Source organism: Curtobacterium sp. 9128 (assembly GCF_900086645.1).
In the GTDB taxonomy this organism is placed as follows: domain Bacteria; phylum Actinomycetota; class Actinomycetes; order Actinomycetales; family Microbacteriaceae; genus Curtobacterium.
The window spans coordinates 3,362,465-3,476,768 of the sequence record NZ_LT576451.1; the positions used below are offsets into that span (position 1 = coordinate 3,362,465).

The 114,304-nt window shown below is 70.7% G+C and carries 105 protein-coding genes (1 of these 105 only partly in view); 56 read left to right on the forward strand and 49 right to left on the reverse strand.

The window, feature by feature from the left end; genetic code table 11:
• Positions 1-1,182 carry the 5' portion of an NCS1 family nucleobase:cation symporter-1 gene (locus QK288_RS16015; RefSeq protein WP_281265262.1) on the reverse strand. It extends 378 nt beyond the left edge of the window, so 1,182 of the gene's 1,560 nt are visible here — the first part of the coding sequence; it begins with the start codon at positions 1,180-1,182; its stop codon lies off the left edge, out of view.
• 174 nt (positions 1,183-1,356) lie between these two features.
• Between QK288_RS16015 and QK288_RS16020 the strand changes: the two genes are divergently transcribed.
• From QK288_RS16020 to QK288_RS16040, 5 genes are all read left to right on the forward strand, one after another.
• Positions 1,357-2,112, forward strand: a complete 756-nt coding sequence (locus QK288_RS16020) for an SGNH/GDSL hydrolase family protein (protein WP_281265263.1) — start codon at positions 1,357-1,359, stop codon at positions 2,110-2,112.
• A 92-nt stretch (positions 2,113-2,204) separates the two neighbouring features.
• On the forward strand, positions 2,205-3,143 hold the full coding sequence (locus tag QK288_RS16025; protein ID WP_281265264.1) for a type II CAAX endopeptidase family protein: 939 nt from the start codon (positions 2,205-2,207) through the stop codon (positions 3,141-3,143).
• Positions 3,130-4,386, forward strand: a complete 1,257-nt coding sequence (locus tag QK288_RS16030; RefSeq protein WP_281265265.1) for a histidine kinase — start codon at positions 3,130-3,132, stop codon at positions 4,384-4,386. Before QK288_RS16025 ends, QK288_RS16030 begins: the two co-directional genes overlap by 14 nt.
• Before the next feature lie 5 nt (positions 4,387-4,391).
• Positions 4,392-5,075 carry a response regulator transcription factor gene (locus QK288_RS16035; RefSeq protein ID WP_281267614.1) on the forward strand — a complete coding sequence of 228 codons (684 nt, stop codon included), beginning with the start codon at positions 4,392-4,394 and terminating at the stop codon, positions 5,073-5,075.
• A gap of 185 nt (positions 5,076-5,260) precedes the next feature.
• On the forward strand, positions 5,261-5,845 hold the full coding sequence (locus tag QK288_RS16040) for a VOC family protein (RefSeq protein ID WP_281265266.1): 585 nt from the start codon (positions 5,261-5,263) through the stop codon (positions 5,843-5,845).
• Between the two features lie 159 nt (positions 5,846-6,004).
• Here QK288_RS16040 and QK288_RS16045 read toward each other — a convergent pair whose 3' ends face one another.
• From QK288_RS16045 to QK288_RS16065, 5 genes are all read right to left on the reverse strand, one after another.
• The gene (locus QK288_RS16045; protein WP_281265267.1) at positions 6,005-6,529 is read right to left on the reverse strand and encodes a GNAT family N-acetyltransferase; all 525 of its coding nucleotides are present in this window, start codon (positions 6,527-6,529) and stop codon (positions 6,005-6,007) included.
• Positions 6,530-6,533: 4 nt separating this feature from the next.
• A complete protein-coding gene (locus QK288_RS16050) occupies positions 6,534-7,940 on the reverse strand; it encodes an LLM class flavin-dependent oxidoreductase (protein ID WP_281265268.1) in 1,407 nt (468 codons plus the stop codon).
• 81 nt (positions 7,941-8,021) lie between these two features.
• Positions 8,022-8,831, reverse strand: a complete 810-nt coding sequence (locus QK288_RS16055; RefSeq protein ID WP_281265269.1) for an alpha/beta hydrolase — start codon at positions 8,829-8,831, stop codon at positions 8,022-8,024.
• Between the two features lie 42 nt (positions 8,832-8,873).
• Positions 8,874-9,410, reverse strand: a complete 537-nt coding sequence (locus QK288_RS16060) for an ATP-binding protein (protein ID WP_281265270.1) — start codon at positions 9,408-9,410, stop codon at positions 8,874-8,876.
• Positions 9,411-9,438: 28 nt separating this feature from the next.
• Complete coding sequence (locus QK288_RS16065; protein ID WP_281265271.1) at positions 9,439-10,182, reverse strand: alpha/beta fold hydrolase; 744 nt, start codon at positions 10,180-10,182, stop codon at positions 9,439-9,441.
• A gap of 53 nt (positions 10,183-10,235) precedes the next feature.
• Between QK288_RS16065 and QK288_RS16070 the strand changes: the two genes are divergently transcribed.
• The 4 genes from QK288_RS16070 to QK288_RS16085 all read left to right on the forward strand — a co-directional run bounded on the left by QK288_RS16070 (position 10,236) and on the right by QK288_RS16085 (position 13,772).
• Complete coding sequence (locus QK288_RS16070) at positions 10,236-10,649, forward strand: MarR family transcriptional regulator (RefSeq protein WP_281265272.1); 414 nt, start codon at positions 10,236-10,238, stop codon at positions 10,647-10,649.
• Positions 10,650-10,658: 9 nt separating this feature from the next.
• Positions 10,659-10,943, forward strand: a complete 285-nt coding sequence (locus QK288_RS16075; protein WP_281265273.1) for a hypothetical protein — start codon at positions 10,659-10,661, stop codon at positions 10,941-10,943.
• A 246-nt stretch (positions 10,944-11,189) separates the two neighbouring features.
• Positions 11,190-13,208: a glycogen debranching protein GlgX gene (glgX, locus tag QK288_RS16080; RefSeq protein ID WP_281265274.1), complete on the forward strand. Its 2,019-nt coding sequence runs from the start codon at positions 11,190-11,192 to the stop codon at positions 13,206-13,208.
• Between the two features lie 93 nt (positions 13,209-13,301).
• The gene (locus QK288_RS16085) at positions 13,302-13,772 is read left to right on the forward strand and encodes a BLUF domain-containing protein (RefSeq protein ID WP_281265275.1); all 471 of its coding nucleotides are present in this window, start codon (positions 13,302-13,304) and stop codon (positions 13,770-13,772) included.
• 51 nt (positions 13,773-13,823) lie between these two features.
• Here the strand turns inward: QK288_RS16085 and QK288_RS16090 are convergent, their stop codons facing one another.
• The 3 genes from QK288_RS16090 to QK288_RS16100 form a co-directional block, all read right to left on the reverse strand.
• A complete protein-coding gene (locus QK288_RS16090) occupies positions 13,824-14,657 on the reverse strand; it encodes a glycoside hydrolase family 16 protein (RefSeq protein WP_281265276.1) in 834 nt (277 codons plus the stop codon).
• 14 nt (positions 14,658-14,671) lie between these two features.
• On the reverse strand, positions 14,672-16,450 hold the full coding sequence (locus QK288_RS16095; protein WP_281265277.1) for a hypothetical protein: 1,779 nt from the start codon (positions 16,448-16,450) through the stop codon (positions 14,672-14,674).
• A gap of 128 nt (positions 16,451-16,578) precedes the next feature.
• Positions 16,579-17,073 carry a MarR family transcriptional regulator gene (locus QK288_RS16100; protein WP_281265278.1) on the reverse strand — a complete coding sequence of 165 codons (495 nt, stop codon included), beginning with the start codon at positions 17,071-17,073 and terminating at the stop codon, positions 16,579-16,581.
• A gap of 88 nt (positions 17,074-17,161) precedes the next feature.
• Here QK288_RS16100 and QK288_RS16105 point away from each other — a divergent pair, with 88 nt between their 5' ends.
• Positions 17,162-18,091: an NADP-dependent oxidoreductase gene (locus QK288_RS16105; protein WP_281265279.1), complete on the forward strand. Its 930-nt coding sequence runs from the start codon at positions 17,162-17,164 to the stop codon at positions 18,089-18,091.
• Positions 18,092-18,161: 70 nt separating this feature from the next.
• Here QK288_RS16105 and sufU read toward each other — a convergent pair whose 3' ends face one another.
• From sufU to QK288_RS16125, 4 genes are all read right to left on the reverse strand, one after another.
• Positions 18,162-18,611: a Fe-S cluster assembly sulfur transfer protein SufU gene (gene sufU / locus QK288_RS16110; RefSeq protein WP_281265280.1), complete on the reverse strand. Its 450-nt coding sequence runs from the start codon at positions 18,609-18,611 to the stop codon at positions 18,162-18,164.
• On the reverse strand, positions 18,608-19,942 hold the full coding sequence (locus tag QK288_RS16115) for a cysteine desulfurase (RefSeq protein ID WP_281265281.1): 1,335 nt from the start codon (positions 19,940-19,942) through the stop codon (positions 18,608-18,610). The genes sufU and QK288_RS16115 overlap by 4 nt, the downstream gene beginning before the upstream one ends.
• Before the next feature lie 96 nt (positions 19,943-20,038).
• A complete protein-coding gene (locus QK288_RS16120; RefSeq protein ID WP_281265282.1) occupies positions 20,039-20,251 on the reverse strand; it encodes an antitoxin in 213 nt (70 codons plus the stop codon).
• Between the two features lie 227 nt (positions 20,252-20,478).
• On the reverse strand, positions 20,479-21,762 hold the full coding sequence (locus QK288_RS16125) for a chloride channel protein (RefSeq protein WP_281265283.1): 1,284 nt from the start codon (positions 21,760-21,762) through the stop codon (positions 20,479-20,481).
• Between the two features lie 55 nt (positions 21,763-21,817).
• On the opposite strand from QK288_RS16125, the gene QK288_RS16130 reads away from it, so the two are divergent.
• Positions 21,818-22,228, forward strand: a complete 411-nt coding sequence (locus QK288_RS16130) for an ASCH domain-containing protein (RefSeq protein WP_281265284.1) — start codon at positions 21,818-21,820, stop codon at positions 22,226-22,228.
• A complete protein-coding gene (locus QK288_RS16135; protein ID WP_281265285.1) occupies positions 22,225-22,503 on the forward strand; it encodes a hypothetical protein in 279 nt (92 codons plus the stop codon). Before QK288_RS16130 ends, QK288_RS16135 begins: the two co-directional genes overlap by 4 nt.
• A 3-nt stretch (positions 22,504-22,506) precedes the next feature.
• Here the strand turns inward: QK288_RS16135 and QK288_RS16140 are convergent, their stop codons facing one another.
• The gene (locus QK288_RS16140; RefSeq protein ID WP_281265286.1) at positions 22,507-22,896 is read right to left on the reverse strand and encodes a zf-TFIIB domain-containing protein; all 390 of its coding nucleotides are present in this window, start codon (positions 22,894-22,896) and stop codon (positions 22,507-22,509) included.
• A gap of 348 nt (positions 22,897-23,244) precedes the next feature.
• Here QK288_RS16140 and QK288_RS16145 point away from each other — a divergent pair, with 348 nt between their 5' ends.
• Complete coding sequence (locus tag QK288_RS16145) at positions 23,245-24,213, forward strand: ROK family protein (RefSeq protein ID WP_281265287.1); 969 nt, start codon at positions 23,245-23,247, stop codon at positions 24,211-24,213.
• A gap of 89 nt (positions 24,214-24,302) precedes the next feature.
• Here the strand turns inward: QK288_RS16145 and QK288_RS16150 are convergent, their stop codons facing one another.
• The 5 genes from QK288_RS16150 to QK288_RS16170 all read right to left on the reverse strand — a co-directional run bounded on the left by QK288_RS16150 (position 24,303) and on the right by QK288_RS16170 (position 31,052).
• Entirely contained in the window at positions 24,303-25,682 is a 1,380-nt protein-coding gene (locus QK288_RS16150; protein ID WP_281265288.1) for a sugar ABC transporter substrate-binding protein, read from the reverse strand.
• 9 nt (positions 25,683-25,691) lie between these two features.
• Positions 25,692-26,645, reverse strand: coding sequence for a carbohydrate ABC transporter permease (locus tag QK288_RS16155; RefSeq protein WP_281265289.1), 954 nt, complete (start codon positions 26,643-26,645; stop codon positions 25,692-25,694).
• Positions 26,646-26,668: 23 nt separating this feature from the next.
• Positions 26,669-27,640 carry a sugar ABC transporter permease gene (locus QK288_RS16160; protein WP_281265290.1) on the reverse strand — a complete coding sequence of 324 codons (972 nt, stop codon included), beginning with the start codon at positions 27,638-27,640 and terminating at the stop codon, positions 26,669-26,671.
• Between the two features lie 161 nt (positions 27,641-27,801).
• Positions 27,802-30,015, reverse strand: coding sequence for an alpha-galactosidase (locus QK288_RS16165; protein ID WP_281265291.1), 2,214 nt, complete (start codon positions 30,013-30,015; stop codon positions 27,802-27,804).
• A gap of 53 nt (positions 30,016-30,068) precedes the next feature.
• The gene (locus tag QK288_RS16170; RefSeq protein ID WP_281265292.1) at positions 30,069-31,052 is read right to left on the reverse strand and encodes a magnesium and cobalt transport protein CorA; all 984 of its coding nucleotides are present in this window, start codon (positions 31,050-31,052) and stop codon (positions 30,069-30,071) included.
• Positions 31,053-31,158: 106 nt separating this feature from the next.
• Between QK288_RS16170 and QK288_RS16175 the strand changes: the two genes are divergently transcribed.
• Positions 31,159-31,959, forward strand: a complete 801-nt coding sequence (locus QK288_RS16175; RefSeq protein WP_281265293.1) for a TspO/MBR family protein — start codon at positions 31,159-31,161, stop codon at positions 31,957-31,959.
• A gap of 161 nt (positions 31,960-32,120) precedes the next feature.
• On the opposite strand, the gene ald is transcribed toward QK288_RS16175, so the two are convergent.
• From ald to QK288_RS16195, 4 genes are all read right to left on the reverse strand, one after another.
• A complete protein-coding gene (ald, locus tag QK288_RS16180) occupies positions 32,121-33,221 on the reverse strand; it encodes an alanine dehydrogenase (protein ID WP_281265294.1) in 1,101 nt (366 codons plus the stop codon).
• A gap of 122 nt (positions 33,222-33,343) precedes the next feature.
• Positions 33,344-34,732 (reverse strand): FAD-linked oxidase C-terminal domain-containing protein, encoded by a 1,389-nt coding sequence (locus QK288_RS16185; RefSeq protein WP_281265295.1) that lies wholly within the window; start codon positions 34,730-34,732, stop codon positions 33,344-33,346.
• 34 nt (positions 34,733-34,766) lie between these two features.
• On the reverse strand, positions 34,767-35,720 hold the full coding sequence (locus QK288_RS16190; RefSeq protein WP_281265296.1) for an AraC family transcriptional regulator: 954 nt from the start codon (positions 35,718-35,720) through the stop codon (positions 34,767-34,769).
• 40 nt (positions 35,721-35,760) lie between these two features.
• Positions 35,761-36,723 carry a sugar-binding domain-containing protein gene (locus QK288_RS16195; protein WP_281265297.1) on the reverse strand — a complete coding sequence of 321 codons (963 nt, stop codon included), beginning with the start codon at positions 36,721-36,723 and terminating at the stop codon, positions 35,761-35,763.
• Between the two features lie 182 nt (positions 36,724-36,905).
• On the opposite strand from QK288_RS16195, the gene QK288_RS16200 reads away from it, so the two are divergent.
• Positions 36,906-38,648 carry a glycerol-3-phosphate dehydrogenase/oxidase gene (locus QK288_RS16200; RefSeq protein ID WP_281265298.1) on the forward strand — a complete coding sequence of 581 codons (1,743 nt, stop codon included), beginning with the start codon at positions 36,906-36,908 and terminating at the stop codon, positions 38,646-38,648.
• A gap of 141 nt (positions 38,649-38,789) precedes the next feature.
• Here the strand turns inward: QK288_RS16200 and QK288_RS16205 are convergent, their stop codons facing one another.
• Both QK288_RS16205 and ykgO read right to left on the reverse strand, forming a co-directional pair.
• Positions 38,790-39,446, reverse strand: coding sequence for a histidine phosphatase family protein (locus QK288_RS16205; protein ID WP_281265299.1), 657 nt, complete (start codon positions 39,444-39,446; stop codon positions 38,790-38,792).
• A gap of 26 nt (positions 39,447-39,472) precedes the next feature.
• Positions 39,473-39,595 (reverse strand): type B 50S ribosomal protein L36, encoded by a 123-nt coding sequence (gene ykgO, locus QK288_RS16210; protein WP_022905672.1) that lies wholly within the window; start codon positions 39,593-39,595, stop codon positions 39,473-39,475.
• A 44-nt stretch (positions 39,596-39,639) separates the two neighbouring features.
• Here ykgO and QK288_RS16215 point away from each other — a divergent pair, with 44 nt between their 5' ends.
• Positions 39,640-40,689, forward strand: a complete 1,050-nt coding sequence (locus QK288_RS16215) for a GTP-binding protein (protein ID WP_281265300.1) — start codon at positions 39,640-39,642, stop codon at positions 40,687-40,689.
• A gap of 468 nt (positions 40,690-41,157) precedes the next feature.
• Here QK288_RS16215 and QK288_RS16220 read toward each other — a convergent pair whose 3' ends face one another.
• Positions 41,158-42,669, reverse strand: a complete 1,512-nt coding sequence (locus QK288_RS16220) for an MFS transporter (protein WP_281265301.1) — start codon at positions 42,667-42,669, stop codon at positions 41,158-41,160.
• A gap of 211 nt (positions 42,670-42,880) precedes the next feature.
• Here QK288_RS16220 and QK288_RS16225 point away from each other — a divergent pair, with 211 nt between their 5' ends.
• Positions 42,881-43,408, forward strand: a complete 528-nt coding sequence (locus QK288_RS16225) for a DinB family protein (protein WP_281265302.1) — start codon at positions 42,881-42,883, stop codon at positions 43,406-43,408.
• A gap of 150 nt (positions 43,409-43,558) precedes the next feature.
• On the opposite strand, the gene QK288_RS16230 is transcribed toward QK288_RS16225, so the two are convergent.
• Together QK288_RS16230 and QK288_RS16235 are read right to left on the reverse strand one after the other, a co-directional pair.
• Positions 43,559-44,521, reverse strand: coding sequence for a sugar-binding domain-containing protein (locus QK288_RS16230; protein WP_281265303.1), 963 nt, complete (start codon positions 44,519-44,521; stop codon positions 43,559-43,561).
• Between the two features lie 83 nt (positions 44,522-44,604).
• Positions 44,605-45,402, reverse strand: coding sequence for a GolD/DthD family dehydrogenase (locus QK288_RS16235; RefSeq protein ID WP_281265304.1), 798 nt, complete (start codon positions 45,400-45,402; stop codon positions 44,605-44,607).
• Between the two features lie 129 nt (positions 45,403-45,531).
• Between QK288_RS16235 and QK288_RS16240 the strand changes: the two genes are divergently transcribed.
• The 4 genes from QK288_RS16240 (at position 45,532) to QK288_RS16255 (ending at position 50,331) form a co-directional block, all read left to right on the forward strand.
• Positions 45,532-46,662, forward strand: coding sequence for a zinc-binding dehydrogenase (locus QK288_RS16240; RefSeq protein ID WP_281265305.1), 1,131 nt, complete (start codon positions 45,532-45,534; stop codon positions 46,660-46,662).
• Between the two features lie 26 nt (positions 46,663-46,688).
• Positions 46,689-48,038, forward strand: a complete 1,350-nt coding sequence (locus tag QK288_RS16245) for an MFS transporter (RefSeq protein ID WP_281265306.1) — start codon at positions 46,689-46,691, stop codon at positions 48,036-48,038.
• 71 nt (positions 48,039-48,109) lie between these two features.
• A complete protein-coding gene (locus QK288_RS16250) occupies positions 48,110-49,852 on the forward strand; it encodes a dihydroxyacetone kinase family protein (protein ID WP_281265307.1) in 1,743 nt (580 codons plus the stop codon).
• Entirely contained in the window at positions 49,849-50,331 is a 483-nt protein-coding gene (locus QK288_RS16255; protein ID WP_281265308.1) for a ribose-5-phosphate isomerase, read from the forward strand. The genes QK288_RS16250 and QK288_RS16255 overlap by 4 nt, the downstream gene beginning before the upstream one ends.
• 120 nt (positions 50,332-50,451) lie before the next feature.
• Here QK288_RS16255 and QK288_RS16260 read toward each other — a convergent pair whose 3' ends face one another.
• Positions 50,452-51,921 (reverse strand): FGGY family carbohydrate kinase, encoded by a 1,470-nt coding sequence (locus tag QK288_RS16260; RefSeq protein ID WP_281265309.1) that lies wholly within the window; start codon positions 51,919-51,921, stop codon positions 50,452-50,454.
• A gap of 148 nt (positions 51,922-52,069) precedes the next feature.
• On the opposite strand from QK288_RS16260, the gene QK288_RS16265 reads away from it, so the two are divergent.
• From QK288_RS16265 to QK288_RS16275, 3 genes are read left to right on the forward strand one after another with little or no spacing between them, the layout of a single operon-like run.
• Positions 52,070-53,140: an outer membrane lipoprotein carrier protein LolA gene (locus QK288_RS16265; protein WP_281265310.1), complete on the forward strand. Its 1,071-nt coding sequence runs from the start codon at positions 52,070-52,072 to the stop codon at positions 53,138-53,140.
• The gene (locus tag QK288_RS16270; RefSeq protein ID WP_281265311.1) at positions 53,137-54,123 is read left to right on the forward strand and encodes an ATP-binding cassette domain-containing protein; all 987 of its coding nucleotides are present in this window, start codon (positions 53,137-53,139) and stop codon (positions 54,121-54,123) included. The genes QK288_RS16265 and QK288_RS16270 overlap by 4 nt, the downstream gene beginning before the upstream one ends.
• Positions 54,110-54,964, forward strand: a complete 855-nt coding sequence (locus tag QK288_RS16275; RefSeq protein WP_281265312.1) for an ABC transporter permease — start codon at positions 54,110-54,112, stop codon at positions 54,962-54,964. The genes QK288_RS16270 and QK288_RS16275 overlap by 14 nt, the downstream gene beginning before the upstream one ends.
• Here QK288_RS16275 and QK288_RS16280 read toward each other — a convergent pair whose 3' ends face one another.
• The 5 genes from QK288_RS16280 to QK288_RS16300 all read right to left on the reverse strand — a co-directional run bounded on the left by QK288_RS16280 (position 54,965) and on the right by QK288_RS16300 (position 60,992).
• Positions 54,965-55,984, reverse strand: coding sequence for an NADP-dependent oxidoreductase (locus QK288_RS16280; RefSeq protein WP_281265313.1), 1,020 nt, complete (start codon positions 55,982-55,984; stop codon positions 54,965-54,967).
• Positions 55,985-56,083: 99 nt separating this feature from the next.
• On the reverse strand, positions 56,084-57,001 hold the full coding sequence (locus QK288_RS16285; protein WP_281265314.1) for a metallophosphoesterase: 918 nt from the start codon (positions 56,999-57,001) through the stop codon (positions 56,084-56,086).
• A gap of 30 nt (positions 57,002-57,031) precedes the next feature.
• Positions 57,032-57,436 (reverse strand): hypothetical protein, encoded by a 405-nt coding sequence (locus QK288_RS16290; protein WP_281265315.1) that lies wholly within the window; start codon positions 57,434-57,436, stop codon positions 57,032-57,034.
• 123 nt (positions 57,437-57,559) lie between these two features.
• Complete coding sequence (locus tag QK288_RS16295; RefSeq protein WP_281265316.1) at positions 57,560-60,070, reverse strand: family 78 glycoside hydrolase catalytic domain; 2,511 nt, start codon at positions 60,068-60,070, stop codon at positions 57,560-57,562.
• Between the two features lie 76 nt (positions 60,071-60,146).
• A complete protein-coding gene (locus tag QK288_RS16300; RefSeq protein ID WP_281265317.1) occupies positions 60,147-60,992 on the reverse strand; it encodes a helix-turn-helix transcriptional regulator in 846 nt (281 codons plus the stop codon).
• A gap of 135 nt (positions 60,993-61,127) precedes the next feature.
• Here QK288_RS16300 and QK288_RS16305 point away from each other — a divergent pair, with 135 nt between their 5' ends.
• The 7 genes from QK288_RS16305 to QK288_RS16335 are packed head-to-tail and all read left to right on the forward strand — an operon-like array spanning position 61,128 to position 69,840.
• Positions 61,128-61,319 carry a ferredoxin gene (locus QK288_RS16305; RefSeq protein WP_281265318.1) on the forward strand — a complete coding sequence of 64 codons (192 nt, stop codon included), beginning with the start codon at positions 61,128-61,130 and terminating at the stop codon, positions 61,317-61,319.
• Positions 61,316-62,455 carry an FAD/NAD(P)-binding oxidoreductase gene (locus tag QK288_RS16310; RefSeq protein WP_281265319.1) on the forward strand — a complete coding sequence of 380 codons (1,140 nt, stop codon included), beginning with the start codon at positions 61,316-61,318 and terminating at the stop codon, positions 62,453-62,455. The genes QK288_RS16305 and QK288_RS16310 overlap by 4 nt, the downstream gene beginning before the upstream one ends.
• Positions 62,456-62,470: 15 nt before the next feature.
• Positions 62,471-63,736 carry a cytochrome P450 gene (locus QK288_RS16315; RefSeq protein WP_281265320.1) on the forward strand — a complete coding sequence of 422 codons (1,266 nt, stop codon included), beginning with the start codon at positions 62,471-62,473 and terminating at the stop codon, positions 63,734-63,736.
• A gap of 51 nt (positions 63,737-63,787) precedes the next feature.
• A complete protein-coding gene (locus QK288_RS16320) occupies positions 63,788-65,263 on the forward strand; it encodes an ABC transporter substrate-binding protein (RefSeq protein WP_281265321.1) in 1,476 nt (491 codons plus the stop codon).
• Complete coding sequence (locus tag QK288_RS16325; RefSeq protein ID WP_281265322.1) at positions 65,260-66,231, forward strand: sugar ABC transporter permease; 972 nt, start codon at positions 65,260-65,262, stop codon at positions 66,229-66,231. The genes QK288_RS16320 and QK288_RS16325 overlap by 4 nt, the downstream gene beginning before the upstream one ends.
• Positions 66,228-67,157 carry a carbohydrate ABC transporter permease gene (locus QK288_RS16330; protein ID WP_281265323.1) on the forward strand — a complete coding sequence of 310 codons (930 nt, stop codon included), beginning with the start codon at positions 66,228-66,230 and terminating at the stop codon, positions 67,155-67,157. The genes QK288_RS16325 and QK288_RS16330 overlap by 4 nt, the downstream gene beginning before the upstream one ends.
• Before the next feature lie 16 nt (positions 67,158-67,173).
• Positions 67,174-69,840 (forward strand): alpha-L-rhamnosidase, encoded by a 2,667-nt coding sequence (locus QK288_RS16335; protein WP_281265324.1) that lies wholly within the window; start codon positions 67,174-67,176, stop codon positions 69,838-69,840.
• A gap of 142 nt (positions 69,841-69,982) precedes the next feature.
• On the opposite strand, the gene QK288_RS16340 is transcribed toward QK288_RS16335, so the two are convergent.
• Positions 69,983-70,414, reverse strand: a complete 432-nt coding sequence (locus QK288_RS16340) for a hypothetical protein (RefSeq protein WP_281265325.1) — start codon at positions 70,412-70,414, stop codon at positions 69,983-69,985.
• A 117-nt stretch (positions 70,415-70,531) separates the two neighbouring features.
• On the opposite strand from QK288_RS16340, the gene QK288_RS16345 reads away from it, so the two are divergent.
• Positions 70,532-71,020 (forward strand): hypothetical protein, encoded by a 489-nt coding sequence (locus QK288_RS16345; RefSeq protein ID WP_281265326.1) that lies wholly within the window; start codon positions 70,532-70,534, stop codon positions 71,018-71,020.
• Between the two features lie 6 nt (positions 71,021-71,026).
• Here the strand turns inward: QK288_RS16345 and QK288_RS16350 are convergent, their stop codons facing one another.
• Together QK288_RS16350 and QK288_RS16355 are read right to left on the reverse strand one after the other, a co-directional pair.
• Positions 71,027-71,440: an L-rhamnose mutarotase gene (locus QK288_RS16350; protein WP_281265327.1), complete on the reverse strand. Its 414-nt coding sequence runs from the start codon at positions 71,438-71,440 to the stop codon at positions 71,027-71,029.
• A complete protein-coding gene (locus QK288_RS16355) occupies positions 71,437-72,810 on the reverse strand; it encodes an MFS transporter (protein ID WP_281265328.1) in 1,374 nt (457 codons plus the stop codon). Before QK288_RS16355 ends, QK288_RS16350 begins: the two co-directional genes overlap by 4 nt.
• Positions 72,811-73,124: 314 nt before the next feature.
• Between QK288_RS16355 and QK288_RS16360 the strand changes: the two genes are divergently transcribed.
• The 10 genes from QK288_RS16360 to QK288_RS16405 all read left to right on the forward strand — a co-directional run bounded on the left by QK288_RS16360 (position 73,125) and on the right by QK288_RS16405 (position 87,412).
• Positions 73,125-74,135, forward strand: coding sequence for a LacI family DNA-binding transcriptional regulator (locus tag QK288_RS16360; protein ID WP_281265329.1), 1,011 nt, complete (start codon positions 73,125-73,127; stop codon positions 74,133-74,135).
• 25 nt (positions 74,136-74,160) lie between these two features.
• Complete coding sequence (locus QK288_RS16365; protein WP_281265330.1) at positions 74,161-75,252, forward strand: LacI family DNA-binding transcriptional regulator; 1,092 nt, start codon at positions 74,161-74,163, stop codon at positions 75,250-75,252.
• A 344-nt stretch (positions 75,253-75,596) separates the two neighbouring features.
• The gene (locus QK288_RS16370; protein ID WP_281265331.1) at positions 75,597-76,922 is read left to right on the forward strand and encodes an extracellular solute-binding protein; all 1,326 of its coding nucleotides are present in this window, start codon (positions 75,597-75,599) and stop codon (positions 76,920-76,922) included.
• 79 nt (positions 76,923-77,001) lie between these two features.
• Positions 77,002-77,856, forward strand: a complete 855-nt coding sequence (locus QK288_RS16375) for a sugar ABC transporter permease (protein ID WP_281267615.1) — start codon at positions 77,002-77,004, stop codon at positions 77,854-77,856.
• Between the two features lie 5 nt (positions 77,857-77,861).
• On the forward strand, positions 77,862-78,716 hold the full coding sequence (locus QK288_RS16380) for a carbohydrate ABC transporter permease (protein ID WP_281267616.1): 855 nt from the start codon (positions 77,862-77,864) through the stop codon (positions 78,714-78,716).
• A 111-nt stretch (positions 78,717-78,827) separates the two neighbouring features.
• A complete protein-coding gene (locus QK288_RS16385; protein ID WP_281265332.1) occupies positions 78,828-81,137 on the forward strand; it encodes an alpha-L-rhamnosidase in 2,310 nt (769 codons plus the stop codon).
• A gap of 191 nt (positions 81,138-81,328) precedes the next feature.
• Positions 81,329-82,498, forward strand: a complete 1,170-nt coding sequence (gene rhaI, locus QK288_RS16390) for an L-rhamnose isomerase (RefSeq protein WP_281265333.1) — start codon at positions 81,329-81,331, stop codon at positions 82,496-82,498.
• 4 nt (positions 82,499-82,502) lie between these two features.
• The gene (locus QK288_RS16395) at positions 82,503-84,587 is read left to right on the forward strand and encodes a bifunctional aldolase/short-chain dehydrogenase (protein ID WP_281265334.1); all 2,085 of its coding nucleotides are present in this window, start codon (positions 82,503-82,505) and stop codon (positions 84,585-84,587) included.
• 6 nt (positions 84,588-84,593) lie between these two features.
• Positions 84,594-86,090: a rhamnulokinase family protein gene (locus tag QK288_RS16400; protein WP_281265335.1), complete on the forward strand. Its 1,497-nt coding sequence runs from the start codon at positions 84,594-84,596 to the stop codon at positions 86,088-86,090.
• 86 nt (positions 86,091-86,176) lie between these two features.
• The gene (locus tag QK288_RS16405) at positions 86,177-87,412 is read left to right on the forward strand and encodes an alpha-hydroxy acid oxidase (protein WP_281267617.1); all 1,236 of its coding nucleotides are present in this window, start codon (positions 86,177-86,179) and stop codon (positions 87,410-87,412) included.
• On the opposite strand, the gene QK288_RS16410 is transcribed toward QK288_RS16405, so the two are convergent.
• Positions 87,409-87,981 carry a hypothetical protein gene (locus tag QK288_RS16410; protein WP_281265336.1) on the reverse strand — a complete coding sequence of 191 codons (573 nt, stop codon included), beginning with the start codon at positions 87,979-87,981 and terminating at the stop codon, positions 87,409-87,411. The two genes, QK288_RS16405 and QK288_RS16410, sit on opposite strands and share 4 nt — an antisense overlap.
• A 106-nt stretch (positions 87,982-88,087) precedes the next feature.
• On the opposite strand from QK288_RS16410, the gene QK288_RS16415 reads away from it, so the two are divergent.
• From QK288_RS16415 to QK288_RS16425, 3 genes are read left to right on the forward strand one after another with little or no spacing between them, the layout of a single operon-like run.
• Positions 88,088-89,023 carry an ATP-binding cassette domain-containing protein gene (locus tag QK288_RS16415; RefSeq protein WP_281265337.1) on the forward strand — a complete coding sequence of 312 codons (936 nt, stop codon included), beginning with the start codon at positions 88,088-88,090 and terminating at the stop codon, positions 89,021-89,023.
• Positions 89,020-90,234, forward strand: a complete 1,215-nt coding sequence (locus QK288_RS16420; protein ID WP_281265338.1) for an ABC transporter permease — start codon at positions 89,020-89,022, stop codon at positions 90,232-90,234. The genes QK288_RS16415 and QK288_RS16420 overlap by 4 nt, the downstream gene beginning before the upstream one ends.
• Before the next feature lie 52 nt (positions 90,235-90,286).
• A complete protein-coding gene (locus QK288_RS16425; protein ID WP_281265339.1) occupies positions 90,287-90,718 on the forward strand; it encodes a hypothetical protein in 432 nt (143 codons plus the stop codon).
• On the opposite strand, the gene QK288_RS16430 is transcribed toward QK288_RS16425, so the two are convergent.
• Positions 90,705-91,916 (reverse strand): ROK family protein, encoded by a 1,212-nt coding sequence (locus QK288_RS16430; RefSeq protein WP_281267618.1) that lies wholly within the window; start codon positions 91,914-91,916, stop codon positions 90,705-90,707. The two genes, QK288_RS16425 and QK288_RS16430, sit on opposite strands and share 14 nt — an antisense overlap.
• A gap of 137 nt (positions 91,917-92,053) precedes the next feature.
• Between QK288_RS16430 and QK288_RS16435 the strand changes: the two genes are divergently transcribed.
• The 4 genes from QK288_RS16435 to QK288_RS16450 are packed head-to-tail and all read left to right on the forward strand — an operon-like array spanning position 92,054 to position 96,961.
• Entirely contained in the window at positions 92,054-93,349 is a 1,296-nt protein-coding gene (locus QK288_RS16435; protein WP_281265340.1) for a substrate-binding domain-containing protein, read from the forward strand.
• Between the two features lie 29 nt (positions 93,350-93,378).
• The gene (locus QK288_RS16440) at positions 93,379-94,362 is read left to right on the forward strand and encodes a sugar ABC transporter permease (RefSeq protein WP_281265341.1); all 984 of its coding nucleotides are present in this window, start codon (positions 93,379-93,381) and stop codon (positions 94,360-94,362) included.
• Between the two features lie 44 nt (positions 94,363-94,406).
• Positions 94,407-95,267 carry a carbohydrate ABC transporter permease gene (locus QK288_RS16445; RefSeq protein ID WP_281267619.1) on the forward strand — a complete coding sequence of 287 codons (861 nt, stop codon included), beginning with the start codon at positions 94,407-94,409 and terminating at the stop codon, positions 95,265-95,267.
• A gap of 35 nt (positions 95,268-95,302) precedes the next feature.
• Complete coding sequence (locus tag QK288_RS16450; RefSeq protein WP_281265342.1) at positions 95,303-96,961, forward strand: glycoside hydrolase family 13 protein; 1,659 nt, start codon at positions 95,303-95,305, stop codon at positions 96,959-96,961.
• A 78-nt stretch (positions 96,962-97,039) separates the two neighbouring features.
• Here QK288_RS16450 and QK288_RS16455 read toward each other — a convergent pair whose 3' ends face one another.
• From QK288_RS16455 to pnuC, 3 genes are read right to left on the reverse strand one after another with little or no spacing between them, the layout of a single operon-like run.
• Positions 97,040-97,687, reverse strand: a complete 648-nt coding sequence (locus QK288_RS16455; protein ID WP_281265343.1) for a TetR family transcriptional regulator C-terminal domain-containing protein — start codon at positions 97,685-97,687, stop codon at positions 97,040-97,042.
• Positions 97,688-97,745: 58 nt separating this feature from the next.
• Positions 97,746-98,435 (reverse strand): hypothetical protein, encoded by a 690-nt coding sequence (locus QK288_RS16460; RefSeq protein WP_281265344.1) that lies wholly within the window; start codon positions 98,433-98,435, stop codon positions 97,746-97,748.
• Between the two features lie 33 nt (positions 98,436-98,468).
• Positions 98,469-99,134, reverse strand: coding sequence for a nicotinamide riboside transporter PnuC (pnuC, locus tag QK288_RS16465; protein WP_281265345.1), 666 nt, complete (start codon positions 99,132-99,134; stop codon positions 98,469-98,471).
• 373 nt (positions 99,135-99,507) lie between these two features.
• Between pnuC and QK288_RS16470 the strand changes: the two genes are divergently transcribed.
• From QK288_RS16470 to QK288_RS16495, 6 genes are all read left to right on the forward strand, one after another.
• On the forward strand, positions 99,508-100,062 hold the full coding sequence (locus QK288_RS16470; RefSeq protein ID WP_281265346.1) for an alternate-type signal peptide domain-containing protein: 555 nt from the start codon (positions 99,508-99,510) through the stop codon (positions 100,060-100,062).
• 68 nt (positions 100,063-100,130) lie between these two features.
• The gene (locus tag QK288_RS16475; RefSeq protein ID WP_281265347.1) at positions 100,131-100,730 is read left to right on the forward strand and encodes a TasA family protein; all 600 of its coding nucleotides are present in this window, start codon (positions 100,131-100,133) and stop codon (positions 100,728-100,730) included.
• Positions 100,727-101,620 carry a hypothetical protein gene (locus QK288_RS16480; RefSeq protein WP_281265348.1) on the forward strand — a complete coding sequence of 298 codons (894 nt, stop codon included), beginning with the start codon at positions 100,727-100,729 and terminating at the stop codon, positions 101,618-101,620. The genes QK288_RS16475 and QK288_RS16480 overlap by 4 nt, the downstream gene beginning before the upstream one ends.
• On the forward strand, positions 101,608-102,198 hold the full coding sequence (locus tag QK288_RS16485; protein WP_281265349.1) for a signal peptidase I: 591 nt from the start codon (positions 101,608-101,610) through the stop codon (positions 102,196-102,198). Before QK288_RS16480 ends, QK288_RS16485 begins: the two co-directional genes overlap by 13 nt.
• Positions 102,199-102,209: 11 nt before the next feature.
• On the forward strand, positions 102,210-102,737 hold the full coding sequence (locus QK288_RS16490; protein ID WP_281265350.1) for a hypothetical protein: 528 nt from the start codon (positions 102,210-102,212) through the stop codon (positions 102,735-102,737).
• A 36-nt stretch (positions 102,738-102,773) separates the two neighbouring features.
• Positions 102,774-104,090: a GNAT family N-acetyltransferase gene (locus tag QK288_RS16495; protein ID WP_281265351.1), complete on the forward strand. Its 1,317-nt coding sequence runs from the start codon at positions 102,774-102,776 to the stop codon at positions 104,088-104,090.
• 132 nt (positions 104,091-104,222) lie between these two features.
• Here QK288_RS16495 and QK288_RS16500 read toward each other — a convergent pair whose 3' ends face one another.
• The 6 genes from QK288_RS16500 to QK288_RS16525 form a co-directional block, all read right to left on the reverse strand.
• Positions 104,223-105,755: an NlpC/P60 family protein gene (locus QK288_RS16500; RefSeq protein ID WP_281265352.1), complete on the reverse strand. Its 1,533-nt coding sequence runs from the start codon at positions 105,753-105,755 to the stop codon at positions 104,223-104,225.
• Between the two features lie 143 nt (positions 105,756-105,898).
• Positions 105,899-106,897, reverse strand: a complete 999-nt coding sequence (locus QK288_RS16505) for an ABC transporter permease (RefSeq protein WP_281265353.1) — start codon at positions 106,895-106,897, stop codon at positions 105,899-105,901.
• Complete coding sequence (locus QK288_RS16510; protein ID WP_281265354.1) at positions 106,894-107,832, reverse strand: ABC transporter permease; 939 nt, start codon at positions 107,830-107,832, stop codon at positions 106,894-106,896. Before QK288_RS16510 ends, QK288_RS16505 begins: the two co-directional genes overlap by 4 nt.
• Positions 107,829-109,559 carry a dipeptide ABC transporter ATP-binding protein gene (locus QK288_RS16515; protein ID WP_281265355.1) on the reverse strand — a complete coding sequence of 577 codons (1,731 nt, stop codon included), beginning with the start codon at positions 109,557-109,559 and terminating at the stop codon, positions 107,829-107,831. The genes QK288_RS16510 and QK288_RS16515 overlap by 4 nt, the downstream gene beginning before the upstream one ends.
• Positions 109,556-111,223, reverse strand: coding sequence for an ABC transporter substrate-binding protein (locus QK288_RS16520; protein ID WP_281265356.1), 1,668 nt, complete (start codon positions 111,221-111,223; stop codon positions 109,556-109,558). Before QK288_RS16520 ends, QK288_RS16515 begins: the two co-directional genes overlap by 4 nt.
• Positions 111,224-111,486: 263 nt before the next feature.
• Entirely contained in the window at positions 111,487-112,767 is a 1,281-nt protein-coding gene (locus QK288_RS16525; protein WP_281265357.1) for an MFS transporter, read from the reverse strand.
• 55 nt (positions 112,768-112,822) lie between these two features.
• Between QK288_RS16525 and QK288_RS16530 the strand changes: the two genes are divergently transcribed.
• Positions 112,823-113,779, forward strand: a complete 957-nt coding sequence (locus QK288_RS16530) for a helix-turn-helix domain-containing protein (RefSeq protein WP_281265358.1) — start codon at positions 112,823-112,825, stop codon at positions 113,777-113,779.
• Between the two features lie 21 nt (positions 113,780-113,800).
• Here QK288_RS16530 and QK288_RS16535 read toward each other — a convergent pair whose 3' ends face one another.
• Positions 113,801-114,277, reverse strand: a complete 477-nt coding sequence (locus QK288_RS16535; protein WP_281265359.1) for a DUF2510 domain-containing protein — start codon at positions 114,275-114,277, stop codon at positions 113,801-113,803.
• Between the last annotated feature and the right edge of the window lie 27 nt (positions 114,278-114,304).

Genomic DNA, 114,304 nt, shown 5'->3' on the forward strand with positions numbered 1-114,304 from the left:
GAGGATCGCCTGGTCGTTGCCGTACCAGTTCCACGGGGTGAGGAGCACGGAGCCGACGGCGGCGATCATGCCGCCCATCCGCCAGCTGATCTTCCGCGGGGCGACGTTCGAGAAGTCGAACGCGGGGCTGATGAAGTTCGCGACGATGTTGATGCCGACCGTCGCCGTGACGAACGTCAGGCCGCCGAGCAGGATCGCGAACGGGGCGTCGATCGCCTGGACGGTCTCGATCGGGTCGGTGATGAGCTTGCCGAACACGGGGACGGTCGCGCTGGCGCACAGCACGGTGAGGATCGAGAAGAACAGGAAGTTGACGGGCAGCCCCCACATGTTGCCGCGCTTGACCGCCTGGAACGACTTGCCGTACCGGGAGAAGTCGCCGAAGTTCAGCATCGGGCCGGAGAAGTAGCTCACCACGATCGCGATCGCCGACAGCATCACCGGGATGCTCGCACCGAACGACAGCGGCTCCCCTGCTGAGAGGTTCAGCGAGATGTTCCCGATGCCCGCACGGCTCACCAGGTAGATCGCCAGCGCGATCATCACCACGTACACCGCCGGGCCGGCCCAGTCGATGAACTTCTTGATCGCCTCCATGCCCATCGAGAACAGGGCCGCCTGCGCCACCCAGAGGATCGCGTACGAGATCCACCCGAGCGCCGAGAGGCCGAGGAACGAGTGCTCCAGCAGGCCGGCCGACGCGGGGATGAACTTGAGGAAGATGATGTTGAGCGACTGCGCGGCCAGGAACGTCTGCACGCCGTACCAGGCCATCGCGATGAGGCCGCGGATGATGGCGGGGACGTTGGCTCCGAGGACGCCGAACACCGCGCGGTTGATCACCGGGTACGGGACACCGGTGCGCTGGGACGGCTTCGCCACCAGGTTCGCGAAGACCTGCACCACGAGGATGCCGACGACGAGGGCGATGAGCACCTGCCAGCTGGCGATGCCGAGTGCGAAGAGGGAACCGGCGGTGACGTACCCGCCGACCGAGTGCACGTCGGACATCCAGAACGCGAAGATGTTGTAGCTCGTCCACGACTGCTTGCGGAGCGGAGCGAGGTCCTCGTTGGTGAGGGCGGGGTCGTACCCGGGCTTGATGACGCCGGCGCCGGCGAGGGCATCCGACGTGACGGGGGCGTGGGGCGCTGCGACGGGTGCCGCGGTCTCTGTTGCCATGGCGTCCTCCGATGGGAGTGGGAAGCGGGGGCGGTGCTTGCTTGTGCAGAAAGCTACGGACCGCGTTCGTCCCCACCGTTTCCCCCGTGTAACGACCGTGTGACGCGACACCGGTCCTGAAACGCCCGTTCCAGCGCCAGGAACCTGCACAGGAGTGTGCAGGAAGATGGCGGCATGCATGACGCGATCCGGTACGTCGCCATCGGCGACAGCTTCTCCGAGGGGATCGGCGACGACGGTGCTGTCCCGTTCCCGGGCTGGACCGGCCGACTCGCGAGCGGCATGGCCCGGGAGCTCGACGCGGACGTCTCCTACGCCAACCTCGCCGTGCGCGGACGGCTGCTCGCCGGGGTCCTCGACGGGCAGCTCGACGTCGCACTCGCGCTCGACCCGGCGCCGACGCTCATCACGTTCTGCGCGGGCGGCAACGACCTGCTGCGCCCGCGGTTCGACGTCCGGACGCTCATCGACCCCCTCGAGCGCGCCGCGGCGAAGGTCCGCGACCGGGGCATCCGTCTCGCGCTCCTGAGCCCGGCGGACCCGAGCGCCGGGCTCCCCCTCGGGCACCTCATCAACTCTCGCGGCGACGCGTGGGCCGATGCCGTCGCCGACCTCGCCGACCGTCACGGCCTGCCCTTCGTCGACGTCTCCCGTGACCCGCACCTGAAGCGTGCCGAGTTCTGGTCCGCCGACCGGCTGCACATGAACCCGTCCGGACACCAGCGCGTCGCCGAACTCGCCCTGCACGCGATCGAGGACGGCCCGGCACCGACCGAGCCCGCACCGGCGCGGACCGGACCGAAACGCCTCGCCGAGGAACTCCGCTACTACCGCGAGCACGTCCTGCCCTGGGTGCAGCGGCGCGTGACCCGGCGGTCGTCGGGCGACGGGCGATCCGCGACGTTCCCGGACTGGACGCCGGTGCGCTAGGGGCCCACCCGCTTGCACCCTTTGATGCAAGTCCGGCAGGACCCTCCCTCTGCGGGTCGTCCGGCGCTCCCGCGATTCCTAGCGTCGAGGGCATGACGAACACCCAAGTCCAGGGCATCCGCGGCGTCGTCGCCCGGTACCCGATCCGCACGTTCTTCACCCTCGCGCTCGCCCTCAGCTGGCTCGCGTGGATCCCGTACATCCTGTCCCCGCACGGGCTCGGCGTCTGGGACCTCCACTTCCCGGAGTTCCTCGGCACCGCCCAGTTCACCGGGGTGCTCCCGGGGGCACTGCTCGGCCCGCTCGGCAGCGCCTTCCTGGTCACGGCGCTCGCCGACGGCCGCGCCGGACTCCGCCGCTGGGTCGGGCGGCTCTGGCGGTGGCGGGTCGCGTGGCCCTGGTACGCCCTGGCGCTCGTCGGTGTCCCTGCCGTGATCGTCGCGTCCGGCCTGCTGTTCTCCGGCGGCCAGGTCCAGGCGCCCTCGTGGACGGCCGTGGCGATGCTGGTGCCGGGGCTCGTCATCCAGCTGTTCACGACCGGACTCTCCGAGGAACCGGGCTGGCGCGACTTCGCGCTCCCCCGGCTGCAGTCGAAGGTGGGTCCGCTAGGAGCCGCAGCGGTCCTCGGGCCGGTGTGGGCGCTCTGGCACATGCCGCTGTACCTCAGCGACTGGGGCGGCTGGCCGAACGCGCACTGGACGGAGCCGCTCGTCTTCGCGGCCTTCACGATCACCTTCAACGTCGTGATGATCTGGGTGTTCAACCGGACGGGCGAGAGCCTGCCGCTCGCACTGCTCCTGCACGTCGGCGTGAACAACACGATCAGCACGCTGTGGGCCGACATGTACCCGGGCATGACCGCCGGGACGATGATGGCCGGCCTGACGATCCTGTCCACGATCGCCGCCGCCGCGATCCTCGTCACCACCCGCGGCCGGCTCGGGCTCCCGCGACGACGCCCGGACGCCGAGCCGACCGAAGCCCCCGCACGCGACGCCGCCCTCGTAGGATCGAACGATGGCACCCGCTGAGGCCCGCGCACGGCGGACGGACGTCCTGATCGCGGTGGGCACGGCAGCCCTCGCGATCGGACTGCAGTTCGGGCTCCCACCCCTCGACCGTGCCGATCCGGACGGCACCGGGTACCGCTACCCGGACGTCCTCAGCTGGCCGTGGATCGTACTCGCGGTCGGCATGCTCGTGCAGTCCGCCGTCCTGCTCCGCGCCCGTCGCGCACCACGCACCACGCTGATGGTCACCGCGGTCCTGCCCGCCGTCCTCGTCCTGATCGCACCGAGCACCCTGTCCGGTCTCGCGATGCTGCCCGTCGTCGTCGCCGTGGTCCTCGCAGGGCTCCGGGTCCCGGTCGCCCGGCTCTGGCCGACGCTCGTCGCCACCGTCGTACCGATCGTCGTCACGCAGACGGTCTTCGCGTTCTCGGTGCTCGGCGCCGGACGGGCGAGCATGGCGACCGGACTGGCCACCGGGATCGCCATGGGCGTCCTGCAGGCCGTCGGCGCGACCGGGCTGCCGATGCTCGTCGTGCTGGTGGTCCGCTCCCGCCGGGACGTCCGTGCGGCCCGCACCGCGGAGGCCACCGCGGTCGACCGGCAGCAGGACGCGCAGGTCGACGCGGCCATCGCCCGGGAGCGCGCGGCGATGGCACGGGAACTCCACGACATCGCCGCCCACCACCTCTCCGGCATCGCGCTCATGTCCGCTGCGATCGACCGGCAGATCGACAGCGACCCGGAGCGCGCCCACGAGGGCGTCAGGCAGGTGCGGGCGCAGAGTACCGCGGTGCTCGACGACCTGCGGCGGCTCGTGGGGCTCCTCCGCGAGGACGCCCCGGCCGAACGGCTCGTCGAGACGGTCCCCGGGATCGTCGACCTGGTCGAACGGTCCCGCCACCGCGGCACCGTCGAGCTCGACGTCCGCGCCGGCTCCGACCGTCGGCCCCTCGGTGACGGCGTCGGTCCGCTGGCGCAGCTCGCCGCGTACCGCACGGTGCAGGAGGCCCTCGCGAACGCGGCCATGCACGCCCCGGGCGCGCCCTGCACCGTCCGGATCGACGACCGGGCCGCCGACCACCTCGTGATCCGCATCGAGAGCGGCGCGGCGACGGCCCGCGTCCCGGACAGCTCGGCCGCCGGCGGGAACGGCCTGCGCGGAATGCGGGAACGGGCGGAGCTCGTCGGTGCACGCCTGCAGGCCGGACCGTCCGGCGACGGCGGCTGGCTCGTCGTGCTGGGACTCGATCGGGAGACCAGGTGAGCGAGGTGATCCGCGTCCTCGTCGCCGACGACCAGCCCCTCGTGCGCGCCGGTGTCTCTGCGCTCCTCGACGCCGAACCCGACATCGAGGTCGTCGCGGTCGCCTCCGACGGCGCCGAAGCACTCGAACTCGCCAGGACCACCGCACCGGACGTGGCGTGCCTGGACATCCGGATGCCCGTCCACGACGGCATCACGGTGGCGCGGGAACTCTGCGGTCCCGGCGCGGACCCCGTCATCCCGGTGCTCGTGCTCACCACGTTCGACCTGGACGACTACGTGTTCGGCGCGCTCGAGGCCGGCGCGAGCGGCTTCCTGCTCAAGGACGCCGAACCGGACGTCATCGTCGGCGCCGTGCGGCAGGTGGCGGCCGGGAACGGGACGCTCGACCAGGCGCTGACCCGCCGCGTCCTCCGGGAGTTCGTCTCCCGTCGCCGGCTGCAGCCCGTCACGGGCGACCGCGCGGACGAGGTCCTCACCGCTCGGGAGCGGGACGTCCTGCTGCTGCTCGCGCAGGGGATGTCGAACGAGGACATCGCCACGGCACTGGTCGTCGAGGTGTCCACCGTGAAGTCGCACCTGGCGCGGATGCTCCCGAAGCTCGGTGTCCAGTCGCGGCTGCAGGCCGTCGTCTGGGCCTACCAGAACCGGATCGTCGCGGTCCCGGGACCCGATCAGCGCGACGCCTGACGCGTCGCCCCCGGCGCGTGGTGCCGACCGCCGGACGGGAGGCACGGTGCGGGCCCGCACCGTGCCTCCCGTCCGCAGGATCCACGCGGGAACCCGCAACCCTGCTCACCGACGCTTGTCGCGACGGGCCGTGGCGGCTCCGCTGGGTGCTTGCAGGTTCCGCCGACGCCAAGGGAGAGGGTCAGATGACGACCACCGCATCACGCGCACGCACCCGCACGTCCAGCACCCGACGTGCCGACCACGCCACCGTCGTCCCGTCCGTCCGCGGGATCGACCACGTCGGACTGACCGTGCCCGACATCGACAAAGCCACGGACTTCTTCGTGTGCGGACTCGACGCGACCGTCCTCTACGACCGGTTCCTGCGGGCCGAACCCGTCCGAGTCGGCGCCGACGTCCAGCAGCGGCTCGGGATCCCGCACACGATGGCGCAGGGGGCGCTCCGGATGCTCGCGTTGCCGAACGGGCCGGGGCTGGAGCTCTTCGAGTACCACGGGCCCGATCAGCGACCGGCGGCACGCGCCAGCGACCTCGGCTGGCAGCACGTCGCGTTCTACGTCGACGACCTCGACCACGCGCTGGTGCGCCTGGAGACGGCCGGCGGGCACCGCTACTCCGAGCCGCGGGACCTCGGCGGGGTCGAGAGCGGCCACGGGAACCGGTTCGTGTACGTCGGGACGCCGTGGGGGTCGACGCTGGAGCTGATCACCTACCCGACGACGCAGCCGTACGAAGCGCACGCGCCGCGCCCGAAGTGGCGGGCCTGACCCCGGGTGTGTGTGTGGGAGGCGGAATCGCGCGTCGGAGGTCGGATCGCGCGTAGGAGGTCGGATCGCGCGTAGGAGGTCGGATCTTCCCGCCACCAACGCGCGATTCCGCTTCCCATTCGGCGCGCCATGGGAAGGAACGTGCGCGGGATGGCTCCGTCAGTGCCGCTCGGAGACGTAGGTGCGGGTGACGATCCCGGTCACCGCGTGCGGGAACTCGGCCCCGGTCGGGTGGAAACCGCCGGCCTCGTACAGCCGCACAGCACGGTCGTTGTCGGCGAGCACGTGCAGGGCGACCCGGGGGTGCCCTGCCGCGGCAGCCGCTCGCAGGGCGGCGGTGAGGAGCGCTCGTCCGCAGCCACGGGTCTGCACGCCGGGGCGCACCGCGAGCAGCGAGAGGTAGGCGGCGTCGGCGGGGTCCGTGGGGCGGCCGCTGCTAGGTGCGGTGAGCAGGACGAAGCCGTCCGGTCGCCCGTCGTCGCCGGGGACCACCAGGCACGCGACCCGTGGCGCGCGGAACTTCTCCTCGGCGCGGGCACGGACCGCGACCAGGACGGGATCGAGGTCGACCGTGGCGGGCGCGGTTCGTCCGTCACGGTGGGCGACCGCCGCGACCCAGAGCTCGACGCAGTCGTCGATCTCCGCGGACCTCGCTTCTCGGACGAGGGCGGAGGACTCGATCACCCGGTCAGCCTACGACCGCGTCGCTCCCGATCCGGTACCCGGCGCCGCGGTGCTCCTCCGGCAGACGGTCACCGCGCCCGTGCAGCTTGTGCCGGAGCGACCCGGCCTCGTAGCCCTGCGGGTAGGCGCCGCGCGCGCGGAGTTCCGGGACGACGAACTCGATGACGTCCTCCCACGTGCCGGGTGTGACCGCGTAGGCGAGGTTGAAGCCGTCGACGTCCGTCTGCTCCTGGATCTCCTGCAGCTGCGTCGCGATCGTCGCTCCCCCGCCGACCGCGACCGGGCCGAGCCCGCCGATCGCCGTGTGCCGCGCGAGGTCGCGGATCGTCCAGGCGCTGCCGTCCTCGCCGGTCGCCGCGGAGATGTTCGCCGCGGCCGACTGGATGGCGTTCGACTCGACGTCGCCGAGCGGCTCGTCGAGATCCCACTGCGACAGGTCGACGCCCATCCAGCCCGAGTTGAGCACCAGCGCACCGAGCTCCGATGCGTAGGAGAGGTAGTCCTCGTACTTCGCCTGCGCCAGCTCGTCCGTGGCGTCGGTGATGATCGTCAGCAGCGTGTAGATCTTCGCGGCGTACCGGTCGCGTCCGGCTGCTTCGAGTGCGTCGCGGATCTTCGTCACCGTCGCGGCGAGCTGCGGGACGGTCGGGGCACCGACGAAGATCGCCTCGGCGTTCTCGGCGGCGAACGCGATCCCGCGGGGTGATGCCCCGGCCTGGTAGATCACCGGCGTGCGCTGGACCGACGGCTCCGACAGGTGGATGCCCGGGACGTCGAAGTGCTTGCCGTGGTGCTCGATCGGGTGCACCTTCGCCGGGTCGGTGAAGACGCCGGTCTCGCGGTCCTCGACGACCGCGTCCTCTTCCCACGACCCCTCCCACAGCTTGTAGAGGACCTCGAGGTACTCGTCGGCGACGTCGTACCGGTCGTCGTGGCTGAGCTGGTCGGTCTGCCCCATGTTCCGCGCGGCACTCGGCAGGTACCCGGTGACGACGTTCCAGCCGACGCGGCCCTTCGTGAGGTGGTCGAGCGTCGAGACGCGGCGGGCGAAGGGGTACGGGTGCTCGTAGGCGGTCCCCGCGGTGATCCCGAACCCGAGGTGCTCGGTCACCGACGCCATGGCGGACACGAGGAGGATCGGGTCGTTCACCGGGACCTGCGACCCCGTCCGGAGCGCTGCCTCGTTCGAGTCGCCGTACACGTCGTACGTGCCGAGGACGTCGGCGATGAAGATGCCGTCGAACGCGCCACCCTCCAGCGTCTTGGCGAGGTCGGTCCAGTACGACAGGTCGCGGTAGTTCCGGGAGCGGTCGCGCGGGTGGCGCCACAGCCCGGAGGACTGGTGCGCGACGCAGTTCATGTCGAACGCGTTGAAGCGGATCTGCCTGGTCGAGTTCGTCGAGTCCGTCACGGGCGCGACGCTACGTGCGGTTCCTGCGTCGGTCACGCAAGGTGACGAACGATGACGTGGTGGCCCGGTCCACCTGCCTGCTCACCGCCGACACCAGGCGGCGGTCAACGCGATCGTCGTGCCGAAGGCCTCGACCCCCGGGTGGTTCAGGAACGCGTGTCGCGTCCCGGCGAGGACGTGGTGCTCGACGTCGATCCCCGCGGCAGCGAGCTCGGCCGCGAACAGGTCGCTGGACGCCCGCATGTTGTCGTGTTCGGCGTTGACGACGAGCGTCCGTGGGAACGCTCCGAGCCCGTGTCCGCCGGGGAACGCGAGACGATCGGCGAGCGCATCCCTCGACCCCGCGTAGTTGCGGTTCATCACGTCCAGTGCCCACGGCGCGTGGGTGATCCGGCGGTGCCGACGAGACCGCAGGCGGGTGTCTCGGCTCCTGGGGTGTGTGGCGTGGAAGAAGCCGTACGTGAAGACGGCTCCTGCCGGAGGCACCCCCTCGTCCGTCGCGCGGAGGGTCGCGGCCGCCGCGAGGCACGCACCGGCGCTCGCTCCGCCGAGGACCACGCCGCCGGGTGATGCGGCGTGCACCTCGCGGTACGCGGTGAGCACGTCGTCGAGGGGCACGGGGTAGCGGTGCCGTCGCGACGTCGCCCACCCGGTACCCGGCACGGGCGCCAGACGGTAGTCGACGGTGGCGACGGTCACGCCCTGCGCGGACAGGGAATGCGCGACGTCGTGTGCCTCGGGTTGGTCGAGGCTGCCCCGGAAGAACCCGCCCCCGTGCAGCCAGAGCAGCGTCGGCCCGCGTGGCGTCCCGACGCCCGGCACCGCGCGGTACCAGCGGATCGGAACCGCGTGCCGGTCCGTACCCGGGTCCGTGCCGACGGAGTCTGCCATGCGATCACCTTGGCAGAACAGCGGTCGTCGGAGCGAGCGGTGTCAGCGCACGGCGGGTGGCCAGCGGTCGCTGATCCACTCCTGCCACGTGGCGAACCCGACGGGCGGGTCACCGACGGGCTCGCTGCCGTCGAGCTCCCCGGCGGTCGGCACGTCGAACTTCGCCGCGTACCCGGCGAGCTCCTCGTCCGACATCGGCCACGTGTGGTGCGGCACCTCGGCGAGACGGCGATCGATCCGTCGACGCTGTTCCGCCGGCTCGACGTCGCAGTAGACCACGTCGACCGCCGCGCCCAGGTCGGCGGCGGCCCGCCGGAGCGCCCGCCGTTCGTCCCGGGACCAGAGACCGAAGTCGAGGACCACGTCGACGCCGAGCTCGAGGGCTCGGAGACCGATCTCGATGAGCCGACCCTCGATGACGTCGGACGCGGACTCCGGGTTGTCGTCGCCGTGGAGCGCCTTCATCCACTCGTCCTTGGTCAGGCGGAGCGCGTCGTGGTCCTCTTCGATCCGGCGTGCGGCCGTCGTCTTCCCCATCCCCGGGAGTCCGACGGTGAGGAAGAGGGTGGGACGTGGCACGGGGTCGACTGTACGCACGGTCGTCGCGTCAGCGCACCCGTTCCACGAAGGGGTCGATGACCGCCCAGGTCGCATCCGGGGCCTCGAGGTGCGGGAGGTGGCCGGCTGCGTGGACCTCCGCGAACTCGGCACCGGGGATCGCGCGGGCGACGGCGCGACCGTACGACGGCGTGACGATGCGGTCGCTCTCGCCGAAGACGACGAGCGTCGGCACGGTGATCGTCGCAGCGCGGTCCAGGAGCGTCGGGTCGCTCATCCCGCCGCCCGCGAGGACCGCCATCGTGCGTCCGTTCGACTGCTGAACGGCTCGCTGCTCTGCTGTCAGACCGGCGGGGTCGACGTAGCCCCGCTCCGGGTCGTGCCACGCCGCCTCGGCGAGCCCGCGGGCGTCCAGCGCGAAGAAGTCCGCGATCGGCTCGCCGTCGACGACGGCTCCGACGCCGTCGATGTCCACCACGGCGCCGATCACCCCCGCGTACCGTTCGCTGCCCGCCGCCGCGGTCGCCATCTCGAGCGCGAGCCACCCGCCGATCGACGAGCCCACCACCACGACTCCGCGGGCGCCGCTGGTGACCAGTTGCTCCAGGTACACGCCGGCCAGGTCGGCGACGGAGGTCACGTCGTCCGGGAGCACGGTGCCGTTCCAGCCGGGGTGGGTCGGCGCGAGGACCTGCATGGTCGCGGCGAGGTGGTCGACGATCGGGACGACCGTCTGCGGACCACCGCCGCCGTGGAGCACGAGCGCGATGGATTCGGTTTGTCCAGTGGTCATCAGATGCCTATCTCAACATGTTTATCTACGGATGTTGATACGGTAGCACCGTGATGACGGATCTGGAAGCGCTCGGGCAGGCGGTCAAACGGGCGCAGTACCGCAACCACCGCACCATGGACGCCGCACTGCGGGATCTCGGCGTGAGCCTCGTGCAGTGGGACGCCCTGCGCGCGATCGACCGGCTGCCGGGAGCATCGGGACACGACCTCGCCACGGAGACGTTCCAGAGCGACCAGGCGTTCGGTACCCTCGCGGCGCGGATGGTGGAACGCGGGCTGATCGCCCGCACCGCCGGCCGTGGCCGCCGGATCGAGCACTCGCTCACCGAGGCAGGTCGGGCAGCGCTCGAGGGCGGACGGGATCGTGCCGCCGGGGTCCTCGACGAGCTGTTCGCACCGCTCGACACCGACGAGCGAGCGACGCTCCTCCGACTGCTCCGCCGACTCACCGAGCAGGAACGGTAGCGTCTCCCCATGCTCGCGCGCCTCCGACCCCAGGCCCCGGCACTCGTGCTCCTCCTCGCGGCCGGTGTCGCGGTGCTGGTCGCCGTCGTCGCGGATCACGTCGCGTGGCCGATGGCCCCGGCGTTCCCGTGGCTCCATCACGGAGACTTCGCCTACGTCGCCACGAAGACCCAGTGGGACGCGGCGATCGCTGCACGCTCGATCGCGCGGGTCGCCGTGGTCGTCGCCGGCCTCTTCCTCATCGCATCGGTGGTCGCGTTCCTCCGCTCGCTCCTCCTGAGCCGTCGGACCTGACGGTGGCCGAGTACGGGCTCCGCATCCCGCCCCCGCAAGCGCCCACGAAACCCCGCGCGCGCTGCACTCGTCACCCTGGGCGATCTGCCGTCCGCCGGGTGCTGCCGCGACCCGCCACCGGACGGGAGGCTCGTGGCGGCCTCGCCACGAGCCTCCCGTCCGGTGTCTGAAGGATCGATCCGGGTGACCGGCTCGGGGTACGTGGATCCGCGCAGGGCACAGCGGGATACCGGTACAACTTGCACCATGACCAGTTCCTCGCGCTCACCGCTCGGCGTCACGCTCGTCGACGGCGGCGCCAACGTCGCCCTGTTCTCGACCACCGCAGACCGTGTCGAGTTCTGCCACTTCGACGACGACGGGACCGAGCACCGCACCGAGCTCACCCACCGCACCGGGTACACCTTCCACGACATCGTGCCGGACGTGACCGTCGGCACCCGCTACGGCTTCCGCGTGCACGGCCCCTGGGACCCGGCGAACGGTCTGCGGCACAACCCCGCCAAGCTCCTGCTCGACCCGTACGCCACGGCGATCGACGGCACCTACGAGTGGGGTCAGGCGCTGTTCGGGCACGACATGGAGCACCCGGACCAGATCGACGAGACCGACTCGGCCAGCGCGATGCCGAAGTCCGTGGTCGCCGACCGCACGTTCGACTGGGGCGACGACACCCGTCCCGACACGCACCTGTCCGACACCGTGGTGTACGAGGTGCACGTGAAGGGATTCACGCAGCAGCACCCCGACGTCCCCGAGGACATCCGCGGCACCTACGCCGGCATGGCACACCCGGCGGCGATCCAGCACCTGGTCGACCTGGGCGTGACGGCCGTCGAGCTCCTGCCGACGCAGCAGTTCGTGCAGGACTCGACGCTCGCCGACAAGGGGCTGCGCAACTACTGGGGCTACAACTCGATCGGCTTCTTCGCGCCGCACGACGAGTACGCGTCCTCGGGTACGGCCGGACAGCAGGTCGCGGAGTTCAAGCAGATGGTCAAGGCCATGCACGCCGCGGGTCTCGAGGTCATCATGGACGTCGTCTACAACCACACCGCCGAGGGCAACCACATGGGCCCGACGCTGTCGTTCAAGGGCATCGACAACCCGTCGTACTACCGCCTGGTCGAAGACGACGGTTCGAGCTACTTCGACACCACCGGCACCGGCAACTCCCTCAACGTCGCACACCCCGCCGCGCTCGGACTGATCGCGGACTCGCTCCGCTACTGGGTCGAGGAGATGCACGTCGACGGCTTCCGCTTCGACCTCGCGACGACGCTGACCCGCCAGGACAACGAGGCGAGCCGCCGCTCCGCGTTCCTCGACATCATCCACCAGGACCCGGTGCTCCGCGGGGTGAAGATGATCGCCGAGCCGTGGGACACCGCTGGGTACCAGGTCGGCGGGTTCCCGGCCGAGTGGTCCGAGTGGAACGGCAAGTACCGCGATGACATGCGCGCGTTCTGGCGCGGCGACGAGGGCGTCCTCGGTGACGCGGTCCAGCGCTTCCTGGGCAGCCCGGACGTGTACGAGGGCTCGCGGCGGGCGCCGGTGTGCTCGGTCGACTTCGTGACCGCGCACGACGGCTTCACGCTCGCCGACCTGACGATGTACGCCGAGAAGCACAACGAGGCCAACGGCGAGGACAACGAGGACGGCGAGAGCAACAACACCTCGTTCAACGGCGGCATCGAGGGGCCGACCGACGACGGCGCGGTGAACGACTACCGCGACCGGCAGCGTCGGAACTTCCTCGGCACGCTCCTGCTGTCGGCCGGGGTCCCGATGATCCTGGGCGGCGACGAGATCGCCCGGTCGCAGGGCGGCAACAACAACGCGTACTGCCACGACGACGAGATCTCGTGGTTCGACTGGACGGCTGCCGACCGGGACCTGCTGGCCTTCACCCGCTCGGCGATCGCGTTCCGCAAGCAGCACGCCGCGCTGCGCCCGGAGTGGTACCGAACCGCACCCGGCGATTCCGATTCAACCGTCTCGGTCCTGCGCGCGGACAACGCCGGCTTCGAGGACGCCGACTGGGCCGACGCCGGCAACCGGGCCGTGATGCTCGTGCTCGAGCACGGTTCCGACGCGGTGGCGGTGCTGTTGAACACCTCGGAGACGACCGTCGAGTTCACGCTGCCGGAGAAGCCGGGCGGCGGGACGTGGTCCCTCGGCCTCTCGAGTGACCCCGACCAGCAGGTGGACGACGGGGCCGGATCCGTCCTGGTCCGGGACGCGTCCTTCACGGCGCTGACCTGACGGGCGGACCGCGTCGGGACACCGGGTCCGCACTCGGACGCGCGATCCGGCCGGTTGTTGCACCAGCGCGCTCCCGGACACAGACTCGTGGTGATGACTGCACTGACCTCACTCGTGTACATGTCCGTCGCCGCCGACGAGATGACCGATGCCGACCTGGTCGCGATGCTCCGGGAAGCACGCCTGCGGAACGACGCACTCGGCGTGTCCGGTCTGCTGCTCGCGAAGGGTGGTCGGTTCCTGCAGGTCCTGGAGGGCCCGGTGTGGAGTGTCGAGGACCGGTTCCGTGCGATCGAGCGCGACCCCCGGCACCGCGAGGTCAAGACCCTCTCGCGTGAGGCCGTCACCGCGCGCCGCTTCGACGGCTGGGCCATGGCGTTCGCCGCACCGTCCGACTCCGACGTCCGGGACGAACCGGGCTTCAGCAGCTTCCTCGCGGACCGCTCACCGCTGCCGGCCGACCTGGCCGGGTCCCCCGCGGACTGGCTGCTCCGGTGGTTCCGCGGGCGGGACCTGCACGATCTGCCGGAGGAGCGGATCACCCTGGGCCGCCACGCCGCCTGACGCAGCCGGAGCGGGTCCGGCGGCGACCGCTCATCACCGCCGGACCACTGCTCACGAGTTGTCGATCACGCGGACGTAGTCGACCTTCATCTGCTGCGGGAACTGCGTGGACCCGTCGGGGTACCCCGGCCAGTTCCCGCCGACCGCCAGGTTCAGCACGATGAAGAACGGCTTGTCGAACACCCACGGGTTGCTGCCGGTGTCCGCCGTCGTCACCGTCTTGTAGTCGATTCCGTCGACGGACCAGGTGATCGACCCGGGCTTCCAGTCCACCGCGAACGTGTGGAAGGTGTCCGCGAACGACCACCCCTGCGGGTGCTGGTAGCTCGACGTGATCCCCTGCCCACCGGAGTAGCCCGGCCCGTGGACGGTGCCGTGCACGGTCGCCGGTTCGTACCCGACGTTCTCCATCACGTCGATCTCGCCGGAGTTCGGCCACCCGACCTGGGGCAGGTCCGAGCCGAGCATCCAGAACGCCGGCCAGATGCCCTGCCCACGCGGGATCTGGATGCGCGCCTCGATCCGGCCGTACCGGGGTGTGTACTTCCCCTGCGTGGTCAGCCGAGCACTCGTGTAGGACCCGTCGGCCTCGCGCTTCGCCGTGATGACGAGGTTGCCCTGGCCGTCGAGCGCGGAGTTGTCGCGTGAGTCCGTGTAGTTCTCGAGCTCGTCGTTGCCCCAGCCACCGCCACCCGTCTCGTTCGTCCAGACGGAACGGTCCGGCGCGCTCCCCGCAGTGCCGTCGAAGTCCTGCGACCAGATGACGTCACCGTTCGCGGCGTTTGCCGGGCCGCTCGCGGTGACGGCCGGTGTGACGCCGAGCGCGACCGCGGCCGTTCCCGCGAGCACGAGTGCGACCGTCCGTCGCTTCCTGTTGCGTGTCATGTCCTCGGACCTCCTCAGTTGTACGACGCCAGTCGGTTGGGCGCCGTGTTGCCCGCAGGTGTGGGGACCGCTCCCCCGACGCCGTTGATGACGCTCGAGATGGTGCCGGTGTCGCCGAGGGAGACCGTCACCAGTCCGTGCGCACGGACGCCGGCCGTCTGCGGGACCTCGAACGCACGATCGGCGTGCACGGCCGGGTTCGTGTTGAAGAAGCAGTAGACGCCGCCGCCCCAGATCTCGTGCTTCGTGACGGTCGACGCCACCTTGTACGCGGCGTACCCGGCGCCGGTCGGGCTCTGCCACGACGCGTTGTCGGGCACGTCGTACGGCATCTCGTTCTGGAAGAAGATGGTCTTCCCGTTGTTGCCGTTCCACTGGACTTCGTACTTCTGGTAGTGCTCGACGAAGAGGCCGGTGGCGAGGACGTCGTCACCGTTGACCTCGACGCCGGTCGCGCCGGTGTTCACCGTCCAACCGGTCGCCGCGCCGCCGTGGTCGGCCCGCCACGCCCAGATGTGGTCGACGAGGGTGTCGTCCGCGTTCACCTGCAGCGTGGTCGAGGCCTTCCCCTGGATGCTCGACCCGACGCGGAAGAACACGTCCTGGATGCTCTGCGGGTCGCCGACGTGGTCGACGTGCGAGCCGGAGGTGCCCAGCCGGACGAGCTGGGCACTGTTCTGCGTACCGGCGTCGACGACGAGGTTCGAGACGTTCACTCCCGGGACGTCGGTCGAGGTCAGGACGGCGTTGCCCTTCGTCGGCACGAGCGTCGAGAACCCGATGCCCGTCACGACGGTGTCCGCACGGGTCACGCTGATCGGCGCGTCGAGCTGGTAGGTGCCCGGCGTGAAGAACAGGTTGAGCCCCTGGGACAGCGCGCTGTTGATCGTCGCCGCGGAGTCACCGGGGTGCGCGACGTAGAAGTTCCGCATCGGGATGTCGGTGCCCGCGGTGTTCGGCCAGGTCACACCCGAGGAGTTCTGCCGGAGCGACGGCACGAACACGTGGTACTTGTTCGAGGAGTCCACGTACAGGTAGGGCTTCTCGCGCGTGGTCGGCGTCGTCGCGAGGGTCGTGTAGCTCTTCGAGAAGTCGCTCGCCGGGGCGCCGTTCACGCCCGAGAAGGTCATGTTCCAGTTGCCGCCCTGCCACGACCCGATCGTGGAGTTTCGGGTGTACCACTGCTGCTGCGACCCGCTCGTGACGGTGCCGTCGACCTTCGAGTCGGCGATGTACCCGCCGGAGGAGTACCCCTGTCCGCCGTCCTGGTTCGACGGCCCCATCGTCAGGTTGCCCGCGATGTGGACGCGACGCATCGGCGCGGCCTGCGACACCGCCCACCGGTCGGTGCCGCCCTCCGGTGCGATCTTCACGTTCTCGACCGATCGCCAGAAGTTCTGCGTCGCGTTCTTCTCGTCGCCGGCGTTCCATCCGGAGTCGACGTTGACCGCGCCGTTGATGGTGACGTCGTCGGGGTTCTTCCCGAGCCCGGCGACCGAGGTGTAGAACCCGAGGTTCGCCCAGACACGCCCGTAACTGCCGGGCTTGAAGAGGAACGCGTACCGCTGCGATCCGAACTGCGCGCTCGGGTTACGGAGCTGGGCGTTGAAGGCGGCGTCGACGTCGGCCTGGATGGTCGATGCCGGCACCGAGGGGTCGTAGACCTTGACGCTGCTCCCGAAGTCGGGGGTGTCGCTCGTGGTGACCGCCTGAGCCGAGATCGCCGGGGCCAGTGCCCCCACGACACCGGCGCTCAGGGCGATCGCGACGAGCTGCTTCATCCGTCGTTGCATGATGCTCGATTCGTCGATGTGCGGCGACGTTGCCGCACGCAACAGAAGCTAGACCTGTTCGTCCGCTCAGACAGTCGGACGAATCGAGGACCAGTCATGTCCCCCGGACGAGGGGGACGAGCCGAGCGTCAACGTCCTCGGCGTCGAACCGCTGACCGTGGCGGCGCCGCCCGGAGCTCCGCGCTGACCCGTCCGAGGATCCGTGCGAGCTCGGCGGCGTCATCATCCGTGAGGTGTGCGAAGAGCAGCCCGTGCACCGTGGCGATGTGCCCCGGGAAGACCGCGGCGAGGACATCGCGGCCGGCCGCCGTGAGCGTCACGACGGTGCTGCGCTCGTCATCCGGGGACGGTCCGCGGGTGACGAGCCCGCGCTGCTCGAGCAACTGCGCCTGGTACGTCAACCCGCTCCGGCTGTAGACGACGCCGTCCGCCAGGTCCGTCATGCGCAGGTGCCCGTCCGGCGCGTCGCCGAGCCGGGCGAGGAGCTGGAACTGCACGTAGCTGAGCTGCCCGACGTCCTTCAGCTGTCGCTCCACCGCGGGCCGCAGCAGCGCTCCGACCTCGGTGAAGGCGAGGTAGGCGCCGAGTTGCGTCGACGTGAGGGCAGCAGGCGTTTCCGTCATGCTCCGATCCTACCTGTTGATTCGAATTCGAAGCAGTGCTACAGTTCAAACAACTTCGAATTCGAAGCACTTGACGAAAGGCACGATCATGCAGGCAGTCCAGTTCTCCGAGGTCGGCGGACCAGAGGTGCTCCGGTACGGCGAGGTCGAGCAGCCCACCCCCGCCGCCGGGCAGGTGCGCGTGCGGGTCGCGGCCTCCGCGTACAACGCAGCCGACAACGGCATGCGGGCCGGGTTCCTCCCCATCCCGATCCAGCTCCCGCACATCCCCGGGTACGACGTCTCCGGGACCGTCGACGCACTCGGTGACGGCGTGACCGCACTGGCCATCGGCGACGCGGTCATCGGTTTCCTCCCGATGGAGGCCGACGGCGGAGCAGCGGAGTACGTCGTCGCTCCGGCGGAGTCATGGGTGCCAGCACCGACGAGCATCCCCCTGGCCGACGCAGCCGCGCTGCCGTCCGTGGCACTCACCGCGTGGCAGGCACTCTTCGACGACGGCCAGCTCACCGCCGGGCAGCGACTGCTGATCGTCGGCGCCGGCGGCGTGGTCGGCAAGTACGCGATCCAGCTCGCGAAGCGCGCCGGCGTCCACGTCATCGCGACCGCGAGCCCGCGCAGCGCCGACGACGTCCGCGCAGCCGGAGCCGATCAGGTCGTCGACCACACCGAGGCCGACGTACTCGGCGCACTCGACGGGCAGGTGGACGTCCTGCTGAACCTCGCGCCCCTCGATCCGGAGCAGTTCGCGGCTGACGTCGCAGCGGTCCGCGACGGTGGGATCGTGGTCAGCACGACCGCGTTCATCGCCACTCCGGGCGACGAGTCCCGTGGCGTGCGCGCCGCGACCGTCTTCGTCCTGCCCGACCGGGAACGGCTGGCCGAACTGGTGGCCCTCGTCGATCAGGGTGCGCTGACCGTCGAGGTCACACGGCGCATCCCGCTCGCCGAGCTGCCGGCGCTCCACGCCGAGGGCGCGGCCGGCCGGATCGCCGGCAAGGTGATCGTCCTGCCGTGACGCGACCGATGATGCGGACGGGAGGCTCGTGGCGGCCCCGCCACGAGCCTCCAGTCCGATGTCTGGTGGACTACCGGGCCGCGGTCGCCTCGCGCGCAGCGGCTTCTGCCGCGACCCAGGCGAGCATGCCGCACTTCACGCGCATGACGAACTTCGAGACACCGTGGAAGGCGATCAGGTCCTCGAGGACGTCCTCGTCCGGCTCGCCGGCGCCACGGGAACGCATCATCGTGCGGAACTCCTCGGTGAGCGCGAGGAACTCCGGGACGGTCCGGCCGACGGCCATGTCCGTGAGCACCGAAGCCGAGGCCATCGAGATCGAGCAGCCGTCGCCCTGCCAGCCGAGTCCGGCGATCCGGTCGGACCCCGGTTCGAGCCGCACGCTGACGGTGATCTCGTCGCCGCACGTGGGGTTGCGCTCGAAGTGCGACGCGTCGGCGTCCGGCAGCTCGCCGTCGCCGTGCCGGGCCTTCGCGTGGTCGAGGATGACCTGCTGGTACAGGGAATCGAGGGTGTTCACGCGTCCGCCCCCGCTGCCCCGAAGTACCCACGGATCTCGCTGACGGCCTGGACGAAGCGGTCCACGTCCTCGTCGGTCGTGTAGACGTACGTGCTCGCGCGGCTCGTCGCGGTGAGCCCGAGTCGACGGTGCAGGGGCTGCGCGCAGTGGTGCCCCGAACGGACGGCGATGCCCTGCGCGTCGAGGTACTGCGCGACGTCGTGCGCGTGCACCCCGTCGACGTCGAACGACACGAGCCCGGAGCGCGGCACACCCGCAGCGGGGCCGACGACCGAGATGCCGGGGACGGCGGCGAGGCCGTCGAGCATGCGCTGGGCGAGGTGCTCCTCGTGGGCGCGGACCTGCTCCATGCCGATCGTCTGCAGGTAGCGGACGGCCTCGGCGAGTGCGACGGCCTGCGACACGGGCTGGGTCCCGGCCTCGAACCGCTCGGGTGCCGGCATGAAGTCGGTGTGTTCCATCGTCACCGTCGTGATCATCGAGCCACCGGTGCGGAACGGCGGGAGCGCGTCGAGCAGCTCACCGCGTCCCCAGAGCACGCCGATGCCGTTCGGGCCGAGCATCTTGTGGCCGGAGAAGGCCGCGAAGTCGACGTCGAGCGCCTGCACGTCGAGGGGACGGTGCGGCGCGGACTGGCAGGCGTCCAGGACGACGAGCGCGCCGCGGGCGTGTGCCGCCTCGACGACCTCGGCGACGGGGGCAATCATGCCGGTGACGTTCGACACGTGCGCGAACGCGACGACCTTCGTGCGCTCGGTTATCAGCGCGAGCGCGTCGGCAGCGGTCCAGCACCCCTGGTCGTCGACGGGCACCCAGCGGAGGGTCGCTCCGGTCGCGAGGGCGGTCTCCTGCCACGGGACGAGGTTCGCGTGGTGCTCGGCCTCGGTCACGAGGATCTCGTCGCCGGGACCGATCCGGAAGCGCTCGGCGTCCGCTCCCCCGCGTCCGCGGCTGGCGTTCGCGATGCCGTACGCGACGAGGTTGAGCGCGTCGGTGGCGTTCGACGTCCAGACGATCTCACTCGGGCTCGCGGCACCCACGAACCCGGCGACGGTCGCGCGGGCGTCCTCGTACGCGTCGGTGCTCAGCGCGGCCAGGGTGTGCGCCCCGCGGTGCACGGCGGCGTTGTCGTGTTCGAGGAACCGCCGCTCGGCGTCGAGCACCTGTCGTGGCCGTTCCGCGGTGGCCCCGGAGTCGAGGTACGCCAGCGGCCTCCCGTTCACCTGCTGCTGCAGGATCGGGAAGTCGGCCTTGATCCGCTCGACCTGGTCGTCGGTGAGCGGCTGGTTCGGTGCCACGATCGTCACTGCGCTTGATCCTCCTGCTGTCATCGGGGACAACCGCTCCATCGTCCTCGTTGTTCCGCCAGGAGTCCAGCCGGACGGCCCCGGGCCGGTCGCCGCAGGGCCGTCCGACCGTGGTTCGCGCTACTCGTTGCCGACGTGCTTGTCGGCGGTGTCGCGCGCGCCGTCGATCTTGTCGTCGTACTTGCCGCCGGTGGCCTTCTTCACGGCGTCGGCGACACCGTCGAGGACCTTGTCGCTGATCCCTTCGGCCTGCTCGCTCTTCAGGGCGTCCTGGACCTTGTTGTCCTTGAGGAAGTCCTGCGCCTTCTTCGTGATGTCGTCGAACCCGGCCATCGTCTGCTCCTGACGTTCGGCGCGGAGCCGTGCGCCCCGCGTGTTGCCGCCGATGGTATGCCGATGCTGCGGGAGCCGTCCGGCAGAGCGACAGTCTGTAGCGCCGGCATGCGGTCTCTTCCGGCAAAGCGACAGTTTCCCGGCGGGATTCGGCAGCAGCCTGTCGCTTTCGCGGAAACAAGTTCGCGGAGACAAGCGGGCGGAGACAAGCGGGCGGGACGTACCGGTCAGGCCATCTGGGCGCTGCGGCGGCGGGCGAGCACGTAGCCGACGGCGACCGAACCCGACACGGCGAGCAACGAGGGGATGAGGATGTCGGTGCCCTGCTGGGTGAACTCGACGACGAGCACGAGCGCGGTGAAGGGCGCCCGCATGGTCGTCGCGAGGAACGCGGCCGCACCGATGAACGCGAACGACACCAGATTCGGACCGTCCGCCGGCCACATCAGCATCCACGCGCCACCGAGGAAGCCACCGAACGCGGCGCCGATCGCGATGGACGGGGTCAGCGTGCCGCCGACGGCACCGGCACCGATCGTCGCCGAGGTGGTGATCGTGCGGATGACGCCGAGGACGAGGAGGCCGACGATCGGGGCCATCCCGAGCATCGTGGCGCTGTTCATCGAGGTGTTCATCGCGTCGAGCCCGAGCGCGCGGCCGTTGCCGAGGATCTCGGGGAACGGGATGGCGATGAGACCGACCATGGCGAAGACGAGCGGCAGCATCACGAGGAGGTGCCAGCCCTTCGGAGCGAGGCCCTGCAGTCGGTTGGTGAGCTTGACGAACCCGACACCGGCGAAGCCGAGCACCGGTCCGACGATCACGGCCCACACGAGCAGCGACGGCGTGAGGTGCGTCGTGGGCACGTGGTAGAGCACCTCGTCCGGGATGGCGAGCCGGGCGACGAAGGCCGCGATGGCACTCGTCGCGAACGCCGGCAGCGCGGTGGCGAAGGTCAGCTCGCCGAGCAGGACCTCCACCGCGAAGAGCGCACCGCCGAGCGGGACGTCGTAGACGGCGGCGAGACCGGCCGCGGCGCCGCAGGCGACGAGGATCTTGGTCTCCCGCTTCGTCAGGCCGGCCCTGGCGGTGATGAGCTGGGACAGCCACGCGCCGATCTCGCGCGGTGCGACCTCCTTGCCGATGGAGGCACCCAGTCCGACCGCGAGGATCTGGATGCCGGCGTTGCCGACCGTGGCGAGGGACGGCATCCGCTTGCCACCGACGGCGGCGGGGACGGACACGACGGGTCGACCCCAGCGGCGGATCGCCCACCAGGCGACGCCCGTCAGCACACCCGCGGCGACGAGCGCCAGGAAGCGGTTCAGGCCCGAGGGAGCGTCCGCGGCCTCGAGGTGGCCGCCGAACGGGTAGCCGAACGCGACGAACTGGATGAGCTGCAGGGCGAGCCAGACCGCGATGCCGGCGATCCCGCCCGCAACGCCGACGAGCCCGGTGACGACGACGAGTTTCATCACCCACGCGGGTGTCGTGTGGGCGGTGTGCGACATGTCGGAAACCCTATCGGCCACCCGGACCTGCCCTCGGCCACGCTACGGTGACCTGGTGTTCCCCCGCATCGGCGTCCCCGGCCACGGCGAGCTCCGCGGCCTCGAGCTCGGCGACCGTGGGCCGCTCCGCCAGCGGTTGACGTCGCTCGTCGCCGACGGCACCAAGACCGCCACTGCCGGACGGCTCTCCGAGTACGACGACGAGGGCGAGGAGCTCGAACACGTCGGCGAGCGGTTGGTCCTGCTCGACGACGACGACCGTCCGGCGGGGACGGTCGTCGTCACGGCGGTCGAGATCGTGCCCTTCACCGAGGTGCCGTGGGCATTCGCGGACGCCGAGGGCGAGGGCTTCACGGACATCGACGACTGGCGGACGCAGCACCGCAGGTTCTGGCTGCGGACCGAGGGCGTGGTCGTGCCCGACGACGAGCCGATCGTGCTGATCCGGCTCCGCTACGAGCCGTGACCCGTTCGCACGGCACGACCGGCGCAATGTCGAGTACCACGGAGACGAGCAGCGGTGTCGTGACGACGATGCGGGTCGTATCGGTCAGCGGAGTGATCGCCCTGTTCGCAGCTTCGCTGGCCATCGGATGGATGGCCGATGGCCTGCCGACGAGCTCGCTGCGCGCCGAGCGCCTGCACGCGCTCTCCGTCTCCGGAAAGACGCTGACGCTCGTGGTCGGCATCGGCGTGGGCTTCTTCTGGCTGTTCTGGGACCGATCCCGGAAGCGTCACTGACGCTCAGTCGAAGAGCTCGCTGAGCCAGTTCCCGCGGCGCTTCTTGCCGTACTGCTGCTGCCCGTACCCGGGCTGCCCGTACTGGCCGTAGCCACCTCGGCGGCCCTTGTCCCACGACCCGGGCGACCCGGGCGAACCCGGCGACGCGTACCCGTTCCGCGGCACCGCCATCCCGGGCGCGTACCCGGGCACGGAACCGTACGCGGGGGCAGCGGGCACACCGGGGACCGCCTGCGGACCAGGAGCGGCCGACGAACCAGGCGCGGCCCGGTCGATGATCTTGTCGAGCTCGCCGCGGTCGAGCCAGACGCCGCGGCACTCCGGGCAGTAGTCGATCTCGATGCCGGATCGCTCCGACATCACGAGGGTGGCCTGGTCGTTGGGGCACTGCATGAGGAGGTCCTTCCGATCGGCGCACGATGCGCACTGCGTCCGATCCTGTCGGCCCCGTGTGTGCCATCAGTGCCAAGCCCCTGGAGGACCCCTGTGGATCACCGGAGTGTCCGCCGTCCGACACCCGTCGCCCGCACCCTAGGCTGACGACGTGACCGAGACCCGAGGCACAGCGGAGCACGGCTGGGAGCCGCTCGTCGGCAGCGCGCAGTCCGTCGTCCTCGAGGTGCTCCGGGCAGGCCCCGCCCGCGCACCGAGCTCGCCGAACGCCTCGGCCTGTCCGGCCCGAGCCTGTCGCGCATCACGAGGCCGCTGCTCGAGGCCGGGATCCTCGTCGAACGTGACGGGGTGCAGCAGACCACGACCGGTCGCCCGTCGATCCCGCTCGACATCGACGCGGACGCACACCACTTCATCGGCGTGAAGCTCACCGGGGACAGCCTGTTCGCCGTCTCCACCGACCACCGCGGCCGGGTGCTGACCGAGCGCGAGGAGACCCTGACGGACACGGACGTGCCCGCCGTGGTCGCCCGGATCGCGGAGGTCGTCGCCGCGATCACGGCCGAGGACGACCGCGTCCGCGGTGTCTGTGTCGCGCTCGGCGGCGCGACGGTCGACCGGCGCGAAGTCCGTCGCGCGCCGTTCCTCGGTTGGGAGGACGTCCCGCTCGCCTCGCTGCTCGGCGCGGCGACCGGGCTTCCGTGCTCGGTCGAGAACGACGTGCGGGCACTCACACACGCCGAGCACTGGTTCGGCGAGGGCCGCGACCACCGCTCCTTCGCGCTCCTGACGATCGGCGCCGGCATCGGGCTCGGCCTGGTCGTCGCCGGCACGGTGCTCTCCGGCGCGCACTCGACCGCCGGCAGCATCGGCCACCAGCGGCTCGGCGGTGCGGTGAGCACGTCCGACCTCCGGTGCGAGTTCGGCCACCGCGGGTGCGCCCGCGCCGTGCTCAGCGCGCGGGCGATCTCCCTCGCGGGCACCGAGGCGCTCGGCCGTCCGATGTCCGCGGCCGAGCTCCTCGACGCGGCTCGGGGCGGCGACCACGCTGCGCGCGCCGTCGTCGACACGGCTGCCGAGGCCCTCGGGCTGCTCGTCGCGGACGTCGTGAACGTCGTCGATCCCGAAGTCGTCCTGCTCTCCGGCGAACTCGTCGGGGTCGCCGAGGTCGGCCGGGCAGCGCTCGACCGCTCGGTCGAGGCCGCTCGGCACTGGTCCACGCCGACCCCGACGGTGATCGCGCAGCCGTTCCGGTTCAACGAGTGGGCCCGCGGCGCAGCCGCGGTGGCCATCCAGATGCACGCCCTGGGCGCCTGACCCGGAGGGCAGGAGCGGGGCGCGCGGACGGAAGGCCCGGTGCCAGCTGGCACCGAGCCTCCCGTCCGGTACGGAACGCGACCAACGCGTCAGGTGAGCTGCAGGAGCGTGTTCACCTGGTCGTTCACCGCGGTCAGCGTGCTGACCGGCTTGCCGTTCGCGTAGATGTCGTCGAACGCCGGCTGCACGAGCGCCTGCACGTCCGCCGGGTTCTGGGTGACGGGGAACAGGAAGGTGGTCTTGTCCTCCACCTGCCGGGTGAACGCCGACACGTCGAGCCCGCGCTTCTCGAACGCGGCGACGGCGGCGTCGGTGCCCTCCGGGCGTGCCGGGAACACGATGCCGGCACGACCGACGATCTGCTGCGCCGTGGAACCACCGAGGAACGCGACCCACTTCGCCGCCGCCTCCGGGTTCTTCGCCTGCTTCGTGATCGAGTCGCCGAGCCCGTTGAACATCGACGCGCGGTGCCCGACCGGTCCGACCGGCGTCGGCGCGATGCCGATGTCGAGCCCCGGCAGGTTGGCGTAGGTGCCGATCATCCACGAGCCGTTGAACGACAGCGCGACCTTCTTCGCGCCGAGCTGCACGTCCGGACCGGTCGTCGTCGAGAAGACGCCGTACTTCGGCATGTAGCCCTTCTCGGCGAGGCCGTAGTACCAGGACATCGTCTTCTGGAAGCCGGCGTCGTCGTACCGGAACCGGTTCCCCCACGGGTTCTTGTTCGTGTAGAACCAGTCGGTCGACCCGGTGAACGGCGACCACTGCGTCTGCCCGAACCCGTCGCCGCCGCTGCCGTTCGCGCTGATGCCGTAGACCGCGACGTCGTTCTTGTCGAAGCCGGACTCGTCGCCGCGCCTGCCCTTCCCGTCGACGGTCAGGTGGGCGACCATCTTCTCGAAGGAGCCGCCGTCGTCGGGGTTCCACTCGAGCGACGCCAGCTGCTCGGGGGTGACCCCGGCCTTCGCCATCGCCTTCTTGTCGTAGAACATCGCGATGGTGTCCCAGTCCTTCGGGGAGCCGTACCGGTGGCCATCCTGCCCCTTCCAGAGCTGGGCGAGGCCGGACTGGTAGTCGGCGTCCTCGATGGAGGCGGTGGCCTCGAGTTCGTCGAGCTCGTAGAGCACGTCGAGGTCGGAGTACTGCGGGAACTTCGTCAGGTGGTCGGTGAACACGTCCGGCGCGGTGCCTGCGATGAACCCGGCGGTGAGCTTCGTCCAGTAGTCGTTCCAGCCGAGCTGGGTGATCTTGATCGTGATGCCGGGGTTCTGCTGTTCGAAGGCCTTCGCGACGGCCTGGTAAGCGGGCAGCTGGTTCGAGTCCCAGAGCCAGTAGGACACGGTGCCGGTGGCGCCGCCGGTCGCTCCGCCCGACGAGCGGCCGGGCGACGAGCACGCGGCGAGCGCACCGAGGGCGAGGGCTGATGCTCCGCCGGCGAAGAGCGCGCGGCGGGTGATGGGGTTCGTCATGAGCTGGACCTACTTGATGCCGGAGAAGCCGATGGAGTTGACGATGCGCTTGGCGAAGAGGCCGAACAGCACGATCATCGGGAGCGCTGCGACGAGGGTCGCGGCCATGAGTCCTGCCCAGTCGGTGCCGGACTGCGGCGACTGGGACTTGAAGACGCCGAGCGCCACCGTGAGCACCCGCGAGCTGTCGGTGTACGACACCATGAGCGGCCAGAAGTAGTCGTTCCACGCGGTGATGTACGTCAGGACGGCGAGCGTCGCGATCGGTGCGGCGGCCATCGGCAGGATGAGCCGGAAGAACACCCGGACCTTGCCGGCGCCGTCGATGAGGGCTGCCTCTTCGACCTCGCGGGAGATGCCGAGGAAGAACTGGCGCAGGAAGAACACCGCGAACGGGGTCATCAGCATCGACGGCAGCGAGATCCCGAGCAGGGTGTCGACGAGGCCGAGCGACTTGATCAGGGCGAAGTTCGGCAGCAGCGTGAAGATCGTCGGGACCATGAGCCCGGCGAGGAACACCGCGAACACCTTGTCGCGCCCGGGCCACCGCAGCCGGGCGAAGGCGTAGGCGGCGCCGGCGGAGAAGAACACCTGGCCGACGGTGATCATCGTCGCGGTGATCACCGAGTTGAGCAGGTACTGCCAGAAGTTGATCGCCGCGCCGGAGCCGCCCTGTGCGAGCGCCTCCTTCGTGGACTGCAGGCCGAACACCCGCTCGAACCCGCCGAGGCTGAACCCGGTCGGCAGCAGCGAGGTGGGGTCGGCGGAGATCGCGCCGTTCGACGACAGCGCCGTCCGGAGGATCCAGTAGAAGGGGAACAGGGTCACGACGATCACGGCGATCATCGCGATCCAGGCGAACACGCGGCCGACGGACGGCTTCGGTCGCTGGGGCTTCGCGCCACGCGTGGTGACGGCGCGGGTGGTCGTGGGCTCGACCACCGGGGGCAGGGTGCTGGTCATCGTCGACGCTCTCCTGATCCGGGTCAGTCCAGGTCGCTCTCGCCGGAGCGCGAGAGTCGGTACTGGATGAAGGTGATGATGCTGAGGACGACGAGGAGGGCCACCGAGACGGCGGACGCGTACCCGAACTGGAACCGGCCGAACGCCAGGTTGTAGATGTAGTTCTGCACGACGTTCGTGGCGTTCGCCGGGCCGCCCTGGGTCGTCACCGCGACGGTGTCGAACACCTGGAACGACCCGATGATGGTGATGATGAGCACGAGCGACAGGATCGGCCGGAGGAGCGGCACGGTGATGCGCCAGAACATCTTCCACTCGCTCGCCCCGTCGATGCGGCCGGCCTCGTAGACCTGCTCCGGCAGCGCTTGGAGGCCCGCGAAGATCAGGAGCGCCGTGTAGCCGACGTTCCGCCAGACGTTGATGAACGCGATCGTCGGGATGCCCCAGAAGTCGCTCTGCAGGAACGGGATGCGGCCGACGCCGAGTGCGGACAGGACCTCGTTGCCGATGCCGAGCTGCGTGTCGAGGATCCAGAGCCAGATGAGCGCCGCGACGACGTTCGACACCAGGTAGGGCGCGAGCACGATCCCGCGGACGAACGTGGACTTGGTCAGGCGGTGCATCATCACGGCGATGAAGAGCGCCAGGACCGTCTGGAACCCGATGTTCAGCAGCACGTACTCGACCGTGACGGCCATCGAGTGCCAGAAGATCGAGTCCTGCACGAGCCGCTCGTAGTTCTGCAGGCCGGTGAACACCGGCGGGGTGAGCAGGTTGTACGAGGTGAAGCTCAGGTAGATCCCGCGGATGGTCGGCCAGAGCAAGAACACGGCGAACCCGATCGCCGCGGGGGCGATGAAGACGAGGGCGAGCCAGAGGTCGTTCCTGGGGCGACGTCGGCGCGGTGCTGCGGTCCTGGATCCGGCCGCCTCCGCGGCTCGGGCGGGCCGGCCCCGCCGGACGGCTGGCGCCGTCAGGGGTGTTTCGGTGGCCATCGTGACTCCTTCGTCAACGCGGTTCCGTCCGGGTGGCAGTCCCGGATCGGATTTAGTGTCGCTGCAAAAGAAAGCGGTTGTCAAGGGCCTTGTGCACACATGACGGACGGGAGGCTCGTGGTGACGTCACCACGAGCCTCCCGTCCGTCAGGAACGCGCGATCAGAGCGCGGTGAGCCGGAACGGGACGACCCGCTCCGCGGAGGTGGACGGGGCTTCCAGCCCCACCGTCTCGAGGACCCGTCCGGTGAAGACGCGCTCCCCCTCCCACCAGACGGGTGCGCGGACGCCGTCGGCGCCGCTGCCGATGAGCACCGGGTCGACGCGGTAGCGGGTGTCCGGGTCGAGGTCGCGGAAGGTGATGCGGCCGCGGAGGCTGACCTCGGGTGTCGTGAGCGACGCCAGGAAGAACATCGCCTGCTTCCGGTCGGGTGCGACCGTGCCGTAGACGTTCAGGGAGTCGTCGACCTGGTCGACGCGCACCAGGTCGCCGCCGTGCAGGAGCGCGCGGGTGTCCTTGTAGAGGGCGATCCACTCGGCGAGGTCGCGCTCCTCGGCCTTGGTCGCCTTCGACAGGTCCCACTCGATGCCGAGGTGCCCGAAGAGCGCCGTCCCCGCACGGAACGACAGGTCGTGCCAGCGCCCCGTCGTGTGGTTCACGCCACTCGCGATGTGCGAGCCGAGCAGCTCTGGCGGGAGGAGCTGCATCGTCCAGCGGTTCATCTGCTGGCGCTCCAGCGGGTCGATGCAGTCCGAGACCCAGACGCGGTCGGTGTGCTCGATGACCCCCAGGTCCACGCGGGCCCCGCCGGACGAGCACGACTCGATCTCGAACCCGGGGAACCGGTCCTTGAGCGCGGCCATCAGCCGGTACGCGGCGAGGGTCTGCTCGTGCACGGCCGCGCCGCCGTCACGGTGCCCGGCCTCCACCAGGTCGCGGTTGTGGTCCCACTTGACGTAGTCGACCCGGTACTCGTCGATGATCGCCGTCATCCGGTCGAGCACGTACTCGTACGCCTCGGGGATCGCGAGGTTGAGGACCTGCTGGTGCCGGGACCGGATCGGCAGGCGACCGTCGGCCTGCATGATCCACTCCGGGTGCGCACGGGCGAGGTCGCTGTCCTCGTTGATCATCTCGGGCTCGAACCACAGGCCGAACTGCATGCCGGCGGCCCGCACGTGATCGACGAGCGGGGTCAGACCGTCGGGCCACACGTCGTCGTCGACGAACCAGTCCCCGAGGCCCGCGAAGTCGTTGCGGCGGTGCCGGAACCAGCCGTCGTCGAGGACGAATCGCTCGACGCCGAGCCGGGCGGAGCGGTCCGCGAGGTCCTCGAGTCGCGCGAGGTCGTGGTCGAAGTAGACCGCCTCCCAGACGTTGATCGTCATCGGGCGGGGGCTCGTCGGGTGCTGCGGGCGGCTCCGAAGGTGGTCGTGGAACCGGCGGGCCTGGGCGTCGAGGCCGTCCGCGTAGGCGCCGTAGACCCACGGGCCCTGGTACGTCTCGCCTGTGCCGAGGCGGACCTCGCCCGGCAGCAGCAGCTCGCCGCCGCCGATGACCTGCTTGCCGTTGAACAGGCGTTCGGCGTGGTGACGGTGGTTGCCGCTCCACGCGGTGTGGACGCCCCAGACCTCGCCGCGGGCGAAGCCGAACCCGGGGACGCCGACGCTCAGGACCGTCGCGGCGTCGGCGCCGGTACGGCCCTTGCGTCCCTCGCGCTCGTGGATGCCGACGACGAGTTCGCTGCGCTGCGGGGTGCGCTCCTTGCCCCAGCGGCCGGCGAAGTCCAGGATCTCGCGGGCCCTGGTCGGGATCGGCAGGGCGACCGTGACGTCGTCCACGGTGTACGGGCGATCGTCGTCGTTCGTGTCGCCGGTGTTCGTGACTGCTGCACGGGTGCGGATCAGTCCGGTTGCGAGGAGCTCGATCTCGAGGCGGACGTCGAGGCCGGCGTGCTCGTCAGCGGCCTCGACGACGACCAGGGCCGGGCCGGCGTCGAGGCGCGCGGGCTCGTCGTCCGTGCTGGGTGTGCTCTCGTGCGCCGCGCTCGGCGCGGTCTCGTGGGCTTCGCCGATCACGTCGATGCTCGTCGTCGTGAACTTCGGCGACCAGTCATGGCCGTCCCGGTGACCACTGATGCCGGGCTTGCCCGACCACCCGGCGTGCGGTTCCGGCAGGATCGCCAGTCGGATCGGCTCGTCGACGGCGTTCGACACGACCGGCTCCCGCCCGGCCAGCACGAGAGCCTGGAGGTCCGCGGTGGACTGCTCCCCGAGGGCAGCACCCCAGTGCACCACCGACGGCAGGCGCCCCTCGGTGCAGTCGAGCACGAGGGAGACCCCGGCGGTGGACAGGTGGACGAGGGAGTGCGTCATCGAAGCTCCAGGTCGGCGTTACTTTTGTCCTGCAAGTATGTCAGAGGGACTCGTCAGAACCAGCGCTTCACCTTGAAGACGACGAAGAGGATCGCGGCGAAGGCCACCATCGCGATGATCGACAGCGGGTACCCCCACGTCCACGAGAGCTCGGGCATGTGCGTGAAGTTCATGCCGTAGATGGCCGCGATGAGGGTCGGCGCGAAGAGGATGGCCGCCCAGCCGGAGATCTTCTTCGTGTCGTCGTTCTGCTTCTGCGCCGCCAGGGTGGCATCGACCGTCAGCGCGTTCTGCAGGAGCTGTCGGAAGGTGTCGATGCGCTCGATGGTCCGGATGGCGTGGTCGAGGACGTCGCGGAATCGTCGCTGCATCTCGACCGGCAGGTGGTACTTCTCGGCGCCGCGGTGGATGTTCTCGATCATGTGGACCAGCGGACGCGCTGCCCGCTGGAAGTCGACCACCTCGCCGAAGAGCTCGTAGATGCGTCGGGAGACCCCGGGGACACCGGCGAAGAGCTGGTCCTCGATCTGGTTGATGTCCTCCTCGAGCCCTTCGATCACCGGGATGTAGTCGTCCACGATCGAGTCCATCAGTGCCCAGAGCTGCGCCTGCGGTCCCGCCGTGACGAGTCCGGGCTTGCCGCTCATCCGCTGCAGCGCCCGCGGCACGACGTTCCGGCCACGTGGATCGGCCTTCACGACGGCCAGGAAGAACTGCTCGCCGACGAACGCGTGCACCTCGCCGAACTCGACCTCCTCCAGCTGGTCGTTGTAGAGCGCGGGCTTCAGCACCGCGAAGAGCGTCGAGCCGTACCGCTCGAGCTTCGGCCGCTGGTGCCCCTCGGCGGAGTCCTCCACCGCGAGCTCGTGCAGACCGAGCGCCACCGCGACGTCCCCGAGCTCCTCGGCGTCGGGTTGGTACAGGACGATGCAGGCGCTGGCGTCCTGGTCCTCCATCATGCGGAAGGAGTCGTCGAGCGTCGGACTCGCGATCGGTGCGATGCGGTCGATGTAGGCGGTGTTGAGCTCGACGGTCACGTGCCCAACCTACGCACGTCCCCCATCCGCTGAACGGCGCCTGCGCACCGCGGCGTGGCGACCGCCTACCGTGCAGGTCATCAGCATGCTGACGAAAGGATGAGTCATGCGGTGGTTCCGGAAGATCGTGATCGCGGCGAGCGCCGTCGTCGCCGTGGTCGGCTCGTTCATCGGGTCGGGCGCGGCAGGTGGCACGCCGATCCAGGACGCCGCGGGCGGGGCGTTGTCGGCCTCGTCGACGGCCATCGCGCCGGCCGGGCCCGCGTTCGGTATCTGGAGCGTCATCTACGTGGGGCTCATCGCCTTCGCCGTCTGGCAGTTCCTGCCCCGCCGTGGCGACGAGGCACGGCACGACCGTCTCGCGGTGCCCGCGACGCTGTCCCTGCTGCTCAACGCCGCCTGGATCCTGTCCGTGCAGTTCGGGCTGCTCTGGCTGAGCGAGCCGATCATCGTCGCCCTGCTCGCGGTGCTCGCGTGGACGTTCGTGATCCTGCGGCGCACGCGGCCGTCCGGCACGGTCGAGGCGATCGTCACCGACGGCACGTTCGGGCTCTACCTCGGCTGGGTGTGCGTCGCGACCGCGGCGAACACGGCAGCGGTGCTGACGGCCGCCGGCTTCCGGGGCTTCGGGCTGTCGCAGGACGTCTGGGGTGTCGTTGTGGCACTCGTCGCCGGGGCGGTCGGGGTCCTGCTGGCCGTGAGCGGCCGCGGGCGCCTTGCTCCGACGGTCTCGCTGGGGTGGGGCCTGGCGTGGGTCGCGGTCGCACGACTCGACGGCCCGCTGGTGTCGGTGCCCACGGCGGTCGCTGCGCTCGTCGCCGTCGTCGTCGTCGTCGCCGTGGTGGTCACCCTCGCGGTGCGGACCCGCGCGGGCTGGTCCGCCGCCCGGGCCGCGCGCGCCGCGTAGCCCGCGGCCGCCGCCGTGCCGCTGGCGACATCGTGCCGCCAGGCAGCCCGCTCCCTACCGCGAAAGCGACAGTTTCCCGCCGGAGTTCGGCGGGGAACTGTCGCTTTCGCGGAAGGGGGAGAGGGCACCCGACGCCCGACACCGGGCGCGCCGCAGCCGCGTCAGGCGGCGGACGCGACCAGGCCGTGGGCAGCGGCCACGGCCTCGTTCGTGACGCGGCCGGCGTGCACGTTCAGGCCCTTCGCCAGGGCAGCGTCGGACTCGAGCGCCGCCTCCCACCCCTGGTTCGCGATCGCCAGGGCGTAGGGCAGCGTCGCGTTCGTCAGGGCGATCGTCGACGTGCGCGGGACGGCACCCGGCATGTTCGCCACGCAGTAGTAGACCGCGTCGTGCACGCGGAACGTCGGGTCGTCGTGCGTCGTCGGGTGCGAGCCCTCGAAGCAGCCGCCCTGGTCGATCGCGATGTCGACGAGCACCGATCCCGGGCGCATGTCCGCGACCATGGCGTCGGTCACGAGCTTCGGCGCCGAGGCCCCGGGGATGAGCACCGACCCGATGACGAGGTCCGCGTCCTGCAGCGCCGTCGCGATCGCGTGGGTCGACGAGCGGAGCGTCGTGATGCGTCCGTCGAACCGGGCGTCGAGCGCACGGAGTCGCGGCAGGCTGATGTCGAACACGGTGACGTCCGCACCCATCCCGAGGGCGATCGTCGCCGCGTGCTCGCCGGCGACGCCGCCGCCGATCACCACGACGCGGCCCTTCGGTGTGCCGGGGACGCCACCGAGGAGCAGCCCACGGCCGCCGTTCGCCGCCATCAGGTGGTTCGCGCCGACCTGGGCGGACAGCCGTCCGGCGATCTCCGACATCGGGGACAGCAGCGGCAGCGACCGGTCGGGTAGCTGCACGGTCTCGTACGCGATGGCCGTCGCACCGGAAGCCACGAGGGCATCGGTGAGCGGCCGGTCAGCGGCGAGGTGCAGGTAGGTGAAGAGCACCTGGCCGGGTCGGATCGACGGGTACTCGGACGCGACGGGCTCCTTGACCTTCAGCACCAGCTCGGCCCGCGCCCACACGTCGTCGGCGGTGGGGACAATCGTCGCACCGGCGGCGGCGTACTCGTCGTCCGGGAACGACGACCCGGTTCCGGCTCCGGCCTGCACGAGGACCTCGTGCCCGTGCATCGTGAGTTCGGCGACGCCGGCCGGGGTTGCGGCGACACGGAACTCGTTGTTCTTGATCTCGGTGGGGACGCCGATCAGCATGGCGGACTCCTTCGTGGGCGACGTGGCTCGGTCGCCCACCATCCAGCCACTCGCGCGTGTCCGTCGTGTTACAGCCGAACATCCGAAAGGTCAGGACCGAATCCGTGTCACGGAATTCGGCGTCAGAACACCTTGCCCGGGTTGAGGATCCCGTTCGGATCGAACACGCGTCGGATCCCCCGCTGCAGCGTCACCATGTCGTCGCCGAGCTCGTCCCCGATCCACCGTCGCTTCAGGACGCCGACCCCGTGTTCGCCGGTCAACGTGCCGCCGAGCTCGATCGCCGCTCGGAACAGCGCATCGGCGGCGTCCCAGACGTGCTGCGGGACCTCGTCGCCGTCGAACACGAAGTTCGGGTGCAGGTTGCCGTCCCCGGCGTGGGCGACGGTCGGGATCGCGACGCCGTGCTCGTGGCCGATCGCCGCCACCCGGTCGAACATGTCCGCGAGTCGGCTGCGCGGGACCGCGACGTCCTCGATGAGCACCTGGCCGCGCGCTTCCATGGCCGGGTGGAACGACCGGCGGATGGTCAGCAGGCGCTCGCGTTCGTCGCCGTCGGCCGCCCGACGGACGGTTCCGCCGGCGGCCTGGAGGACCGGCTCGGCTCCGCGCGCCGCTTCCGCTCCGCCCACGCCGTCGAACTCGACGAGCAGGAACGCCCCGCCTGCGGGAACCGCTCCCACGGACTCGGCGATCACATCCGGTCCCAGGTAGGCCGCGATCCCGGCGAGCGCTGCGGCATCGAGCAGTTCGACGGTCGACGGCCGTTCCGGCCCGTGCACGACGTCGGCTGCTGCGGCGGCCGCTGCTCGGACGTCCGGGAAGACCGCACCGAGCGTCGCGGGCTCCCCCGACGGCACCGGGACGAGCCGGACGGTCGCCCCGACGATCACCCCGAGGGTGCCCTCGGAGCCGACCATGAGCGCGGTGAGGTCGAGGCCGGTGACGCCCTTCACGGTGCGGTGTCCGGTGGAGACCAGGCGCCCGTCCGCGAGCACGACATCGAGGCCGAGGACGGCCTCGCGCGTCACCCCGTACTTCACGCACCGGAGGCCCCCGGCGTTCGTGGCGATGTTCCCGCCGATGCTCGAGATCGCCGCGCTTGCGGGGTCGGGCGCGAACCGGAGTCCGAGTGGCAGCACCGCGGCGTTCAGGGCACCGTTCAGCACGCCCGGCTCCACGACCGCGAGCTCGTCCTCTGCCGAGACCTCGACGATGCGGTCCATCAGCGCGACGCTCAGCACCACCGACCCGTCCGTGCCGTTCGCCCCACCGGCGAGCCCGGTTCCTGCGCCTCGAGGGACGACGCCCACCCCGAGCTCGTTGCACGTGCGGAGCGTCGCCTGCACGTGGGCGACGGTGCGCGCCTCGACGAGTGCTGCCGGGCGTCCGGTCGCGACCCAGCCGGACTTGTCGGTCCGCGTGGCGTCGAGTGCGTCGGCGTCGTCCCGCACGATCAGCCCGTCCGGGTCGTCGAGGGCGGAACGGAGTCGGGCGACGACGGTGTCCATGCGGGCAACGGTACCGAGTCGAGCCGCGGCGCCGTCAGCCGCGACTGCGGAGCGACTCGCTCGGGAGTTCCCCGAAGCGAGCCCGGTACGCGGCGGAGAACCGGCCGAGGTGGCCGAAGCCCCACGACCTGGCGATCTCGGCGACCGAGAGCTCGTCGCGGTCGGCGCGACGCAGGTCGTTGTGCGCGCCTTCGAGTCGGACTTCCCGGAGGAGCTCCCCCGGGGTCTGGTCGAGGTGACGACGCAGGGACTGCTGCAGCCCACGCGGGCTGAGCCCGGCTGCGTCGGCGATCTCCGAGGTGCCGATGGGTTCGTTGGCGTGCGCGTGGACGTACTCGAGCGCACGGCGGAGTCGCTCGTGCTCCGGACCGTTGCCGGCGACCGTCGCCCGCCAGCTCGCGCGCTGGGGGAACGCCCGCAGCGCCGCGACCGAGAACGCCTCGGCGATGTCCCGCCGGGCGACGTCGTCGAGGTCCTGCTCCATGTCGAGCCAGGTCGACGAGTGCTGCTGCACGGTCGACCGCCACAGCCGCATGCCCTCTGCCGTCGGCGCACGGAGCGGCTCGAACGTGAACGCCGGGTCGCCGGTCAGAGCGGTGACGAATGCCCGGTCGAGGTGCACCATGCTCAGTGCGATGTCCCGCTGGTGGAGTTCGTACGCGGTCTCCACGGGCAGGACCACCGGGACCCCTGGTTCCAGGTCGAGGCTCTCGCCGCCGGTCGTCATCGTGCTCGTGCCACCGCGGACCCACGCGACGATGAACTCGTCCGCGACGAAGCTCTCGCACCGCAGGTCGACGCCGAACCGTGTCGTCCGCAGGGACATCCGCTCGTCCCCCACGCCGGCGAAGTCCCACTTGGTCTTCGGCGACGTGCGACGGACCGTCGGTGTGCGGAGGTCGTAGTCGACCGAGAAGAACGCGATCGCGTCGTCGACGTCGGTGCCGGCGAGCCGCCGGAACCACCGAGAACTCTGGCGATCATCCATGGTGTGGACGCTACGCCGGACCACCGACATCGGCGGATCGTCAGGGTTGCAGGATGGCCTGCCCGATGCTCTCGTCGAGGATCAGGTCGGTGATCAGCCCGGCCGCGAGGGCGCCCTTGAGCGATGCCGCCTTGCCGCGCCCCGCCACCACGCAGATGCGCCGGGGAGCCCGTTTGATGGTGTCGAGGTCGGGGCCGCCGGCGCGGGCGTTCACCCCGATGTCCCGCCACGACCCGTCCGCGCGGTAGAACACGGTCGAGACGTCCCCGACGACCTTCGCCTTCGCCAGTTCCTCGCGGTCGGCCGGGTCGAGGTACCCGCCGGAGTACACGTGCGACGGGACTGGCGCCTGCGGAGCGCCGACGCCGAACACGACGACGTCCATCCGCTCGTGCAGGTCGAGCACGCGCCGGATCGAGCGCTCGCGGAACAGGGCCTCCTTCGTCGCCGGGTCGTCGAAGAACGCCGGGACGGGGAACTGCTGCACGAGCGCGCCGTAGGCCTCACCGAAGCGCCGGAGGATCTCGGACGCGTAGACGATGCCGGTGGTGCGGGTGTTCGCCGCGCCGTTCACCTGCACGACAGTGGAGCCGTGCGTGGTCTTCGGCACGAGGTACCGGCTGACGGCGCTCACCGTCGAGCCCCACGACAGCCCGATCACCATGTTCGACTCGATGTACTGCGTCAGGATCCGCGCGGCGGACAGCGCCACCCGCTCGAGCCGGTCCACGTCGCTCGTGTGGTCGGGCACCGGGACCACGTGCGCGTGCACCCCGAACCGTGCACGGATGTTCCGGCTCAGCGCGGCGGCCTGGTCGAGTGGCGACCGGATCTGGATGTCGACGAGCCCGGTGTCCCTGGCGTGCTTCAGCAACCGGGACACCGACGAGCGGGACGTGCCGAGTTCGTCGGCGATGGCGTCCATCGTCAGGTCCTGCAGGTAGTACAGGTGTGCGGCGCGCAGCGCCTGCTGGGTGCGCATCGGTTGGGCGGCATCGCTCATGGAGCCAACCATGCACGGACGTGCACGGCGTCTGCAAGCCCGGTCGAGCCTCCCGTCCCCCGTTCCGGGCCGGACCACAGGTGTTCTGCACGTTCGTGCACGTAAGTTGCCCGACCGTTCACGAAGGCGCACGATCGATCTCGAACCCAGCGAACCGACCCCAGAAAGCGACGCGTACGCACATGTCGAAGACGACGCAGCCCCGACGCACGGTGACATCGCTCACCGAGCGCCCGAACGCACAGGTCCTCATCGTCGGTGGCGGCATCAACGGCATCGCCACCTTCCGCGACCTCGCCCTGCAGGGCGTCGACGTCGCGCTCGTCGAGCGCGGCGACTACGCCTCCGGCGCCTCAGCGGCGTCGAGCCACATGATCCACGGTGGCATCCGCTACCTCGAGAACGGCGAGTTCCGCCTGGTGCGCGAGAGCGTGCAGGAGCGCAACGGCCTGATCCGCATCGCCCCGCACTACGTCAAGCCGCTGCAGACGACGATGCCGATCTTCTCGACGTTCTCCGGCATCATGAACGCCCCGCTGCGCATGCTGACGCACAAGCAGCGTTCCACCAAGGAGCGCGGCGCGATGCTCATCAAGATCGGCATGACGATCTACGACTCCTTCTCGCGTGACGGCGGCTCGGTCCCGAAGCACGTCTTCCGCACCAAGAAGGCGGCGCTCGAGGACATGCCGGCCCTCAATAAGGACCTGAAGTACACCGGGACGTACTACGACGCCTCCGTGCACGAGCCGGAGCGTCTGGCGCTCGACGTGCTCAAGGACGGCCTGGCCGCAGGCACCGGGACCGGCTCCGCCGCGACCGCCCGTGCGACCAACTACGTCGAGGCAGCCGGCACCCGCGACGGTGGCGTCCTGCTCCGCGACCGCGAGACCGGCGAGGAGTTCGTGTTCACGGCCGACGTCGTGATCAACGCGTCCGGCCCCTGGACCGACCTGACGAACGGCGCGTTCGGCGGCGAGACGAAGTTCATGGGCGGCACGAAGGGCTCCCACATCGTCGTGCACAACGACGAGCTGCTCGAGGCCACGAAGGGCCGTGAGCTGTTCTTCGAGAACGACGACGGCCGCATCGTGCTGATCTACCCGCTCAAGGGCCGGGTGCTCATCGGCACGACGGACATCGACGCCGACCCCTCGAAGCCCGTCACGACGACGGACGAGGAGATCGACTACTTCTTCGGGCTCGTCAAGCACGTGTTCCCGCAGATCGAGGTCACGCGCGACCACATCGTCTACAGCTACTCCGGTATCCGCCCGCTCCCCCGCCACGAGGACACCGCCCCCGGCTTCGTCTCCCGTGACTACCGGATCGTGGACACCCCGATCGCCGGACTCCCGAAGAGCACCGTGCTGTCGCTCGTCGGCGGCAAGTGGACGACCTTCCGCGCCCTCGCAGCGCACCTGTCGACCGAGGCCACCACGAAGCTCGGTGTCGCCCGCAAGGTCGACACGACCGGCATGGCGATCGGCGGCGGCAAGGAGTTCCCGACCACCGACGCCCAGCGTGCACTGTGGATCAAGTCGCACCGCGACGGACTCGACGCCGGACTGGTCGAGGGGCTGCTCGAGCGCTACGGCACCCGCGCGGCCGAGGTCGTCGACGTCCTCACCGACGGGCCGGTCGAGCCGCTCGAGTCCGACCCGGCCCTCACCCGGGCAGAGGTCGCGTACTTCGCCGAGTACGAGCACGCCGTGCACCTGGTCGACGTGGTGCTCCGCCGCACGAACCTCGCGTTCGTCGGTGGCGTCACGATCGACCTGCTCGACGAGCTCGCCGACGTGCTCGCCGGGGTGCTCGGATGGACGACGGAGGAGCGTGCGGACGAGGTCCAGCGCACCCTCGACGTGCTGCGCGAGTCGCACGGTGTGATCGTGCCGCTGACGGCGGCGCCGGCGCGCGCGTAGACGCGCCGACAGACGGACGGGAGGCTCGGTGCCAGCTGGCACCGAGCCTCCTGTCTGCGCGCGCTCCGCGTGTTGCGACGCGCCAGCGGCGCGCGGCGCCAGCGCCGACCGAGCCTGCGAGGTCGGTTCTGTGGGCGCGACCTAGAACCGCTCGCCGGTCGGGTCCTGCGCGGTCCGGTCGATGAGGTCGTCGCCGCCCATCGGCTCGCCCGCCCAGTCGACCAGGCGCCAGCCGTCGGCGGTGGATCCCTCGAGCTCGACGACCCCGGTGTTCTCCAGGTGTCGGCTCGCACCGAGGTCGTTCGGCGTGTTCTGTGCCGTCACGGCCGACCAGATCCGGATCGCCGCACCGTGGCTGAACGCCGCGGCGACGGCGACGCCGGTGTCCTCGATCTGCCGGATCGCGTCGTCGTAGCGGTCGAAGAAGTCCTCGCCGGTCTCGGCTCCCGGCATCCGGGCCTCGCGCTCCCCCGACGCCCACGCGTAGCAGGCGGCGAGGTAACGCTGCACGGAGGTCTCGTCGCGGGCACCCTGCAGGTCGCCGGCTTCGATCTCGCGGAGACCGGGGAGCACCACGGGGTCGATCCCGAGCGACGCGGCCAGGGGTGCCGCGGTGACGTGGGTCCGGATCATGCTCGACACGAAGAGCTTCTCGATGCCGCGGTCCGCCAGGGCCCCCGGCAGCGCGGCAGCCTGCTGCTGCCCGAGCTCCGTCAGTCCGGGCCCTGGGACCTCGGCGTCGAGGACGCCGTTCACGTTCGCGGGAGTCTGGCCGTGTCGGATGAGCAGCAATCGCATGCTGCCACCCTACGGAACCCGGACGATCAGCCCTGTCGCGTGTTCCACCGCGGGTTCTGCTTGTTGATGACGTAGACCCGGCCGCGCCGCCGGACGACCTGCGAGCCGGGGATCTTCTTGAGCGCCTTGAGCGAGTTGCGGACCTTCACGGTTGCCTCCTTGTTGATAACGGTTTTCATGTACATTAGCCGACATGCGTCCAGCCGTCATCACGCTCGTGTCCGCCCTCCACGAGGTCGACGCCGACCGCGTCGCCGCCCGACTGACGACTCGGTCCGGTGCACCGGGCAGGCAGCGGGGGCACCGGATGCACGTCACCGGAAGTGCCTTCGCGGCGGCACGGGCGATCGCCGCGAGGACCGACCAGCTCGACCGGATGTGCGGCCCCGATGCCGATCACGACCTCGTCGTGACCCTCGCTCCGGGAGCAGACACCCGCGCGGTGGGGATGCTCCTCGCGAACGCGGCCAGGAGCGAGCACGGCGACGACCGGGTCCTCCGGCACGCCGTGACCGTGTTCCGCGCCGACGACGTCGCACACCTGCTCTGGTCCGACGTGGACGACGCGTTCGTGGCGGCCGACCGCGTCGCCGCACTCGTGGAGTACTCGACCGTGATCGCCCTGGACCGGTTCGCGGGACTGACCGGGCGTCGACGTCGTGCGCTGGTGGCACTGCTGCACCGGATGGCACCGCACGCCGTGATCGTGGCACTCGACCGGGTGCACTCCGCCGCTGACCTGCCGGCGTCGAACGGGGGTGCTGCGCGGCTCCTCGCGACGGGAGCCGGGTGGATGCGGGCGCTGTCGAGCGGGGCGGACCTCGGTCCGGGCACGCGGGACGACCTCGTCACGCTGCGCTACCGGGAGCCCCTGCCGTTCCACCCCGGGCGGCTCGCGTCCGTGATCAAGGACGACCTCGCCGCCGGGGTGAACGGCCGGGTGCTGCGTTCCCGGGGGTTCTTCCGCCTGGCGTCTCGTCCCGATCACGTCGGCTCGTGGGCGAGCTTCGGCGCGATGCTCGCGCTCGACCCCACCGCGAACCCGTCGTGGGACGAGGACGCCCCGATCGGGCAGGCGATCTGGTTCGTCGGGGAGCGGCTCGACGTCCCGGGCATCGAGCGCGCACTCGACGGGGCGCTGCTCACGCCGGACGAGCTGCTCGCGGGGCCGGACCTCTGGCGCACCTGGGCGGATCCGTTCCCCGCGTGGCCGGCGCTCGACCACGAGCACGGGCGCGACTGACGGGGCGCCGCGCGTGCGCGTGCGCCCGCGCCGTGCTGCCCCGTCGCCCCGCCCGTCCCCAGCCGCCCCTCGCCCCCGGCCGGCACCGACTCGGAACGACAAGAGCGCTGTCGTACGACGACGACCCTGTCGCTCCCCCGCGCCCGCAACAGTCCGCGCCCGCAAGCGACGACAACGTCGCCGTCGTACGACAGCGGTTCTGTCGCTCCCCCGCGCCCGCAACAGTCCGCGCACGCAAGCGACGACAAGACCGCTGTCGTACGACAGCGGTGCTGTCGTTCCGAGTCGGGGCGCACGGCCCGGCCACGAACGACGCGCGCACTGACGGGAGGCACGGTGCGAGTCGGACTCGCACCGCGCCTCCCGTCGGTGGTCGCGCTCGGATCGCGCCCCGCTTCGTACATTGCGCCCCGTCACCACGGGGCGCGATGTTCACCACGGGGCGCGATCGGCCAAGCCGGCGCGCCCTCAGCGCGCGGCGGACAGCTCGCGCGCCTCGCGGGCGGCGTCCTCGGCCGCGAACGGCAGGTCGCCGAGGTCGAGGTTCGGGTTCGTGTCCTGGGTGAGCACGAGCTCGCGGGCCTCGTCGTCGGACTCCACCGCCGGCATCGACCCGGGCAGCGGGCGCCGCGAGGACTCCTTCATGCAGAACACCCCGACCGCGCCGATGACACTCATCGCCATGAGGAAGTACGCCGGTGCCAGCTCGTCGCCGGTCCACGTCAGGAGCGCCTGCACGATGAGCGGCGTCGTCCCACCGAACACGGCGATCGCGATGTTGTACGCGAAGCCCATGCCGCCGTACCGCGTGTTCGTCGGGAAGAGCGCCGGCAGCGACGCGGCCTGGTTCGACACCCACAGCGCGGTCATCAGCGCGAGCAGCCCGAGACCGAGCAGCGTCGACCACTGCGCACCGTGGCCGATGAGCATGAACGCCGGGATGACGAGCACGACGGTCGTCGCCGCACCGATCCACATCACGACGCGACGGCCGAGCTTGTCGGACAGCTTGCCGGTCAGCGGCAGCATCACGGCGAGGAGCACGAGCACGGGGATCGTGAGCAGCGTGCCGTCGAGTGCGGAGTACCCGAGCGAGTCGGTGAGGTAGGTCGGCATGTACGAGGTCAGCGCGTAGCCGACGGTGTTCGACGCCGCGACGAGCATCACGGCGATGACGATCGGACGCCAGTGCTCCTTGACCATCACGAAGACGTTGCGCGGGCGGCCCTGGGCCTCCGCGATCGCGTCGGTCGCAGCGGCCTGTGCGGCCTGGGTCGCCTGGAACACCGGCGACTCCTCGATGCGCAGGCGGAAGTAGATCGCGACGGTGCCGATCACGCCGGCGAGGAGGAACGGCAGACGCCACCCCCACGCGGTCATGGTCTCCTCACCCAGCGAGACCTGGAGCACGGAGACGACCGCCGCACCGAGGGCGAAGCCCATGTAGCTCCCGAAGTCGAGGAAGCTCGCGAAGAACCCGCGACGACGATCGGGCGCGTACTCGGTGATGAAGGTCGTGGCACCGGCGTACTCACCACCGGTCGAGAAGCCCTGCAGCAGCTTGAGCACGACGAGCAGCACGGGCGCGGCGGCACCGATCAGCGCGTAGTCCGGCAGCGCTCCGATGAGGAACGTCGACGCCGCCATCATGATCAGCGTGGTCGCGAGGACCTTCTGGCGCCCGACCTTGTCGCCGAGGCGCCCGAAGACGATCCCCCCGAGCGGCCGGGCGATGTACGTCGCGGCGAAGACACCGAGACTGAACAGGATCTGGACCGCTGGTTCGGCGGTCGGCAGGAAGACCCGCCCCATCGTGACGGCGAGGTAGCCGTAGACGCCGACGTCGTACCACTCCATCGTGTTGCCGACGACCATGCCGCCGACGGCCTTGCGCATCATGCTCTTGTCGACCACCGTGACGTCGCTCTGGCGGAGCCGTCGACGCGGTCGGGTGGGGGTACTACCGGGGTCGGAACCCATGCACTTCTCCTCGGGTCATCGCCCGGCCGGTTCGCCGGGCTCGATCGGTTCGGGCAACCGGTCGTGAACGGCGTCGAACGTTACCGAGCAACCGAAATGTCATTGGCCGGTGATTCACAGGCAACGGCGTGTCACCCGGACGGGGGTCACCGCGCTCCCGCGTGTCCATGGGGAACCACAGACCTGAGTAACGAGGTCATAACATCGCGTCATGGCGATCGAACCGGACACGAAGAACTGGACCTGGGTCATCGAGGCCGCGTGCCCCGAGTGCGGCTACGACGGCAGCACGGTGACGATCCGCGACGTGCCGGGGATCATCGAGGCGAACGCCACCGGCTGGCCAGCGGAACTCGCGCGGAACGGCGTCCGCGACCGCCCGGACGACCACACATGGTCGCCACTCGAGTACGGCGCCCACGTCCGCGACGTGCACCGGAAGATGACCGAACGGCTGGAGCTCATGCTCGCCGAGGACGCCCCGACCTTCCCGAACTGGGACCAGGACGCCACCGCCGAGGCCGACCACTACGGCGAGCAGGACCCGTCGGTCGTGGCGCGGGAGCTCGGCGAGGCCGCACACCGTGCGGCGCGGGCGTTCGACGAGGTCCGGGACGACCAGCTCTCCCGCACGGGGCTGCGGTCCGACGGCAGTGCGTTCACGGTCGCGAGCCTCGCGACGTACTACGCACACGACCCGGTGCACCACCTCTGGGACGTGCGGCGCAATCGCGCGTAGCAGGTCGAATCGCGCGTCGGAGGTCAGTTTTTCCGACCGCCCACGCGCGTTTCCGCCTACCAGGGCGGGTGCGATGGGTGCGAACGTGCGTCCAGGGCGGACGGGAGGCTCGTGGCGGGGCCGCCACGAGCCTCCCGTCCGGTGGGTGGCTCAGGCCAGCGCGTCGAGCAGCGCGCGCGCCGTCGCGGCGTCCGTCACCAGCTCGTTGACCAGGCCGCCGCGGACGGCGCCGATGATGCTGGGCACCTTCGACTCGCCGACCGCCATGCCCACGGCGTGCGGGACCGCGGCGAGCACCTCGCGCGACGTCCTGACCATGCGGTCGCTGCCGGGGAACTCGATCGCCGACCCGTCCGGCGCGTAGAAGTTCAGGCAGACGTCACCGGCCGCCCGGTCGAAGGCCTGGTCCTCGACCGGGACGCCCCGCGCGAGAGCGTCGCGGGTCGGGGTGGGTGCGCCGATGCCGAGGATCGCGCCCTTCGCCCGGCTCCACAGCCCGATGACGTGCTGGAACGCCGGGTCCTCGTCGAGGGAGGCGCGCATCGCCTCGGACGGCAACGCCTGCGCGAACAGGAACGCCGGGATCGCACCGGAGCGCTCGGCCGCGGTCCGGGTGATCTCGTTCGTCTGGAACCACGGCATCGGGTCCGCCTGACCACCCACCGTCGGGACGAGCTGCACACCGGCGAGCGGGGGCATGCCGGCGTGGGCGACGTCGTAGACCGTGCGGCCGGACGACATCAGGACCGCGTCACCGGGGACGAGCGCCATGCCGTCGACGGCTGCCGCGAGCGGAGCGGCGAGGTCGGCACCGAGCGTCGCCCTGTGCGTCACCGCGGCGAGGTGGACGGCGCGGAGCCCGAGGACCACCTGGAGCCGTTCGGCGAGCGCGACGGTCTCGTCCTGGAACGGGTCGACGACCTCGATGCGGACGAGTCCCGCGCGCCTGGCCTCGGCGACCAGTCGGGAGACCGTCGGCCGGGAGACGCCGAGGCGCGAGGCGATCTCGACCTGCGTGGCGTCCTCGAGGTAGTACATCCGCGCGGCCTGGTACACCGTGTCGAGCGGGAAGCGGCTGCGCCCGGCGTCCGTGGGAGATGACTCGGCGGACATGGAGCGGGACCTTCCCTCGGGGTGGACGCCGACCACGTGTCCGGCGTCGCGGATGGACACCGTGATCGTAGTCCCGGCGCGGGTCACCGGATCGTGAACCCGCCGTCCACGCGGAGGTCGGCCCCGTTCACCATCGCGCTCGACTCCCCGGCGAGGAACACCACGGCCGCGGCGATCTCCTCCGGGGTCGCGAAGCGTCCGGTCGGGATCTCGTCCTGGTGCCTGATGCCGTTCTCGTTCGCCCAGGCGGCCTTGCCGAGGTCGGTCAGCACGACGGTCGGCGACACGGTGTTCACGGTGACACCGCGTCCGCCCCACTCGAGGGCGAGGACTCGGGTCATGCCGATGACGCCGGCCTTCGACGCGCAGTACGCGGCGTGCCCGTCGATGCCGACGTGTGCCGCCTGCGATGCGATGTTCACGATGCGGCCGTACCCGGCGGCGAGCATGTGACGCCCAGCGGCCTGGGCGACGCGGTAGGTGCCGGTGAGGTTGACGTCGATGGTCTTCGCCCATGCACCCGGCTCGAGGTCCTCGGCGGGGGCGAGCGCGACGATGCCGGCGCAGTTCACGAGCACGTCGATGCGCCCGAAGCCGTCGACGACGTCGGCGATCGTGCGTGCGACGGAGGTCTCGTCGGTGACGTCGCACCCGAATCCGGCGTGGTGGTCTCCGGTCAGTGCAGCGGCGGCATCCGATGCACCGTCGGACCGGACGTCGACGATCGCGACGCGGGCACCTCGTTCGGCGAGCGCCCTGGCGATGGCGTTGCCGATCCCCGATGCGCCCCCGGTGACGATCGCGGTGCGACCGGTGAAGTCGTTCGTCAGGTCGACGGTGTCCGGACCGGGGCGGAGTGCGGCGGCGAAGTCGGTGGTCATGGTGCGCTCCCTTGCGATCACGATGCGGCTGCGGTGCCGCCATGCCGAACCTACCAGAAATTGTGTTCTGGACAAACGTTCCGAGAGGTGTACAGTCGACGCCGAAGCGACCCAACGAAGGAGCAGCTGATGTCGACGACGACGCAGACCACGGCCAGCACCACGGCCGACACGACCATCCCGACGACGATGCGTGCCGTCGTCGTCCACGGCCCTGGCGACTACCGCCTCGAGACCCGCCCCGTGCCGACACCCGGTCCCGGAGAGCTCCTGCTCCGCACGGACGCGGTCGGCATCTGCGCGAGCGACCTGAAGTGCTACCACGGCGCCGCGAAGTTCTGGGGCGACGAGAACCGCCCGGCGTGGGCCGAGAAGGACCGCATCCCCGGGCACGAGTTCGTCGGCACGATCGTCTCCGGCGACGACGACACGCTCACCAAGCGCAAGGTCTCGATCGGTGACCGCATCGCCTGCGAGCAGATCGTGCCGTGCTGGGAGTGCAAGTACTGCCTCGAGGGCGCGTACTGGATGTGCAACGTGCACGACATGTTCGGTTTCAAGGGCTACGACGGCGCGATGGCCGAGTACGTCCTCGTCCCGGCCAAGGCGCTGACGCACCCGGTGTCGCACGCCCTGCCCGGCCAGATCGCCGCCTTCGCCGAGCCCCTCTCGTGCGCCTTCCACGCCGTCGAGCGCGGCGACATCAAGTTCGGCGACACCGTCGTGATCGCCGGCGCCGGCCCGATCGGCCTGTCCGCCATCGCCGGTGCCCGTCAGAAGAACCCGCTGCGCATCATCGCGCTCGACGTCGTCGACGCCAAGCTGGAGCTCGCCCGCAAGGTCGGCGCCGACCTGACGATCAACATCGCGAACGAGGACGCCGTCGCCCGCGTCAAGGAACTCACCGACGGCTACGGCGCCGACGTCTACATCGAGGCGACCGGCCACCCGTCCGCGGTGCCGCAGGGACTCAACCTGCTCCGCAAGCTCGGCACGTTCGTCGAGTACTCGGTCTTCAAGGACAACGTCTCCGTCGACTGGTCGATCATCTCCGACGACAAGGAGCTCGACATCCGCGGTGCCCACCTCGGCCCGCACACCTGGCCGGCGGCGATCAAGCTGATCGAGACCGAGACGCTGCCGATGTCGGAGATCTGCACGCACCAGTTCCCGCTCGAGCGGTTCCAGGAGGCCCTCGACCTGGTCGGCGACTCCGCCGGCGCCAGCGTCAAGGTCTCGATCATCCCGTCGATGTCCTGAACGAACGAACCCAGCAGGAGAAGCACTTGTCAACGACGACACAGCGTGCCACCGGCGCGCCCACTGCACCCCGGGTCGAGGGCCGCCTCGACAAGATGGGCATCCCGCGCCCGCTCGCCCTCGGCTTCCTCGCCGTCCTGGTCTTCATGACCGGGAACGGCGTCGAGTCGAACTTCATCACGCCGCACATGGTCGCGGTCCTCGGTTCGCCCGAGGCCACCGTCGCGACCATCGTGACGTTCTACAGCCTCGCGGCGCTGGTCGGCAGCTACATCTCCGGCGCCCTCGCCGACCTGATCGGGCCGCGCAAGGTGATGATCATCGGGTTCGCGGTCTGGGTGGTGTTCGAGGTCCTGTTCCTCATCGCGCTCGGCCTGGGCAGCGTGCCCTTCGCCGCCGTGACCTACGCGATCCGTGGCTTCGGGTACCCGCTCTTCGCCTTCGCCTTCCTGGTGTGGGTGAACATCACCACGCCGGTGGAGCGCAACGGCTCGGCCGTCGGCTGGTTCTACGTCGCCTTCACCGGCGGCCTGCCCACGCTCGGGTCGCTCTTCGCGATCGGCGCGATCCCGGTCTTCGGCGGCGGTACGGTCGGCGAGACCGGCGCGATGGTCGCCTCGATCGGCCTGGTCGTGATCGGCTTCCTGATCCTGCTGTTCGGCGTCCGGCTGCCGAACGGGTTCTCGCGGATCGCACCGGAGGGCGAGAGCGCCTGGCGCGTGCTGACGAGCGGCATCCGGCTGACCGCCACCCGCCCGAAGATCCTGATGGGCTTCCTCGTCCGCCTGATCAACACGGCGCCCGAGTTCGGCATGTTCGTCGTCCTGCCCGCCGTCATCGCGAACGAGCGCGGCTGGGGACAGAGCCGGTGGCTGCTCATGACGGTGTGCGTCTACGCGACGAACATCCTCGTGAACGCCCTGTTCGGCTGGGTCGGCGACAAGATCGGCTGGCAGCGCACCGTCAAATGGTTCGGCATCATGGGCTCCGCGATCGGCCTCGTCGCCTGGTGGTACGTCCCGCAGCTCGTCCCCGCCGGGTCGACCTGGGGCTACGTGCTCTCCGTGATCGCCGGGTGCGTGTTCGGCTGCCTGCTCGCCGGCTTCGTCCCGATGGGCGCGATCATGCCGGCGCTCGCCCCGGAGCACAAGGGCGCAGCGATGGCGATGTACACGACGGCTGCCGGCGGCGCGGCGTTCCTCGGCACCGGTGTCGTGGCAGCGGTCCTCGCCCTCGGTGGTGGCGGCCAGGCCGTGACGTGGACGTTCGTCGGCCTCTACGCCTGCGCGTTCGTGATGATCCACTTCCTCAAGGTCCCGCAGGGCGAGACGGGCGCGCACGGTCGAACGTCGTCCCAGGCCACGAGCGCACACTGAGTTCCGGGCGACGGCGGCCGTCCCGTCGTCGCCCGGTGCACCATCCACCTCCACACGAAGGACAGCACCACATGACCACGATCCACGACGACCCGGACGAGTTCGCGGAGGACCAGCTCGCCGGCTGGCTCGTGCTGTACGCCGACCGGGTGCGCGGTGTCCACGGCGGCGTCGTCGCCCTGCCGACCGAGGGGGCGGATCCGCAGGTCGCGGTCGTCGTCGGCGGCGGATCCGGTCACTACCCCGCGTTCTGCGGCGTGGTCGGCCCCGGCTTCGCCACCGGCGCCGTCGTCGGCAACATCTTCACCTCGCCGTCGACCGCCCAGGTCTACGCGGTCGCCAAGGCCGCCGACCAGGGCAAGGGCGTCGTGCTGTCGTTCGGCAACTACGCCGGCGACACGATGAACTTCGGGCTCGCCGCCGAGCGGTTGAACGCCGAGGGCATCGACACGCGGATCGTGATCGTCACCGACGACATCGCGAGCGCGGACGAGGAGTCGAAGCGCCGCGGGATCGCCGGGGACTTCTCGGTGTTCAAGGCGATGGGCGCGGCCGCCGCCTCCGGCGCCACCCTCGACGAGGTCGAGCGCATCGGGAACGCGTCCAACGCGGCGACCCGCACGATCGGCGTCGCGTTCGCCGGCTGCACCATGCCCGGCGCGACCGAGCCGCTGTTCACCGTGCCGGACGGTCACCTCGGCCTCGGACTCGGCATCCACGGCGAACCCGGCATCGAGGACGTCCCACTCCTCCGCGCGACCGAGCTCGCGTCCCTGCTGGTGTCGCGGCTGCTCGACGACCGCCCCGCCGGAGCCGGCACGCGCGTCGCGCCGATCCTGAACGGCCTCGGCGACACGAAGTACGAAGAACTGTTCCTGCTCTGGGGCCGGGTGCTCCCGCTGCTCCGGGACGCCGGCATCGAGGTCGTCGAACCCGAGGTCGGCGAACTCGTGACGAGCCTCGACATGGGCGGCTGCTCCCTCACGCTGCAGTGGCTCGACGACGAGCTCGAAGCGCTGTGGCGCGCCGACGCGTACACGCCCGCGTACCGCAAGGTGGCGGCGCCGGTCAGCGCGCTCGTGCCGGCCGAGGCGGTGGCCGACGCCGAGGAGGCGGCGACCGTCGTGCCGGAGGCGACCGATGCCTCCAGGCAGGCGGCGCAGACGGTCCGCAGCGCGGTCGAGGCGATCGACGCACTCCTCCGTGAGCACGAGGAGGAACTCGGCCGGATCGACGCGGTCGCCGGTGACGGCGACCACGGTCGCGGCATGGTCAAGGGGATCGGTGCCGCCCGCAAGGCGGTCGACCGGGTCGGACAGGAGGCAGGGGTCGCCTTCGTCCTCGGACGCGCCGGTGACGCGTGGGCCGAGTTCGCGGGCGGCACCTCCGGGGTCCTGTGGGGTGCGGCGCTCGAGGCCTTCGGCCGCTCGCTCGGCGACGACCGGGACGCGTACGAGGCGTCGGACGTCGTGGCCGCCGCGCAGGCCTTCGCGGACTCGATCGTGCACCTCGGCGGGGCGTCGCGAGGGGACAAGACGCTCCTCGACGCACTGTTGCCGTTCGTCGCTGCGCTGGATTCCTCGGTCACGGCCGGCCAGTCGCTCGCTTCCGCATGGCAAGGCGCCGCGGAAGTGGCTCGTGACGAGGCCGTGAAGACCGCCGACCTCACGCCGAAGGTCGGGCGTGCCCGACCGCTGGCGGAGAAGAGCCTGGGGACACCCGACGCGGGTGCCACCTCGATGGGGATGATCCTGACGCGTGTCGGCGAGGTCCTCGCCACCCGTGCAGCAGACAAGGAAGGGACACACGCATGACGTACCGTCTCGTGATCGGCTCGGACGATGCCGGATTCGACTACAAGGAGGTCATCAAGCAGGACCTGCTGGCCGACGACCGGGTCTCGGACGTCACCGACGTCGGAGTGGACGCGGACGGGCACACCGCCTACCCGCACGTCGCCGTGGACGCTGCCCGGATGGTGGCGAACGGTGAGGCCGACCGTGCCATCCTGATCTGCGGCACCGGGCTCGGCGTCGCGATCAGCGCGAACAAGGTCCCCGGGATCCGGGCCGTCACCGCGCACGACTCGTTCAGCGTCGAGCGCTCGGTCCTGTCGAACGACGCCCAGGTCCTCTGCATGGGGCAGCGGGTCATCGGCGTGGAGCTCGCACGGCGCCTCGCTCGTGAGTGGCTGGGCTACGAGTTCGACCCCGCTTCCGCCAGCGCGTCGAAGGTCGCCGCGATCTGCGAATACGACGGCAGCGCCCCCGCCGGCGTCGACGCGTCCGCGTAGGGCTCCCCGGGGTCGCGCCGAGGTCGCGCCCCGCTGCGGACATCGCGCCCCGTCCCGACGGGGCGCGATGTTCGTCCGGGGGTGCGATCGCGCCACCACACAGGGGCGGTGCCGCGCGCGTCAACCGCGCGCGGCCAGGCGGTGCACGACCGACTTCGTCGCCTCGTAGAGCTCGCGGTAGTCCTCGTACCCGGGCCCGTACGCCGCGTGCGCGTCGGGGTCAGGCTCGATGACCGTCACCGGCGGGTTCCACCGCCGGATGTCGACGTCCGCCACGAGCGCCGCCGCCAGGAACGCCGACCCGTAGGACGCCCCCACGGTCACCGACGGGATCGTCTGCGGCAGACCCGTCACGTCGCTGACGATCGTCGGCCAGAGCCGCCCGAGCAGTCCCCCGCCCGCCCCGACCAGCTCGCGCACCGGAACTCCCGCCTCCCGCAGCACCTCGACGTTGTGCCGCACCGCGTACGCCGTCGCCTCGAGCGTCGCCCGGTACAGGTCGCCGCGGGTGTGCCGCACGGTCAACCCCGCGATCACACCCCGCGCGTCCGGGTCCGCGATCGGCGTCCGCTCCCCCGCGAAGTACGGCAGCATGAGCAACCCGTTCGCCCCGATCCCGGCAGCGTCGGCCTCGCCCAGCATGGACGGCCAGTCGCCGTCCACGAGCTTGCGGAGCCACTCCGTGATCGCGCCGGAGGTCGCCATCCCCCCGGACACCGACGGCTGGCCGGGGTGCGTCCCGACCGTCGTCCACATCCCCGGCACCGACGTGGGCGCGTCGGTCGGGACGATCATGAACATCGTGGTGCCGTACTGCAGGAACATCCGTCCCGGCCCGGACTCACCGACGCTCACGCCCTCGGCCCACGCGTCGATGGTCCCCGCGGTCACGGGGATCCCCGCCGGGAGGCCCGTGGCCGCGGCCGCCTCGTCGGTCACCGTCCCGGCGGCGTCACCGGACCAGAGCAGTCGGGGCATGGGCAGGTCGGGTGCGATCCGCGCGCACCACTCGGGGATCCACTCGTTCGTGTGGACGTCGTAGAGCGGGGTCGTCTGGCTCGCCGAGTGGTGGTCGAGGACGTACTCCCCCGTGAGCAGTTCGACGATCCGGGACGAGGGCATCGTGAAGCGCGCGGACCTCGCCCACACCTCGGGTTCGTTCCGCGCGACCCAGGCGAGCTTCGCGCCGGCCGCCTGGGTGCTGAGCGCCGATCCGCAGCGTGCACGGACGACGTCCTCGCCGCCGAGCTCCGCCGTCAGGTCGTCGAGCATGCCGGACGTCCGGGTGTCGACGCCGTAGAGGATCGCCGGGCGGAGCGGGTCGCCGGCGTCGTCGGTGAGGAGCACGCACGGGCCGATGCCGCTGACCCCGACGGACTCGACGACTGCGTCGGGTGCCAGCGCGAGGAGCTCCCGCGTCAGCTCGCGGAACTCGTCCCACCAGACGGCGGCGTCCATCTCGACGAGTCCCTGCTCGGGTCGGTCGACGTCGTGGTGGCGGCCGACCTCGGCGATCACGGTGCCGTCGACCCGCACGAGCAGTGCCTTCGTGCTCGACGTCCCGATGTCCAGACCGAGCACCGCCCGCATGCCGCCTCCTTCGCCGCCATCGACCGTCGCCCGGTCAGCTCCGAGTCTACGAACGATCCGCGGAGCGTCAGGTGCACAGCGGACTGTCGGTTGCCGGACCTAGTGTGCTGACGTCTCGAACGCGCCATCCGAGGAGAGGGAACCACCGATGAAGAAGTCCGCCTGGCTGCCAGCCGTCATCGCTCCGGTGGTCGTCGCCGGCGCCATCGCCGCTCCCGCCCTCGCCAACGCCGCGAGCACCCCGCTCGCCGGATCGAACCCGACCGCCGCCGAGGTGATCGCCAGCGTCGCGAAGTCCTCGGACGCGCAGTACTCCGGCAAGCTCTCGCAGACGAGCGATCTCGGACTCCCCGAGCTCCCCACCGGCTCCGGCGGATCGTCCCTCGAAGGCAACGCCTCCGACGCGATCAGCATGCTGACGTCATCGCACACCGCCCGCGTGTACGCCGACGGTGCGACGAAGCAGCGCGTGCAGGTCACGGAGCAGCTCGCCGAGCAGGACCTGATCCGCAACGGCAGCGACGTGTGGACCTGGGACTCGAAGGAGCGCGAAGCCACCCACGTGACCCTGCCGTCCGACGCGCAGAAGTCGTTCGAGGACGGCACGGCGACCCCGTCGGACATCGCGACGAAGGCCATCGACGCGATCACCCCGAGCACGAAGGTCGCGAAGCCGACCTCGACGACGGTCGCCGGGCACGACGCCTGGCAGCTCGTGCTCACCCCGAAGTCGTCCGACAACCTCGTCGGGAGCGTGCAGCTCGCCGTGGACAAGCAGACCGGCCTGCCGCTCCGCGCGACGGTGCAGGCGAAGGGGCAGTCCGACCCGGCGTTCCAGGTGCGCTTCACGAGCCTGCAGTACGGCGCCCCGGCGGCCCGGCTCTTCGACTTCACCCCGCCGTCGAACGCGAAGGTCACCACGAAGGACCTCTCCGACGTGCCGACGGACCACGCGGGCACGGGCGAGCACGCGTTCGACCGCGCGGACGCACCGACCTTCGCTGGTTCGGACTGGGACACCATCGCCGAACTCCCGGCGGGCACTGCGGACACCTCGTCCGCGGGCGCTGACGCGACCGCACTCCTCGACCAGCTGACCAAGGCGGTCGACGGTGGCCGGGCGATCCAGACCTCGCTCGTGTCGGTCTACCTCACGGATGACGGCCGCGTCCTCGCGGGCGCCGTGCCGGTGTCCTCCCTGGTCGCCGCCGCGAAGTGAGCACGACCGAGCCCACGGCGGTGGACCCGGTCGACCAGGCGACCGCAGCGGACCTCGCGATCCGCACCACGGGTCTCCAGAAGGTCTTCCGCAAGCAGCGTGCGGTCGACGGCATCGACCTCGCCGTCCCGCGGGGATCCGTGTTCGGGTTCCTCGGGCCGAACGGATCCGGCAAGACGACCACCATCCGGATGCTCCTCGGGCTGTCGTCCGCGACCGCGGGGAGCATCGAGGTCCTCGGCGAACCGATGCCCCGTGCGTTGCACAGCGTGCTGCCGCGCGTCGGCGCGCTCGTCGAGGGACCGGCGTTCTACCCGTACCTGTCGGGCCGGGCCAATCTCAGCCGCTTCGACGCCGCCGACCCGACGTCCGACCCGCGCACCCGCAAGGCCCGCGTCGCCGGCGCACTCGACCGCGTCGGGTTGTCGCACGCCGCGGACAAGAAGGCGCACGCCTACTCACTCGGCATGAAGCAGCGGCTGGGGCTGGCGAACGCGCTGCTCTCGCCCCGTGAACTCCTGGTGCTCGACGAACCGACGAACGGCCTCGACCCGCAGGGCACGCGAGAGGTCCGGAACCTCATCCGTTCCCTGGCGGACGACGGCACGACGGTGTTCGTGTCGAGTCACCTGCTGGCCGAGATCGAGCAGGTCTGCACGCACGCCGGGGTGATGCGCACCGGCAAGCTCGTGGCGCAGGGCACCCTCGACGACCTCCGCTCCGCCGGCGCCCGCACGGTGACCGTCCGCACGCCGGACCTGGGTCAGGCGGGGGCGGTGCTCACCCGGCTCGGGCTCACCCCGCGGCACGAGGGCGGAGCAGACGTCCTCGTCGCCGACCTGCCACACGAGGTCCTGCCGGAGACGATCGCGACCGAACTCGTCCGTGCCGATGTCCGGATCCGCGGCCTCGCGGTCGGTGGCGGCACGCTCGAGGACCTCTTCGTCGCGCTCACCGGGGAGGGCTTCGATGTCGCAGCCTGAGACCGTCACGACCGCACCTGCCCGGACGTCTCGTCCGTTCGCGTTGCTCGGCTCCGAACTGGCACTCGTGTTCCGGCGCCGCCGCACCTGGGCGATGCTCGGCGCACTGGCGCTGGTCCCGATCCTCATCGCCGTCGCCGTGCGGCTGACGACCGGCGACGACTCCGGCGGTCCGGCGTTCCTCGGCGACATCACGAACAACGGCCTGTTCGTGTCGTTCACGGCGCTCACGGTGTCGATCCCGCTGTTCCTGCCGCTGACCGTGGGTGTCGTCGCCGGCGACACCGTCGCGGGTGAAGCGAGCCACGGCACGATCCGGTACCTGCTCGTCGCCCCGACCGGACGCCTGCGGTTCATCCTCGTGAAGTACGCCGGAGCGGTCGCGTTCTGCCTCGCGGCGACGCTGCTGATCGTCATCGTCGGCGCGGCGATCGGTGCCGTGCTGTTCCCGATCGGACCGGTGACGCTGCTGTCCGGCACGCAGGTCGACGGATGGTCGTACGCGGGTCGGGCGCTGCTGCTCGCGCTCTACGTGACGTTGTCGATGCTCGGGCTGTCGGCGATCGGGCTCTTCGCGTCCACGCTGACGAACGTCCCGGTCGGCGCGATGGCCTCGACCGTCGTCCTCGCCGGCGTCTCCCAGGTCCTCGACCAGCTCCCGCAGCTCGACTGGCTGCACCCCTACCTGTTCTCACACCAGTGGCTCGGGTTCGGCGATCTGCTCCGCGACCCGATCGCGTTCGACTCGTTCGGCAGCAACGCCCTGCTGCAGCTCGGTTACATCGCGGTGTTCGGCACGCTGGCGTACGGCCGCTTCGCCACGAAGGACGTCCTCAGCTGATCAGCTGGCCTCCGACCGCGGGACGGGGTCCCGCAGGTCGCGGGACTTCTCGGACTTGTACCAGTGCAGCCGCGACCCGGTCTCCACGGGCTGCATGCCGACGACGACCTTGCCGCGGGAGTGCATCTCGGCGAGGTCCTCGTACGCGTCGACGATGTACTCGAACGGGTAGTACCCGGAGATGATGAACTGCACCTTGTGTCGTTCGACCAGGTCGCCGAGCGTCGTGAGCATCTCGGCCGCCTCGGAGTCGTCGCCCGGTGCACGGAGGAACCGGATCTCGAGGTCTCGCCGGTCCTCGCTGGACACGAACCGGTTCTCCGCGACACCGAGTCGCTCCGAGAGCCCCGCGTTGTCCCCTCCGTCGAGGTTGTCGATGAAGGCGGTGATCGGCCGCCCCTCGGCGATCTCGGTGATGCGGCCTTCCTCACCGTCGCCGTAGGCCACCGGCAGCACGCCGATCTGCCGCAGGGCGTCGTGGTTGCGCGGGCTGCCGAGCCCGATGACGGTCGCACCGGCGTCGCGCGCGAGCTGGCACTCGATGTGACCGACGCCACCGGCAGCCGCGCTGATCACGACGGTGTCGTCGGGCCCGAGCCGCAGGCCCCGCACGACGGACAGCGCCGTACAGCCGGCGAGGTACAGGCTCCCGGCCACCTCGAACGTCATCGTCGCGGGCTTCTTGACCACCGCGCCGCGGGGCACGGTGACCCACGTGGCGTGCGCTCCGCCGTGCGGCGCGTGGCCCATCACCTCGTCGCCGACGTGCAGGTCGCGGACCTCGGTACCGCGGGCTCGGACCACGCCGGCGAAGTCGACGCCCTGGTGTGCCGGGAATTCGAGGTCGATGAACTCCTGCAGGCGGCCCTCACGTAGGAACCGCTCGATGTGGTTCAGGCCCGCGACCGAGACCTCGACGACCACGTCGCCGGGGCCCGGCTCCGGACGTTCCTGGTCGACGAGCTCGACGACGTCGAAGCCGCCGTAGCGGTCGTACTGCACTGCACTGCCGGTTCGCATGACGCGCTCCTTCGGACGTTGTCGCACCGGCATACTCCAGCTGACGCGGAGGTTCCCGAACGTCCGGGGTACTGCCGCAGTGCTGCGCCCGGTAGCGCGTCAGCGCTTGCCGGCGGCGGCCACGATGCGCGCGACCGCGTCGGCGTCGTGGTGCACCGCGACCTGGTCGGCCCCGGCGACGGGCACGCGCACGGGCGTCGACCACAGCGACCCGTCCTCGGCGATGTCCACGACGAGCGCACCGGTGCCGACGTACGCCGACTCCTCGCCGTACGCTCCGATGACGTCGGTGTCGTTCGCGACGCCCGGCGCGACGAGCACCGGCACGCCGCCCACGCTCCCCGCGAAGTGGTGGTGGTAGTGCCCGGCGAGCACGACGCGCACGTCGGTGCCGCGGATGACGTCCGCGAGCGCCTCGGGGTTCTGCAGCCGGAGTGCCTCGTGCAGCGCGGTCGGGGCCGGGAGCGGCGGGTGGTGCAGCACGACGACCGCTCCGTGGGGCGCACCGGACTCCTCGGCGAGCGCCGACCGGAGTCGGGTGAGTGACTCCTCGCTGAGCTCGCCGTACCCGGCACCGGGGACGCTCGTGTCCACCGTGACGATGCGACGGCCGGCCACGAGCGACTGCCCGAACACCGGGACCGTCGGCGGGTGGTACTCCATCGTGTGCATGAGCGGGCGGCCGCCCTCGCCGAGGACGTGCCCGTTGGCGAGGACCTGCCGGAACCCCTCGCGCTGGTCGTGGTTGCCGGGCACCGTGACGAGCGCGGCACCGTGACGCTCCGCCCAGCCTCCCGCGCGTTCGAGCAAGGCCGCGTAGGACTCGGGGGTCCCGTCCTCGGAGACGTCTCCGGAGACGACCACGACGCCGACGCCCTCGACGACGTCGAGCCGTTCGAGCAGGGCGTCGAGCGCGGCCGACGTGTCGACGGTGCCCTGGTGCAGCGATCCGTCCCCGGTGAGGTGGGTGTCGGACAGGTGCAGGACGCGGAGCGTGCCGGGAACGGGTGTCTGCATGCAACCGACCCTATTCGCGCCGCCGGCGCATCACCCGTCGATTGTGGCGAGGATCGCCGGGCGCTCCTGGGTGTCACCCTGGTCGACCCACGAGAGCACCTGTGCGCTGATCAAGTCGGTCGACGGCGTGGTGTCGGTCGCGAACGAGAGCGCCGAGCTCCATCGCTCCCCTGCTCCCACGCGCTTCGACACCGTCTGTAGGTCGACGCGCTCGTGGTCGTCCGCGGACCCGTGCCATGCCGTCGCATCGACGACGACGTCGCGCGGCTCGGAACACGTCAGGTCGAACACGACGAGGCCGTGCACGTGGTCGGCTGTGGCGTCGAGCACCGTGCAGCCCGGTGCGCCCGGGTCCGCGTGCGCCGGGGCCGCGGTGAGCAGCGCACCCGCGAGCACGGTCAGTACGGCACCGGCGGTCAGGGTCTTCGTGAACATCGTCGTCCTCCTCGGATCAGTGATGTTCCACATGTTGCACGTCGGACCAGGAGACTGTCAACGCCTGCACGGGCCGCGTGACCGGAGGCCTCCGTTCAGAGCGCGCTCGTCAGTGCTTGCTCGTCAGTGCTTGCTCGTCAATGCGTGCGTCCCCACCCCGAGCACCTCGGTCCGACCATCAGGCAGCCGGACCTCGGCCTCCGTCCCCGGGGGCACCGTGACCGACAACGACACGGATCCACCGGTCACCGTCCACCGGACAGCAGCCCCGCCGTACGGCGTCCGCACCGAGCACGACGCCGACCCCACCGGCCCGCACACCGCCGGCGCGACGAGGAACCGCCGCCACCCCGGCTCGAGCGGCCGGATGCCGGCGACGTACCCGGTCAGCCAGTCGTCGACCGTCCCGAGGAAGTAGTGCCCGTGCGACCGCGCCGCCAGGTCCCAGTGCTCGAACGTCGACGTCGCGCCTGCCTCCCGCCACGCACCCCACGACGGCACGGTCGTCTGTCGCGCCACGGCGAGCGCCAGGGACGCGTACCCGGCGTCGGTGAGCACGGGCAGCAGCCACTTCGTGCCGATCGCCCCGGTGTCGAGGTGGTCGCCACGCGCGCGGACATCAGCGGCCAGTGCCGCCGCGACCGCCGGACGAGCGGACGAGGGCACCAGGTCGAACGCCAGCGCCAGCACCTGGTGCGACTGCCGGAAGCCCTCGTCGCCCGACCCCCGGACGGCACCGTCGACCAAGAACCGGGCAACGAACGCGTCCCGCACACGCGCGGCAGCAGCACGCGCCCACGACGCGTCCCGCCCGAGCACCTCGTCCACCCGTGCGACGGTGTCGAGGATCCGGACGAGGAACGCCGTCGCCGGCACCCGGGAGTCCTCCGGTGGATTGCCGCCACCGGGATCCGTGCCCGGGGCGACCCAGTCACCGAGGATCGTGTCCGCGATGCCGTCCGGCGACCGGTCGACCTCGAAACGCGCGTAGGACTCCATCGCCTCGACGTGGCGCTCGAGCACCGAGACGTCGCCGGTGTGCCGGTACACGTCCCACGGCACGGTCACCAGCGCCGAGTGCCACACCGGAGCCCGCTCGTCCACGCCGAACACCCCGGCGTTCGGGGCGATGAGCGCCGGCGGATGTCCGGGCGAGGTCGTCTCCGCGAGGTCGCCGACCCACTTCGTGAGCACGTCGGCGGCGTCGAGGTTCGTCAGGAACATGTCCGCGCCGACCGCGGCGTCGCCGGTCCAGCCGTTCTTCTCGTACTTGGGGGTGTCGGTCGGGTACCCGTGCAGGTTGTTCTCCATGGTCCGCAGGGTCGCGTCGTGGATCCACTGCAGCAGGCCGTCGTCGACGGAGAAGGTGCTCGTGACCTCGGCGTCGGTGCGGACCACCCGCGCGGTGACGTCCGCCACGGTCGGCCCGAGCGGCTCCGGCCATCCGGACAGCTGAACGTACCGGAACCCCTTGTAGGAGAACCGCGGCTCCCACGAGGCCGCGTCCTCGTCGAGCGTCACCTCGTCGGTCTGGAAGCCGTCGGCGAAGTAGTGCTTCTCGTCGTCGGCGTTCGGCAGGCCGTCCGGACGCAGCCGTTCGCCGTACCGGATCCGCACCGATGCGCCAGCGGCTCCGGCGGGCAGCCGCAGCTGCACCCAGCCGGCGACGACCCGGGGGAACGTGACGACCCACTCCCCCGGAGCCACCTGGGTGACGTCGGTCGGCTGGAGCTCCTCGACGACCCGGATCGGTTGCTCGGCTCGTGCCTCGAGCGCGCCAGCCGGACCCGTCACGACGACGGCGGGCAACGCCGGTGCGGCGAGCGGTCGGCCGGGGCGTCGGCGCAGGTCGTGCACCTCACCTCCGTACAGGTCGTCCAGGAGGATCGTCCCGCGCCGGGCGGTCCAGTCCGGACCGGTGCGGATCACGTCCACCGCCCCGTCCTCGCGTTCCAGCCGCAGGACCGCGCGGACGCGCGGCTCCGCGTGCCACGGCGCGCGCTCCCACGCCCAGACGTTCGCGTTGGTCATCCCGTAGAACCCGCGGCCGAGTTCGAGGCCGAGCAGGTGTTCCGCCCCGTCGGCGAGCTCGGCGGTGACGTCGTGCACGACGACCTGCACGCGGCGGTCCCAGTGCGTCGTGGTGGGCGACAGGACCTCGTCCGAGGCCAGGCGTCCGTCGATCCGGACGTCGACGTGCCCGCCGGCAGCCACCGCCAGGAGCGCACGGCGGACCGGGGCAGCCGCGTGCACCTGGGCCTCGAGCACCGGGGCGGCGAGTGCCCCGTCGTGGCATCGCTCGCGGGGCGCCGGGCCGGCGTCCTCGACGCCGGGCGCCGTGACCCACTCGGCACCACGCCACGCGTCGTCGTCGACGGGTGTGGGGGTGAACCGGCCGTGCTCGGTGGTGACCGTCGCGCCCGACTCGATCCGGGCCTCCCAATCGTGTTCCCGCCACGGTGCGAACCGGAGACCGGTCGGCGACGTGACCCACGGTTCGACGCTCCGGATGCGGCCGGAGTCCCACACGACCGCGTCGCCGTCCCGGACCACGAGACGGAACGCCGTCTGCGGGCTCGTGACGGGCCAGGTGAACCGGACACGTCCGTCGGCCTCGGTCGCCAGGGGCTCCATCGCTCCTCCATCCGCCGGCGCCGCAGTGCGCTCAGCGCCTGAAACGATTCACGGAAGGCGACCGCGTTGTCAAGCGTCACGGACGGATCTGTTCGAGCCCGTACCGGCTGGGCGGTGTTCCGAAGGTGGCACGGAACACCCGCGAGAAGTAGAGCTGGTCCTCGAACCCGACGGCACGGGCGACCTCGCCGACCCGGAGTCCGCTCGACCGCAGCATCTCGGCCGCCTCCCGCATCCGTACCGAGCGGACCCAGGCGCTCGCGGATGTCCCGAGGTGCGCGGCGAACAGCCGACCCGCGGTGGACACGCTGCACCCGCCGGCCGCCGCGATCTCGGCGACGGGGAGCGGCCGGTCGAGGTTCCGACGGACGTGGGCGGTCATCAGCTCGAGCGCTGCCGGCACCGCCGCGTCCCCGGCTGCGTCGAGCCCGTCCTCGGCGACGAAGAGCGCGCCGAGTGCACGTGACACCCCCTCGTCGAAGGGACCGTCACCGAACCGCTCGACCGTGTACCCGCCGAGCGAGGCGATCCGTCGTGCCGTGGACGTGGTCGCCGCGGACTGCCGCGGTCGACCGGGGTCGCCGCGGCGATCGCCGGCGTCGTAGAGCGGGTCACCCGGTTGGTGCGCGACCGCCGGCAGCACCGGGGTCGACCGGTCGTGCCGTGGGACGACGTGCACGGTCCCCAGGCGGAACGGCGCTCGGTCGTCGGCGAGGTACTCGACGTCGTGGCCCCACGGCAGCCGCAGGACGGATCCCGACGTCAGCGTGAACCGGTCGCCGCACGAGCGCACCGTGCCCGTCCCGGCGAGCACCCAGAGGAAGCAGACGCTCAGGACGCGCTCGTGCCGGATCCGCTCACCGGCGCGGAAGCGGTACCAGTTGGCGGCGACCACCGCGGGGCCCTCGGTCGTTGTGTCCATACGCCGAGCGTATAGCGAGCCATGCCTGACCGAGATGTCCATGTTCTGGGGATCGCGCCCATGCCGCGCACCACCCGGCGAGCCCTAGCGTCGGGTGCACCGGTCGACGCGGACCGGAGGACGACAGGAGACACGATGCGCATCATCGCCGACACCAGTGCATGCGTCGGAGCGGGGCAGTGCGCCCTCGTCGCCGGCGAGCTCTTCGACCAGGACGACGACGGCATCGTCGAGCTCCTCGTCGACGTGCCGGACGCCGCGGACGAGCCGGCAGCACGTCGGGCAGCTGCGCTCTGTCCGGCGCGTGCCATCACGATCGAGGAGTGAGCGTGCACGTCGTCGTGGTCGGTGCCGGTGTCGCCGGGGTGACCTGCGCCGAGGCACTCCGTGCGGCGGGACACGACGGCCCGATCACCCTCGTCGGCGCCGAACCGCACGCCCCGTACGCCCGGCCGCCGCTCTCGAAGCAGGTCCTCGACGGCTCGTGGCACCCCTCGCGCTCCGTGCTCCGGACGGTCGCGGAACTCGACGGTCTCGACGTCACGCTCCTCGCCGGCGCCACCGCGACCGCACTCGACCCGGAGGCGCACGTCGTGACCGTCGACGGAGCCCGACTGCACTACGACGCCCTCGTCATCGCGACCGGTGTCGAGCCGGTCCGGCCCGAGCTGCCGGGGATCGAGCACGCGTTCGTCCTGCGGACCCTCGACGACGCCGTCGCGCTGCGGTCCGCATGGGCGCGCGCCGAGCGTGTCGTCGTCATGGGGACGGGCGTGCTCGGGTCCGAGATCACGTCAGCGGCCCGACACCACGGCCACGAGGTCGCCCTCATCGGTCGGAGCGGCCGGCTGTCCTTCGGCACCGTCGGCACGCTGCTGTCCGAACGGCTCACCGAGCTGCACCGCGACAACGGGGTCGACCTGCGCCCCGATGCCGGCGCGCTGGGGGTCACGATCGACGGCCTGGTCCTCGGCGACGGTTCCGTCCTCCGAGCGGATCTCGTCGTGGCGGCCACCGGCGGACACCCCAGGACATCATGGCTCGCCGCATCGGGGCTCACCGTGCGGGACGGGGTGTGCTGCGACGACCACGGCAGGGCCGCACCCGACGTGTACGCGATCGGCGACGTCGCACGCTGGACGGACCCCGTGACCGGCCGATCGACGCGCATCGAGCACCAGACGAACGCCATCGAGCAGGCACTGTCGGTCGCCGCGACGATCACCGGGGCCGAACCGCTCGCCGCGCCGATCCCGTTCTTCTGGTCGGAGGTGCACGGCATCCGCATCCAGGCCGTCGGCACGTTCGACCCCGCACGCCCGCTGGACCCGTGGCAGGAGGACAGCGACGTGCTCGTCCAACGCGACGGGGCGGCCACGACCGGCGTCGTCGGCTGGGCCGCACCCCGTGCCTTCCGCCGAGCCCGGGCCGAACTCGCCCGAACCGTCCCCGCCCACGCCTGACTCCTGGAGACCTCCATGTCCGGATGCCCCTTCCACGCCGTCACCCTCCCCGGCGACAGCACACCGCTCACCCCGTCGCCCGACTTCGCCGAGTGGCGCGACCAGGCACCAGCCGTGCCGCTCGCGTACGACGACGGGCACGTCGGGCTCATCGTCACCCGCTACGACGCCGCCCGGGCGATCCTGGCCGACCCGCGGTTCAGTCAGGTGCCGCACCGGATGCCGCGCGGACCGGCACGCCCGCACGACACAGTCGACGGGGCCGCCGCCGACGCCGCCGGGGCCGCCGTCCCGGCGCCACGGCCCCAGGATCCGCTCGACGACGCCGCTCGCCGGTCGATCGACGCCGCGAACCTGCTCGCACTCGACGGCGCCGTGCACCAGCGCATGCGCCGCGGCGTCACCGCGCGCTTCTCGGTCAAGCAGGTGCGCCAGCGCGGCCCCGAGGTGCGCGATCGCGTGGCGAGGCACCTGCACCGGCTGCTCGCCCACGACGGGCCCGTCGACCTCTTCTCGGAGTACGCGCAGCCGATCGCCGCCGAGACCCACTGCAGCGTGATCGGCGTGCACGAGGACCGCGTGCCCGAGTTCGTCGAGCACTTCGTCCGGGGTTCGAGCACGCAGGCCAGGTTCGACTTCATCCGCTCCGTGGTCGACGCCCGCGCGGCGGACCCGGGCGAGGACGTCATCACCGACCTGCTCGCCTCGGACTTCTCGCGCGTCGAGGTCGAGGGGCTCGTCTTCCAGCTGATGAGCGCCGGGCACGACTCCGTGGCGTACCTCATCGCCACCGCGACGGTGGCACTGCTGACGAACCCGGAACTGCTCGCGCGGCTCCGAGCCGACCCGGAGCGGGTGGGTCCGGCGATCGAGGAGTTCATGCGGACCGGTGCGATGTTCCTCACGCTGTTCCCGCGCACCGCGACCGAGGACGTCGAGATCGAGGGGGTGACCGTCGCCGCCGGGCAGACCGTCTCCGTGTCACCGGTCGGGGCGAACCGGGATCCACGGCACTTCGAGGACCCCGAGCGCTTCGACGTCGACCGGGACGCTTTCGGGCACCTGGGGTTCGGGTACGGGCCACACGGCTGCATCGGCCAGCAACTCGCGCGCGCCGAGATCCGGGAGGCGATCACGCAGCTGATCACCGGCGCCCCCGACTTGCGACTCGTCGACGCCGAACAACTCCGACCGATGCCGTTCGCCAACCCGGTCGCGACGTACGAGGCCGGCGCAGTGCTCGTGAAAACCGACCGCGCTTCGATTTCTCCATCATTGTGAGATAACCCTGGCGCTCGCGGCGTCGGGTGCGTATATTCATCGCAACCACCGATGAAACGATTCAGTTCCCGGCGGTTCCCGATCCTCAACGACGACGACCGGAGGTACTCGATGACGAGCCGACCACCACACCCGCCCACCAGGCCCGCGGCACGCGACGTGTCGAGACGGGCGTTCCTCGCAGCCATCGCGGCCGGCACCGCGACGATCGGCCTCGCCGGCTGCACCGTGATCTCCGGCGGCGCCGTCGCGGACGACCAGCAGGGCCTCAGGCTCAGCAAGGACCCGGCACCGGGCCGCGCGCACGTCGTCGAGATGTACAACATCTGGGGCGGCACGCTCGGCAACGCCTGGGTCGAGCTCGCCGACCTCTACGAGCAGTCGCAGTCGCACACCGGCGTCCGGGTCACCTACGCGCCGCTGTCCGGCAACACGCAGATCCGTCTGCAGACCGCCATCGCCGCGGGCACCCCGCCGGACCTGGCGTTCTGCACCCCAGAGGAGTACCCGCAATTCGCGGGCTACGGCGTCGTCGAGCCACTCGGTGCCCGGATCGCGGCCGCCGGCCTCGGTGCGGCCAACTTCGCACCGGCGGTGTGGAAGCAGATGACGGCCACGGACGACATCTACGCGATGCCGGTGCTCGTCGACGTGAACTTCCCGATGTTCTGGAACAAGAAGGTCTTCGCGTCAGCCGGCCTCGACCCCGAGACCCCGCCGAAGACCATCGACGAGCTCGAGGCGTTCTCGGACAAGATCCTGCAGAAGCGCGGCAACCAGGTCACCCGGATCGGGACCGTGCCGTGGGACTACTACGGCTTCAGCAACTCGATGTTCACGTTCGGCTTCGCCTTCGGCGGGAAGTTCATGAGCGACGACAACATGGAGGCCACCCCCGACGACCCGAACATCGTCCAGGCGCTCCAGTGGATGGTCGACTACGCGAAGAAGGTCGGCGGCGCGAGCCACCTGTCCGTCACCAGCCCGTCGCAGACCCTGCCGACGATCGCGAGCGGCAACGTCGGCATGGCGCCGATGACGACGACGGACGCGCAGAACGTCTACCGGAGCGGGGACAAGGCGAAGGTCGAACTCGGCGCGACGCTCTTCCCCTACGCGGAGGGGCTCGGCTCTCCTGGGAGCGCGACCTGGCTCGGCGGCTACGACCTCTTCATCCCGAAGGACTCCAAGGAGCACGACTCCGCGTGGGACTTCCTGCAGTTCGCGACCGTCTCGGACGCCGGCACGCAGTCGAACTTCAAGTACGGCACCCTGCTCCCCGGCTGGTCCGACTCCCCCGTCCTGGCGGAGTTCCAGAAGGACCCGAACATCGCCGTCTACCGCGAGGGCCTCCTCACCGCGAAGAACATCCGCCCGACGATCCCCGTCGCGAGCACCTACGCGACCGCGCTCGACATCCAGGTGAGCTCGGCCATCTACGGCCAGATCACCCCGGAGCGCGCCCTGGCCAAGGTCAAGGCCTCGGTCAACGCCGCGTTCGACGAATTCCGGAAGGAGAACTCGTGAGCGTCACACGGAGCATCACGACACGGGGTCCGAAGCCCCGTGGAACATCATGGCTCACTCACTGGATCCCCCGGACGAAGCGGCAGCGCGCCACCTTCGGGTGGGGCCTGTTCTTCACCGCACCGGCGATCATCGGCCTCGTCGTCTTCACCGGCGGTCCGATCATCACGAGCGCCGTCAACAGCTTCACGAACGCGAACCTGCTCGGCGGCACGAAGCAGTGGATCGGGTGGCAGAACTACACGCAGCTCTTCGCCGACGACCAGTGGTGGCTGTCCCTCGGGAACACCCTGTTCCTCACGGTCATCTCGGTGCCCCTCGGCATCGCGGTCGCCCTCGGCCTCGCGCTGCTGCTCAACCTCCGGGTGAAGGGCCTCGGCATCTACCGGGTGATCTTCTTCATCCCGTCCATCGTCCCGATCGTCGCCAGCGCGGTCATCTGGGCGTACGTCCTCAACCCGCAGTACGGCGTGATCAACAACGTCCTGAGCATCTTCGGCATCCAGGGGCCCGGCTGGCTCTCCGACCCCGCGTGGTCGAAGCCGGCGCTCATCCTGTTCGGCCTGTGGGGCGTCGGGAACCTCATGGTGATCCTGCTCGCCGGGCTGCAGGGCGTCCCGCAGGACCTCCTCGAACAGGCGTCCCTCGACGGTGCCGGCGCCTGGCAGAAGTTCCGGAACGTGACCGTGCCGTTCATCAGCCCGCAGCTGCTCTTCGCGACGATCACCGGCCTGATCGCCGGGTTCCAGTACTTCACCCAGGCGTTCGTCATGACCGGCGGCTACGGCGACCCGGCGGGCTCCACGCTCGTGTCCGGCGTGTACCTGTACCAGTCGGCGTTCTACCACTACCAACTCGGCTACTCGAGCGCGGTCGGATGGGTGCTCTTCGTGATCATCGCCATCGTCTCGATCCTGGCGTACCGCATCATGGGCCGCCGCGTGTACTACGGAGGCGAAGCACGATGACCGCGATCGAGAACCCCACGGCGGCCGCTGCCGTCGCCGGCGAACCGCGCGGGTCGGTCAACCCGACCCGCCCCGTCCCGAAGCACCGCAAGCTCACGTGGCCCCGCATCGCCGAGGCCATCGCGAAGCACGCCGTCCTCATCGTCCTCAGCGTCGTGTTCCTGATGCCGCTGATCTGGATGGTCACCGGGTCGTTCAAGACCCAGGCGGACATCGGCGCGTTCCCGGTGAAGTGGTTCCCGGACACCATCACGACGGGCAACTACACGTACGGCCTGCAGGCGTTCCCGCTGCTGCAGTACTTCTGGAACACCCTCGTGATCTGCGTGCCGTCGATGATCGGCGCCGCGCTGTCGAGCGCGATGGTCGGCTACGGCGTCTCCCGCATCCGGTGGCCGTGGCGGAACGGGATCTTCACGATCCTCATCGCGACGATGATGGTGCCGTTCTACGTGACGATGGTCCCGCTGTTCGTGGCCTACCGCGACGTCGGCTGGACGGGCACGTACCTGCCGCTCATCGTCCCGACGTTCTTCGGCATCCCGTTCTTCATCTTCCTGATGCGGCAGTTCTTCCTCGGCATCCCGGACGCCCTCACCGATGCCGCAAGGATCGACGGCGCCGGGGAGCTCCGCATCTTCGTCCAGGTCATCCTGCCGCTCTGCAAGCCGGCACTCGCCGCGGTGATGCTCTTCCAGTTCCTCGCCTCGTGGAGCGACCTGCTCGGGCCGCTGCTGTACCTCACGAAGTCGAGCCAGTACACGCTGTCGCTCGGCCTGACGTTCTTCCAGGGAGCGCAGGGCGACACCGCCACCGGCCCGCTGATGGCCGTCTCGACCATCATCCTCATCCCCGTCGTGGTCCTGTTCTTCTTCGCTCAGAAGACGTTCATCCAGGGCATCACGATGTCCGGGATCAAGGACTGACCGAAAGGACCCCCGCATGACCGACACGACGACAGCACCAGCCCGCCGCGTGGCTGGTTCCGAGACTGACGGGAGGCTCGGCTCGGCTCCCACGGGACCGCTCGCCCCGACCGGGCTCCGCGTCGAACACCTCCGCGAACCCCTCGGGATCGGCACGGCCGAGCCGCGGCTCTCGTGGTACCTCCCCGAGGCCGGACCCGGTTGGGAACCGGGGCTCGCCGAGGTCGAACTCGTCGAACGCACGGCCGGCACCGACGCCGGCGCCGTCGCGGAGGTGGACGCCTCCGGGGTCCTCGTCCCGTGGCCGTTCGCCCCGCTCGCGTCCCGCGAACGCGCCGTGTGGCGGGTCCGCACCACGGCGGTGGACGGCTCCGTGACGGACTGGAGCGAGCCCCTGGAGGTCGAGGCGGGCCTCCTGTCCGACACCGACTGGACCGCCTCGTTCGTCGCCGCGCCGTGGCGGGAGAACACCCGCGTCGACCAGGCGCCGCCGATCCTGCGGCGCGAGGTGACGCTGCGCGGCGACGTCGTCCGCGCCCGGCTCGCGGTGGCGAGCCTCGGCCTCCACGAGGTCACCGTCGACGGCGTCCGCGTCGGCGACGCGGAGCTCGCACCTGGATGGACCTCCTTCGGACACCGGGTCCGCTACCTGGTGCACGACGCGACCGAGCACCTGGCCGGCGGTCCGCGGACGGTCGCACTCGGCGCTCGTCTCGCCGACGGCTGGTACCGCGGCCGGATCACCTGGGACGACCGTGTCCGCAACGTGTACGGCGACCGGTTGGCGCTCATCGCCCAGCTCGAGGTCGAGTACGCCGACGGCTCCACGGAGACCTTCGGCACCGATGACTCCTGGCGCGCCGCGCGCGGCGGGATCCTGCTCTCCGGACTCTACGACGGAGAGAAGTGGGACGGCAGGGTCGAACCCGACGGTTGGCAGACCGTCGGGTTCGACGACGCCGCATGGGACGCGGTCGAGGTGCTCGACGCTCCCGCCGCGGCACTCGTCCCCTTCGACGGCCCCGTGGTGCGCGTGGTCGAGGAGATCGAACCGGTGTGGTCGCGCCGCTGGGACGCCGGGGCGATCCAGCTCGACTTCGGGCAGAACCTCCCCGGTCGGTTGAAGATCCGCAACCACCCCGTCGGGCCGTTCGGCGTCACGCTGCGGCACGCCGAGGTGATGCAGGACGACGAACTCGCGACCCGCCCACTGCGCACCGCGAAGGCCACCGACGTGTTCTACTCGGGGCCGGGAGACGACGGCGAGGGGTCGTGGGAGCCGCGCTTCACGGTGCACGGGTTCCGCTACGCCGAGGTCGAGGGCTGGCCCGTGTCCTCCTTCGAGCCCGGGGACGTCGTCGCGCAGGTGGTGCACACCGACATGCGGCGCACCGGGTGGTTCCGCTGCTCGGACCCGCGGCTCGAGCAGCTGCACGAGAACGTCGTCTGGTCGATGCGCGGGAACTTCGTCGACGTCCCGACCGACTGCCCGCAGCGTGACGAGCGGCTCGGGTGGACCGGGGACCTGCAGGTGTTCACGCCGACGGCCGCGTTCCTCTACGACTGCGCCGGGGTGCTCCGGTCGTGGCTCAGGGACCTGGCGCTCGAGCAGCGCGAGGACGGCGGCGTGCCGTTCTTCGTGCCGACACTCCCCGACTCCGACCCGGCCGGGCACCACGCGGCGGTCTGGGGCGACGCGGCGACGCTCACCCCGTGGGGACTGTTCCAGGCGTTCGGCGACCGCGGGCTCCTCGAGGACCAGTGGGCATCGGCGAAGGCCTGGGTCGACGGCGTGCTCGCTTCCGGGGACGAGGACCTCGTCCGGGTCGAAGGCTTCGAGTTCGGCGACTGGCTCGACCCGCTCGCGCCGCCGGAGGACGCGGCAGCAGCCAAGGCCGACAAGTACTGCCTGGCGACGGCGTACTCGTACCGGTCGACGTCGGTGCTGGCGGCGTGGGCGGCCGAGCTCGGGAACACCTCCGATGCCGCGTCGTACGCGGAGACCGCGGCGCGGATCAAGGCGTCGTGGCAGGCGCGGTTCCTGACGCCCTCCGGCACCGTCATCGACGACTCGCAGGCGTCGTCGGCGATCGCGATCGTGTTCGGGCTCGTCGACGCGGACGGCCCGGTCGGGGCCCGGCTGTCGGAGCTCGTGCGGTCGAACGGGCACCGCATCGGCACCGGGTTCGCCGGGACGCCGGTGGTCTGCGACGCGCTGCTCCTCGCCGGGCACCTCGACGACGCGTACGCGATGCTCCTGAAGGACGAGTGCCCGTCGTGGCTCTACCCGCTCACGCAGGGTGCGACGACGATCTGGGAGCGCTGGGACTCGCTGCTGCCGGACGGACGCGTGAACTCGGGCGGGATGACGTCGTTCAACCACTATGCACTCGGGTCCGTCGCGGACTTCATGCACCGGGTCGTCGCCGGCATCGCCCCCGCTGCCCCCGGGTACGCGGCGATCCGCTTCGCGCCGAGGCCCGGCGGCGGTCTGACGAGCGCCGGGGCGACGCTCGACACCCCACGGGGCCAGGCCGCGATCGACTGGTCGGTGTCCGACGGCACGCTGTCGGTCACCGTCACGGTGCCGGTCGGTGCGACGGCCGTGCTCGACCTCCCCGGGGCGGAGCCCGTCGAGCTCTCGCACGGCACGTGGGAGTCGGCGGTGCCGTTCGACGCGTGACCCGGCGCGGCGGGCTGGTCCATCGGGCACGTCCCACGAGAGCGCCCGCGAGAGCGCCCGCGAAAGCGACAGTTCACCGCGAGATCCGCGCGGGAAACTGTCGCTTTCGCAGTGCGGTCCGCGTGATGAGCCGCGGACCGCCTCAGTCGGGCAGGACCGCGTCGGGGACGTCCCGCAGGAAGATCTCGATCGTCTTCGGGCCGACCCCGTGCAGTGCTCCGAGCCGGTCACGGAGTTCCGCGCGTGACCCTGCGGTCTTCACGAGGTGGGACACCGACCCCTCGTCGGCGTCGAGCGTGTGCATCGTCTCGTGCAGCGCGTCGGTCATCTGGTAGTCGAACCGTCCGTAGCCGCCCTCGTCGAGGACCTTGCGGAGCTGCTCCCGTCCGGCCCCGGCGAACCTCCCGGGGCTCGTGAACCCGTGGTCGATCAGCACGCGGTACGTCTCGGCCGCCTGCTCCTGCCGGATCGGCCTGCCGAACAGCATGCTCGCGAGGAACCACCGGTACAGCTGCTGGGGTTTGCCGTCCGACAGGTCGATGCCGAGGTCGGAGGCGTGCGTCACGTCGGCCATGCCGGGCACCGTACCCGCCCCGGCACCACACCCGGTCCAGGTGCGGGGGTTACCCCCACCCCGGATCCGGAGGACCGCCGGATCGTCCCGCCGACCGCGCGGAACGACGATGGATCCATGAACACGTCACGCTCCGAACGATCCGCCGTCACCTCCGCCTTCGCCGTCGTCGGCATGGGTCTCGTCGTCGCCACCCTGACCGGCTGCAGCATGATCGAGCAGTCGCTCCCGCAGCAGCACCGCCACTACGACACCTACCGTGATGCCCCGTCGTCGGCGAACTCGGAGGACATGGCCTGGTTCATGCCGAAGTGGGTGCCGGAGGACGCGAAGGACATCGACGTGCGCCTGGACACGAGCAACCCCGGGTACGTCATCGCCTTCGACTCCGCGACCGGAGTCGACACGGCGGCGTGTGAGCCCGTCGACGGCACCCACGGCGGCCCGGCGATGACGGCCGACTTCCTGCCGAAGTCGCTGCCCACGAGCGACCTGATCACGTGCGGCGACGGACGGATCACGGCCGAGATCGACGGCCGTTGGTACGGCTGGACGTCGAAGGAGCCGGTGTCGTCCGACGCGAACGACACCCTGCGCAGTTCCTGACCGGACCTACTCCCCCGCCGCGGCGAGCTGGTCCTCGAGGTTGAACACCTCCGGCAGGATCCGCGCCGTCTGGTCTGCCCGACCGGTGGTCCCGTCGAAGAGGTCCTGCATGTGGGCCTCCCACGCGGACGCGACCTCGCTGGCCGCGAGGGCCGCGTCCGCATCGGCGACCGAGTCGGTCTCGTAGTAGCCGATCAGCAGGCCGTCGTCGTCGAGGAACAGGGAGTAGTTCCGTCGACCGGCCCCCGCGATGGCCCGGAGCATCGCCGGCCAGACCGCGGCGTGCCGCTCGCGGTACGCGTCCATGTGCTCCGCAGCCACCTGCAGTCGGAAGCAGACGCGCGTGACGCGATCCGAGCCTCCAGTCCGGTGCGGCGGGACGGACGGGAGGTCCGGTGCCGGTCCGGTGGGCCCGCTCACCTGGGTGTCCGCTCGCCTCGCGAGCGGCGCGCCGGTTCGCGCGCCGCTCGCGCTCGTTCCTCGTGCTCGTCGACCGTTCGGACGGTGCCGGTGACGCTCGTCACCGTGCCGTACCGCTCGGCCTCGATCTCCTCGAGGGACTTCCCACGGGTCTCCGGCGCCCAGATCGTGCCGACCAGGAACGAGACGGCGAGGAGCCCGATGATGAGCCCGCCGAGGGGGCGGAGGCCGATGTCGGTGAGGAGCACGGGGAACCACATGCTGAGGAGTCCGACCGTGACGCGGGCGGCGAGGAACAGCACGCCCTGCGCGCTGGCACGGTACCTGGTCGCGAAGAGCTCGCTCGTCCAGAGGCCGTAGAACGCCTGCGCGCCGATGCCGGACGAGATGCCCCAGCCGATCGCGAAGAACAGCAGTGTGCCGGTGTTCGCCGGGCCGTAGATGAGCACGGCCCAGACGACGATCGCCAGCGCGGCACCGATCGCGAAGAGCAGACGCCTGCTGATCCGGTCCCCGTACCGCATGAACACGAAGTACGTCGTGAGCACGGTGCAGAACCAGACGAGGACCTGCAGGGCGTCCTGCTCGATGACGCTCGTCACCCCGGTCGCGGCGTAGATGCGCGGTTGGAAGATGCCGGCCTGTCCGGCGACGGTGTTCCACATCGCGTAGACGCCGAACAGGAACAGCATCGCGACGAGGTTGATCTTCTTCGAGAACAGCTGGCCGACGCCGTGGAAGAAGCTGACCGTGCCGGTTGCCGCGCGCTCGTCCTTCCAGATGTTCGACTCCGGCAGCCCACGGCGGAGCCACCACACCACCGCGGCGACGACGAACAGGTGCGCGAAGATGAGCCGGCTGCCGAGGAGTCCGAGCGGGGCAGCGGCGATCGCCAGCGCGAAGCCGACCATCGGGCCGATCGACCACGCGAGCTGCGCGGTGCCGACGTGTGCGGCACGCTTGCCAGCCGGTGCCTGTTCGGCGATGTAGGTCCAGCTGGCGGGGACACCGGCACCGACCGCGATGCCGCACAGGATGAAGCCCGTGAGGAGCATGCCGTAGTTGCCGGCGAACACCGCGAGGACGACCCCGAGCATGTACAGCAGCAGGTCGTACGTGTAGATGAACTTCCGGCCGTAGCGGTCGCACAAGGGGCCACCGATCGCGGCGCCGACGGCAGCGCCGAACGCGTTCGAGGAGAGGCTCGCGAGCAGGCCGACGCCGAGGTCGCCGATGTGGAACTGGGCCTGCCAGAACGCCAGGCTCGTCGCGATCGCGATGATCGAGCCCGACTCGATGTAGTTCGACATGGCCACCGAGATGGTGGCCTTCCAGCCGGTCGTGTTGCTGGCTCCGATACGGACCGCCATTGGTCCTCCGTTCGTGCGTGTTCGTCGATGAATCGTTTCAACGGTGCAGCGAAGAAGATACGCCCGGTGGTCGGGGTCCTGCAAGTGGGGCGATTCGCGCGTCGGGGGCCGCTTCGCGTTGGGTGTCGTAGCGCGCGTTGGGTGTCGTTTCGCGCGTAGGAGGTCGAATCGCGCGTAGGAGGCCGTTCGTTCCGGCCTCCTACGCGCGAACCCGCTTCCCATCGCGGGCGTTTTGGGTACTTTCACGCGGCGCGCGACCGCGACACCACGCCCCACACGACCGCGAACGACGATCGGGATGCCAGGATGACCGCATGACGGTGAGCGTTCGGGAGGTCGCGGCTCTCGCGGGCGTGTCCCTCGGCACGGTCTCGAACGTGTTGAACCGACCCGAGAAGGTGGCCCCCTCGACGGTCGAGCGCGTGCAGAGCGCCATCGCCGAGCTCGGGTTCGTGCGGAACGACTCGGCACGCCAGCTCCGTGCCGGTCGCAGCTCCACCGTCGGGCTCGTCGTGCTGGACGGCGGCAACCCGTTCTTCACCGACGTCGCCCGAGGTGCGGAGGACGCCGCGATGTCGAAGGGTCTCGCGGTCCTCATCGGCAACTCGGACGAGTCGACCGAGCGCGAGCGCACCTACATCGACCTGTTCGAGGAGCGCCGCGTCGCCGGCCTGCTCATCTCCCCCGCCGGCGACGACCTCGAGCGGCTGGTCAGACTGCGCGACCAGGGCACCGCCGTCGTGCTCGTGGACCGTCGCGCGGACGACGAGCACTTCGCATCCGTGTCCGTCGACGACGTGGCAGGCGGCCGGATCGCCGTCGAACACCTCGTGGACATCGGCCGACGGCGCATCGCCTTCGTCGGCGGCCCGTTCGGCATCCGGCAGGTCGCCGATCGACACGCGGGAGCACTCGGTGCCGCCACGGCCGCCGGCGCCTCGCTCGAGGTCCTGCAGACGTCGTCACTGTCCGTGCTCGAGGGCCGGCGCATCGGCGAGGAGATCCAGCGTCGCCCGGCGTCCGAGCGGCCGGACGCGGTGTTCGCGGCGAACGACCTCATCGCTGTCGGGCTCGAGCAGGCGTTCATCATGCGCGGCTCGGTGTCCGTCCCCGACGAGATCGCGATCGTGGGCTACGACGACATCGCGTTCGCCGAGGCCGCCGTCGTGCCGCTCACGAGTGTCCGGCAGCCGGCGCAGGACCTCGGGCGGCAGGCGATCGAGCTCCTGGTGCACCAGGTCGAGCACGGCCAGGACGTCGAGCTCGAACGGGTCGAGTTCACCCCGGAGCTGGTCGTCCGCCAGTCCACCGTCCGCGATCGGTGACGCATCGCCGGTCTACGATCGAGGGATGGTGCAGCCCCCTCGACGCGACGGGCCGCCGAGCGTGCACCACGTCGCCGCGCGGGCGGGTGTGTCACTCGCGACCGTGTCGAACGTCCTGAACCACCCGGAGCGCGTCCGAGCGGCAACAGCGGCCCGAGTCCACGCCGCCATCGCGGACCTCGGGTACACGCCGAACCGGAACGCCCGTGCACTCGCGTCCGGCAGGAGCCGGTCGATCGGGCTCGTCGTGTCGTCGCTGCAGAACTCCCTGTTCAGCGACATGCTCAACGGCGCCCAGCTCGCCGCCCGGGAACGGGAATTCGCCCTGCTCATCGCCAGCAGCGAGAACGACCCGCGCGCGCAGGCCGACCACTTGGCCTTCCTCGAGAGCACCCGGGTGTCCGGCATCCTCCTCGCGACGATGGAGGAGTCCCGTGACCAGGTCGAGCTCACCCGCCGGCACGGTCACCCGGTCGTCTACGTGAACTACGAGCCGACCGAGGTCGACGCCTGCTCGGTCGTGGTGGACAACGAGCGGGCCGGCTACATCGCGACGACGCACCTCATCGAACGGGGGTGCCGACGCATCGGTTTCGTGAGTGCACGACAGGAACTCCAGCCCGTGCACCGCCGTCGTGCCGGCGTGCTCCGCGCGATCGCCGAACACCCAGGGGTGCACCTCGTCGACGTGGACGCCGGCGACATCGACCCGCCAGGGGGCACCGACGCCGGGGTCCGCATCGCCGGCATGCCCGTGTCCGAGCGACCAGACGGGGTCCTCGGCGTGACGGACCTGCTCGCGATGGCCGTCGTCACCGAGCTGCGCGCCGCCGGGATCCGCGTGCCGGAGGACATCCCCGTCTCGGGCTGCGACCACAACTCGGTCGCGTGGGGCGGTGCCGTCCCCCTGACTTCGGTGACCATGCACGGCGCGGAGATGGGTGCGCGGGCGGTCGACCTGCTGCTCGCGGAGCTGCTGGACCCGCCGGACGAGCACGTGCACCGGACGGTCGTGCTCGACACCGAGCTCGTGCCGCGTGAGAGCACGCTCGGCCGCGAGGGTGCGGCCGCCGCGCGACGTGGCACCCCCGAGGACCCCCGCCGCACCGAGGCCTGACCCGGCGGTCGCAACCCGCCGAAGCACCCCCAGAAGCCCGAGACACCGCCGGAATCCGGGGCGCTTCGACGACATCGTGGTGCCTCGACGAGTCGCCGGCGCGTCGCACGCGCGACGCAGGCGCGGCACGGGCGCGGCACGGGCGCACCGCCGAACCGCACCCGACGGAACTTGGAGCGCGCCAGCACGTAACGAATCAGAATCGGTGATTGACACGCTTCAATCCGCATGGTTCCATTCCGATTGAAACGTTCTAAACAGCACGACCGGCCACCACGACGACGCGGTGTCCGGGTCCGTTTCACCCGGGTCTCCCCCAACCCGGGCCTTACGAGGAGGTAAGGATGTCAGCACGTTCCCTGACCACCCGGCTGCTCGCCATCGGCGGTGCCACGGTCCTCATCGGCGGCCTCGCCGCCTGTTCGTCCGGCGGCTCCGCCGACACGGGCAGCAGCGGCAGCAAGGTCCAGATCAGCTACCTGGTCGACAACTCCACGGCGACCGCCGTCACGACGAAGGCACTCGTCGCGGCGTTCGAGAAGGCCAACCCCGACATCACGGTGAAGGTCGACACGAAGCCGCAGGGCACCGACGGCGACAACCTGGTCAAGACGCGGTTGTCCACCGGTGAGATGGACGACGTCTTCAACTACAACTCCGGGTCGCTCATGCAGGCGCTCAACCCGGACAACACGCTCGTCGACCTGTCCGACCAGAGCTGGGCGAAGGACGTCGACAAGCAGTTCACGAAGGTCGTCAGCACCGACAAGGGCATGTACGGCGCACCCTTCGGCACGAGCTTCGGCGGCGGCGTCATGTACAACAAGAAGGTCTACGCCGACCTCGGCCTGAAGGTCCCCACCACCTGGGACGAGTTCATCAGCAACAGCGAGAAGATCAAGGACGCCGGCAAGGTCGCGCCGATCATCCAGACCTACGGCGACACCTGGACCAGCCAGCTCTTCGTGCTCGGCGACTTCGCCAACATCACGGCGCAGCAGGCCGACTGGGCGACGAAGTACACCGCGCACAAGGAGTCCTACGCGAAGGACCCGGCGTTCGCCGGCTTCGAGCACCTCGCCGAGGTGAAGGACAAGGGCCTCCTGAACGAGGACTTCGCATCGGCGACGCAGGCGAACGGCCTGAAGATGCTCGCCGACGGCACCGGAGCCCAGTACCCGATGCTCACGAACGCGATCTCGACCCTGCAGCAGGACAGCCCGGACGCGGTGAACGACATCGGTGCATTCGCCCTGCCGGCACAGAACGCGGACGACACGAACCTGACGATCTGGGAGCCGAACGGCCTCTACATCCCGAAGACGACCACGGGCGACAAGCTCGCGGCGGCGAAGAAGTTCATCGCGTTCGCCAACTCGTCCGACGGCTGCAAGGTGCAGAACGACACCGGGACACCCGGCGGCCCGTACGTCATCTCGACGTGCAAGCTCCCGGACTCCGTGCCGACGATGCTCGGCGACCTGCAGAAGTACATCGACGACGGCAAGGCGACGCCGGCGCTCGAGTTCCTCTCCCCCATCAAGGGCCCGAACCTCGAGAAGATCTGCGTGCAGGTCGGCTCCGGGATCTCCACCGCAGCGGTCGGCGCCAAGCAGTACGACCAGGACGTCGTGCAGCAGGCCCAGCAGCTCGGCCTGAAGGGCTGGTGAGTCGGTGACCGCGACGCTCACGACGGCGGTCGCCCCGCCGCAGACCACGAAGGCCGGACCGGGTCCTGCCCGCAAGCGGATGCGTTCGTTCTACCCCGCGTGGTTCTTCATCCCCGCGATCGCGCTCTACGTCGTGTTCTTCGCGGTCCCGACCTTCGCCGGGTTCTACTTCTCGCTCACCCGCTGGACGCTGTTCGACCAGACCTTCATCGGCTTCGACAACTTCGTCCGGTTCTTCCAGGACCCGCAGCTCGTCTCGGGCTTCATCCACACGTTCGAGTACGGGTTCGTGACGAGCGCGGCGAAGGTGGTCCTCGGACTCGCCCTCGCCCTGCTCCTCACGTCCCCCGTGCTCGGGCGCGGGTACCTCCGGGCGGTCGTGTTCTTCCCGGTGCTCGTGTCGACGATCGGCATCGGCATCACGTTCAAGGCGCTGATGGACCCCTTCCACGGGATCATCAACTCCGTGTTGGGAGGACTCGGCCTCCCGACACCGGGGTGGCTGACCGACCCGGCCCTCGCGCTCTGGAGCGTGGCGGCTGTGGACATCTGGAAGGGCGTCGGCATCGCGACGCTCATCTTCATCGCCGGCATCGTGGCGATCCCGCCGGAGTACTTCGAGGCCGCCCGCGTCGACGGCGCGAGCGCCTGGACGATCTTCCGGAACATCACGCTGCCGCTGTCCCGCCCCGCGATGGGCACGGTCATCATCCTGTCGCTCATCGGCGGTCTGCGGTCGTTCGACCTGATCTGGGCGATGACCGGCGGTGGGCCGGGGTTCACCAGCGACGTCATCGCGAGCGTGATCTACAAGCAGTACCAGGCGGGCTTCTACGGCCTGTCGACGGCCGGCAACGTCGTGCTGTTCGTCGTCGTCACGGCGATCATGGTCCCGGTCTCCTGGCTCATCAACCGGAAGGAGCCGGAACTGTGACCGCCATCAGCACGACCCCGCGCCGCCGCCGCCCGGGCACCACCCGCAAATGGATCATCGGCGTCGTCGCCATCGTGGTGTCGTTCGTGGTCTTCCTCGTGCCGTTCGTCTTCGTCCTGCTCCAGGCAGCGAAGTCGCCGGCCGAGGCGAACCAGCTCGGCTTCACCCTGCCGACCCAGTGGCAGCTGTGGCAGAACCTGCAGGCGGTGTTCCAGACCGGCGAGTCCGGCATCGTCCGGGCATTCGTCAACAGCGCCGTGCTGACGGTGGGCAGCGTGGTCATCATGGTCGTGTTCTCCGCCATGGTCGGCTACGTCCTGCAGCGTCGACCCGGCCGGTGGAACGGGGTCATCAACTTCTTCGTCCTCGCCGGCCTGATCGTCCCGCCGGCGATCGTCCCGACGATCTGGGTGCTGCAGGGCCTCAACCTGTTCAAGACCATGGGCGGGATGATCCTCATCGAGGCCACCTTCGGCCTGTCGTTCTGCATCCTGCTGTTCCGGGCGTTCGTCGCGACGATCCCCAAGGAGCTGGACGAAGCCGCCGTGCTCGACGGTGCCGGGCCGATCCGCCTGTTCTTCGGGGTCGTCCTGCCGCTGCTGAAGCCGGTCATCATCACCGTCGTGCTCGTCCAGTCGGTCGCCGTGTTCAACGACTTCGCGAACCCGCTGTACTTCCTCCCCGGGTCCGAGAACGCCACCGTGCAACAGACGCTGTACGCGTTCCAGAGCCAGTCGGTCAGCCAGCTGAACCTGCTGTTCACGGACGTCCTGCTCATCACGATCCCCCCGCTCATCCTCTACATCTTCTTCAACCGTCAGATCGTCGCCGGCATGACCAGCGGCGCCGTCAAGGGCTGACGCCCGACCCGGACTGGAGGCCCGACCCGCCACCGGCAGGTCGGCCTCCGCCCGGCAGTCCCACCGACCAACGACGCGGCCGTCGACGACGACGGCCGCCGGAAGGACACCATGACCACCTGGACCGCATCGTTCATCGCGAGCGACACCGACCTGGGCAGCGCGCCGATCCTGCGCCGGGAGTTCACCATCGACGGCGGCCACGGTGCCGTCCGCCGGGCCACCCTCGACGTCAGCGCCCTCGGGGTGGTCGAGGCGTGGCTCGGAGGCTCTCGTGTCTCGGACCACCTGCTCGAACCGGGGTGGACGAGCTACGAGTGGCGCATCCGCGTCGCGTCGCACGACGTCCTGTCGCACCTGAGCTCGACCGTTCCCGGGGATGCCGCCGTGCTCGCCCTGGTCATCGGCAACGGCTGGGCGGCCGGACGCCTGGCGTGGGGCGGAGGCGGCGGCTGGTACACGGACGAACGTGCCGGGTTCGCCGAGCTCCGCATCGAGTTCGAGGACGGCCACGTCCAGACCGTCGCCACCGACTCCGACTGGCAGGCGTTGTCCAGTGCGATCACCGCCGACCAGCTCTACGACGGTGAGGACATCGACGCCCGGCTCCGCGACGGGTCGTTCCTGCAGCCGGGCACGCCGACGATCCCGAGTACCGACGGACACCCCGGTCGGTCGGTCGGCGTCCACACCGTCGACCTCGGCGACCGCGAGCTCGTCGCCGACACCGTCCCGCCGGTCCGGCCCCTCGCCGAGATCGCCGCGGTCGACGTCTGGACGAGCCCGTCCGGCGCGACACTGGTCGACTTCGGCGTGAACCTGGTCGGCTGGCTCCGCGTCGTCGCCTCCGGCCCGGCCGGTACGGTCCTGACGATCCGGCACGCCGAGGTCCTCGAGCACGACGAGCTCGGCACCCGTCCACTCCGGACCGCGAAGGCGACGGACCACTTCACCTTGAGCGGCGACGGCGCGGACGCGTTCGAGCCGCGCTTCACCTTCCACGGCTTCCGGTACGCGGCCGTCGAGGGGTGGCCCGGCACGCTCGACGAACTCCGGGCGGCGCTCACCGCGGTGCAGGTCGGCAGCGACCTGACCCGTACGGGCACGTTCGAGTCGAGCCACGAGCTGCTCAACACCTTCCACGACAACGTGATCCGGGGCATGCAGGGCAACTTCCTCAGCGTCCCGACGGACTGCCCGCAGCGCGACGAGCGGCTCGGGTGGACGGGCGACATCGCGGCGTTCGCCCCGACGGCCTCGTACCTGTTCGACACCAGGGCGTTCCTCGGCGACTGGCTCCGCGACGTGTGGCTCGAGCAGCAGCACGCCGACGGGGTGATCCCGTTCGTGGTGCCCGACGTGCTGAAGTACTCCCCCGCCGAGGACTTCGGGAAGCCCGACGCCACCGCGATCTGGTCGGACGCCGGGGTCTGGGTGCCGTGGACGCTGTACCAGGCCTACGGCGACAGCGCGGTGCTCGAGGAACAACTGCCGTCGATGGTCGCGCACCTCCGTCGGATCCGCGACCACCTGTCGCCCCAGGGCCTCTGGGACACGGTGTTCCAGTTCGGCGACTGGCTCGACCCCGATGCCCCGCCGGAGGACGCCGCGAAGGCGAAGGCCGACCCGGGCGTCGTCGCCACGGCGTGCGCGTACCGGTCGGCGACGCTCGTCGCCGAGGCGGCGCACTTGACCGGCCATGCGGCGGAGGCGAGCGAGGCCGAGGAACTGGCCACGAGCCTCCAGGCCGCGTTCCGGGAGCACTACGTGACGGACGGACGGATCCTCAGCGACTGCACCACCGTCTACGCGCTCGCCATCGTGTTCGGGATCCTGTCCGACGAGGACAGCGCGAAGGCCGGCGACCGGCTCGCCGAGCTGGCCGCGGAGTCCGGGTACCGGATCTCGACGGGCTTCGCCGGCACGCCCTTCATCACGGACGCGCTGACGCAGACGGGCCACCTCGACGACGCGTACCGGCTGCTGCTGCAGACGGAGTGCCCGTCGTGGCTGTACCCGGTGACGATGGGGGCGACGACGGTCTGGGAGCGCTGGGACTCGATGCTGCCGGACGGCACCATCAACCCGGGCGAGATGACCTCGTTCAACCACTACGCGCTCGGTGCCGTGGCGGACTGGATGCACCGGGTCGTGGGTGGCCTCGCGCCGCTGACGCCCGGGTACGAGTCCGTGCTCATCGCGCCGCAGCCCGGCGGGGGCCTGACGTGGGCGTCCACCTCGCTCGACACCGTGCACGGGCACGTCGCCGTGCGGTGGGAGCTCGTCGACGGGGAGCTGCTCGTGCGGGCGACCGTGCCGGACGGGGTCACTGCGGTGGTGCGCCTCCCCGGGCTCGAGGAGCAGCGCGTCGGCGCCGGAACGCACGAGCTGCGCGCGCCGGCCGCGGTCCCGACGGCCTAGCCGGGCCGCGGGCTGTCGCGGCCGGGAACGGCGTCGGGTTCGCGCCCCCGCACGGACATCGCGCCCCGACGCACCGGGGCGCGATGTCCGCAACGGGGCGCGAACCAACCGGCGGCGCGCCGCCGCTTGCGCGGTCCGGCGCCGCGGGCTAGCCTATGAAACGATTCAATCGACCACGAGGAAGTGACACGATGACATCAGCAAGCTTCAGTTCGATCGGCGACCAGCTGGCACGGCAGGCGATCGAGCTCCCGTCCTGGGCGTTCGGCAACTCCGGCACGCGTTTCAAGGTGTTCAGCACGCCAGGAACGCCCCGAGACCCGTACGAGAAGATCGCCGACGCGGCCCAGGTCAACAAGTACACGGGGCTGGCCCCCACGGTGGCGCTCCACATCCCGTGGGACCTCGTCGACGACTTCGCCGACCTCCGCCGCCACGCCGAGGAGCACGGCGTCCGCCTGGGCACCGTGAACTCGAACACGTTCCAGGACGACGACTACAAGTTCGGCGCCCTGACCCACGTCGACGAGACGATCCGGCAGAAGGCGATCGACCACCACCTGCGCTGCATCGACGTCATGGACGCCACGGGCAGCCGCGACCTGAAGATCTGGCTCGCCGAGGGTTCGAACTACCCGGGGCAGGAGGACATGCGCTCCCGCCAGGACCGCCTCCACGACAGCCTGTCGACGATCTACGACCGGCTCGGGGACGACCAGCGCCTGGTCCTGGAGTACAAGTTCTTCGAGCCGTCGTTCTACCACACGGACGTCCCCGACTGGGGCACCAGCTACGTGCAGACGAGCGCCCTCGGCGACAAGGCGATGGTCTGCCTCGACACCGGCCACCACGCACCTGGTACGAACATCGAGTTCATCGTCATGCAGCTGCTGCGCCTCGGCAAACTGGGGAGCTTCGACTTCAACTCGCGCTTCTACGCCGACGACGACCTCATCGTGGGCGCAGCCGACCCGTTCCAGCTGTTCCGCATCCTGGTCGAGGTCATCCGCGGCGGCGGCTACGACAACCCCGACGTCGCGTTCATGCTCGACCAGTGCCACAACATCGAGGACAAGATCCCCGGGCAGATCCGCTCGGTGCTGAACGTCCAGGAGATGACGGCCCGCGCGCTGCTCCTGGACCGCGTGGCGCTGACGGCGGCGCAGGAAGCGCACGACGTCCTGGGCGCGAACGAGATCTTCATGGACGCGTACCAGACCGACGTCCGGAAGGACCTCGCGGCCTGGCGCGAATCGCGCGGCCTCCCGGCCGACCCGATGCGCGCGTACCTGGACTCCGGGTACCAGCGCTCGATCGCCGAGGACCGCGTGGGCGGCGTCCAAGCCGGCTGGGGCGCGTAGACAGATGACGATCAACGACCTGGAGGACCGGGTGGACCCCGCAACGCAGACGACCGCTGGACAGGTGGTCGCCGACCTCATCGCACGTTCCAACGCGCTCGGCTCGGACCCGCGGATCACGAACTACGCCGGGGGGAACACCTCGGCGAAGGGCGCCGCGACCGATCCGGTGACCGGCGAACCCGTGGAACTGCTCTGGGTGAAGGGATCCGGGGGCGACCTCGGCACCCTGACACCGGCCGGGCTCGCCGTGCTGCGGGTCGACCGGGTCCGGGCGTTGGCGCAGGTCTACCCGGGCGTCGATCGCGAGGACGAGGTGGTCGCCGCGTTCGACTACTGCCTGCACGGCAAGGGCGGAGCAGCTCCGAGCATCGACACGGCCATGCACGCCCTCGTCGACGCCCCGCACGTGGACCACCTGCACCCGGACGCCGGCATCGCCATCGCGACGGCGGCGGACGGCCCGGCCCTGACGGAGCGGGTCTTCGGCGGGAAGGTCGTGTGGGTGCCGTGGCGCCGACCCGGGTTCCAGCTCGGCCTCGACATCGCCGCGATCAAGCGGGACCACCCCGAGGCGATCGGCACGATCCTCGGCGGGCACGGCATCACCGCCTGGGGGACCACCAGCGACGAGGCCGAGGCGAACTCCCGCTGGATCATCGACACCGCCGAGCAGTACATCGCTGCGAACGGCAAGCCCGACCCGTTCGGCCCCGTCCGCGCGGGCTTCGAGGCGCTCCCCTCCGACGAACGACGAGCCCGCGCCGCCGCCCTCGCCCCGACGATCCGTGGGATCGCGGGGCACGACAAGCCGGTCGTGGGGCACGTCACCGACAGCGACGTGGTGCTCGACTTCCTCGCGAGCGAGAAGGCGCCGGGACTCGCGGCGCTCGGCACCAGCTGCCCGGACCACTTCCTCCGCACCAAGGTGCAGCCGCTCGTCCTCGACCTGCCGGCGACGGCCACCGTCGAGGAGCAGATCGCACGCCTGCACGAGCTGCACACGTCCTACCGCGAGGACTACCAGGCGTACTACGACCGGCACGCGACGCCCGAGTCCCCCGCGATCCGCGGCGCCGACCCGCTCATCGTGCTCGTCCCCGGTGTCGGCATGTTCTCGTACGGCAAGGACGCCCAGACCGCCCGCGTCGCCGGGGAGTTCTACGTCAACGCGATCAACGTCATGCGCGGGGCCGAAGCACTCTCCACCTACGCCCCGATCGACGAGGCCGAGAAGTTCCGCATCGAGTACTGGGCCCTCGAAGAAGCCAAGCTCCAGCGGATGCCGGCGCCGAAGAAGCTCGCGACCCGCATCGCCCTCGTCACCGGGGCCGCGTCCGGCATCGGCAAGGCGATCGCGAAGCGCTTGGCATCGGAGGGCGCCGCGGTCGTCATCGCCGACCTCGACGAGACGAAGGCGCAGGAGGCCGCCGCCGAGATCGGGGACACCGACCGGGCGATCGGCGTCGCGGCGAACGTGACCTCCGCCGAGGACATCGCGCGCGCCGTCCAGGAGACCCTCCTGCACTTCGGCGGCCTCGACCTCGTCGTCAACAACGCGGGGCTGAGCCTGAGCAAGTCGCTGCTCGAGACCACCGAGCAGGACTGGGACCTGCAGCACGACGTCATGGCGAAGGGCTCGTTCCTGGTGTCGAAGGCCGCGGCGAAGGTCCTCATCGAGCAGGGCCTCGGCGGCGACATCGTGTACATCTCGAGCAAGAACTCGGTGTTCGCCGGCCCGAACAACATCGCCTACTCCGCCACGAAGGCCGACCAGGCCCACCAGGTGCGACTGCTGGCGGCCGAGCTCGGCGAACACGGTGTCCGGGTGAACGGCATCAACCCGGACGGCGTCGTCCGCGGCTCGGGCATCTTCGCGTCCGGCTGGGGTGCGAACCGCGCGAAGACGTACGGCATCGAGGAGCAGGACCTCGGGAAGTTCTACGCCCAGCGCACGATCTTGAAGCGCGAGGTCGTGCCGGAGAACGTGGCGAACGCCGTCTACGCCATCTGCACCGACGACTTCTCGCACACCACGGGCCTGCACGTGCCGGTGGACGCGGGCGTCGCCGCGGCCTTCCTGAGGTAGCGGGACATGCGCAGCAGCGGCGGCCCGAGCATTGCCGGCGGCAGCGTGGCCGCGGTCGACCTCGGCGCCACGAGCGGCCGGGTGATCGTCGGGCACGTCGACACGGACGGCGTGCGGACGGAGCACGTCGCCCGGTTCCCGAACGGCCCCGTCACGCTCCACGAGCACGACCGCGAGGCCCTGCACTGGGACGTGGTCGAGCTGTACCAGCAGGTCACCGCCGGCCTCCGCGACGCGTTCGGCAGGAATCCGGACATCGCGAGCATCGGGATCGACTCGTGGGCGGTCGACTACGGACTCCTCCGCGACGGACGCCTGCTCGGCCTGCCGTCCCACTACCGGGACGACCGGCACGAGCACGGCGTCGCCCCGGTGCACGCAGCGGTCGACTCCGCCGAGCTGTACAGCCGCAACGGGCTGCAGCACCTCCCCTTCAACACGCTGTTCCAGTGGGCGGCGGACCCGACGCTGCACCTCGCCGACCGTGCCCTGCTCGTCCCCGACCTGCTCGGGTACTGGCTCACCGGTGTCGAGGCGGCCGAGCGGACCAACGCATCGACTACCGGGGCGCTCAACGCGACCACCCGTGGGTGGGACCCGGCGTTGCGGGCTGCTGCGGGCCTCCCGTCCGGACTCCTGCCCACGCTCCGCGACCCGGGAGACCGGCTCGGTCCCCTGCTGCCGGCCGTCGCCGACCTGGTCGGCGGCAGCGCACCGGTCACGCTGGTCGGGTCGCACGACACGGCCTCGGCCGTCGTCGCGGTCCCCGCGACGACCGGCGACTTCGCCTACATCTCGAGCGGCACGTGGTCGCTCGTCGGGGTCGAGCTCGAGGCCCCCGTCCTGTCGGACGCGGCCCGCGACGCGAACTGCACCAACGAGGGCGGTGTGGACGGCCGGGTCCGGTTCCTCAAGAACGTGTCAGGACTGTGGTTGCTCTCGGAGAGCGTCCGGACCTGGGAACGTGGCGGCGAGCGCATCGATCTGGAGGCTCTGCTCGCCTCCGCCGCGGCCGTCACCGCCCCGGTCCCCGTCTTCGACGTCGCGGACGAGTCGTTCACGCCCCCCGGCGACATGCCTGCCCGGATCGCCTCCTGGTGCTCCGAGCACGGCCTCTCGGCACCCGCGACGCGGGCGGAGTTCGTCCGGTCGATCCTGGAGTCGTTGGCCGTCGCCTACGCCGCGACGCTGGCGACGATCGCCACGATCACCGGCAAGGACATCCGACAGGTCCACATCGTCGGCGGCGGTTCCCAGAACCGGCTGCTGTGCCAGCTGACGGCCGATCGCACCGGACTGCCGGTTCTGGCGGGTCCGGTCGAGGCGACCGCACTCGGCAACATCCTGGTGCAGGCGCGGGCTGCTGGGCTTGCCGGCCTCGGCGGCGCGTCCCTCGAGGCGCTGCGCACCGTGGTCGCGCGCACGGTCGAGCCCGTTCGATACACCCCGACGACGGAACGAACCACCACCCGATCCACCCCGAGACGTAGGATGTCTGTATGACCTCGACCGATGACCAGCGACGTGTCGACCCAGCGACGGGCGCACCGGCACCGACCGCGGGAGCCGCGTCGACGGCGCGGACCAAGATGCGGCGGCAGCTGCCGACCGTGCACGACCTGGCGCCCCTGATGCAGTTCAAGAAGCCCGACCTCAACGCGCGGCGGCGTCGGCTGGAGCAGGCGCTGACGATCTGGGACCTCCGGGACATCGCCGCGCGCCGGACCCCTCGTGCCGCGTTCGACTACACCGAGGGTGCCGCCGAGGCCGAGATCTCGCTGGCGCGGGCACGGCAGGCCTTCGAGGACATCGAGTTCACACCGTCGATCCTCCGGGACGTCTCCACCGTGTCGACTTCGCGCGAGGTACTGGGCGCCCCGGTGTCGTACCCGTTCGGCATCGCACCGACGGGGTTCACCCGGATGATGCAGACCGAGGGCGAGCGCGCGGGGGCCAGGGCCGCCGGACGCGCCGGGATCCCGTTCTCGCTGTCCACGATGGGCACCACCGCGATCGAGGACGTCCGCGACGCCAACCCCCACGGGCGCAACTGGTTCCAGCTGTACATGTGGAAGGACCGCGAGAAGTCGATGGCGCTGGTGTCCCGCGCCGAGAAGGCCGGGTTCGACACGCTGCTCGTCACCGTGGACGTCCCCGTCGCGGGTGCGCGGCTCCGGGACAAGCGCAACGGGTTCTCGATCCCGCCGCAGCTGAGCGCTCGCACGGTGGTCAACGCGATCCCGCGCCCGTGGTGGTGGTTCGACTTCCTCACCACCGAGCCCCTGGCGTTCGCGTCCCTCGATCGCTGGTCCGGCACCGTCGGGGAGCTCCTCGACCACATGTTCGACCCGACCGTCACCTACGAGGACCTGGCGTGGATCCGCGACCAGTGGAAGGGCAAGGTCGTCGTCAAGGGCGTGCAGTCCCTGGCGGACGCGAAGCGCCTGGCGTCCATGGGCGTCGACGGGATCACGCTGTCGAACCACGGCGGACGCCAGCTCGACCGTGCCCCGATCCCGTTCCACCTGCTGCCCTCGGTGGTCAAGGAGGTCGGGAACGACACCGAGGTGCACCTCGACACGGGCATCATGTCCGGCGCGGACATCGTCGCGGCCGTCGCGCTCGGGGCGAAGTTCACGATGGTCGGTCGGGCGTACCTCTACGGGCTGATGGCCGGGGGCGAGGCCGGGGTCGATCGGATGATCCAGATCCTGTCGGAGCAGATCGAGCGCACCATGCGGCTGCTCGGGGTCACGTCGCTCGACGAGCTCGAGCCAGGTCACGTCACGCAGCTCGCCCGCCTGGTGCCGGTCGCTCGTCCCTAGCCGGGGGCGTCCGGCAGCGTCCACGTCGCGCCGGGCGCCGGGCCGCCCGCCGTCCGCTGTGGCCGCTGCCGGAGGTCCTCGAGCATCGGCGTGAGCCTGCGCAGGCTCCGTTGGGTGTCGACGAGGCTCACGGCCAGGAACCCCACGAACAGGGCGACGAACACCCACCAGACCGGCCCGTCCGTCACTGCGAGCCAGACTCCGAGCGCGGTGGCGAGCACGACGACCACCGGCCCGAACCACCGGTTGCGGCGGTACTGACGTCGGGCCCGCTCGAGCTCGGCTGTCCAGATCGCCGGGTCGACGTCGGGGGGCACCACGCCGGTCTTGACCGCGCGACGGATCCGGTTCACCTCGTCCGCTCCGCCGGCACGACGTCGCGTCCGCGCGATGCCGATCCCGAAGAAGGCGGTCATGAGGCCCGCGTACACGACGGACCCGATCACGAGCGCACCGACGTCTTGGCGCGCGGGCCGCGTGACGAACTGGATGCCGAACCACAGCACCGCGAGCAGGACGAACAGGACGGGCAGCAGCACCGGTAGCGACAACCTCCGGAAGCGTTCCATGGGTCTCCCTCGATCCAGTCCAAGATGCCCGCACCGGGCAGCGTGCTGCTGTGAGGTCGGGGCACATCGCCTCCCGGTAGGGTCGGCGGCACGAGAAGGGGGCTGCATGGCCGGGGCGAGCATCAGCGTGCAGGACTTCGTCATGCGCTTCGGGGACCGTACCGTCGTGGACGGGTTGTCGTTCGACGTCGCGCCCGGGGAGACGTTCGGGCTCCTCGGCAGCAACGGGTCCGGCAAGACGACGACGATCCGGGCGCTCCTTGGCATCACGTCGCCGTCGGCCGGCACGCTGACGATCGACGGACGGCAGTACCGGCCGGCGACCGGCGGCATCGGGTACCTGCCCGAGGAGCGTGGGCTGTACCGGAAGGAGTCCGTCATCGACGTGATGACGTACTTCGCGGCACTCCGTGGCATGGCGCGCTCGGCGTCCACCGCGTGGTCGATGGAGTACCTGGCGCGGGTCGGGCTCGCGGACAAGGCGAAGCTCCGGATCGACAAGCTCTCGGGCGGCCAGCAGCAGAAGGTCCAGCTCGGGATCACGATCATGGACCGGCCGCGGCTGCTCATCCTCGACGAGCCGACCAAGGGCCTCGACCCGGTGAACCGCAGGCTCCTGCTCGACCTGGTCGACGAGCGGAAGGCCGACGGCGCCACCGTGATCCTGGTCACGCACCACATGGACGAGGTCGAACGGCTCTGCGACCGGATCCTGCTCCTGAAGGACGGCACCGCGGCCGCGTACGGCACGATCCCCGAGGTGCAGGACGCCTTCGGGGGTGCCGTCGCGAAGGTGTCGCTCGACGGAGCGGTGCCGACGTCGCCGCTCTACAAGCTCGCACGGCACGAGGGCCACGTCGCGTACCTGGTGCCGTCGTCCTCGGCAGCCACGGACGGGTCGGACATCCTGTCGTCGCTCGTCGGAGCCGGGGTGCACGTCACGGGCTTCGAGATGCGGAGGATCCCGCTCGACGAGATCTTCGTGCAGGTGTACGGCCACGACGCCGGCGCGGACGAGCGCGCCGCAGGGGGAATGCGATGAGCCGTCTGGGAACCGTCATCCGGTTCGAGTTCGTCCGCGCGGTGAAGAAGCCCGCGTTCTGGATCGGCACCCTCGCGCTGCCCTTCGTCATCGTGGTGGTGTCCCTGCTCGTCGGGGTCGGGCAGGCGGCGGGGACGAACTCGGTCGTGTCGAGCTCGTCCGCCGAGAAGACGCCGTTCCACTACGTCGACCGCTCCGGGCTCGTCTCCGAGTCCGTGGCGGCGCGCTGGGGCGGGACGCCATCCACGGACGAGGCCGCCGACCGTGCCGACGTCGTCGCCGGACGGCTCGACGCGCTCGTCGTGTTCCCGGAGTCCCCGTCCGAGGACCCGATCGAGGTCACCGCGAAGGACAAGGGGCTCTTCGAGAACGGCGGGTACTCGTCGCTCGCCGAGCGGGTGCTCGAGCAGAGCGTCGCCGCGAACGTGGACGACGCGGAGGCGGTGCACATCCTGCGGTCGCCGCCTGCCGCCGACGTCACGGCCTACGCCGACGGGAAGGTCGCGCCGGGGTGGCTGTCGATCCTGCCGCCGATGGTCTACCTGGCGGCGTTCTTCGGGCTCGTGCTGCTGCTCGCCGCGCGCATGGTCACCGTGGTCGTCGAGGAGAAGGAGAACCGGATCTCCGAGATGATCCTGACGACGGTGACGGCCGGGGACCTGATCCGCGGCAAGGTCATCGCGATGCTGCTCGTCGGCCTCGTGCAGATCGGGGTGTTCCTGGTGCCGGGGCTGCTGTCGCTCGTCGTCGTCATCCCGCTGGTCGCCAGCCGGGTCGGGCACGTGGTCGTCGATCCGTGGCGGATGGTGGTCGGCGCCCTGCTGCTCGTCGGCGGGGTCCTGCTCGCGTCAGCGCTGTTCGTCGCCGTCGGTGCCGCCGTCCCGACGATCAAGGACGCCTCGGCGCTGCAGTCCGCGGCGATCTTCTCGCTGATCATCCCCATCTACGCGGCGTTCTTCGTGATGACGAGCCCCTCGTCGCCCGTCGTCGCGGTCTTCACGTACTTCCCGACGTTCACCCCGATCACCGCGATGGTCCGGAACGCCGTCGGGTCGCTGTCGCCGCTCGAGTCGGTCGTCTGCATCGTCGAGGTGTTCGTCGTCGCAGGGCTGCTGCTGTGGTTCGCGCAGTACCTCTTCCGGCACTCGGTCGCGCAGTACGGGTCGAAGGTGACGGTCCGGCAGATCCTCTCCTGGCGCCGGTCCCGGTGATCTCACGGCACTCGCGATTCCCACATCGTCCGTCGAGCGCTAACGTGCGGTCATGATCGACACGGGCATCCGAGAACGGCAGGACGTCGGCGCGGGCACCCTGGTCGCACTCGCCGTCGCCCGGACGGTCACGGTGTTGTTCGCGGTGCTCGTGATCGGGTTCGGCATCCTGCGGTCAACGGTCGACGACATCGCGTTCTCCGAGTCCCCCGGACCGATCAACTCGCTGATGATCGTGGCGATCGCCCTGAGCTCGCGGGACACGCGTTGGGCGATCGGACACCCTGCTCGCGGCTGGGCCGCGCTCACGTGGATCGCCGTCATGGCCGTGACCCCACTCGTGTTCCACGGTGCGTTCGTCTTGTGGGCGAGCTCGCTGGCGGCGCTGAGCCTGCCGTTGCTCGTGGTCACCCTGCTCGCCCGTCGGGCTGGGGAACGGATCTTCCCGGGGTGGCCGACGGCCGCCGAGGTCAGGACGCGCTGACCGACCGCCCCGTCAGGGACAACGCCAGCGGGTTCGCCCGGACGAGGTCGAGCCCACGCTGCGCAGCGCCGATCAGTACGACGTCGGGCCCGAGCTCGGACGCGACGACCTCCGGCACCGGACGGAACGCACCGCTGCCGAGGACGGCGTTCGCGCGCGCGATGACCGCGGCCGCCGGCTGCGCGATCGCCCCGGCGACGTAGACGCGCTCGATGTCGAGCAGGCTCGCGAGCACGATGGTCGCCTTCGCCAGCCGTTCACCGAGCTGGTCGACGATCTGCAGGGCGACCCGGTCCCCGTCGCGAGCAGCCGCGAACACCGCCTGGGCGTCGAGCGCACTCCGTGCCGCGATCTCGGCGAGGACCGAACCCGGCGCGATCCGCCCGGCGGCGAGCGCCTCGGCCGCGAGCGTCCGGCACGCAGCGCCGATGCCCTCCGGTGTCCCGACGCCCTCGACGAGGGCGAGGACGCGCATCTCGCCGGCACCGCCGTGTGCGCCGCGGAGCAGGACCCCGTCGACGATGAGGCCGGTGCCGAAGCGCTCCCCGGACAGCAGAGCGGCGAACGAGTCACCAGCGCCCCTGGCACGCTCCGCGATCGCGGCGAGGTTCGCGTCGTTCTCGACGACGATCGCCCCGTGACCGGCGAGGACGTCCTCGAAGCCGGGGTTCATGCGGTGCCAGAACCCGTCGTCCTCATTCGGGGACCGCCCGTGCGCGTCGACCGGCGCCGCGACGCCGATCGTCGTGACGAGCACGTCCGAGGCGGCGTGCCCGGCGTCCGCGAGTGCGCGCGTGACGCACCGGAGGACCGCGGCGCGACGATCACGGGCGTCCCGGTCGGCATCGTCGAAGTCGGGTCGGACGGGCTCCTCCGCGTGGGCGAGGACGGTTCCCCGCAGGTCAGCGACGACCGCCTCGACGCGTGACTGCCCGACGTCGGCCCCGACGACCACGCCAGCGGTCCTCCGCAGTTCGTAGCGCTTCGCCGGGCGACCCATCCGGTACTCCCCCGCGGCCCTGGCGTCGTCGAGCTCCGCGATCCACCCGAGCCGGACGAGCTCGTCGCACGCCGTCAGCACGGTCGACCGTGTGTGCCCGGTCCGTGCCATCACCGTGCTCGCGGTGAACGCCTGCTCGGCGAAGGCCACGTCGAGCACCGTCTCGAGGCTCGAGCGCCGCAGCAGGTCGGGGAGCATGGTCACTGGCCGAAGATACCGCGTCACGAGTTCCTTGCTTTCCTAAATATTCTCGCTAGATTATGTGCACCGACCGCATCGGAGCAGTCGGGGGGACGGGACGGCAAGGGCGCCGAGACCCGTCGGACGGAGTTCACGTGCACGCACGAACCGCTTCACCGCTGAGCCGATCGGCGCTCAGTCGTCGGTCCTTCCTCCTCGGCACCGGCGCAGTCGGCGCGAGCCTGGCCCTCGCCGGGTGCGCGCCCGCGTCGTCGGGCTCCGGTCGGGAGACGATCACGTTCTACGTCTCGAAGCCCGAGGTCATCGGGTACTTCGACGACGTCATCGCGAAGTTCCACGACAGCCAGTCGAAGATCCGGGTCATCCGTGACTCGACGTCGTCGCTGCCGGCGGACTTCGTGCGGAGCTCGCCGCCGGACCTCGGCTGCCTGAACTACAACTACGCGATGGTGTCCTTCGTCGAGCACGGCGCATTGACCGACCTGTCCGACATGGACGAGGCCAAGGCCATCAACCCGGACCTCTGGACGCTCATGGAGCAGACGGCGTCCTACCCGGGTGAGCGGAACGCGCTGCCGTACTCGGTCACCGCCGCGTCGGTGATCTACAACAAGGAGATCTTCGCCCAGCAGGGCATCGAGATCCCGACCACCTGGTCCGAGCTGGAGGCGGTCTGCGAGAAGCTCCTCGCCGCCGACGTCACGCCGTTCTACAACACCTACAAGGACACGTGGACGCTCGCCCAGGGGATGTTCGACTACTCGATCGGCGGCATGCTCGACGTCGGGAAGACCTTCTCGGCGCTCGAGAAGGAGGGCACGTCGCTCACGCCGTCCTCCCCCGTGTCGTTCTCGAAGGACTTCGCACCGCCGATGGACCGGATGGCGCAGCTCGCGAAGTGGTCGAACAAGAACGCCGCGAGCCGTGCGTACGGCGACGGCAACCTCGCGTTCGCGAAGGGCGAGTCGGCGATGTACCTGCAGGGTCCGTGGGCGCTCATCGAGATCGCGAAGACGAACCCGGACATGGACCTCGGCACGTTCCCGATGCCCGCGACCGACGACCCCGCCGACCTGAAGGTCCGGGTCAACGTCGACCTGGCGCTCTGGATCCCGAAGGCGTCGAAGAAGCAGGAGGCAGCGCGCGAGTTCCTCCGCTTCCTGATGTCCCCCGACGTCGCGGACAAGTACAACGCGGACAACAACGGGTTCGGCACCCGCAAGGACTCGCCCCCGGTCGCCAACCCGACGCTGCAGGGCATGCAGCAGTACTACGACGACGCGGCCTTCTACCTCGGCCCGTCGCAGCTCGTGCCGGCCGAGATCCCCGTGGCCAACTACGCGCAGTCCATCGCCCTCGGCGGCGACCCGGCTCCGCAGCTCCGCACACTCGATGCCGACTGGGCGCGCGTGGCGCGCCGGAAGGCCTGACCCGGTCTCGGACCGAGGAGACGATCACCATGGCAATCGCCACGACGTCCTCCGGCGGCAGCCGCCGGAACAGCCCCACCGACAGCCCCGATCCCGACCGGGGCGGCTCCCCCACCGCGAGCGGCCGAGCGCCACGAACCGCACGGTCCCGGGTGCACCGCATCCAGCCGGTGTTCCTCGCCTTCCTCCTGCCCACGCTCGTCGTCTTCACACTGGCGATCACGGTGCCTGCCGTGATGGGCATCGTCCTCAGCTTCACCGACTCGGTCGGGTTCGGGGAGTTCGGGTTCACCGGCCTGACGAACTACCTCGCGATCTTCTCTGACCCGGCGATCCTGCACGCCTACCTGTTCACGATGGGCTTCTCGCTGGTCACCGTGCTCGTCGTGAACGCGCTGGCGCTCCTGCTGGCGATCGCCCTGACGAGCCGCATCCGTGCCAAGGTCGCCCTCCGCGCGGTGTTCGTGCTGCCGATGGTCATCTCGGGCATCGTCATCGCGTACGTGTTCTCGTTCCTCTTCTCGAACAGCCTGCCCGAGCTCGCGACGACGCTCGGGATCGCGCCGCTCGAGACGAGCATCCTCGCCAACCCCGACCTCGCCTGGATCGCGATCGTCGTGGTCACGACGTGGCAGGCGATCCCCGGCACGCTGCTCATCTACATCGCGGGGGTCCTCGCGATCCCCGGCGAGGTGTACGAGGCCGCGGCCATCGACGGCGCGTCGTCGTGGCGGCAGCTCGTCTCGATCACGATGCCGCTCACCGCCGGCTACATCGTCATCAACCTGATCCTCGGCTTCAAGAACTTCCTCAACGCCTACGACGTGATCGTCGGTCTCACCGCCGGAGGCCCGGGGACCGCGACCACGAGTGTCGCGATGTCGATCTTCAACGGGTTCAACAGCGGCGACTACTCCTACCAGATGGCGAACGCGACGATCTTCTTCGTCATCACCGTCATCCTCGCGCTCGTCCAGCTGCGGCTCAGCCGCGGGAAGGCCCTCTTCTCATGACGCTCCCTGCACCGCTCCAGCCGTCCACCACCCGCACCGGCAGCATGCGGTCGATCGACGCGGACTCCGCCCGCGGCCGTCGATCGAAGAGCGGCTGGAACTGGCCGCTGACGATCATCCTGGCGATCTGCTCGCTGACGGTCTTCGTCCCGCTGTACGTCACGGTCGTGATGGCGTTCAAGACCACGAGCCAGGCGCTCGACGGCAACGCGTTCTCGCTGCCGGCACCGTTCAGCATGGACGGGTTCGTCCGGGCCTGGGAGCTGACCGACTTCCCGCGGGCGTTCGGCGTCTCCGTGCTCGTCGCCGCGATCTCCGTCACCGGGACGATCCTCCTTGCGTCGTTCGCCGCCTACGCGATCTCGCACAACTGGCAGCACCGGCTGTTCCGCTGGTCGTTCTTCTACCTGCTCGCCGCGATGTTCCTGCCGTTCCCGGTCCTGGCGCTGTCGCAGGTCAAGCTCACCGGCATGGTCGGTCTCGACAACCCGATCGGCGTCGCGATCCTGCACATCATGTTCCAGCTGTCCTTCAGCGTGCTGCTCTTCACCGCGTTCCTCCGCTCGATCCCCGGCGAGCTCGAGGAGAGCGCCCGCATCGACGGCGCGAGCGTCGGCCAGGTGTTCTGGCGGCTGCTGTTCCCGCTCCTGGCACCGATGAGCGCGACCGTCGGGATCTTCGCGTTCCTGGCGTCGTGGAACGACTACATGATGCCGGCGCTCATCACGGCCGATCCGGCGCTGCAGACGCTCCCCGTGCTGCAGCAGATCTTCCAGAGCCAGTTCAGCAACAACTACAACGTCTCGTTCGCCTCGTACCTCATGGCGATGGCGCCGTCCATCATCGTGTACGTCCTCACCCAGCGATGGGTGATGTCCGGTGTGACGCAGGGCGCCATCAAGTGACCGACACGAGCACCACCGAAAGGACACCACCCCTCATGACCGATGTGCTGACCGCACAGGACCCGACGGCCACCGACGAGACCTGGTGGCGCCAGGCGAGCGTCTACCAGATCTACCCGCGGTCCTTCGCGGACGCGAACGGCGACGGGATCGGCGACCTCGCCGGCATCACCGAGCGCGTGCCCTACCTGGCGTCACTCGGCGTCGAGGCCGTCTGGCTCAGCCCCTTCTACCCGTCGGCACTCGCCGACGGCGGCTACGACGTCGACGACTACCGCGACGTCGACCCGAAGCTCGGCACGCTCGAGGACTTCGACGCGATGGTCGCCGCCCTGCACGGCGCCGGGATCCGGGTGATCGTCGACATCGTCCCGAACCACACGAGCGACCGGCACGAGTGGTTCCGCGAGGCCCTCGCCGCGCCCGCCGGCAGCCCGGCCCGCGACCGCTACGTGTTCCGCGACGGCACCGGCCCCGCCGCCGAGAACCCACCGGCCGACTGGGTCTCGATCTTCGGCGGCCCGGCCTGGACCGCAGCGGGCGACGGCCAGTGGTACCTGCACAGCTTCGCGAAGGAGCAGCCCGACCTGAACTGGGCGAACCGGGAGGTCCGGGACGACTTCCTGCACACCCTGCGCTTCTGGTCCGACCGCGGGGTCGACGGCTTCCGCATCGACGTGGCACACGGGCTCTCGAAGGACCTCGGCGAGGTCCTGCCGACCTGGGCCGAACTCTCCGCCATGCCGAAGGACGGCACGCACCCACTCTGGGACCGTGACGACGTCCACGAGATCTATGCGGAGTGGCGGAAGGTCTTCGACGAGTACACCCCGGCCCGCACCGCGGTCGCCGAGGCGTGGGTCGCCGCCGACCGCCGTGCCCGCTACGCGAGCGCCGACGGGCTGGGGCAGGCGTTCAACTTCGACCTGCTCGAAGCCGACTTCGACGCGCCGTCGTTCCGGTCGATCATCGAGTTCAACCTCGGTCTCGCCGAGCAGTCCGGCTCCTCGACAACGTGGGTCTTCTCGAACCACGACGTCGTCCGGCACGCCACCCGCTACGCACTGCCGCCGCAGAACGGTGCGGCCGAGAAGCAGGGCGGCGCATGGCTGCTCGCCGGCGGCTCGCCGGATGCACTCGACCAGGAGCTCGGGCTCCGGCGCGCGCAGGCGGCGACGCTGCTGGAGCTCGCGCTGCCGGGCTCGGCGTACATGTACCAGGGTGAGGAGCTCGGCCTGCAGGAGGTCGGCGACATCCCCGCCGCCGACCGTCAGGACCCGGCGTTCTTCCGGAACCCGGGCGTCGACGTCGGCCGTGACGGCTGCCGTGTCCCGATCCCGTGGACCAGGGACGGGTCGTCGTTCGGCTTCGGCTCAGGTGGCTCGCACCTGCCGCAGCCGGCGTGGTTCGGCGGGTTCTCGGTCGAGGCGGAGGACGACGACCCCGACTCCACGCTGAACCTCTACCGGAAGGCGCTCGGCCTCCGTGGACAGCTGCAGTCCGAGGAGCGCCTCGAGTGGCTCGACACCGGTCGCGACGACGTGCTCGCGTTCCGCCGGCCGAACGGCTGGACCAACGTCACGGTGTTCGGAGACGAGCCGTACGAACTCCCCGCGGGTGCGCTGCTGCTCGCCTCGGCGCCGGTGGCAGACGGCGCCCTGACGGGCGTGGGGACCGCCTGGTTGCGCGCCTAGCGCGAGCAGGCGACAGACGGGAGGCACGGTGCGGGCAGGCACCGTGCCTCCCGTCCGTCACGGGGTGCGTGCAGGACGTCAGCCGGCAGGCAGGACGGGTGACGTCGGGACACCGTCGAGGTCCCACGCCGGGACGTGACGGTGCCGCCAGCCCGCGCGGAGCGCGCGGACCGCGTGGTCGTACTCGGCGAGCGCGTCGAGGCCCGGTCGCACGAGGAGCTGGATCTGGAGTCCCTGGTACAGGGCGAGCAGCTGCGTGGCCGCGTGCTCGGCGGAGACCACCGCGTCCTCCGTGCCCGCGTCGAAGTCGCGCTGGAACCCCGCCGTCAGCGCACCGACGTACTCGGCGTACCGCTTCCGGAACAGCTCCGCGAAGGTGGTGTCGGCGCCCGCGATGTTGATCACGCCGGCGAGGACCCGGACGAGACCCGGGTCGGCGACGTCCTCGGCGAGGGTCATCCGGACGTAGTCGATCGTCGTCGCCGGCTTCTGGCGTCTGGTCGATCCGCGGAGGTCGGTCCACGCGTCGTAGGTGACCAGCAGCAGGGCGTCCCACGTCGGGAACGCCCGGGCGACGGCGTCGAGCGGCACACCGGCGATGTCCGCGACGACCGCCGCGTCGACCTCGGTGAACGGGTGCAGGCGGTAGGCGCGGATGGCCGCCCGGATGAGGCGCTCCGCGATCGTCTGTTCGTCGACGATCGTGTCGTCAGTCAGTGTCTCCACCCGGACATCCCATCGCATCGACGAGGACCTGTCGCGTCCCAGACCGGGGGCCGTGCGCTCAGTCGCCTGGCAACCCGAGCTTCGACCCGCGAGGGTCGGCGCCTCGCGCCGCTGATCCCGCTGGTGGCGTCCAGGGCGGGGTCGCCTCGACCCGCCGCCGGGTCAGCTCCGCCCGCCCGAGCCACACGACCGTCGCGACGACGCTCCCACCCTGCAGGAGCAGGAACACCGGTGGCATGAGCAGGACGACGAGGCTCTGCGTGGACGCCAGCCCGCTGGCGAGCGCGCCGATCCATGTCGCGAGCCACCCGAACGGGATCCAGCGCAACCGATCCGTGCTCGCGACCGCGGGCTCGACCATCCTCGACGCCTGGGCGAGGACCTCGTCGCGGTCCTCGGGGAGGAGCTCCGGCGGTCGGGCCGCGAACTGCTGCCCGATGCGCTCGTGCCGTCGCCACCCGCCGGGGAACGGCTGCCACCGCTGGGGCTGGAGCTTCCGTGCGGTCCGGAAGAACACCGCGGCGAAGCACCCGATCGCCGCCGCGAAGGCGACCGCCGAGACGATCGTCTGCGGAAGGGGCGTCCCCAGCCATCCGGTCATCCCGTCCGACACGATCGTCGCCGCACCGACGATGACGGCGACGGAACCGCAGACGATCGTCCGACGTCGGGTGCGCCTCGGCTCGAGGAACTCGTGCCGCCTGGCACGGAACACCCGCAGGCCGGTCAGGAACGCGCCATCGCTCATGCTCCCACCATGCCGTCCGGTTCCCGGTGGCGCTCAGCCGACGGTGACGGGAGCCGCAGGTGGCTTCGTGCGCTGCCGCATCCAGACGAAGAAGCCGGTCAGGGTGAAGACGCCGTAGAAGACGTACATCAGCCCGGACGCGTAGTACCCGGCGGAGAACAGCAGCGGGACGCCCACCAGGTCCACGGCGACCCAGATGAGCCAGAACTCGACCCAGCCCTTCGCCATGCCGTAGGTCGCGAGCAGGGACCCGACGAAGATCCAGGCATCGCTCCACACCGGCTCGTACGACCCCAGGGCGCGGAAGACCGGCGTCAGCACGAGCGTCCCGCCGACCATGCCGACGACGAGCAGTCCACGGGTCCGCCACGACGCCCACTTCGGGTCGATGACGGTCGTCGACTCGGCGGGGCGATGGGTCCAGCGGTACCAGCCGTAGACGCTGACGATGATGAACATCACCTGGCGTCCGGCCTGGCCGAGCAGGTTGACCGGGTTCGGGGTGTCGAAGAGCGCACCCATGAAGACCGTGAAGAGCAGGACGTTGCCGACGATGCCGACGGGCCACGCCCACACCTTGCGGCGCATGCCGCCGAGGGCGCTGAGCAGCCCGAAGACGTTGCCGATCACCTCGCGCCAGAGCACGGTCTGGTCTCCGACGACGATCTGCGCGTCGAACAGCCAGCGCACGATGCCCATGGGCCCTCCTCGTTTCCGGTCCGTGCAACCGTATTGGGGCCGGGCGCATTCCTGTGCTTGTCGTCCGTGATCGGGGTACAAACAGTGTCCGCTGTCTCGGGGACAAAAATGGCCCCCGGATTGGGTGCATTCAGACGCATGATTCCTCTTGTCCGCACTTTGGGGGACGGGTAGTTTCGATACCGGAACGAATCCTGCCCGCCCAGGTCGTCAGCAGTCGCTCACGACCCCGGAGCCCGGCGATCCGCTCTCGGCACAGGTCAGCCGCGGCCCCCGACCCCCGGGGCCGATGACACCGTCCTGCCGGCGCGCCAACCCGAACCCGCGTGCCGGTGGCCTTCCGCGCCCCTGTGTGCGCAGAAACGGACTCCTCATGCACAAGATCGTCACCGGTGCCATCGCCGGCGCCGCCGGCGTCGCGCTCCTCCTCGGCGGAGCGGGCACCTTCGCCCTCTGGAACGCCAGCGCCTCCACCGCCGCCAGCGCTGTCAGCTCGGGCACGCTCACGCTCAGCGCGGCGAACGACGGCGTCTGGACCGACATCACCAACGGACGCTCGACGACCATCAACCCCGCGAACGTCCTCATGGTGCCCGGCAACAAGTACCAGTTCACGCAGACGCTGAACATCGGCGCGACCGGCCAGGACCTCAAGGCCAACCTGACCTACGCGAGCCAGAGCATCACGGGCGACTCGGCCCTGGTCGCCGCGACCACGAAGACGCTCGCCGTGACCTCGACGAGCGCGTCGGTCGTGCAGTCGACCTCGAATGCGAACACCTTCGTGGTGTCGCCGTCGAGCACCACCTCCCCCGTCAAGGTCGTCTTCACGATCGAGCTGCCGTCCTCGGCGACGACGGGCCAGAACGGCACCGTGAACGTCGGTGCGCTCGCCTTCACGCTGACGCAGACCGCGATCGGCTCCTGATCCGCGGCGTGGTCGGCCCCTGATCCGCCGACCACGCCGCTCCCTCCACGACCAGCGGGGAGACGCGCATGACGAACGCACCGACGGGACGCCACCGTGCCCCGCGCGCTCGCCTGCGCTTCCACGCCTGGGCATGGCTCGCCTCCCTCGTCGTGGCGGTCGCCGTGGCGACGACGCTGCTCGGCACCGGCGGCACCTACGCCCTCTGGAACGCCTCGGCGAGCACGAACGCATCGAGCGTCAAGTCCGGCACCGCCACCGTCACGGTCGGTGCGCTCAGCCCGATGAACACCTCGGTGCTCGCGCCCGGTCGCAGCACGACCGGCACGTTCACCGTGAAGAACACCGGATCGGTGCCGCTCTCGATCCGCGTCGCGACGACCGCCACCAAGGTCTCGTACGCGAGCGCGTCCGACGCCACGGTCCTCGGCGCGCAGACGCTCCGGCTGGCCTCGGTGAACACCACAGCCGACTGCCGCGGCGGTCTGTCCGGCGCGAGCGGCCCGATCGCCACCTTCGACACCGGGAGCGGCTACTACACCCTGCCCGTCGGAGCGACCGGCATCGCCTGCATCCAGCTCGGCCTCGGCTCCGACGCACCGCAGTCTGTCGCCGGAGCGGTGACGGACTTCACGCTCACCGTCACGGGAACGCAGGTGGCACCGTGAGCCGCCGGCTCCGCGTGGTGCTCGCTGCGCTGCTCGCCGTCGTGTTCGTCGTCGGTGGCTCGACCGCCGCCTGGGCACTCTGGACCACCAGCGGGACCACGTCGTCGAGCACGACGATCGGCAAGATGTCCGCGTCGATCAGCGGCACGAGCGACATGACCACGACGTTCTCGTCGACGGTCACCTCGGTGACCAAGCCGGTCACGCTCACGAACTCGGGATCGATCGCCGGGACGACCTCCACGACGGTGTCCGTCGTCGCCGGGAGCTCGACCGCGCTGGCGCAGGCGATCTCCGTCGTCGCGTGGCCGGTCGCGTCGACGACGGCGTGCACCGCGTCCACCGCGGTGGGCACGGGATCGGTGAGCGGCACGTGGGCGTCCCTGCCGAGCATGACCTCGGACCTCGCCGCCGGCGCCGCAGCCGTGTGGTGCGTCCGGAGCACACCGACGTCGTCCGCTCCCGCATCGACCACGACGAACGTGAACATCGCGCTGACGGTCGTCGCGGGGACGTGGACGTCCGCCCCGGTCCAGGGCGGCTTCTACATGAACACCTCGGCCGCTTCGACGGCCTCCCCCGCCCTCACCTGCACGGACCACAGCGGGAACTACGTCGACGTCCGGTGGCCGGCGTCGTCGCGTCCGACGGACACCTCCTACGCAGCCTTCGTGAAGGACACCCAGGTCGGACAGAAGGCACAGGACTACTCGGGGTTCATCACGATCGCGCCGTCGGACGTCCCGTCGAGTGTCGCCACGAGCGGCACGCAGACCGTCGTCGTCAAGGTGCTCGACAGCGCGGGGAAGCCGACGAGCACCGTCGCCGGGAGCGGCTCCGTGACGCTCTTCACCCAGAACGACGGGCCGGCGATCCGATGCGGCGCCTGAACACGGCGCGGGAGCGCACCGGATGGCGAGCGGTCCTGCACGCCGTCGCGCTCGGCCTCAGCACCGGGATGCTCGTCATCGTGGCGGGACTCGCCGTCGTCCTCATCGTCATCCCGAAGGCGACGGGCTCGACCCCGCTCACGGTCCTGACCCAGTCGATGGAACCGACGCTGCCGCCCGGGACGCTCCTCGTCGTCGAGCCCACCCCGCTCGAGGACATCCGGATCGGCGACGTCGTCACGTACCAGATCGTCTCCGGGCAGCCGGCCGTGATCAGCCACCGCGTGGTCGCCGTCGAGTCGTCCTCCGACGGTGCCCGCACGTTCGTGCTCAAGGGCGACAACAACGCGGAGCCGGACCCCTCGCCGGTGACCGCCGCCCAGGTCCGCGGTGTCGTCTGGTACAGCATCCCCGAGGTCGGGTACGTCAACCAGTTGGTCAACGGGTCCCGTGGCTGGCTGATCCCCGTCGTCGCTGGCATCCTGCTGGCCTACAGCGCGGCCATGATCACCATCGGGGTGACGTCATCGGTCCGCCGCCGACGTCGATCGCGCGGAGGTCGTGGGCGCCACGTCTAGGCTCGGGTGACGTGACGGACGGAGTGATGCGCGCACGCGAACTGCTCGACGAGGCCGCACGACGCCTCCGCGACGCGGACGTGCCGGACGAGGCGCTCGGCGAGTACGTCGAGCCGAAGGCGGTGCTCGGGATCCGCCGTGAACCGACGATGCGTCCGCTCGGACGGGTGTGGCGAGTGGGGGCGCTGCTCATCGGGTCGTCGCTCGAGACCGGTGGCCGGGTGTGGGCGACGGGGACGATCACCCGGGTCACCGAGCCCGGCCGGTCCCAGTTCCAGTCGGTGTCGGCCGAGGTCCGCCGGGCGTACCGGGCTGCGGCCGCGCGCGGGCACTTCCACGCGGGCGACACCGTCAACCACGGCGCGGAGCCGATCCCGCTCGACGAGCACCTGATCGGTGCCGACGGCGCGTTGTTCGTGCAGGACGACGAGCCCCTCGTCCGCTGGTCGCCGGCAGCCGACACGGCCGTGCCACTCGCCGAGTACCTCGCCGACCGGGTCGGGCTGCTCGTCGATCCGCCAGCAGGCGCGACGGACTGACCCCGGGCGGTCACCGGGCACCGATAGGGTCGGCTCGTGCCGATCAACGACGAATTCGACGCCCGCTTCGACCTGCGGGAGTTCACCCCTGCCACCGACGACTCCGGCGCGCCCGACGAGCGCACCGCGGACTGGATGCGCTCCGTGGGCATGGGCTTCCACGAGGCGGACCCGTCGCCGGAGACCGCCGCGCGCATGGCGTCCCACTTCATCGCCGACGAGGAGACGTTCCTCGGCGTGTACGTCCGGGAGCCCTTCCCCGGGTCCGTGGACGAGACCTGGCCGGCCGGCACCTTCACGTGGTTCCGGAAGGCGCTCTCGTGGGGCGACGGCAGCACCGTCGACACGCAGGCGATCTCCGCGGTGACCGTGCGGCCCACCGAACGCCGACGCGGGATCCTCCGCGCGATGATGACCCACGCCCTCCGCCGCGGAGTCGAGGAGGGCTACGCGATGGCGTCGCTCACCGCCTCTGAGGGGACGATCTACCGGCGCTTCGGCTTCGGCTGCGCCATCCGTGAGCGCGCCGTCAGCGTCCGACGCAACCGGGCGCTCCCGTTCCTCGTGCCGACCACGGGGACCGTGTCCGTCGTGCCGCTCTCGTGGCTCGCGGACGGTGTCGGTCAGGACGTCTTCGCGCGCTTCGACGCCCGGACGCCCGGCTCGATGGTGCGCAACACGGGGACCTGGCCGGTCGTCTTCGGCGAGCTGACCGGGGACGGCGAGAAGGCGAAGGACGTCAGGGCTGCCGTGCACCGGGCGGACGGGTCCGACGACGTCGACGGGTACGTCACCTGGCGCGTGAAGGAATCCGGTAAGGACACCGCGGTCGAGATCGTCGACCTGGTGTACGCGACCGACGAGGCCTACCTGTCGCTCTGGGAGTTCCTGCTCTCGATCGACCTCAACGACGTCGTGAAGTACAACCGGTCGCGGCTCGACGACCCGATCGTCGCAGCACTCGGGGACAACCGGGCGTACGACGTCGACCACGAGGAAGACCACGTCTGGCTCCGTGTCCTCGACGTCGCCGCGTCCCTGACGACCCGGCCGTACGCTGCCGACGGCTCGGTCACGCTCGCGGTCACCGACTCGCTCGGGTTCGCGGCGGGGACGTACCGGCTCGACGTGTCCGGTGGGGTCGGGACCGTGACGCGGCTTTCCGCCACCGCTGAGCCCGACGTCGACGTCGCGCTCGACGTGGCCGACCTCGGGGCGCTGCTCATCGGGTCGGTGGACCCGGTGACGCTCGCAGCCGCCGGGCTCCTGCGCGCGTCGGACCCGGCGGTGCCGGTGCGGCTCCGTGCGATGCTCCTGCCGCCGCGCACCCCCCACGGCATCACGTACTTCTGACGCGGGGCGCCGCGGCGCGTTCCGCTCCTGCACAACCGAAAGCAGTCCGCACCACGCGAACACGTGGTGCGGACTGCTTTCGGTTGTGCGAGGACCTGTCGTGCGACAGGCCCCCGCGTCAGCCGAGCAACCTCACTGGGCGAGGATGGCCGGGCTCGTCCCCGCCTTCATGCCCACGGGGAACGCCGTCGCGGCGTTGTCGTTGGTGACCGTCCACAGGGCATCCGTGTTCGTCTCGACGGCCACGACGTACCCACTGCCGACCGCGGCGATCGACGGGCTGGTGCCCGCCTCCATGCCGATGTCGAACGCGGTCGCCGCCTTCCCGTTCGTGATCGTCCAGAGCTTCCCGGTGTTCGTCTGCACCGCGATGACGTAGCCGCCACTGGAGATCGGCAGGATCGCCGGGCTCGTGCCCGTCTTCATGCCGACGCCGAACGACGTCGCCGCCTTGGTGTTCGTCACGCTCCACAGATCACCGGTGTTGGTCTGTGCTGCGATGACGTAGCCGCCGTTGCTGGTCGCCGTGATCGCCGGGCTGGTGCCCGCCATCATGCCGATGCCGAACGACGTCGCCGCGTTCGTGTTCGTCACGCTCCACAGGTCACCCGTGGTGGTCTGCACCGCCACCACGTAGCCGCTCCCGACCGCGGCGATGGACGGGCTCGTCCCGGCCTTCATGCCGATGTCGAACGCGGTCGCTGCCTTGGTGTTCGTGATCGTCCAGAGCTTGCCCGTGTTCGTCTGGACCGCGACGACGTACCCGCCACCAGCGGTCGAGATGATCGACGGGCTCGTCCCGGCCTTCATCCCGACGGGGAACGAGGTCGCTGCGCCGTCCGAGGTGATCGTCCACAGACTGCCGCCCTGGGCCTGGAACGCACTGACGTACTTGCCACCGGGTAGCGCCGCGATCGCCGGGCTCGTGCCGGCTGCGACGCCGACGTCGTAGGCGGTCGCGGCCTTCTTCGCCGTGATGCTCCACAGCTTGCCCGTGTTGACCTGGGCCGCGGTCACGTAGGACGAGTTCGTCACCGTCCCGCCGCCTGACCCCACGCCGGTCAGCGAACCGGTCGGGCGCCCGACGACGTCGAGGAGCTCCTCACCGGGCTCCGACCAGAGCGTCTGTTCCTTCACGCCTTCACCGGGGGCGGCCGCCGCCACCATGTACCCGCCACCGAGGTAGATCCCGTCGTGGAGGAAGTTCCCGCTCGTCGAGCCGTTGCTCGTCCAGAACAGGATGTCTCCGGGCTGCGCGTTCGACCGCGACACCATGTGACTCTTCAGCGCGTTGTACTCGTCACCGACGACGGGCCGCGACGCGCCGCCCGACAGGTCGATGCCGGCCTGCAGGTACGCCTTCCAGACGAGTCCTGAGCAGTCCCACGCGTCCGGCCCGTTGCCGCCGAGCGCGTAGTACGTGTTCGGGTTCTTTCCGCCGTTGCTCGTGCTCCACATGCTCTCGGCGTAGGCGATGGCGCTGTTCGCCTGTGCGGACGGGCCTCCGCCGGTGTTGAGCCCTGGCTGCCCGGCGAGCGCGGGAGCTGCGGTCCCGATCGTGGCGACCACGGCGATCGCGGCGACCGCGACCGTGATGAACGTGTTCCTGGTCCGGGTACGGACCGGCCGCGACGTGGCGTCGCGGCCCCCCTGTGTGATGTTCACGATCGAACTGTTCACCCGCCTCGAAACGGGCGACAAGTCCTCCGTTCGGCGGACTCCGACGACGATCGTGATGCTGGTGCGGCGCGGCCGTGCGAACGTGTACGGAGTCTCAGCGAGGACGCCACGAACGGCGCCGCCCGTGACTACGCCCGGCGCCGCACCCGCGGGTCCACGAACGCGTAGACCACGTCGACGATGACGTTCGCCGTCACCACGAGGAACGCCGAGAACAGCGTGAACCCGACGACCACCTGCAGGTCGAGCGTGTGCACCGCGTCGATGAGCAGCGCACCGAGCCCCTGCATCGAGAAGACCTTCTCGGTGATGACCGCACCGCCGAGCAGCGAGCCGAGGTCGAGACCGAACAGTGTCACCACGGGCAGGATCGCGGTGCGCAGCCCGTGCCGCACGACGACCTGACGTTCCCGGATGCCCTTCGCGCGGGCCGTCCGGACGAAGTCCTGCGACATCGACTCGAGCATCTCGCCCCGCGTGAGCCTGGCGTAGATCGCCGCGCTGATGAACGCGAGCACGCACCACGGCAGTACCAGGTGCGTGAACCACCCCACCGGATCGTCGGTGAACGCCACGTAGCCGCTCGTCGGCAGGACCCCGAGGACGAACCCGAACAGCAGGATCGCCAGCAGGCCGACCAGGTACGACGGTGCGGACACCCCCGCGACGGCGATCCCCATGACCGTGCGGTCCAGGGCGGATCCGCGGCGGAGCGCCGAGACCGCTCCCCCGGCGACCCCCGCGACGAGCCACAGCACCGCGGCACCGACGGCGATCGACGCGGTGACGGGCAGGCGCGTCACGATGAGCGACGTCACGCTGTCGTGGAGCTGGAACGAGTACCCGAAGCAGGGTGCCGCACAGTGGATCACCGAGGCACCGGTGCCGAACGTGCGCCCGGTGAAGATGCCGCCGAGGTACGCCAGGAACTGTGCGATCCACGGCTTGTCGGTCCCGAGGAACGCCTGCACCTCGCGCAGACGGTCGGGCGTGCAGGGCTTGTCGCAGATCGCGCGTGCCGGGTTCGTCGGCAGCAGCATGAACAGCGCGTAGGTCACCGCGGCGACGACGAGCAGCACCACGACGGCGCCGAGCACCCGGAAGAGGACGAAGCGGAAGGTGGTCATCGCGTGCCTCCCCGCGGGTCGAGGGCGTCACGGAGCGCGTCGCCGAGGACGTTGAACGCCAGGGTGATGAGGAACAGTGCGGCACCGGGGAACACGAGGTACATCGGGTCGGTCTGCACCCATCCGATCGCGTCGCCGATGCTGCGCCCCCACGACGGCGTCGGCGGGGTGACCCCGACGGCGAGGAAGGACAGCGCTGCCTCCGCACCGATCATCGAGGGGATCGAGATCGTCGCGTAGACCGTGATCGTCGCGGCGAGGTTCGGCAGGAGCTGCGTCCGGATCACGTGCCAGCGGCCGGCCCCGAGCGCGGTGGACGCGACGACGTAGTTGCGGGTGCGGAGCGACATCGTCTGACCGCGGATCACACGCGCGACGGACGGCCAGCCGAAGAACCCGATGACGAGCACGACGAGCACTGGTTTCGGGAACGAGGTCGGCACGATCGCGGTGAGGGCGATCATGAAGACCAGGGACGGGAACCCGAACATGACGTCGACCACGCGGGAGAGCACCCGGTCGTACCAGCCGCCGAAGAACCCGGTCGTGACCCCGACGAGCACCCCGATGACCAGCGACATGGCCGTCGCTGCGAGCCCGATCCCGAGCGAGGTCCGCGCACCGTACGTCACGATCGCGAACAGGTCCCGCCCGGTCAACGGCTCGACGCCGAACCAGTGCGTGCCGCTCACGCCGCCGAGCGCCCCGCGGGGCGCACCGAACGAGTTGAGCGCATTGATGTCGTACGAGTACGGGTCCTGCCCGCTGATCGCGGCGATCACCGGAGCGAACACGGCGACGAGGAGGAACACCACGATGACGATCGCCGATGCGACGGCCCAGCGGTCCCGGCGGACACGACGGACCACCGCACGGAACCCGGTCGAACGGGCGCCGGACGCGGCGACGGGCCGGTCGACGACGTTCGCGCTCATGCGACACCTCCGGTCAGCGCACGCCACGCATCGCGCCGGGCGGCCTGACGTGCGGGGTCGGCCACGGGCGCGGCGGCGAGCAGCATGCGGGTGTAGTCCTCCTGTGGGTCGTCCAGCACGGTCGACGTGTCGCCGCGTTCGACGATGCGGCCGTCGTGGAGCACGACGACCTCGTCCGCGAGCTGCCGCACCACCGCGAGGTCGTGGCTGACGAGCAGCATCCCGAAGCCGAACTCGTCCTGCAGCGACGAGAGCAGCTCGAGCACGGCGGCCTGCACGGTCACGTCGAGGGCCGAGGTCGGCTCGTCGGCGATCACGAGCGCCGGACGCAGCGCGAGTGCTCGGGCGACGGCGACACGCTGCCGCTGACCCCCGGAGAGTTCGTGCGGGAAGCGCTCCGCCCACGACGGGTCGAGCTGCACCGCGACGAGGAGGTCGTGGACGCGGCTCGTCCGGTCCGCCGCGGAGACGCCGTGCACGAGCAGCGGCTCGGCGATGCTCCAGCCGATGGTCTGCCGCGGATTGAGCGACGATGCCGGGTCCTGGAACACGATCCCGACACGGCTCCGGATCTCGCGCAGCCGACGGCCACGTGCCGTGCGGAGGTCGCTGCCGTCCACCTCGACGGCGCCGGCGACGACGGGCACGAGCCCGGCGAGAGCTCGCCCGATGGTCGACTTGCCGGAACCGGACTCCCCGACGAGGCCCAGCGTCCCGCCCGCGCGCAGTTCGAGGTCGATCCCGCTGACCGTCGGCGCACCGCGGCGGTCGTACCGGACCGCCACGTCGCGCATCCGCGCGACAACCGGACGGGAGGCTCGGCTCGCCTCCGCCCCATCGGTCCCGTCCGCAGGTGGCGGGGCGGACGCGGGACGCCCCTCTCCCCGCGAGCTCGGCCGTCCCGCCGCTCCGCAGGCTCCGCGGCGCGCCGGAACCGGCTCGACGGGGCCCAGGCTGGGGACCGCTGCCAAGAGGGCGCGCGTGTACGCGGCCTGCGGCGCTCGGAACAGTGCGGCCACCGCGCCGTGCTCGACGGGCTCGCCGCGTCGCATCACGAGGACCTCGTCGGCGACGTCCGCGACCACGCCCATGTCGTGCGTGATCAGCAGCACGGCCAGCTCGCGCTCGCGGCAGAGCGTCCGGAGCAGGTCGAGGATGCCCGCCTGCACCGTGACGTCGAGCGCCGTCGTCGGTTCGTCCGCGATCAGCGCCACCGGGTCACCCGCGAGCGCCATCGCGATCATCGCGCGCTGCAGCTGCCCACCGGAGAGCTCGTGCGGGTACGCCCTCCTGATCCGCTCCGGGTCGGCGAGCCCGGCGGACCGGAGCAGCTCGTCGATGCGTCCCGAGACCGCGGCGCGGTCGAGCCCACGTGGGTGCGCCCTGACCGCCTCGGCGATCTGCGTGCCGATCGACAGGACCGGGGTGAAGGAGTTCATCGGCTCCTGGAACACCACGCCGATGCCGGCGCCGCGAACAGCACGGAGCTCGTCGACGGATGCGCCGACGAGCTCGGCACCGCGGAAGCGGATGCTGCCGGACACCCGTGCCTGCGGCGGCAGGAGGCCGAGCACGCTCATGGCGCTGACGGACTTGCCCGAACCGGACTCGCCCACGAGGGCGAGCACACGACCGGGTGTCAGGTCGAAGGAGACGTCACGGACGACGGGCTCCGCGTCGCCGAACGCGACGTGGAGCCCCTCGACCTGCAGGATCGGATCGGTCACTTGCCGAGCGAGACCTTGAGGTAGTTCGGGTACGCCGGGAAGTCCGCGATCTGGAAGTTCTGCACGTTCGATCCGGCGAGGAACGACTGCTTCGCGTAGGTCAGCGGGACGACCGGGGCGTCGGCCATGATCTTCCGGTCCGCCTCGGCCCAGAGCTTCTGCGCCGCCTTCTGGTCGATCGTGCCCGTGGCCTTCTCGATGAGGGCGTCGACCTCGGGGTTGCTGTACTTCGACACGTTGTAGCCGCCGTCGCCGATCTCCGACGATGCGTAGAGCGGCTGGATGTTGGCGTTCGCGCTCGGGAAGTCGGGCTGCCAGCTGAACAGCGCGAGGTCGAAGTCGCTGCCGTCGGTCGTCGCCGTGTAGAACGAGTCGATGTCGAGCGGCTTGAGCGTCACGGTGATGCCTGCCCGCTTGAGACCGGCCTGCAGCGCCTGCGCCTCGGCGAGGTTCGACGAGTCGTTCTGCGTCACGAGCGTGAGCTTCAGGTCCGTGACACCGGCGTCGGCGAGGAGCTTCTTCGCCTTGGCGACGTCACCCGTCGGACCCGGCTTGTACAGGTCGTAGTCCTGCCGCCCGGCGATGCCCGGCGTGATGAGGGTCGACGCGTAGGTACCGGCGAGCGCGCCACCCGCCGCGATCCGGTACGACTTCTTGTCCACCGCGTACTGCAGCGCCTTGCGCACCTGGAGGTCCTTGAGGGAGTCCTTCTGCGTGTTGATCGCCATGTAGTTGATCGGGCCGGCCTTCGACGTCGCCAGGCGGTCCTGTGCAGCAGGGTTCGACCGGACCTGGTTCAGCTCGGCCGCACCGAGGTAGGTCGCACCGAAGGAGTCCTTCGCGTCGCCGTTGTCGGCGATGAGCGTCTGGGTGACCGTCGACGGGTCCTGGCTCTCCTTGAACACGACCTTCGACGGACCCGCGGTGCGGACGTCGTCGGTCTTCGCGCTCCAGGACTTGTTCCGGACCAGCGTGATCTGCGAGCCCTGCTGGTTCGACTCGACCTGGTACGGGCCGGACGCGACCGGCTTGGCGTCGTACGCACCGGTGTCGGTGCCGTCACCCTCGGGGACCGGGGCGAACGCGGGCATCGACACGAGCCACGGCCAGTCGCCGTACGCCGCGTTCAGCTTGAACACGATCGTGGAGTCGTCGGGCGTCTCGATGCTGTCGAGGCTCTTGCCGTCGAACGGGCCCTTGTAGTCCGCCCCGCCGACCAGCAGCGACTTGTGGTAGCTCAGACCGCCGGTGAGCGTCGGCGCGAAGGAACGCTCGATGCCCCACTTGATGTCCTTCGTGGTGATCGGCGTCCCGTCCTGGAACTCCAGCCCCTTCTTGAGGTGGTACGTCCAGGTCTTGCCGCCGTCGCTCGAGTCGCCGGTGTTCGTCGCGAGGTCCGGGACCACCTTGGCGGTCTTGCCGGGCTGCACGTCCCACGCCGTCAGGCGACGGAGCACCAGGCCGAGCGTGGTGATGTTGAGGTTCTGGCTCGTCGCGGGGTCGAGGTGCACCGCGGTCGCCGTCGTGAGGATGTTGAGCGTGCCGCCCTTGCTGGTGCCGGCCGTCGCGTCGTCCGAGGCACCCCCGCCCGAGCAGCCGGTGAGGACCAGGGCTGCGGTTGCGGCCACGGCCGCGGTGATGGTCAGGCGCTTCGGGCGTCTCATGACGGTGGTGCTCCTCGTGGGGGTTGATGCTGCGGTGCTGCCGTGCTGCTGCGGCGGCGTCCATCCTGGCACCGGGCAGGGGCACCGGCACACGAGCACGACGCGCGACGAAACAATCCAAGTCGTCTGTTACGGCCGGCCATTCCCGATCCACCGCAGCCGAGCTGATACTCCAGTTTCGGTAGGCTGCTCGACGGACCCGTGACACCGCCGGATCGTGGGCCCCGGGGCGAATGCGTGAAGCCCGGGCCGCTCCACGTCGATCAGGCCGGTGCGCGGACGGCACGCCGGGCGATCGCGGCGGTCCCGAGTGCCGAGGCCAGGAACATCGCCGCGAGCACCGCCCACCCGACGGTACCGAGGTCGATGGCAGTCAGGGTCACCACGGCCGGAGCGACCATCGCACCCACCGCGTACCCGGTTCCGTACACACCCTGGTACGCGCCGACCCGATCCGCGGGCGCCATCTCGAAGCTCAGGCTCCACCCCGCCGCACTCGAGGTGATCTCCGCCAGCGAGTGCACGAGCGCCGCGACGACGAGCACCGCGCCGGCGATCGCCGCTGGCAGCCAGTCATCACCGGTGACCCACCCGGCTGCCGCCCACAGTCCGCACGCCACCGCCATCAGCCATCCTGCGTGCACCATCGACCGGCCGGCGCCCGCGATCGTGCCCGTCCCCCGGCTCATGCGGACCTGCAGGGCGATGACGACCGCGGTGTTCACGAGCAGCAGCGGCGAGACCAGGACGTCCGGCGCGACGGTGTGCCCGACGACCCAGAGCGGCACGGCGACCTCGAACAGTCCGAACTGGATGCCGAACACCCCGGTCAGCGCGGTCACGCCGAGGAACCGGGCGTCACGGTACGGCGAGCGCCCGTCGCGGACCGGTTGCACGATCGACCCGGTCTCGGTCCGCTCGGCCGCCGGCACGTCGACCCGGGCTCGCGACAACCCGAGCAGCATGAAGGCCGACGCCACGAACAGCACACCGGCCGCGACCATCGTCACCCGGTACGCGGCACCGGTGCCGACCGCGAGCGGGATGGCCGCGAGGGCCGTCCCCGCAGCGATGCCGATGTTCGTGACGGTGCGCATGGTCGCCCGGACGCGGACGCGCTCGCCGCCGGGGAAGGCGCGACCGATCGCGGCCGAGCGAACGGACGAGCCACCCTGCTGGGCCAGCGTGACGATCGAGGCCGTGACGACGAGGGACGCCAGGTCGTGCACGAGGACGTACCCGATGAGCGCGAGCCCCTGGACCAGGTGCAGCCAGACGAGCATCCGCCGCGCGCTCCACCGGTCCGCGAGGTGTCCGAACCCGAGCGAGCTGAGGACTCCGACCGCCCCCGCGACGGTGAGCCCCAGGCCGACCGCGACCGCGGGGATCCCGACGATCGTGGTGAGGTAGAGCGAGGTCAGGGTGAAGAACGCCCCGCGGCCGACGGTGTCGACGAGGGTCACGGTGAGCAGGCGTCGGAGGGTCGCGTCCTGCCGGACGAGGGTGCGGATCGGGACCTCGGGGGCTGCCGTGCTGGTGCTCACGGATCCTTTCTGGCCGATCGGGGCAGCCGAACGAATCGATGTAGCGTGGGGCTTCATGATCCGGTACCAGCTCGAGGCAAGCGACGTGTCGACGATCCGCTTCGGGATCTCCCCGCTGTCCGAGCTCGGACTCGGGTTGCGTGCGTTCCGGGCGCCCGAGCGCTACCCGCTGCAGCGGCCGTGGCTCGACGGCATCGCCGCCGTCCGACCGCTCCTCGACGACGAGGTCCTGCTCGGCCTCGTCGACGAGCGGCGGTGGGTGGCCGACTTCGTGAACCCGCGCCCGGAGTCGCCCCTGACGTCGTTCGACGACGAGCTCGTCGCGCTCGGCCGGATCACCCGGAAGCGCATGCACGACGACCTGGAGCGGGTGCACGGGACGGTCCCGACGGTGTTCACCGGCCGGCACGACGCCGTCGTCGCACGCCTCCAGCACGCCCTGTCCGACGCCTGGCGGCTCTGCTTCGCGCCGTACTGGCTCCGCATGCGCGCGGTGATGCAGTCCGACATCACGCACCGCGGACGCATCGCGGCGCACGAGGGTGTCGGCGCCGTCCTCCGCGGGCTCTCCGACTCGGTGCGCTTCGACGGCCGGAACCTCGACGTGCGGCTCTCGAGCCCGATCGCCCGCGACCGCCCGGTGCACGGCGAGGGCGTCACCCTGGTTCCGTCGATCTTCGTCGTCCGGGCGTCCACACCGATCGACGACGACCTGCCACCGACGATCATGTACCCGGCCAGGGGCCAGGGTGCGATGTGGTCAACCACCTCGCACCCCGACCAGAGCGCCGTCCGCGACCTGCTCGGCTCGACACGCGCCGGGCTCCTGCAGGCCCTCGGCGAACCGGCCTCGTCGACCGATCTCGCCATGCGGTTCGGTGTCTCGACCTCCGCCGTCAACCAGCACCTCCGCGTGCTCGAGCGCAGCGGCATGCTCAACCGGACGCGGTACGGTCGCGCCGTCCTGTACTACCGGAGCGACCTCGGTCAGGCACTCACCCGGGTGACGTAGCCCCGCCCGGCCGCGGCCGGCTCAGCCGAGTAGTTGCGCCGCCCGAGCCAGGAACGCTCCGGAGGCGGCGAGTCCGAGGATGATCGCCGCCAGCGAGACGCCGAAGCCCGTGACGCGCGATCCCGTGAGCTGTCCGGCGCGTGCGAGACCGATCGCGCCGAAGACGATGCCGAGGATGCCGGGGATCGCGAACACGTTGAAGAGGAACGCGATCAGCGCGAGGACGAGGCCGGCGTACCCGAAGGGGTTCGCCGCCCGCGTCGCCCGGTCCTTCGCGATCCGGGCCTTCCGACCCCGCAGCACGGGTTCGTCGTTCCAGGCGGCCTGCTGCGGGTACTCGGACGGTGCGGGTGGGCGTGGCGGGGCCTCGTAGACGGGCGCGGCGGCCGTCGCGAGCTGCGGCGCGGGGGCGAGCTGCCCCCACCTGGCGCCGTCCCACCACCTGGTCCGACTCGGGTCCTGCGGGTCCGGGTACCACCCGGCGATCGGCAGCGTCACTGTGCTCCCCTCGTTGCCTGCTCGGCA

Bases quoted from the DNA above. Each gene is read 5' to 3' on its own strand.
- QK288_RS16020 (WP_281265263.1), top strand. From the start codon at position 1,357: ATGCATGACGCGATCCGGTACGTCGCCATCGGCGACAGCTTCTCCGAG.
- QK288_RS16025 (WP_281265264.1), top strand. From the start codon at position 2,205: ATGACGAACACCCAAGTCCAGGGCATCCGCGGCGTCGTCGCCCGGTAC.
- QK288_RS16030 (WP_281265265.1), top strand. From the start codon at position 3,130: ATGGCACCCGCTGAGGCCCGCGCACGGCGGACGGACGTCCTGATCGCG.
- QK288_RS16040 (WP_281265266.1), top strand. From the start codon at position 5,261: ATGACGACCACCGCATCACGCGCACGCACCCGCACGTCCAGCACCCGA.
- QK288_RS16055 (WP_281265269.1), bottom strand. From the start codon at position 8,831: ATGGCAGACTCCGTCGGCACGGACCCGGGTACGGACCGGCACGCGGTT.
- QK288_RS16065 (WP_281265271.1), bottom strand. From the start codon at position 10,182: ATGACCACTGGACAAACCGAATCCATCGCGCTCGTGCTCCACGGCGGC.
- QK288_RS16070 (WP_281265272.1), top strand. From the start codon at position 10,236: ATGACGGATCTGGAAGCGCTCGGGCAGGCGGTCAAACGGGCGCAGTAC.
- QK288_RS16075 (WP_281265273.1), top strand. From the start codon at position 10,659: ATGCTCGCGCGCCTCCGACCCCAGGCCCCGGCACTCGTGCTCCTCCTC.
- glgX (WP_281265274.1), top strand. From the start codon at position 11,190: ATGACCAGTTCCTCGCGCTCACCGCTCGGCGTCACGCTCGTCGACGGC.
- QK288_RS16085 (WP_281265275.1), top strand. From the start codon at position 13,302: ATGACTGCACTGACCTCACTCGTGTACATGTCCGTCGCCGCCGACGAG.
- QK288_RS16090 (WP_281265276.1), bottom strand. From the start codon at position 14,657: ATGACACGCAACAGGAAGCGACGGACGGTCGCACTCGTGCTCGCGGGA.
- QK288_RS16095 (WP_281265277.1), bottom strand. From the start codon at position 16,450: ATGCAACGACGGATGAAGCAGCTCGTCGCGATCGCCCTGAGCGCCGGT.
- QK288_RS16100 (WP_281265278.1), bottom strand. From the start codon at position 17,073: ATGACGGAAACGCCTGCTGCCCTCACGTCGACGCAACTCGGCGCCTAC.
- QK288_RS16105 (WP_281265279.1), top strand. From the start codon at position 17,162: ATGCAGGCAGTCCAGTTCTCCGAGGTCGGCGGACCAGAGGTGCTCCGG.
- QK288_RS16115 (WP_281265281.1), bottom strand. From the start codon at position 19,942: ATGACAGCAGGAGGATCAAGCGCAGTGACGATCGTGGCACCGAACCAG.
- QK288_RS16120 (WP_281265282.1), bottom strand. From the start codon at position 20,251: ATGGCCGGGTTCGACGACATCACGAAGAAGGCGCAGGACTTCCTCAAG.
- QK288_RS16125 (WP_281265283.1), bottom strand. From the start codon at position 21,762: ATGTCGCACACCGCCCACACGACACCCGCGTGGGTGATGAAACTCGTC.
- QK288_RS16140 (WP_281265286.1), bottom strand. From the start codon at position 22,896: ATGCAGTGCCCCAACGACCAGGCCACCCTCGTGATGTCGGAGCGATCC.
- QK288_RS16150 (WP_281265288.1), bottom strand. From the start codon at position 25,682: ATGACGAACCCCATCACCCGCCGCGCGCTCTTCGCCGGCGGAGCATCA.
- QK288_RS16155 (WP_281265289.1), bottom strand. From the start codon at position 26,645: ATGACCAGCACCCTGCCCCCGGTGGTCGAGCCCACGACCACCCGCGCC.
- QK288_RS16160 (WP_281265290.1), bottom strand. From the start codon at position 27,640: ATGGCCACCGAAACACCCCTGACGGCGCCAGCCGTCCGGCGGGGCCGG.
- QK288_RS16165 (WP_281265291.1), bottom strand. From the start codon at position 30,015: ATGACGCACTCCCTCGTCCACCTGTCCACCGCCGGGGTCTCCCTCGTG.
- QK288_RS16175 (WP_281265293.1), top strand. From the start codon at position 31,159: ATGCGGTGGTTCCGGAAGATCGTGATCGCGGCGAGCGCCGTCGTCGCC.
- ald (WP_281265294.1), bottom strand. From the start codon at position 33,221: ATGCTGATCGGCGTCCCCACCGAGATCAAGAACAACGAGTTCCGTGTC.
- QK288_RS16185 (WP_281265295.1), bottom strand. From the start codon at position 34,732: ATGGACACCGTCGTCGCCCGACTCCGTTCCGCCCTCGACGACCCGGAC.
- QK288_RS16190 (WP_281265296.1), bottom strand. From the start codon at position 35,720: ATGGATGATCGCCAGAGTTCTCGGTGGTTCCGGCGGCTCGCCGGCACC.
- QK288_RS16195 (WP_281265297.1), bottom strand. From the start codon at position 36,723: ATGAGCGATGCCGCCCAACCGATGCGCACCCAGCAGGCGCTGCGCGCC.
- QK288_RS16200 (WP_281265298.1), top strand. From the start codon at position 36,906: ATGTCGAAGACGACGCAGCCCCGACGCACGGTGACATCGCTCACCGAG.
- QK288_RS16205 (WP_281265299.1), bottom strand. From the start codon at position 39,446: ATGCGATTGCTGCTCATCCGACACGGCCAGACTCCCGCGAACGTGAAC.
- QK288_RS16215 (WP_281265300.1), top strand. From the start codon at position 39,640: ATGCGTCCAGCCGTCATCACGCTCGTGTCCGCCCTCCACGAGGTCGAC.
- QK288_RS16220 (WP_281265301.1), bottom strand. From the start codon at position 42,669: ATGGGTTCCGACCCCGGTAGTACCCCCACCCGACCGCGTCGACGGCTC.
- QK288_RS16225 (WP_281265302.1), top strand. From the start codon at position 42,881: ATGGCGATCGAACCGGACACGAAGAACTGGACCTGGGTCATCGAGGCC.
- QK288_RS16230 (WP_281265303.1), bottom strand. From the start codon at position 44,521: ATGTCCGCCGAGTCATCTCCCACGGACGCCGGGCGCAGCCGCTTCCCG.
- QK288_RS16235 (WP_281265304.1), bottom strand. From the start codon at position 45,402: ATGACCACCGACTTCGCCGCCGCACTCCGCCCCGGTCCGGACACCGTC.
- QK288_RS16240 (WP_281265305.1), top strand. From the start codon at position 45,532: ATGTCGACGACGACGCAGACCACGGCCAGCACCACGGCCGACACGACC.
- QK288_RS16250 (WP_281265307.1), top strand. From the start codon at position 48,110: ATGACCACGATCCACGACGACCCGGACGAGTTCGCGGAGGACCAGCTC.
- QK288_RS16255 (WP_281265308.1), top strand. From the start codon at position 49,849: ATGACGTACCGTCTCGTGATCGGCTCGGACGATGCCGGATTCGACTAC.
- QK288_RS16260 (WP_281265309.1), bottom strand. From the start codon at position 51,921: ATGCGGGCGGTGCTCGGTCTGGACATCGGGACGTCGAGCACGAAGGCA.
- QK288_RS16265 (WP_281265310.1), top strand. From the start codon at position 52,070: ATGAAGAAGTCCGCCTGGCTGCCAGCCGTCATCGCTCCGGTGGTCGTC.
- QK288_RS16275 (WP_281265312.1), top strand. From the start codon at position 54,110: ATGTCGCAGCCTGAGACCGTCACGACCGCACCTGCCCGGACGTCTCGT.
- QK288_RS16280 (WP_281265313.1), bottom strand. From the start codon at position 55,984: ATGCGAACCGGCAGTGCAGTGCAGTACGACCGCTACGGCGGCTTCGAC.
- QK288_RS16285 (WP_281265314.1), bottom strand. From the start codon at position 57,001: ATGCAGACACCCGTTCCCGGCACGCTCCGCGTCCTGCACCTGTCCGAC.
- QK288_RS16290 (WP_281265315.1), bottom strand. From the start codon at position 57,436: ATGTTCACGAAGACCCTGACCGCCGGTGCCGTACTGACCGTGCTCGCG.
- QK288_RS16295 (WP_281265316.1), bottom strand. From the start codon at position 60,070: ATGGAGCCCCTGGCGACCGAGGCCGACGGACGTGTCCGGTTCACCTGG.
- QK288_RS16300 (WP_281265317.1), bottom strand. From the start codon at position 60,992: ATGGACACAACGACCGAGGGCCCCGCGGTGGTCGCCGCCAACTGGTAC.
- QK288_RS16305 (WP_281265318.1), top strand. From the start codon at position 61,128: ATGCGCATCATCGCCGACACCAGTGCATGCGTCGGAGCGGGGCAGTGC.
- QK288_RS16315 (WP_281265320.1), top strand. From the start codon at position 62,471: ATGTCCGGATGCCCCTTCCACGCCGTCACCCTCCCCGGCGACAGCACA.
- QK288_RS16320 (WP_281265321.1), top strand. From the start codon at position 63,788: ATGAAACGATTCAGTTCCCGGCGGTTCCCGATCCTCAACGACGACGAC.
- QK288_RS16330 (WP_281265323.1), top strand. From the start codon at position 66,228: ATGACCGCGATCGAGAACCCCACGGCGGCCGCTGCCGTCGCCGGCGAA.
- QK288_RS16335 (WP_281265324.1), top strand. From the start codon at position 67,174: ATGACCGACACGACGACAGCACCAGCCCGCCGCGTGGCTGGTTCCGAG.
- QK288_RS16340 (WP_281265325.1), bottom strand. From the start codon at position 70,414: ATGGCCGACGTGACGCACGCCTCCGACCTCGGCATCGACCTGTCGGAC.
- QK288_RS16345 (WP_281265326.1), top strand. From the start codon at position 70,532: ATGAACACGTCACGCTCCGAACGATCCGCCGTCACCTCCGCCTTCGCC.
- QK288_RS16355 (WP_281265328.1), bottom strand. From the start codon at position 72,810: ATGGCGGTCCGTATCGGAGCCAGCAACACGACCGGCTGGAAGGCCACC.
- QK288_RS16360 (WP_281265329.1), top strand. From the start codon at position 73,125: ATGACGGTGAGCGTTCGGGAGGTCGCGGCTCTCGCGGGCGTGTCCCTC.
- QK288_RS16365 (WP_281265330.1), top strand. From the start codon at position 74,161: ATGGTGCAGCCCCCTCGACGCGACGGGCCGCCGAGCGTGCACCACGTC.
- QK288_RS16370 (WP_281265331.1), top strand. From the start codon at position 75,597: ATGTCAGCACGTTCCCTGACCACCCGGCTGCTCGCCATCGGCGGTGCC.
- QK288_RS16375 (WP_281267615.1), top strand. From the start codon at position 77,002: ATGCGTTCGTTCTACCCCGCGTGGTTCTTCATCCCCGCGATCGCGCTC.
- QK288_RS16385 (WP_281265332.1), top strand. From the start codon at position 78,828: ATGACCACCTGGACCGCATCGTTCATCGCGAGCGACACCGACCTGGGC.
- rhaI (WP_281265333.1), top strand. From the start codon at position 81,329: ATGACATCAGCAAGCTTCAGTTCGATCGGCGACCAGCTGGCACGGCAG.
- QK288_RS16395 (WP_281265334.1), top strand. From the start codon at position 82,503: ATGACGATCAACGACCTGGAGGACCGGGTGGACCCCGCAACGCAGACG.
- QK288_RS16400 (WP_281265335.1), top strand. From the start codon at position 84,594: ATGCGCAGCAGCGGCGGCCCGAGCATTGCCGGCGGCAGCGTGGCCGCG.
- QK288_RS16405 (WP_281267617.1), top strand. From the start codon at position 86,177: ATGCGGCGGCAGCTGCCGACCGTGCACGACCTGGCGCCCCTGATGCAG.
- QK288_RS16410 (WP_281265336.1), bottom strand. From the start codon at position 87,981: ATGGAACGCTTCCGGAGGTTGTCGCTACCGGTGCTGCTGCCCGTCCTG.
- QK288_RS16415 (WP_281265337.1), top strand. From the start codon at position 88,088: ATGGCCGGGGCGAGCATCAGCGTGCAGGACTTCGTCATGCGCTTCGGG.
- QK288_RS16420 (WP_281265338.1), top strand. From the start codon at position 89,020: ATGAGCCGTCTGGGAACCGTCATCCGGTTCGAGTTCGTCCGCGCGGTG.
- QK288_RS16425 (WP_281265339.1), top strand. From the start codon at position 90,287: ATGATCGACACGGGCATCCGAGAACGGCAGGACGTCGGCGCGGGCACC.
- QK288_RS16430 (WP_281267618.1), bottom strand. From the start codon at position 91,916: ATGCTCCCCGACCTGCTGCGGCGCTCGAGCCTCGAGACGGTGCTCGAC.
- QK288_RS16440 (WP_281265341.1), top strand. From the start codon at position 93,379: ATGGCAATCGCCACGACGTCCTCCGGCGGCAGCCGCCGGAACAGCCCC.
- QK288_RS16445 (WP_281267619.1), top strand. From the start codon at position 94,407: ATGCGGTCGATCGACGCGGACTCCGCCCGCGGCCGTCGATCGAAGAGC.
- QK288_RS16450 (WP_281265342.1), top strand. From the start codon at position 95,303: ATGACCGATGTGCTGACCGCACAGGACCCGACGGCCACCGACGAGACC.
- QK288_RS16460 (WP_281265344.1), bottom strand. From the start codon at position 98,435: ATGAGCGATGGCGCGTTCCTGACCGGCCTGCGGGTGTTCCGTGCCAGG.
- pnuC (WP_281265345.1), bottom strand. From the start codon at position 99,134: ATGGGCATCGTGCGCTGGCTGTTCGACGCGCAGATCGTCGTCGGAGAC.
- QK288_RS16470 (WP_281265346.1), top strand. From the start codon at position 99,508: ATGCACAAGATCGTCACCGGTGCCATCGCCGGCGCCGCCGGCGTCGCG.
- QK288_RS16475 (WP_281265347.1), top strand. From the start codon at position 100,131: ATGACGAACGCACCGACGGGACGCCACCGTGCCCCGCGCGCTCGCCTG.
- QK288_RS16485 (WP_281265349.1), top strand. From the start codon at position 101,608: ATGCGGCGCCTGAACACGGCGCGGGAGCGCACCGGATGGCGAGCGGTC.
- QK288_RS16505 (WP_281265353.1), bottom strand. From the start codon at position 106,897: ATGACCACCTTCCGCTTCGTCCTCTTCCGGGTGCTCGGCGCCGTCGTG.
- QK288_RS16510 (WP_281265354.1), bottom strand. From the start codon at position 107,832: ATGAGCGCGAACGTCGTCGACCGGCCCGTCGCCGCGTCCGGCGCCCGT.
- QK288_RS16520 (WP_281265356.1), bottom strand. From the start codon at position 111,223: ATGAGACGCCCGAAGCGCCTGACCATCACCGCGGCCGTGGCCGCAACC.
- QK288_RS16530 (WP_281265358.1), top strand. From the start codon at position 112,823: ATGATCCGGTACCAGCTCGAGGCAAGCGACGTGTCGACGATCCGCTTC.